The following is a 114576-nucleotide window of genomic DNA, read 5'->3' as shown; positions in this document are numbered from 1 at the left end:
ACGGTGGCGCTCAGGGACAACCAGGTGCGCGACCCGCGCTCACTGCTGGCGCTGGGAGTCAACGGTGAGCCTCTGTCACCGGATCACGGCTTCCCGGCGCGCGTCATCGTGCCGGCCGCCCCGGGAGTGATGAACACCAAATGGGTGAGCCGCCTGACGTTCGGAGAGCTGTGATGCGGGTTCTGCGCCGCTGGTACGGGGAAGGGCCGCTGCACCTGCTGCTGATGGTCTCTTCGTTCGCCATCGCGGGGTACGCGGGGGTGCGGCTGCTCGACGGGGACACACTCATGATCCTGGTGTGGTTCGTGGGAGCCGCGTTCGTGCACGATCTGGTCCTGGTGCCGCTGTACTCGGCGGCGGACCGGGCCCTGCGTGTCCCCCTCGCCGGCCGGCCGTCGCTGGTGAACTCCGTACGCGTACCGCTGCTCCTGTCGGGGCTGCTCCTGCTGGTCTGGTTTCCTCTGATCACGCGTCAGGCGGAGCGCTACGAGCCCGCGAGCGGCATGTCCCCCGACAGGTTCCTGGGGAACTGGCTGCTGATCACGGCCGCGCTGTTCGGTGTGTCAGCGCTTTGGCTGGTCGTACGGAGCGTCCGGGCGCGGCGCAGGGCGAGGAACGGACGGCCGCCGGCCTCCCACTGATCGACGGGCTTCCAGTCCTCCGACCGGGCGTGCGCGAGAAGCGCGGACACCCCGGCACGGGCCCAGGGGAAGTGGGGCGCCGCGCCGGCGCGCCCCTGGCCGTCGTCGATGCGTACCTGGACCTGCTCGTCCACGTCATGGGGTGCTGCCTCCGTGATGAGCAGTCCGCCCGGCGCCAGCACGGCGGCGACCCGGCGGAGCAGGGCCCGGGGGTCGCCGCCGATCCCGATGTTGCCGTCGATGAGCAGAGCCGTCCCCCAGCGGCCTTCACCGGGCAGCGGCTCGAACACGCTGCGGCGCAGCGCCGGTCCTCCGATCCGCTGGGTGCGTCCGATGGCGGCCTCACTCACGTCGATGCCCAGCGCGCGGTGTCCACGGGCGGCCAGCGCCGCCACCAGGCGTCCGGGTCCGCACCCGATGTCGATGACCGGCCCCTCGCTGCGGCGGAGCGCCGACAGGTCGGCGTCGTCGGCGTCCGCGCACCAGCGTTCGACGTCCAGCGGAAGGAGCCACCCGTCCTTCCGCCGGAGGAAGAGCGGGCCGCGGCCCCGGGTCAGCGCGCGCGCGTACGGATCGGCCGCCCAGGGGGTGGCCGCCGGACCTGCCGGAGGCAGCACCGTGCTCATCGGACCACCGCCCGGCCGAGGCGTGAGAGGGCCGAGGCGAACAGGCCGTCGGGCGCGGCGGCGGCGACGTGCAGCGCGTCCTCGGCGGTGTCCACGTCGCGCAACGGCGGCAGGTCCCGCACGGTGAGGCCCGCGCCGGTCAGGCGCGCCCGCTGGATCGCGCCCGTATCGGGGCGGGACATCGGCACGCCGCGTACGAGGCCGGGGTCGGGCGCCGCCAGGCCCAGAGCCCAGAAGCCGCCGTCCACAGCCGGTCCGAACCAGGCGTCGCAGCCGTCCCAGCCCCCCGGGGCGAGCGCGGGCGCCAGCAGGGAGGGCGCGATCTGCGGGGTGTCCATTCCGATGAGGAGGGCCGGTCCGGTACAGGTGCCGAACGCCGCCGCGATGCGCTCGTCCAGGGTGCCCGCGCTCTGCGGGAGCACGTCGTAACCTGGGGGCGTCCAGGGGCCGGGGCGCCCTTCGAGAACCAGGACCCGTCGCAGGGCGGGCAGGGTGAGTCCGGTCCGCAGGGTGTCTTCGAGAGCCGCGGCGGCGAGTTCCGCGGCCTCGCCGGGGCTGAACGGGGGCGTGAGCCGCGTCTTGACCCGGCCGGGCACCGGCTCCTTGGCGATGACCAGCAGGGTCGTGGTCCCGGCAGGTGGCGTCCGTGCACTCATCGGGACGCCTCCGCCCCGACGCTCCGCGGGGCCGGCGGCTGAGGCCGCCGCAGCACCGCACGCATGTCCCGCACCGCGTGCCAGGTGCCCCGCCAGGTGCCGGTGACCTTGGACTTCCCTGTCCGGGGCAGATAGGGCACATCCGTCTCGGCGACGCGCAGCCCCGCGTCGGAAGCGCGCACCACCATCTGCAGCGGGTATCCGCTGCGACGGTCCGTCAGGTCGAGCGCCAGCAGCGCCTCCCGGCGCACCGCCCGCATGGGCCCGAGGTCGTGCAGCCGGAGGCCGGTGCGGCGACGGAGCATGCCGGACAGGGCGATGTTGCCGAGCCTGGCGTGCGGGGGCCAGGCGCCGCGGGTCGTGGGGCGGCGCCGGCCGAGGAGGAGGTCGCTCTCCCCTTCGGCGATCCGCCGGACGAAATCGGGGAGCAGAGCCGGGTCGAGTGAGCCGTCGCAGTCGCAGAAGCAGACGTACTCCGCCTCGGCGGCGAGCAGCCCGGCGTGGCAGGCGGAGCCGAAGCCGCGGCGCGGTTCGTGCACGACGGTCGCGCCGAGCGAGCGGGCCACGGCCGCCGAGCCGTCGGTGGAACCGTTGTCCACGACGATGGCCCGCCATCCTTCGGGGATCCGGGCCAGTACCCGGGGCAGGGCCTCGGCCTCGTCGAGGCAGGGCAGGACGATGTCGGCGCGGATCGGGTCGGCGGTGTCCGCCGGTGCAGAGTCGGTCACGCCGATCACCCTACGGAGCGGAATCCGGCAATTCGGACTTCGGGTTCTTACGAAACACGGACGTCGACCGTGTGGCGGCCGGGGGCCCTCCGGACGAACGGCCGGTGATGCCACAGTGGGCACCATGCAGAACACCTCCTCCCCTCCGGAGCGCCGACCGGGATCACCGGACGGCCGCGCGTACGGCGTGTCGCACGGCCGGGTTCTCGTCGTGGACGACGATCCGACGGTCGCGGAGGTCGCCGCGGGGTATCTGGAACGCGCGGGCTACGACGTCGAGCGGGCGGACGACGGCCCGGCGGCACTGGAACGGTTCGCGGCTCTGCGGCCCGATCTGGTGGTGCTCGACCTGATGCTGCCCGGCATGGACGGCTTCGAGGTGTGCCGCCGTATGCGCGCACGGGGTCCCGTGCCCGTCATCATGCTCACCGCGAGGGGCGACGAGGACGACAGGATCCTCGGTCTGGAGACGGGCGCGGACGACTACGTGACCAAGCCCTTCAGCCCGCGCGAACTCGTGCTGCGGGTGGACGCGGTGCTGCGCCGGGGCAGGCGGGCGGAGGTGTCCTCACCCGCCCGGCTGGCCGGCGCCGGGCTCTGCCTGGAGCCGCTCGCCCGCCGTGCGACCCGTGACGGGAGGGATCTCGCTCTGACGCTCCGGGAGTTCGATCTGCTCGCGTTCTTCCTGAGCCACCCTGGACAGGCCTTCGCCCGCGAGGAGCTGATGCGGGAGGTGTGGGGCTGGGACTTCGGCGACCTGTCGACGGTGACGGTCCATGTGCGCAGACTCCGCGGCAAGGTCGAGAGCGACCCCGCCCGGCCCACTCTGATCCAGACGGTGTGGGGTGTCGGTTACCGCATGGATCTGCCGGACGACGACACCCCCGGGGAATGAGCTCATGACCGATCTCCTGCTGATCGCCCTGCTCGCCTTTCTCGGCGCCGCCGCGGCGGGGCTGCTGGGCGCCCTGGCCCTGCGGCTGCTCCGGCACCGCACGCTGGCGGTCTCGTTGACCGTCGTCGCCGCCGTGGCCGTGACGGCGATGCTCGCCGGCACACTGACCGTGGCCTGGGCGATGTTCCTGTCCCCGCACGATCTGACGGTGGTGACGACCGTCGTCGCCATGGCCGCTGTCGTGTCCCTCGCGACGGCGGTGCTGCTGGGCCGCTGGGTGGCCGCCAGGAGCCGTGACCTCACGCTGGCCGCCCGCGACTTCGGTGAAGGGGGGACGTTCGCGGCCCCGGCGGGGCAGGTCACGGCGGAACTCGCCGCGCTCACCCGTGAACTGGCGGCGACGAGCGCGAAGCTCGAGAGTTCCCGGGAGCGCGAACGCGCCCTGGAGAGGTCACGCCGGGAGCTCGTCGCCTGGATCTCGCACGATCTGAGGACCCCGCTGACGGGGCTGCGTGCCATGTCCGAGGCCCTGGAGGACGGTATGGCCCCGGACTCCGGCCGCTACCTGCGGCAGATACGCAGGGAGGTGCAGCGCATGAACGACATGGTCGGTGATCTCTTCGAACTCTCCAGGATCCACGCCGGGTCGCTCACGCTGACTCCCACTCGGGTGTCGGCCCACGACCTGGTCGGCGAGGCGCTCGCCGGGGCATGTCCGCTGGCCCGTGAGCACGGGGTCAGGCTCGTCGGCGACCGGGTGGACGCCGTGCCCGTGGAGGTCGACAGCAAGGAGATGAGCCGGGTTCTGGGCAACCTCCTGATCAACGCGATCCGGCGCACCCCGGCCGACGGGACGGTCGCGGTGGCGGCGCAGCGCTCACCCGACGGACTCGTGCTCTCGGTGACCGACGGGTGCGGCGGGATCCCCGACGAGGACCTCGCGCGCGTGTTCGATACGGGGTGGAGGGGGAGCCCGGCCCGTACGCCGCCTGCGGGGGCGGGACTCGGGCTCGCCATCGTCCGGGGGATCGTCGAGGCCCACTCCGGCCGCGCGGACGTACGGAACGTGGCCGGTGGCTGCTGCTTCGAGGTCACGCTTCCCGCCTCCTCGGGCTGAGCCGCCCCCCGGTCAGGTGTCACCGGCCCCTCGCGCCCGCAGCGGCGCCGTGGCGAATTCCCTCATGCCCTCAGCGAACTCCGTCTCCGGCTTCCAGCCGAGCTCGTCGCGGAGACGGCGCGAATCCGCGGTCACATGGCGGACGTCACCGAGCCGGTACTCGCCGGTGACGACGGGGGCGGGCCCGCCGTGGGCCGCGGACAGCGCGCGGGCCGTCTCGCCGATGGTGTGCGGTGTGCCGCTTCCCGTGTTGTAGGCGTCGAAGGTGCCCGCCGCGCGCTCCCCCAGCGCCGCGAGCGCCACCGCGTTGGCCGCCGCGACATCCCGTACGTGCACGAAGTCGCGCCGCTGGCCGCCGTCCTCGAACACCCGGGGTGCCTCGCCCCGGGCCAGGGCCGAACGGAAGAAGGACGCGACACCGGCGTACGGGGTGTCTTTCGGCATCCCGGGGCCGTACACGTTGTGGTAGCGCAGCGCGACGGCCCGCCCGCCCGTCGCGCGGGCCCAGGCGGCGGCGAGGTGTTCCTGCGCGAGCTTGGTCGCCGCGTAGACGTTACGGGGGTCACCGGCTGCCTCTTCGGTGACCAGGCCGGGGACCAGTTCCGCGCCGCAGGCCGGACAGCGCGGCTCGAACCGTCCGGCGTCGAGGTCGGCGACGGCCCTGGGGCCCGGCCTGACGGAGCCGTGCCGGGGGCAGTCGTAACGCCCTTCGCCGTAGACCACCATCGAGCCGGCGAGCACCAGGTCCCGGACCCCGGCCGCCGCCATCCCGGCGAGCAGCACGGCGGTGCCGAGGTCGTTGCACCCGACGTACTCCGGGGCGTCGGCGAAGTCCTTGCCGAGGCCGACCATCGCCGCCTGGTGGCAGACGGCGTCGACCCCGGACAGCGCTCGGGCCACGGCGTCACGGTCCCGTACGTCCGCGACGACCGTCCGGACACCCGGCGGCGGGAGGAGGCCGGCCGCGGGTTGCGACCCGGCCGGTCCGTGCGCGGAGGGCAGCAGTGCGTCGAGGATCACCGGCTCGTGCCCGCCGGAGGCGAGCGTCCGGACGATGTACGACCCGATGAACCCGGCTCCGCCGGTGACCAGTACGCGCATGGCCGCCACGCTAGGCCGCCCGGACAGCGGAAGGGCGGTGCGGCACGCCCGCGTCACCGGACCGTAAGACCTGGGCGGCGGGCGACGGGCGGACAGGCGCCGGCGACTCGGGGACACGGCCCCCGACGCGTCGCTTCCCGATCACACGGGTCTCTTCGATACTGGGTGGCGTACGCACCTGACCGGTGGACCGGATCCACGCCGACGGGCCGGTTCACCGGCCTGCCGTCGTTCTCCCCAGGAGGAACCGTTGCGCATGCTCATCAACGTGCCGGAGACCGTCGTCGCGGACGGACTCCGCGGAATGGCCGCCGCTCATCCCGAACTCGTCGTGGACCCCGAGAACCGTGTCGTGGTCCGGCGCGACGCCCCGGTGGCGGGGAAGGTGGGGCTGGTGTCCGGGGGCGGGTCAGGACACGAACCCCTGCACGCGGGGTTCGTCGGGCCCGGGATGCTGTCGGCGGCGTGCCCCGGGGAGGTCTTCACCTCGCCGGTGCCCGATCAGATGGTGCGGGCGGCGGCCGCGGTCGACAGCGGTGCGGGCGTGCTGTTCGTCGTGAAGAACTACACGGGGGACGTGCTGAACTTCGACATGGCCGCCGAGCTCGCCGAGGACGAGGGCGTCCAGGTGGCCCGGGTCCTCGTCGACGACGACGTGGCGGTGTCCGACAGCACCTTCACCGCGGGGCGGCGGGGCACCGGGGCGACGCTGTTCGTCGAGAAGCTCGCCGGCGCCCTCGCCGACGAGGGCGCTCCGCTGGATCGGGTGGAGTCCATGGCCCGGCGGGTGAACGAGTCCTCGCGGAGCTTCGGGGTGGCGCTCAGCTCCGTCACCACACCGGCGAAGGGCACACCGACCTTCGATCTCCCTCCGGGTGAGCTGGAGTTGGGGATCGGGATCCACGGCGAGCCCGGCCGGGAACGCCGCCCGATGATGACCTCCGGGGAGATCGCCGACGTCGCGGTCCACGCCGTGCTGGAGGACCTGCGGCCCGGCGGACCCGTACTGGTGCTGGTCAACGGGATGGGCGCGACACCGCTGCTGGAGCTGTACGGGTTCAATGCCGAGGTACAGCGGGTGCTGTCGGAGCGGGGTGTGGCGGTGGCTCGTACGCTGGTGGGCAACTACGTGACGTCGCTCGACATGGCAGGCTGTTCGGTGACGCTCTGCCAGGTGGACGAGGAGATGGTGCGGCTCTGGGACGCGCCGGTACAGACGCCCGCGCTCCGCTGGGGCCGGTGAACGGACTTTCCACCGTGTGTGAGGAACAGGAGATCTTGTGCTCGACACCGATTTCTTCCGTCGCTGGATGGCCGCCACCGCGGCTGCCGTCGACCGTGAGTCGGACCGGCTGACCGAGCTCGACGCCGCGATCGGGGACGCCGATCACGGGAGCAACATGCGGCGCGGCTTCGCGGCGGTGTGCGACGTCCTCGACAAGGAGGCCCCCGCGGCACCCGGGGTGGTGCTGACACTGGCCGGCCGTCATCTGATCTCCACGGTCGGCGGGGCGTCGGGGCCGCTGTACGGGACTCTCCTGCGCCGCACCGGGAAGACGCTGGGCGACGCGCCGGAGGTGACTCCGGGTCAGCTGGCCGGGGCTCTCGGGGCGGGCGTCGCCGCGGTGGCCCAGCTCGGCGGGGCGCAGGCGGGCGACAAGACGATGCTCGACGCGCTGCTCCCGGCCGTCGAGGTGCTGGGCTCCTCGTTCGAGGAGGCCCGCGACGCGGCGCTGGCCGGGGCGCTGGAGACCGTGCCGCTCCGGGCACGCAAGGGCAGGGCCAGCTATCTGGGCGAGCGCAGCATCGGGCACCAGGACCCGGGGGCCGCCTCCGCGGCGCTGCTCGTGGGGGCCCTCGTCGAGGCCGCGGGACCGAGCGCCGGAGGCGACGCGTGAGCGACGAGAAGCAGGTCGGGATCGTTCTGGTCTCACACAGCGGGCCGGTGGCGGAGGCCGTGGCCGAGCTTGCCAGGGGGCTGGCGGCCGGTGGCGCGACGGCACCGGTGGCCGCGGCCGGGGGCACCTCGGCCGGGGGCCTGGGGACGAGCTCGGAGCTGATCGCCGAGGCGGCGAGGACCGTCGACCGGGGTGCCGGGGTCGCCCTGCTCGTGGACCTCGGCAGCGCGGTGCTCACCGTGAAGTCCATGCTCGCGGAGGGCGACGAGCTGCCCGACGGGGCACGGCTGGTGGACGCCCCGTTCGTCGAGGGGGCGGTCGCCGCGCTGGTGACGGCGTCGGCGGGGGGCGACCTCGACACCGTGGAGGCGGCGGCCACGGACGCGTACGGCTATCGGAAGACCTGAGGGACCCGGGCTCCGGATCACGGACACACCGTACGGCTCCCGGGCGGGGTCCGGGAGCCGTACGGGGCGGAGCGCGACGGAGCGTCAGGCGGCGGGCGCCACCGCCCCGGCCGCGATGTCGATCCGTACCTGCCGGGTGACGCCGTTGACGGTCACCGCGAGCGTGACGGCGCCCGGCCGGAGGGCGGTGAGCGTGCCCGTGGCGGGGTCCAGCGTCGCGATGTGGCGTCGGCGGGCGTCATCCGTGTCCCCGACGCGGACGTTCGGTGAACCGGTCCAGTCGGCGCTGAGCGGGAAGGCCACGGGCACGGTCCGCGTGCCCTGGGTGACGTGTGCGCTCACCTTCGTACGCTCCCCCGCGACCAGCGTGGAGGGGGCGTCCAGGGTCAGCGCGTCGACGTGGGCCCGGGTCTGCGCGGAGACCCAGTCGGGTCCGCCCCGCCACGGCCGATGGCGCACCGCCGCCTGTTCGCCGGGCGAGACGCGGTCGGCGCCGATCAGGGACCAGCCGGTGAAGCCGCCCTCGTCCGCGGGGCCGGCCGGCGACTTGCCGGAGTTCCCGTTGACCAGGTACGGGACCCCGTCCACGTGCGAGGCGTGGAAGACCCCGACGTGGCTGCCGATGAGGGCCGCCCCCTTGCCGGTCGTACGGCGGAAGTCCGCGAGCCACCGTTCGACGAGTGCGGCTTCCTTGCGGTCGCTCAGCCGGCTTCCCTTCTGCACGGTCGGGTCGCGCGGGGGTACGTGCTCGATCAGCATCACGGAGCTGACGGACCGGTCCTTCGCCGCCGCGTCCAGCTGGGCGCGCATCTCCTTGATCTGGGCGAGGCCGCCGCCGCGCAGGCTGAGACTCGACGTGTCGAGCGTGAGGACCCGGGTGCCCTTGTGGTCGAACGTCCGGCGGGCCGGACCGAATTGCGTGATGAAGTTGTCGATCTTCCCGCCCATCACCTCGTGGTTGCCCGGTACGTAGTACCAGGGCAGCGAGTCGCCGAGCTCCTCCTCGATGACGCGGCGGGCGAAGGCGAGGTCGGCGGGTGAGCCCTCGTCGACCAGGTCGCCGTTGACGACCAGGAAGTCGGGCCGCGCCGCCTTGATCTCACGCAGGGTGCGCCGGGCCTGCTGGACGATGGCGCTGTCCGGCTCGCGCGCGACGAACTGGGCGTCCGACATCACCGCGAGCTGCCAGTCCCGGGCTTCGGTGACGGCGGCGGGGTCGATCAACGGATCCGCCGTCCGTGGCTGTCCGGGCAGCTCGACGGTGGGTGGCACCTGGGCGGTCAGGTCGTCGATGACGATCTCGCCGGTGTACTGCTTGGCCGCGGCGGTCTCCGCGAGGTAGAAGCGGGACACGGACAGCGGCATCGCGGCGCCGGCCGGCACGTCGAAGGTGACCTGCCGCCAGCCGGTCCAGGTGATGTACGGCCCCCGCAGCAGCTGGTCGGAGCCTGCGGCGTCCTTGAGGTGCAGGGTCGGCCAGGCGCCGTTGCCGTCTCCCTTGATCCAGAGCGTGTACGCCTGCGGCTGACCCGGCACGACGACGGGTTGCGGCGGGGCGGCGTAGGCGGCGCGTGTCGCCGTAGAGCGGGTGAAGTCGTAGGTGAGCCGGAGACCCGTGCCCGTGTGCCCGTCCGGCGTAGCGCCGAGCGAGCCGTCCGCGCGGGCCTGGCTGAACTTCCAGGATCCGGCGTCGTCGAAGTCCGCCACGGTCTGCTCCGTGAGGCCGACGCTCACCGCGAGAACCGTGCTGACGCCTTGCACGGTGGCCTTGATCTGTCCCGCTCCGGAGCCGGTGAGCGACTTCACGGTGAAGGACCCGCGGCCGTCGTCGTCGACGGCGAACAGCGTGCGGTCGTAGTCGAGGGTGATGTCCTCAGGTTCGACGGGAGCACTCGTGCCGTGGGCGTCGAGACCGACGATGCCGAAGCCGCCGGTGGCCTCCTTGTCCGCCAGGCCGACGCGCTCGGTCGTGGCACGGATCCGGGCCAGCCGGTCGAGGACGGTGAGCCGGGTCGCTCCGTGGGCGCCCGCCCGTTCCGCCCGGACGTCGGTCGTGCCGCCACGGCGTGCGGTGAACGTGCCTCCGGCGTCGACGCTGCCGACCGACCCGTCGACGGCGCGCCAGCGCGGTGCGCCCGCCGCGGGTCCGTACGTCTCGTCGTGTCCCGCCGCGGTGAGCTGCCGGGTCAGGCCGGGGAAGACCCGCTCGGGGTGGCCGCCGGCGACCGGGTCGTCGCCGGGGGCGGCACCGGCCGGCGTACGGGTCTCGACCCAGAATCCTTCGAGCCGCCCGCTGCCGTCGGGGGCGGTCAGGGCGAGACCGTTGGGGACGGTGCGCTCGCTGCCGTCGGACGGGCTGTTCTCCACCTGGAGGGCGTCGCTGCCCGGCTCGCGTGCGAGGAGCGTCGATGAACCTCCGCCGTCGAGGTTCAGAGCGCTGTACGAGCCTGCCCGCCGCATCATCTCGCCCAGCTCGGTGAGGGTGACTCCGCCGCTGTCGGTCTGACGGCCGTCGACGGTGATGACCTGCATGGTCCGGCCGTCCTCGGAGAACCCGACGGCGGTGCGGGGCGCGGCGGTGTTGTTGCCCTCGCCGTCGTGGTTCTGCGCCTCCCCGTCGACGACGAGCAGCTCCCGGCCGCCCACGGCGGTGCGCGGCACGGCTCCGCTGTCGGTGCGCGCCCGGTAGGCGATGCCGGCCGGGTCGCCGGGTCGCAGCGCGGTGAGCAGGGCGGCGCCGGCCTCGCGGCCGACGAGGACCACCGTGTCCTCGGGCACGGGTCCCGATCCCGGGGTGTCCGACACGGAGAGGACCTTGCCGTCGCGTACGGCCACTTCGGCGACGGGCCGCGCGTCGTCGACGGTCAGAGCGCGGTCGGCGCTGCCCCAGGCGGAGGTGTAGGCACCCACGCCCTGGGCCGGCACGTTCGCGGCGTTGTACGCGGCGAGTGGATGCGTGCCCGAGGGGAGGGTCAGCGTGCCGTCGAAGTACAGCTCCAGGATCCGGCCCGCGTTCTGCGGCCCGATGCCCACCGCCCGGTTGACGCCCGGGGCCGGGGAGTGGACCGCCCGGCCGTCCCGGACCCCGGGGCCCTGGGGCGCTCCGGTCTGGTTGATGTCGAAGAAGTCCGCGTTGATCGCGGCGACGGTACGCCGGCCCCGCCCCGGGTCGTGTCCGGCCGCGAGCTCGGAGACCGTACGCCGGTCAGCGACCTTGCCGGAGGAGAGGTAGTCGGCGCGCACTCCGCTGCCGTCCAGGTCGACGGAGAGGGTGTCGACCCGCAGCCACTTGTCCGACTCCAGGCGGTCGTAGGAGCTCAGGCGTACACCGGGTGCGACGGGGCGGGAGGCACGGGCGGTCTCGATGCCGTCGCCGTCCACGACGGATCTCGCTCCGCCGGACGGGCCGCTCGCGGGCGGCGGCGCGACGGGTCTGAGGATTTCGGCGGTGGTGTGCGGGCGGGGGTCCGGGGTGGAGTCGGCTGCCGCGGGTGCGACGGCCCCGAGCGCCGTCGCCGCCACGGTCGCCAGCAGCACGAACGGCCGCAGGGCGCTGCGGAAGGTGCCAAGGCCCACAGATCCTCCTGGTGCAGAGCGGATTACGCGTGGAAAGCGCTGTCGGCGGACAGCATGACGGCGCTGGGTGGGACGCACCAGAGGACAACGGGGACATCAGGAGGAACGGCACGCGGCGAAGGGGTGATCCCGGGATGTCCCGCGCCGCGCGCCCTGCGGGGTCCCCGGACCGGTGGCCTTCCGCCCTGCCGCCCCGCACACTTGACGACATGTCGACAGTCAGGCGCAGCGCGGGACTTCTGCTCTTCCGGATCGTCGCGGGCGACGACGGCCTACCGGACGCCGAGGTCCTGATCGGCCATATGGGCGGACCGTTCTGGGCCCGTCGGGAGACGGCGGCCTGGTCCGTCCCCAAGGGCGAGTACGGACCTGACGAGGAGCCTGCCGCCGCCGCGCGCCGGGAGTTCGAGGAGGAGTTCGGGCTGCCCGTCCCGGACGGCGCCTGGGTACCTCTGGGCGAGACACGCCAGTCCGGCGGAAAGACCGTGAGCGTATGGGCTGTGGAAGCCTGGCTGGACCCTGACAGGGCGGTCCCGGGAACCTTCACCATGGAGTGGCCGAGAGGCTCCGGTGAGCTGCGCGAGTTCCCGGAGATGGACCGGTTCGCCTGGTGCACACCGGACGACGCCCTCACACGGCTGGTTGCGGCCCAGAGGGTTTTCGTGGAGCGGTTGCGTACCTACGTGCGCGAGGGTCGCGTCCCCTCGGAGGCGTAGACCGGCTCCCGCCCGGGCGTGACTTCGTCACTTTTCCTGCCGAACGTCCACGGTGTGCTCGGCCTACCGGCCAATCTCCTCGGCGCCCTGCTGACCCGGCGCACGAACGAACCGGGTCGACACCGGAACTTCGACCGGTGACGGTCGGCCTGTGTGACGGAGCGGCGCGGGGGCAGAAGTCGTGACGGTCACTCCTGCGAGCGGGGGGCCGGCACGGGCGCGCCTGAAACCTGGGGAGGTCGAGGGCGCGCCCTCGCATGGGGCGGGCGGTGCCCTGCACGGCACTCGCAGCGCGCTACGTGGCCTGGCCCGGACCCGCTGCCCCGATGTCGGCAAGCAGCAAAGGGCCGGCTTCCGGGGGAGCGAGGGGGCGCCCGCTGCGGGCGTCCCCTCGCCTTCGCCGGAGGCCGGAAAAGGGTGGGCCCTGTTACCGGCCCGTCTGCTCGCGCGTCTCCCGGGCGGCGTCCTGGCCGACTTCACGCAGGCCGGTGACGGCCTCCTGCCCGGAGTCCTGCACCTGCTGCTTGGTGGCCTCGGCGGCCTCCTGTGCCGTGCTCCGTACCGACTCCACTGCGTCCGTGGCCGGTTGCCGCATCCCTTCCTTGAGATCCTGGGCCGCATCCTGCGCTGTCTGCCTGGCGGGCTGCAGCAGTTCGTCGGAGTGCTCACGGAGCTGGGCGCCCACCCGTTCCTCGGCCTCCGAGGCCGGGAGGAGGGCGGCGGCAAGCATCCCGGCGCCGAACGCGATGACCCCGGCGGCGAGGGGGCTGCCCTGCGTCTGCCTGGTCACCTGCCCCGGAGCCTCGCGTACGGACTGACCGACCTGATCGGCCGTGCGCCGGACGGAATCCCCAGCCTGCCCGGCGGCATCACCCGCGCTTCTCGTGAGCTCCTGCGCCTTCTGTCCGGGATGTACGTCCGGGGTGCGATCCGTCACGCCCATCACACGCTCCTTGAGGCCGGTCAGCCGGTGTTGCGTGGCATCGGCCTTGCGCCGGGCCACCTTTCCTGGTGTCACCTTGTCCGCCAGGCGGTCGACGTCGTGCGCCAATCGCGTCCGAGCGCCTTCCACCTCGGTCTTCAGTTCGTCCGGCTCCGTGCCCATCGGGCATCCTCCTTCAGCGTCTCCGTGGTCCGTTCAGGCTTGACGTGCACGTCGCGCATGCGCTTGCGTCCGGTCAGGAAGAGTGCGGCGCCCACCAGCGCCCAGAACGCGGTCACGATGAGCGCGGCCCAGGCGAGGTCCACCAGGTGCGCCAGTCCGAAGACCGCCGCGAGACTGCCCAGGAGCAGGACCAGGTGTCCGGCGTATCCCGCACCCCCGAGCATGCCTGCCGCCTTGCCCGCCCTGCTCGCCTCCTCCTTGATCTCCGCCTTTGCCAGATCGATCTCGCTGCGGACGAGTCGGGCAAGGTCGTCGCTTATCTCGCCGACCAGTTCCCCGACGGACGGGTCCGCCGACGGAGTCCGGGTGGAGCCGGAAGGGCCGGTGTCGTGCCGGACGGTGGCGTTCCGAAATGAAGAGATGGCCACGGCGCAGCCCCCTTACGGCTGTTGCGGGTGAGGGGTGGGATACGGGTCCGTGACCGGAAGTGGTCCGGCCGGCGAAACCGGTCCGCCGTAGGACGGCGTGGGTTGCGGCTGCTCGTAGGAATCCGCGGGTTCCGTCGCGCCGTGGAGGTGATCACCGGTGATCGCCGCGGACCGGCCGCCGTCGCCGGCTCCCGGCGCAGGGCGGCCCGTGCGGTCGCCGCCCGCACGAGATGCCGCTCCGTCGTGCCCGGTCTTGACGCTCTTGCCGAGACGAGCCGTCGCGAAGCCGGCCAGCGCGGCACCGGCCAGGAACGTGCCGGGGCGACGGCGCGCGAAGTCCTGGAGGTCGCTGATGAGCCCTTGCGGCCCCCGGTCCTCCAGTTTGGAGGCCACGTCGCGGCCGCGATCGGCTATCTGTTTCACCGCGTTGGTGGCCGGTGAATCGCTCTTGCCGCTGTCCCCCATATCTCCCAGCTCGTCGGCCAGCCGGCGAACATTCTGCGCCAGACGCTCCGTCTGCGTCCGGGCCTGTTCCTGCAGTTGGTCGCGCAGCTCGCCCGCAACGTCCCCGGCCCGGGCCGTGGCCTCCCCCGCCACGTCGCCCGCACGTTCCCTGGCGGTGCCGACGGCATCGGTCGCCTTCTCGCTCACCAGTCCGGCGCCCTCGCCGGCCTTCTCCTGTGCCGTCCGCTTCGCTGTGGCTGCCGTGTCGCTGTCCGAACGGTTCGCACCGTTGAAGTCACTCAACGTTCCTCCTCGGTCGTCCTGCACAGGATGCATCCGAGTGTTTCGGGCGCACCATCTCCAAGCATGACAACTCCCATGAAATGCGCCACACGGGGAGAGGGGCACGTCGGACGTCGGGCAACTCTCCTGCTGCGAGCTCGGCTTTCGTGTCCTGCCGACGCGTACTCCGCGAAGCGCAGCCACGGTTCAGGAACTTCGTGCGGACACACAGAGGGAGGGCACGTCACGCAATGCGAAGCGGGGCGCGTTGCCAAGCGCCGCTACGCGGCCGGACCATCGAGGGGCACGTCGGGAGGTCACGGCCGGTCACGCGCCCTGGACCATCACCTTGCCCTCAGTTCGAGGCGTTCGCCGGTGAAGCGGCCGCGGAAGCTCCGGTCGTGCGAGACGGCCACGACCGCTCCCGCGTACCGGTCGAGCGCGGCCTCCAGCTCCTCGACCAGGTCGAGCGCGATGTGGTTCGTCGGCTCGTCCAGGATCAGCAGGTCCGCCGGGCGGGTCACCAGCCGTGCCAGGGCGAGCCTGCGCTGCTGGCCGATGGAGAGGGCCGCCACGGGCACGGCCAGGTCTTCCTGGCGGAAGAGGCCGAGAGCCAGGAGCTCGTCCTCGTACTCGTCGGGGAACCCCGGGCGGCCGGCGGCGAAGGTCGTGAGCAGGGTGCGGCGGGTCGGCCTCGTGGGGAGTTCCTGCGGGAGGTAGCCGATCCTGCCCCGCCGCCGGACCTCGCCGGCATCGGGGGCGAGGTCACCGGCCAGGACGCGCAGGAGCGTCGTCTTTCCCGCGCCGTTGGGCCCGGTGACCAGGAGCCGCCGGCCCGGCTCGACGCGCAGGGAGGGCAGGTCCAGCCGGTCGCCCACGAGGACCGCCTCCAGCTCGACCAGCGGGGACGCGTTGCCGTCCCCGTCCGCCGGGGAGCCGTCCTCACCGGCGAGAGCGAGGTCGGCGGTGAAGCGCAGCGGCCGTGGTGGCGCGGGCACGGGTGAGCGGCGCAGCTCGTCGAGGCGGGTCCTGGCGGACCTGACCTGGCCCGACAGCTTGGCCTCGTGCGACCTTCGGTGCTTGCCGAAGCCCTGACCAGGGTCCTTGCCCGCCCCGGCGAGGCGCCGGCCGGCCGCGCCCACGAGTTCTTCGGTGCGGGCCAGTTCGTCCAGCCACTCCTGGTGCTCCTGGACCCGGCGGCGGCGGGCGGCATCCTTCGCCCTGCGGTAGCCGTCCCATCCGTCGCCGTACCGGAAGACGCTTCGCAGGTCGCGGTCGACCTCCAGGATGACGGTGGTGATCCGCTCGAGGAACGCCCGGTCGTGGGTGACGGCGACCACGGTGCCCCGGTGGGCGCGGAGATGGTCCTCGAGCCAGGCGACCGCGGCCGCGTCGAGGTGGTTGGTGGGCTCGTCGAGGAGCAGGAGTTCCGGTGCCGCGGCCAGCACGCAGGCCAGGGCCAGCCGGGACTGCTCACCGCCGGACAGCGTCCCGAGCGCGCGGCCCCGGGAGAGGTGGCCCAGCCCGAGGCCGTGCACCGCGGCGTCCGTCCTGGCGTCCGCCTGATATCCGCCACGGTCCTCGTAGGCCGTCAGCAGGTCGCCGTACGCGGCGAGCTCCGCGTCGGTGGGGTCTCCTTCGGACAAGCGCTCCTCCGCCGTGCGGATCAGCCGCTCAAGGGCGCGGAGGCCGGCGAGGGCCGCGTCGACGGTGTCCTGGACCGTGCTGCGGGGGTCGAGGGTGAGGGTCTGGGCGAGATATCCGGTGCCGCCCGGGAAGCTGACGGTGATGTCACCACCGTCCGGGGTCTCGGCTCCGGCCATCAGGCGGAGCAGGGTGGACTTCCCGGAACCGTTCTCCCCGATGACGCCGGCCTTCTCCCCGGGCCGGACGGTGAGGGACACGAGGTCGAGGACGGTCCGGTCGCCGTACGCCTTCGAGACGTCGGTCATGGCCAGTTGCGCGCGAGGGTGCTGAAGAGACATGGGTGCTTTCCCTGAGATGACAGGTTCCCCGCAGCGCGCACATCGACGTCACGGACATGGACGTCACGGACGGAAGCGCGCGTGAAGGACGGGGTGTCGGACAGCGGTGTGGACAGCGGCCGACTACGTGGCCGGATGGGTCACGCGGCGACGGTCAGCGTCGCGCGGCGGCGTCCTGACCGGGAATCAGAGAAAGAAGTAGTACGAACCCATGGCACTCATTCTAACCATGCCGAGTCGGCCCCCGGTGGACCCGTGACGCGGTCCACCGGGGGTCGGGCGGGGTCAGCCCGTCGACTCGTCCGGGGTGGGATGCTCCGGGTGGACGCCGGCATTGCGGGCGCCGCTGCGGCCCGAGCCGGCCTCGTCGGGGTCGGGCCCGCCGGAGTCGGAACCGGCTTCGGTCTCCGCTTCCCGGCGTTCCGAACCCGGGGGGAGGATCACGTCGAGGGCGTCCTCGCCCTCCTGTGCCTGCTGGTCGGGCATGTCGGCGGGTACCGGCGGCGGGCAGCCCGTCGCCCCCGTGTAGGCGGTTCCCTGGGGCCTGCGGTCGGTCATGTCGTCACTCCCGTCGGTTTGTGCCCATGCTGGTACGGGCGGGCCGGTCTCGCACCTCGCGTACCCCCCACGCCCCGCGCGACGCACGCCCGGCCCACCCGTTTCCGAGTCGGTGGCCTGCCCCCAGCCGGACGGGTCGGCGTAGCAGGTGTCGCCCGCGTGCAGGTGGCAGGGGTTCCGGCCGGGGATCAGCTGGTCGTCGCCAGGCGCGTGGTAGTTGACACCCCTGGTCACCGAAGGCCGCGTAGGTGGAGGACTCCTGGACGCGCACGACAGGGCGCTTCCGGTGTCCCTCCGCGGCTCACAACCCCGTTTGAGTGACATATCGTCATGTTCCCTGCACCCAGAGTTAAGATTGTCCTGCCGGTGGGCGACGCGGGGCGGCATGGCGCCAGGCACAGTCGATCAGCCGGTCGTCCATCGCCAAGGCCCACCGTAAGGAACGCACGTGAAGCTCTCCCTGTCCCGTTCCCCTCGAGTCACCTTCGCACTGACGGCGAGTGCGCTCGTCGCAGCCGCGGCGGTGGTCTCCGCGGCCCCGGCCTTTCCCCAGTCCGCAGGTGGTCCGGAAGTGCGGCAGGACGGCACGCTCTCTGCGGCCCAGTGCGGGTTCTTCCGGTACAGCGTCCGCGAGTCCCAGTTCGCCGCCTACAACCACTGCGGTGAGACGACGGTCCTGATCCATGTCGACGTCAGAGGCGGCGGAAGCGGGAACGACTTCCATCTCTGCGTGCCGCCCGGCCCCACTCAGCTCCCGGGCGCGGGTCCGAACTACCTCAACGCGTACTACATCGGGGGCGCCGGATGCCGGAGCGGAGTCCGGACCGGACACACGCCGCACTGAGGCGGACCGATGCCCGAAGGCGCCGCCGAGGCGGCCCCGGGGCGGTGACGCCTCAGGGGTGGCGCGGGAGCTACTCGGTGGAGCCTGTGGTCGCGGGGTCCTGAGGGGACACGGTCGCGCAGCCGCCGCCCGGCGGCCTGCTCAGGATCAGCACGGCGATGTCGTCGCGGCGTACACCGCCTGAGAAGCGCTCCAGGTCGGCCTGGAGCGCCTCGAGGACCTGGTCCGGCTCGCGCCCGGCCCACAGGCGGAGCCGCTCGTCGAGCGGGTAGAAGGCGCCCGTTCCGTCGCGCGCTTCCGTCACCCCGTCGGTGAGGACCAGCAGGGCGGAGTCCGGCGGAAACGCGATCCACTCGGCGGCACGCGCGTCGCCGCTGAGGTCCGCCATGCCGAGCGGCACGGACGTCCGGCGGAGGGTGACCGCCGACGCCTCCCCGTCGCACAGCAGCCGTGGCGGCAGATGGCCGCAGTTGACCGCCCGCACCCGCTCACCGCCGTCGAACCCCAGCAGCAGGGCGGTGACGAAGCGTTCGTCCTCACCGGTCTCGGCGGAGAAGGCGTTGTGCCGGACGACGGCGTCCTCGACCGCGTCGGCCACGGCGGTGAGCTCGGGCTCCCTGACTGCCGCTTCCCTGAAGGCTCCGAGGGCGGCGAATCCCGCCCCGATCGCGGGCAGCCCCTTGCCCTGTACATCGCCGATGATCACGCGGGCCCCATGCGGCGACTGCACGACCTCGTAGATGTCGCCGCCGACGAACCGGTCCTCCTCGATCGGCTCGTAGAGGCCGTGGGCACAGATCTGCCGCGTGACGACGGGGAGGGGGCGCAGGATCTGGCGCTGGAGCGCGACGGCGGCGGAGCGCAGCCTCGCCACCTCGGTGGCGTGCCGGATGCGCGCGGCACAGGCGACGACGCCCAGGGCGCTGGCGAGGGCGGTGAAACCGATGAGGAAGACAACGTCCCAGAAGGCACCGGTCGAGGCGATCCGGGAGCCGACGACGACCAGCGTGACCCAGACCGCCACGGCCGTGGTCTGGCGCACGGTGCAGAAGACCGAGGCGAGCGCGGGCAGCACGACCATGAGCGGGATGAGAGGGAGGTCGTTACCGGTGAGGGCGTCGAGGAGGACGACCGCGACGGTCAGGAGGAGGAGCCACAGAGCGAGCGCCCAGTTCCCGATCCGGGCGGCGCCGGCTTCGGTCTCTCCCGGATCGGCGCCGGGCAGCGGAAGGCTGCGCGCCGCCGATGGGCGCCGGAGTCCCAAGACCACGGCACGCCTCCCGCCTGTTCGTCACTGACGCCCCACGCGTTCCAAGCTACCCGTCACCTGGCCCCCGGTCCTGGCGTCGGCGTGCGGCTCCGCCCCCGCCGGGACGAGGGCCGAGAGAAAGGCGGTCCTGCGGCGCAGGGTGAAGCCGAGGGATTCGTAGAGCCGGATGGCGGAGGTGTTCGACGCGGCGGCGTGCAGGAAGGGCGTCTCACCGCGTTCCCTGATGCCGTGGGCGACCGCCCTGACGAGGCGTGTCGCCAGTCCCTGGCCCCGCACGGAGCTGTCGGTGCAGACGCCACTGATCTCGGTCCAGCCGGGTGGGTGCAGCCGCTCCCCCGCCATCGCGACCAGGACCCCGGCGCGGCGGATCCCGAGATAGGTGCCGAGCTCCACGGTGCGCGGCAGGAACGGGCCGGGGCGGGTGCGCTCGACCAGGTCCAGCATGTCCGGCACGTCGGCGGGGCCGAGGAGCACGGCTTCGGGGTCGGGAGCTGCGTCCACCGAGGCGTCCACCAGCTGGACGCCCTTGGCGTGGAAGACGATCTCCCAGTCGGCGGGCGGGGGCTCGCGGAAGGCGGTGACGGTGACGAGCGCGCCAGGACCCGCGAGTGCGGCGGCGTCGGCCCAGTCCTGGGCGTCGGGCGCGTCCGGCAGCGCGAGCCAGGGGGTGACGTCGGCGCCGTAGCGCAGGATGCGGCCGCGTCGTTCGGCGAAGTGCGCGTGCGGGCCGGTCAGCGAGGCGCGGGTGGGATTGTCCAGCGGATGGGGCCCTTCGGCCTCCGCACCGGGGTGGGGCACTCCCACTGCGGACGGATCCGTCGCGCGCGGGGTGGACGGGTCCGTACTCCGTGACGTGTGCGGGTTCGTGAGCCGGGATGTGGCCTCGGGCATGGACTTTCTCGCTCCATCGGTGTCGGCGGCCGGGACAGAGGTGAAAGGCCGGCGGGCCCGCGTCTATTCCCGGGCGGCCGGCCCCGGACCAGACATGCGCTGAACGCCCTCACCTGGGCGTCCCGCCGCCGGGGCGCCGCGACGGAGCCCGGGCAGGCGAGCCCCTGCGGCAGTGCGTACGCCCACCCGGCCGGTCCGGCGAATCGCGCACCACTGCGCGGGATACGGCCCCAACGGACCTCGGCCTGTGGCACCCTGGAGACGACCGCCCCACCGGGCTCCCCCGTACCGGTGGGGCGGTTCTGCGTGCTCCCGCGTGACGCCCCGCGGTGACGCGGTTCCGTCATCGTCGCCCGGAGGACGATCACGGCTATTGTCGGCCAATCCTGGCATGACTGTGGCTCAAATCAACCTTTCGCCGCATGAGTTGCGGGCCATCGGGCAGGCGCCTACACCTCAGGGCCCGCAATCTGAGGAGCGTGACGGGATGACCCTGCACACTGCACAGACCATCGGTGCGGAACGGGCAGGCGCCCCGGACGTGCTTCCCTGGATCGAGGACGCCGGACAGGTCGCCCCCCACGACGCACGGAAGCTGTCGAAGCTCTTCTTCGACGCTCTGCGGGAGATCGACGAGGGCACCGCCGAGTACCAGTACGCGCGGAACACCCTCATCGAGATGAACCTCTCCCTCGTACGGTTCGCCGCGGGACGCTTCCGGAACCGGGGCAGCGGCGACATGGAGGACATCGTCCAGGTCGGCACCATCGGTCTGATCAAGGCGATCGACCGCTTCGACCTCTCCCGCGAGGTCGAGTTCACCTCGTTCGCCGTGCCCTACATCGTCGGTGAGATCAAGCGCTTCTTCCGTGACACCACCTGGTCCGTGCATGTGCCGCGGCGGCTGCAGGAGCTGCGGGTGGAACTCGCGAAGGCGAAGGAGACGCTCGCGGCGCGCCTCGACCGGGACCCCACGGTGCGGGAGCTCGCCGACCACCTCGGTCTCGAGGAGGAGGAGATCACCGAGGGCCTCGTCGCGGCCAACGGCTACACGGCGGGGTCGATCGACCTGCCGGCCGACGCCGCGGAACCGGTGGGCCGCGTGTCCGGCGGGCGCACCATGGCGGATGTACTGGGCGAGCCCGACCCCGCGATGGAGACGGTGGAGAATCTCCAGACGCTCGCCCCGCTGCTGGGGGATCTCGACGCGCGTGAGCGCCGCATCATCGACATGCGGTTCGGCCAGGAGATGACACAGGCTCAGATCGGCGAGGTGCTCGGCATCTCGCAGATGCATGTCTCCCGGTTGCTCAGCCGCATGCTGGGCAAGCTGCGCAGCGGGATGTTCACACAGGACTGACCCACGGCCGATGCCGGGCCGGCCCCGTCGGTGACGGGACCGGCCGCGTGTCTGTTGCGTCGGTGTTGCAGCTTCGTGGCCAGGTGTGCGACCGGCTTCCGCCTGGCGCCGGCGGCCTCTACGGTCCGGTCCCGGACCGGGTTCCTCCCGGCCGCCCCGACCGCAGACCGCTTGGAGCGCCCATGAGTGCCGTACCGTCCGAAGCCGCGTACGACCGGAGGCGGCTCCGTCAGTGGACCCGGGGCGGCGCGAGATCCGCCGGGACCGGCCGCCGTGATCTGCTGAAGCTGGTCGCCGCGGCCTCGGTCGCGGCCCCGCTGGTCCCGGCCGCCGCGTCCCCCGTGCACGCGGCGCAGTCGCTGGCGGGCGTGGTGAAGCCCTTGCCGCCCGAGCTGTTCACGGTGCGCGGGACCAACGCCGAGACGAACTTCGCCGCGCTGCGGGACACCGGGCTGCTCACCCCCGCCGACCGCTTCTTCGTCCGCAACCACACCGCGACCCCGGCCGTCGACGCGGCGGAGTGGAAGCTGACGGTCTGGGGCAGCGGGCTGACCGGCGGTCCGGTGGACTTCTCGTACGGGGCTCTGCGTGCTCTGCCGTCCGTCTCCCGCACCGCGTTCGTCGAGTGCGCGGGCAACGGCCGGAGCTACTTCACCTCGCAGCAGGGCCAGCAGGTCAGCGGCACCGCGTGGACGCTGGGCGCGATCGGGACGGCGCGCTGGCGGGGGGTGCGGCTCGCCGAGGTGCTCCGCCGTGCGGGTCTGGGCCGGAACGCGGTGGACGTGCTGCCGCGCGGTCTGGACGCGGAGGTCGTCAGCGACGGGACGAACCTGGGCCGGGTGCGCAGGCCGCTGCCGGTGGCGAAGGCCCTGGACGACGTACTCCTCGCGTACGAGATGAACGGCGAGCCGCTGCCGCCCGACCACGGCGCCCCGGTCCGGCTGATCGTCCCGTCCTGGGTGGGCATAGCGAACATCAAGTGGGTGGGTGACATCGAGGTGAGCGCGGAGCCGCTGGTGAGCCCGTGGAACACGGGCCTGTACCGGCTCTTCGGCCCCGGGTACCCGCCCGAGGGCAGCGCGCCGCTGACCCGGCAGACCCTCAAGAGCGCGTTCGAGCTCGCTCCCGGTGCGTCGTTCGCCGCCCACCGCAGGCATCTGCTCACGGGCCGGTCCTGGTCGGGCGGCGCGCCGGTGCGTTCGGTCGAGGTCAGCACCGACGGCGGCGCCCGGTGGCGGCGCGCACGACTGCGCGACGAGCCCCGGTCCGGGAGCTGGGTCCGCTGGACGGCCGACTGGGTTCCGACGGCGCCGGGCCCGGGGGTGCTGCTCGCGCGGGCCACGGACCGGGCGGGACGCACCCAGCCGGAGACGACGGCCCACAACACGCAGGGCTACCTCTTCGACGCGGTGGTGAGGCACCCGGTGACCGTGGTCTGACCGAGGAGGCCCGTCAGGACCGGCCGGCGTAGTACGTGGCGATCATGTCCTGGCCACCGTGTCCGGCCGCCTCCGCCCGGGCGAACCGCTCGGCGGAGGCGGCGACCAGGTCGAGCGTCACTCCGGAGGCCCCGGCCGCGTCGAGGATCAGCCGGGAGTCCTTGAGCGCGGTGGAGAGCGCGAAGCTCGGGCTGAGATCACCGGAGAGCACCGCCGCGGACTTGCCCTGGAGATACGGCGTGTCCAGCGGGCCGCCCTTCATGGCGTCCAGGAAGAGCTGCGGGTCGAGCCCGAGTCCCTCCGCGAGGTTGAGGCACTCCGCCACGCTGTTGACCAAGTTGATCACCCAGGTGTTGGCGACGAGCTTGAGCCGGGTGGCGGCCCCCGGCTCCTCCCCGACCCACACGGTGCGCTGCCCGATGGCCTCGAGGACGGGCAGTGCCGTGGTGCGGGCGCTCGAGGGGCCGGAGACGAACACGGTGAGCGTGCCCTGCTCCGCCGGCTGTTTCGTGCCGGAGACCGGGGCGTCCAGGTAGACCAGCCCCAGTCCGGCGCCCCGGTGGGCGAGGTCGGTCGTGGCGTCGAGGCCCACGGTGGCGCTCTGCAGCCAGACCTGCCCCGGACGCAGACCGGGCGTGGCGGCGGTGAGGGTCTCCGCCACGGCTCGGCCGTCGTTCAGGGCGGTGATGACGACATCGGCTCCGCGTACCGCTTCCTCAGGGGTGCCCGTCACGGTGGCACCGTGTGTGGCCAGCGGTTCGGCCCTGGACCGTGTGCGGTTCCAGACCCTGACGGGGAGCTGTGCCCTGAGCAGGCTGCGGGCCATCCCGGACCCCATGATCCCGGTGCCGAGGACCGCGACGGTCGGCGTGCCGGGGGCGGCGTCGGCGGGGGATGCGGTGGTCATGGGGATTCCCTTCGTCGGTGCGGGCCGCTCTCGCGACCCGTGGGCCCCAGGACTGCGGCAGTCCCGGGACCTGTGGGTCTCAAGACTGCCGCAGCGCGCTCTCCAGGGTGGCGCGGTGCACGGCTCTGGCGAGTCGCGCGCCCCAGCGCGAACGCGGTCCGGCGAACGGCTCACCGGGCTGCCCTCCCGGGTCCGGCGCGGCGACACACACCGCGTCCGTCGGGGTCCCGGAGCAGTCGAGTCCGGCGTCCACGAGCGCCTGGACCTTCGCTTCGGTGGCGGTGGCCACCGCGTTGACCAGGGCCGCGTCGGAGAGGGCCACGGGGAGGGTGACGACGATGTTGACGGTCCCGGGCGGCCGCGGGCCGTCGGTGCCCTCGGCCGGGGCCGCGGCCCATCCCCGCACACCGAGGCCGCTGGTGACGGTCGCGGTCACTCCGCCGTCGTCGGCGACGGTGCGGGCGGTGACGTCGGCGGCGGTCATCAGTCCGGCGCCCGGCCCGTCGAGCGCCTCGGACGCCGCGATCTCGGCGAGGTGCCGGCCGGGGTCGAGCCGGGGGTAGCCACCGGGCACCTGGGCGTTCAGGATCCAGGCCCGCGGGCCGATCCCGCCGCCGAGCACGGCGCTGCTGCACACCCGCCAGCCGGGCCCCAGCCGCCAGACCAGGTGGTGCAGCCCGAGGCCGTCCTCCTGCCGGGCCAGCAGCTCGCCCCGCTGCCGAGGCCAACGGATGACTACGGATCCGATGAGGCACCCCCGTGACAAGCCTGCCGACCGTCGGCAGCGGCGTCGATCATACGGGCGGGCCGGGCGCACACACCCGGCGCACCCGGCAGAGTGCTCACTCGAATGGCGTAATGCGTGTGGCGGGGCCGATATGCGCGTGGAACGGGGCCACCGCCCCTCCCCGGTGTCCTGGGCCGCTCGCCGCCGGGGCCGGGAAGTTGCACCGTCCAACCGGGTGAGGCGCGATGGAATCCGGACGCGCCTCCCCTGCTGGAACCGACCGCAGGACGCGCCCGGGCGAGGAGGAATCGGCCATGGGAGCCGCTGACGGTTTCACGGATTCCGGAGAACTCGACGGTCTGACCGTCTACGACAGCGACGGAGAGAAGGTCGGCACAGTGGGGCGGGTGTACGTCGACGACGACACCGGCAAGCCCGACTGGATCACGGTGAAGACCGGCATGTTCGGCATGAAGGAGAGCTTCGTCCCGCTTGCCGGAGCCCGCCGGGTGGGTTCCGACCTGCACGTCTCGCATCCGAAGGACCGCGTCAAGGAAGCCCCTCGGGTGGACGCGGACGCGCACCTCTCCGTCTCGGAGGAGGAGGAGCTCTACCGGCACTACGGGATGACCCGGAAGACCACCGGACGCACCGGAGCGGGCGGCGACGCGCGCACGACGTCCGGAACGGGAGCCATGGGTGCGGCCGGGGCAGCCGGTGCGGCCGGTACCGCCCGCACGGCCTCCGGCGGCCAGGCGAAGGCCACCGGCACCACCGGTGCCGGCGCGGGCAGGCACCGTGACACGGAGACCTCCGCCACGTCCCGCCCGCTCGCCGGAGCCGGAGCCGAGCGGTCCGCCGCGGGTGCCGGCGGCCGTGAGGAGATGGTCCGCTCCGAGGAGCAGCTCCAGGTCGGCACGGAGGAGTACGAGAGCGGGAGGGCACGCCTGCACAAGTACGTCGTGACCGAGAACGTCACGCGGACGGTGCCGGTGTCCCACGAGGAGGTGCGCGTGGTGCGCGAGCCTCTCCAGCCGGGCGACAAGGCCACAGGCATGAAGGGCACGCACGACCTCGGCGAACAGGACGTCGAAGTCACCCTGCACGCCGAACGAGCCACCGTCCGCAAGGAGGCGGTCCCCGTGGAACGGGTCCGTCTCGAAACCAACAAGGTCACCGAGCAGAAGGAAGTCTCCGCCGAGCTCCGCAAGGAGAAGATCGACTACGCGGACGGCAAGGACGACATGGGCAGCGGCAAGGACATGGGCGGCGAGTTCGGCCAGGGACGTCGTCGCTGACCCCTCACACAGCGGCGAAAGGCCGCGCGACAGCAGCGAGGGGCGGTCCCGGGCGGTTCACGGGCCCGCCCTCTCGTCGCGCTGTCACCGGTGGACGGCTTCACCCGGCAGGAACCGCACGGAGGGGCGCCCGTCGGGCCCTTCCGGCGTGACCACCGCGCGTACCCGGTAGACGTCGGCGATGAGTTCCTCGGTGATGACCTCCGAGGGCGTTCCCCCGGCGACCACCCGGCCTTCCTTCATGATCGTGACCCGGTCGCAGAACATGGCGGCCAGATTGAGGTCGTGCAGCGCGACCACCACGGTGACGGGCAGCGCGGCGACCAGGGAGAGCAGTTCCAGCTGGTGCTGGATGTCCAGGTGGTTGGTGGGTTCGTCCAGGAGGAGTTCCCGCGGCTGCTGGGCGAGGGCGCGGGCGATCTGCACCCGCTGGCGCTCGCCACCCGACAGGGTGTGCCAGGACTGTGCGGCACGGTCGGCCAGTCCGGTGCGCGCCAGGGCCTCGTGCACGGCGGCCTCGTCCTCGGGCCCGGGCGCCGACCAGGCCCGGCGGTGCGGGATGCGGCCGAGGCGTACGACGTCCAGCACACTCAGGTCGACCTGGGTGACCGCGTGCTGGTCGACGACGGCCACGCGGCGGGCCACGCCTCGCCGGCCGGTCTCGGCGAGCGTGCGGCCGTCGAGGGTGACGACGCCCGCGCCGGGCGCGAGAACGCCCGCCATCACCCGCAGCAGCGTGGTCTTGCCGGAGCCGTTGGGCCCCAGGAGCCCGACGGTGGTGCCGGGCAGCGGCGCGATGCTCACTCCGTCGAGGACGATCCGTCCGCCGGCCTCCCTGGCGACCCGGTCGGCGCGCAGGCCCTCGCCGGGGACCACTGTCCTGTTCACGCGTTCCTCCGGGTGCGGTATAGGACGATGACGAAGACGGGCACCCCGATGAGGGAGGTGACCACACCGACCGGGACCTCCTGCGGGTCGAGGACGGTCCTGGCCAGGGTGTCGACCCAGACCAGGAACACGGCTCCGGCGAGAGCGGTCACCGGCAGCAGCCGTCGGTGCCCCGGGCCCGTCAGCGCCCGGGCGGCGTGCGGGAGGACGAGGCCGACGAAGCCGATGGCGCCCGCCGAGCTGACCAGGGCCGCCGTCAGGAGCGCGGTGGTGCAGAGCAGCACGATCCGGGTGCGCCCCACGTGCACGCCCAGCGCGGCCGCGGCGTCCTGGCCGAAGGCGAAGGCGTCGAGCGTACGGGCGTGGCCGAGGCAGATCAGCAGGGTCACGGCCAGCACGGCCGAGCACATCCACACATCGCTCCAGCCCACCCCGCTCAGCGAGCCGAGCAGCCAGAAGAGCACGCCCCGCGTCTGCTCGGCGTCGGCGGCGGTCATCACGACGAAGGACGTGAGCGCGGAGAAGAGCTGCATGGCCGCGACCCCGGCGAGGACGACCCGGTCGGTGGATCCGCCGAGGGTGTGGCTGAGCAGCAGGACGAGGGCGAACGAGCACAGCGCCCCGACGAACGCACCGCCCGAGACCGACACGGCTCCGCCGCCGACGCCCAGGACGACGACCACGACCGCCCCGGTGGACGCCCCGGAGGAGACGCCGAGGACGAAGGGGTCGGCGAGAGGGTTGCGCAGCAGCGACTGCATCACGGTGCCGCACACCGCGAGTCCGGCCCCGCACACCGCTGCGAGCAGGGTGCGGGGCATGCGCAGGTTCCAGATGATCCCGTCGCGGATCGGGGTCAGCCGCCCGTCTCCCAGGCCGAGGTGCGAGGCCACCGCGGACCAGACGTCCGGGACGGAGATACGGGCGGGTCCGATCGTGACGGCCACCGCGACGGAGAGGAGCAGCAGGACGGTCCCGGCGGTCCACAGGACGCCGTCGCGCAGGACCCGGGCTGCGGGGGCCGTCCGGGTCGCGGGCGGCGGCTCCACCCGTACGTCCGGGGCGCGTTCGGTCCTCGTCACCCCGCGAGTCCGAACGAGCGCAGCCCGGCCGCGACGCGCTCCACGCCCTCCACGGTCCGGATGGTCGGGTTCATCGCCTGGCCGCTGAGCACGACGTACCGTTTGTGCCGGACGGCGTCCATGTTCTTCGTGGCGGGGTTGGACTCCAGGAACTCGATCTTCTTCGCCGCGCTCTCGGCCGTCTGCGACTTCCGGGTCAGGTCACCGATGACCAGGACGTCGGGGTTCCGGTCGGCGACGGTCTCCCAGTTGATCTGGGGCCATTCCTCGTGAGTGTCGTCGAAGACGTTCTTCGCGCCCAGCTCCTCGGTGATGATGCCGGGTGCGCCGCAGCACCCGGCCAGGTACGGGGCCTCGGAGTTGGCGAACCAGTAGAGCATCGTGGTCCCGGACGCGTCGATGTCCGCGGTCGCCCTGTCGACGCGTGCGCGGAGGCTCTTCACCAGCTTCTCGCCGCGCTCCGGGACGCCGAACACCTTGGCGAGGTCACGTACTTCGCCGTACACGCGGTCCATGGTCAGGGGCTCGGAGCGGGAGCCGTCGCCGCTCCCGGCGTTGTCCTTGCCCGCGCAGTCGGAGGGTGAGAGGTACGTCGGTACGCCCAGCTCCCCGAACTGGTCGCGGGACGCCACCCCGCCCTTCCCGAGGGTGGATTCGAACGAGGCGCTGACGAAGTCGGGCTCCTCGGCGAGGACCTTCTCGGAGGAGGGCTGGTTCTCGGCGAGGCGCTGCACCGTGGATTCGTCCTTCTCCAGGCCCTTCATCACCGGGTCCGTCCAGGTCGCGGTGGCGGCCAGCCTGTCGGCGAGGCCCAGGGAGAGCAGGATCTCCGTGGATCCCTGGTTGAGGGAGACGGCGTGACGTGGTGGGGAGTCGACTGTCACCGTACGGCCGCAGTTCTTCAGGGTCACGGGGAAGCCGTCGCCGGCGGAGTCCCGTGCCGCGCCGTCGGAGGTGCTCCCACCTCCGCCGCAGGCGGTCAGAAGGACAAGTCCCGCGATGAGCAGGGCTGTTCGGCGTACGGTGCTGGCTATGGGCGGCACGGAGTCCTCGGCCTTCTCTGGGCTCATGCGCGGAGCCCGTACGGAGTTCCGCTCCCGGTGCGGAAGCGGTTGCCAGCAGGTCTTCGGACTCGGGTTCGTCCGGACGAGGCGCCTTCCCGGTGCACCCGAGGGTGTTCCAGTGGCTGTGGCCCCGCCCGTCCCCCTCACCGCTGCGCGTCAGCTCCGGATTCGCACCGGATTCCCTGACTCCACGTGGAGTGTGACTGGCGTCTGCAAGCTATCACGCTGCGCTCCGGCGGCCTCGGGGGCCGTCGCCGGTACGGCGAGGGGCCTCTCCCTCTCCGTACCGGCCGGCCGTCGGGCGGGTCAGCGCTTGGGGTGAACCGATTCGCCGCCTTCGGGCTGCGGCTTCCCGCCGCGGCGGGCGAGCACGGACGTCGTGCCCCAGTAGGCGAGCAGGACGGCGCGCAGACCCAGGATCTCCAGGTGCTCGCCCAGGCGGCAGCAGACGGCCTGTCCCTTGCCTCCGGCGCTCATCGGGCGTCCGCCCGGCCGGTGTTCCAGGGGCCCTCGGGGTCGTCGTACGCGTCCGCGTAGCCGGGTCCGGCGATCGGCCAGTCGGCGAGCAGTTCCTCGGGCAGGGCGAAGGACTCGGCCAGCTCAGGGGCGTGCGCGGCGACGGCTGTGACGAGCTCCTCGACGGCCTCGGGCAGGGCGTCCACCTGAGCGGCGCTCAGGAGACCGGCGGCCAGCAGGTCGCCGCTGTTGCGGGAGACCCATTCGAGGGCGAACAGCCGCTCCAGCTCGCCGAGCCGGTCCCTGGCCGCCCCCTCGGGCAGTGCCGCGCGGGCCTCGGCGTAGGCGTCGGCGGCCTGCCGGTACGCATAGGCCTCGACGCCGCGCAGGGCGGGGCCCGAGGCCGCGTTCCACCGGCCGAGGGTGTCTGCGTCGGGTGCCCGCAGCGCACGGGCCCTGGCGCGGGCGAACCAGATGTCCTGGACCGAGGCGAGGAGCCGGCCCAGGAAGTGCGGGTCGGCGAGGTCCCCGGGGCGCGGAGCCCGGTCCGGGGCGTCGTCATCACCACCGCCGGGCTCCGCGGCGAAGAGCATGTCGGCCGCGGCCTTGGCGTACAGGGCGATGTTGTCGCCCTCCGCGGTGATGGCGCCCTCCACGCCCGTGACGAGTTCGGTCATGCCGTTGTTCTCCAGCAGCGCCTGGGCACCGCAGCGTTCACGGCTCTCGACGATGACGTCGCGGGCCCGCCAGGTGATCCACGCCTTGGCGACGTCGACCAGTCTCACCGCGTCCGTCCGGGCGTCCTCGTCCGTACAGGTTTCCCAGCGCTCCTGTGCCCTGCGGTACAGCAGGCTCATGGCGAAGACCATGGCCATGGCCGAGGCGAGCGGTCCGTGGTGCGTCCGGTGGGCGTTCACCGGCACCGGTGGGGCGCCCCGGGAGCCGGAGATCATCCGGTGCCCGCCGTAGCGTACGGCGACCGCCAGGGTCGCGCGGGCCGAACCCGCGGCGCAGGCGCTCATGGAGATGCGGCCGGGGGTGACCCGCCCGATCGAGGTGAGGAAGCGACGCCGCCTGTCCCCCGGCCCCGTCCTGAACTCCCCTGGCGCGTCGGCCTCCTCGGCTGGTCCCAGCAGGGCGTCCCGTGCCACGAAGAGCCGGTCGAAGGAGGTCAGACAGTGGTCCACCGGGCTGCCCATCCGGGCCGGCAGCCGCCGCACCCGGACACCGGGCAGCGCCTGCGCGTCGTCGGTGAGCGGCACCAGGAAGAGGCGTACCCCGTGGTCGGAGCCGTCGGCCACCAGGCGGGCGGCGACCAGGCCGGACTTGGCTCCGCCCGCCGGGCTGGTGTTGGGCATGAACTTCTGGGCGCCCGGGTTCGGGGTGTGCAGGACGAAGCCGTCCCGTTCACGGTCGTAGGTGGCGGTGGTCTCCATGGCCGCCGCGTTGTTGCCGTGTGCGACCTCCGTGCAGAGGAAGGTGCCGATGCGCCGCATCGACAGGTAGTCCGACAGATCGCGGCGGCCGACGCAGTCGTGGTCGAGGAGGCTGCCGAGGAAGAGGTTGTAGTGGATACCCGCCACGGTGGTGAGCGCGGGGTCCACCGGGCCGAGCCAGGCGTGCAGAGCGGCCAGCGCTCGGGGGTCGGCGGCGAGGCGTGCGCCGCTGTCCAGGGAGAGGTTGAGGATCCGCAACCGGTCGTAGGCGAGGTCCAGTCGCTCTTCGGGCGTTCCGCCGGCGGGGCGGCGGAACGGTTCTGTGCTGATCAGCCGCTGCCAGAACCCGTGCTCACGGCGGAAGTCCGGGCCGAGGACGACGCCGGTCAGCAGTTCGGTGGTGGACGGTGGGGCGGTGTCGGTAAGGGTCACGGTCATAACGAAATCAACGATCGTGGTGCGGGCGAGGACACCCCTGGAGGGTCTGCCGCTCCCGGACCGGCACGCCGGTCAGGGCCGCCGCCAGCTCCTCCTCGTCGGGAGGCAGGGCACCCGCCCGTCCGACGGTCACGGCGGCCGACGCCACGGCGTGGCGCAGCACGTCGCCCAGGACGGTGGCGTCCAGCGAGCGCAGCCGTGCGCGGGCCCGTCCTCCGAGCAGTCCGTACGAGGCCAGGGCGTGCAGTGCGGCGGACATGAAGGCGTCGCCCGCGCCCACCGTGTCCACGACCCTGACGGGCGGCGCGTCGGCGCCTACGGTCCCGCCCGGCAGGAAGGCCGTCGCCCCTCCGGCGCCCCGGGTGACCAGGACGACCGCGGGACCGGAGCGCAGCCACCGCTCGGCGGCCGTCTCCGACGTGTCGTCGGGGTACAGCCATCGCAGGTCCTCGTCGCTGGCCTTGACGATGTCGCTGAGCGCGGCCCAGCGTTCGGCGCGGCGTACGGCACGGGCGTGGTCCCCCATCAGGGCGGGCCGGACGTTGGGGTCGTAACTGACGGTGGCCGCCGGGCGGAGCGACTCGACGAGATCCAGGACCGTGTCCGCTCCTGGGTCCAGGGCGGTGGCGAGGGACCCGGTGTGGACGTGCCGGGGCGGCTCCCCGGACCACGCGACCGTGCCCAGCGTCCAGCCGATCTCGAAGGTGTACGTGGCCCGGCCCGCCTCGTCGAGGTCCACCGTGGCGGTGGGGGTGGGCGCGCCGCTGCCGTCGTCGAGGACCCGTACCCCGGCCGAAGCCAGGTGCTCCGCGATCAGCCGCCCGTCGGGGTCCGGACCCAGCTGGGTGATCAGGGTGGTGCTCCTGCCCAGTCCGGCCAGACCGTACGCGACGTTCGCGGGGCTGCCGCGGGGGTGGGTCCGGTCCGGCGCGCCCGGCAGCCGGACGATGTCGGCGACGCATTCGCCGATGACCAGCAGGTCGGGGCTGTCGGGCATGGGGGCAGGTCTCCTGGAGAGCGCGGGCGGTCGTGGTGAGGGGACGCACTGCCGCCGATTCTCCCCGGATGCGGGGAGCCGTGGTGACCCGGGGCTCAGGAGGCGCCGCCGCGCCCTTCGTCGCCGTAGCGCCGTTCGAACTTGGCGACCTGGCCCTCGGTGTCGACCACCCTCGCCTTGCCGGTGAAGAACGGGTGGCTCTCGGCGGAGATCTCCACGTCGATGACCGGATAGGTGTTGCCGTCGTCCCAGTCGATCGTCTGCTCGCTCGACGCGGTGGACCGGGTCAGAAAGGCGTACCCGGCGGAACGGTCACGGAAGACCACGGGACGGTACGACGGGTGCTTGTCCTGCTGCATCTCTGCTCCTGGAGGTACGGGGATCTCGCGTCCCGGCTTCGGGCCAGCGTCCCGAACGGCGGGGGCGGGCGCGATCCGGGACGTCCGTACGGAGCAGCGGATCAGCCCCCGTCCCACTCGGGGGCGGGGGCCGCCTTCGGGACGGAGGCGGTGCGCCGGGTCCACAGGAGCGCTCCGGCCAGCAGCACGACGGCGCCGAGCAGCCAGGGCAGCGGCCCTGCGGGCAGCACGCCGATGACCAGGCCGGCGGCCGCCCCCACGAGTTGCTGGGCCAGCGACTGCACGGAGAGGGCCGTCGCCCGGCCGGAGGCGTCGACGCGGCGGTGCAGGAGGTCGTTCTCGGTAGGCCCTGCGGCGCCCAGGCCCAGATAGACCAGTCCGTATCCGGCGACGGCCAGGGTCAGCGCGGGCGCCCCGGTGGCGGACACGGTGGCGCCGAGCGCCAGCAGACCGGCCACGCTCACCCCGAGGCTCGCCAGGACCGCGCGTTCCGCGTCTCCCGCGAGCCGGGCGACGAACGGCGCCAGCTGGCTTCCGAGCGCCGAGCACGCGAATCCGGCGGCGGCCAGGCCGGCGAAGAGGACCGCACCGGACTCCGCGGTCCCGGTGAGCGCGGCGGCGCGGCCGGGGGTGAGCAGTTCGAGAGCGGCGAGAGCTGTACCTGCGGCGCCCGTGGTCATCAGGATGCGACGGATCAGCGCGTCCCCGGCACCGAGCCGCAGCCCCGCGGCGATGGCACCGGGCACGCCCCGCAGGACGCCGCGCAGGGTGGCCACGGGGCGGGGCGGCTCCGTGAGGGCGGTCAGGACGTAGAGGACGAAGGCGATGCAGACGACCGCACCGAGGAGCACGGGCACGGAGAGCGGAAGGACCAGATCCGAGGTGAGCGTCCGCAGCCGGGCCCCTGGGTCCGGACCGAGGCCGAGCAGCCACGGCAGCGCCCCTCCGAGAACGACGCCGAGGGCGATGGCGCCGGACGAGGCGGCACTGCCGCGCGCCAGCCCCGTACGGATCTCGGCGTCGGGGCCCGCGTGGGCGTGCACGGTGTCGACGTACCAGGCCTCGGCGGGTCCGCTGGACAGGGCGCGGCCCGCACCCATGAGAGCCATGCCGAGGGCGAGCACCCAGGGGGAGGTGCCGAGGCCCATGAGCGTGAGGGCGCATGCGTTGAGCAGACCGGCGGAGGCCAGGACGGCGCGGCGGCCGATGACGTCGGAGAGGCCGCCTGTGGGGAGCTCCAGAGCGGCGGCGGTCAAGGAGTGTGCGGCGAATGCGGCGGCGACGGCGGTGAGGGCCAGGCCGCGCTCGGTGAAGAGCAGCACCATCGGCGCCATGACGAGGCCTGCGGGGAGCCAGAAGAGGAAGGACACGGCGACGAACCTGCGGCGCGCGGTGCGCTCGTCGGGTCCGGCGGCCGCGCCTCCGGGCACCGCGGTCCGGGGCTTCCCACCCTCGGGCGCCGGGGTCACCGGGCTCTGCCGGACTCGGGCTCGGCCTCGGTCTCGGCGGAAGGCCCGGCGTCACGGGCATCCTCGGCGGAAGGCCCGGCGTCACGGGCGTCCTCGGCGGTAGGCGCGGCGTCACGGGCGTCCTCGGCGGAAGGCCCGGCGTCGGGTCCGGCCGGTGCCAGCGGGAGTCCGGCGGTGAGCAGCACGACCTGCCGGGCACGGGAGTCGTGCTCGTCGCGTGCGGTCAGCTCCGCGAGCTTCTCCGCCATCGTGTCGCGGAGTTCGCGGAGGGACTCCGGCGTCAGCCGCGGCATCAGGTCGTCGATCCCCGAGGGGTCGTGCCATTCCTCGCCGAGACGGCCCGCGTCGATGTCCGCCTCGTGCTGCTCCATGGACTGCTGCAGGTGCTCGACCTGTCGGCGCCTGCCCAGCACCAGCATCGCCCGGCCCGCGGGCGTCGCCAGCATGGCCACGTTGTCCGCCGAGGTGACGGAGTGCACGGCCCGCCAGCGGCGCTCACGTCCGTCGCGGTGCTCCGCCTCCGCGACGAAGGCGTACTTGGCGAGCACCCGCAGGTGGTAGCTGGTCGAGGCGGACGTCTCCCCCGTCCGCACCGCCAGCTCGCTCGCGGTGGCGGGACCGTGCTGCCGCAGAAGGCCCAGCAGCCTCAGCCGCAGGGGGTGGGTGAGGGCCTTCAGGGCCGCCGCGTCCCGCTCGGGGTCGAGCACACGGTGCGTCGCGTCGCTGTCCATGGAGGCAGCCTAGGGCGCGGCCGGGTTTTGCCAAATAGTTTTTGCAGAATATTTTCGGGAAACTCCTCAGCCTTCTGCCGCCTGCTCCACCGCGTCCGCGACGAGCTCCAGGAAGCGCGCGTGCGCCTGGGGACTGCACAGCGGTTCGGGGTTCCACGGCACGGTCCGCGCGCCCCGCCCGGCGGCTTCCCAGGCGGGAGCGGTGATCTCGTCGAGCGGGACCGCGTTGGACCGGATGTCCGTCAGGACGATGCCGGGTTCCAGGGCCGCGGCCTGCGCCCAGTCGACGGTGGCCCAGTTGACCCCGTCACCGTCGGGCGGGGACACCAGGCCGACCCCGAGCTCCGCCAGCACCCGCAGTTCGGGCCACATCTGGGGGCGGGCGACATGCGCCTGCTCCTGGCCCGCGGGCGAGAGGGCCACCACCCTGGGGCCGGCAGGGTTGCGGACGGCCGCGCGGAGCCGCTCGCGGGCCGCGTGCAGTTCGTCGTCGGCGGCCGGGCCCGAGGCACCGCCGAGCGAGCGCGCGAGCTCGGCGAACCGCTCGGCGACCCGGTCGAGGGTGCGCGCCTGGCCCACGTCGATGACGACGACCGGGACGCGCTCCTCCAGGTGCTTGGCGGTGTCGGCCTCCAGTCCGTAGAGCTGGCCGTGGCCGTAGCTGACGGCGACGACCAGGTCGGGCCTGCCGCGTAACAGCGTGTCCACGTCCAGGTCGTCACCCGCGCCGCGGTAGTCCACGGAGTCCAGCGGGAGCGTGCCGGTCTTCGCCCTGTCGGGCTCCGCCCCGTCGTGCCCGGAGCCGAAGATCCCCTCCGGGCGTATCCCGAGGTCCCACAGCGTCGCTCCCGCCTGTACGTACGCGAGCACCCGGGACGGCCGTCGGTCCGCCACCACCAGCCGGCCCCGGTCGTCCGCGAAACTCCACGCGCTCTCCTGCGTCATACGACTCACCCTTCCGAACCGGCGGCCCGGGCCCTCTCCCGGGCTCGCCACCCACTACCTGCCCAGCCCGTCGGCTCCACACCCGCCGTGGTGCGCCCCAGATAGGTGAGCGGTCCGGGGTCGGGTACGTCGATCACCCGGAACCCGAGCCGGTCGTAGAACGCCCTGGCCGGGGCGTTCGCCGTCACCATGGACAGATGGACGGCCCCGACCCCCTGCTGGTGCAGCGCACCCAGGAAGGCGCCCATCAGCTCCCTGCCGTACCCCTTGCGCTGCCACGGCGGCAGCAGGTCGATGTGCAGGTGCGCGGGGTGCTCGTCCAGCTCCGGGAGGATCATGCGCTCCGGGCGGTACAGGAGCGCCGTCATCTCCTCGGTGAGCGTCCCGGGTTCACCCTCCGGCTCGGGGAAGCGGTCCGTCACCCGAGGGAGCCACACCTCCCGGAAGGCAACGGCGAACCGCCGCGTGTCCGCGGTCCCCAGGACGTATCCGACCGCGTGCCCGGAGCCGTCGTCCAGGACGAAGACCAGCTCCGGTTCCAGGTGGGCGTAGGGCTCGGCGAACAACGCGGGCATCAGCCCCGGGTCCGGATGGAGGTGTGTACTGTCCCCGCCGTTGTCGGCCGTGCGGACGCAGATGTCCGCGAGGGCCTCCCGGTCGGCGGGGCGGTAGGGGCGTACGTACGCGGTCGGTGTCATCGCCCCATCCTTTACCCCTGGGAGCGCTCCCACAAGGCCCGGAGGCGCATCAGGGCGCCTCGCCCTCCTGGCCGTCCGCGCGGGCGAGTTCGACGTTGAACTGGGCGCCGGTCAGGAGCGCGAGGTTGGTGAACCAGATCCAGATCAGGAAGACCACCAGCCCGGCCAGTGAGCCGTACAGCCGGCTGTAGCTGCCGATGTGGGTCGCGTACAGCGCGAATCCGGCGGAGGCGATCAGCCAGAGGAACGCCGCGAGCACCCCGCCGGGCAGCGCCAGCCGCACATTGCGGGCGGAGCGCGGTCCCGTACTGAAGAGGACCAGGATGAGGCAGGCGACCAGACAGAGCAGGACGGGCCACTTCAGCCCCTCCCACAGCGTCTCGCCCGCCTGCGCCAGGCCCGCCCGGCGGCCGAGCCAGCGCGCCAGAGGGCCGGTGAGTACGAGGGCGAAGGCGCTGGCCATCAGCAGGACGAGCAGCCCTATCGCCGAGACCACGATGATGTGCGCCTGGCGCAGGGGCGGCCTGGTGTCCTTCACCCGGTGCATGGCGTGCATCGCCCTGCGGAAGACCGCCAGATAGCTGGACGCGGACCACACGGCGCTCACACCGCCGGTGGCGACGAGCAGCCAGACGGCGGTGCGTTCCCGGGTGGCCGCCTCCAGGGGCCGCCGCAGCGCCGCCCCTGACTCGGCCGGTGCGAAGGCCGTGATGTCGGCGATCAGGGCGTCGGTGGCACCGGGGTTGGCCAGGCCGATGACGGAGACGGTGACGAGGAGGGCCGGGAGCAGTGCCAGGATGGCGTAGTAGGTGAGGGCGGCCGCCCAGTCGGAGAGGTCGTCGTTCCACAGGGACACGGGGGTCCGGCGCAGAGCGGTGCGCCAGTGCCTGCGCGCGGGGCGCCCTGCCGGGGGTGCGGTTCGTTCCGCGACTGGGCCTTCGGTCCTGCTGGGCACGCGGTCACTCCGGGGACGTGGGAAGGGCGGATGGCCGGGACGCCTCACGGCGGCCCGGCCGCTCCCTTTCTCTCATGCCTCGGTCCCGCGGATGTACTCCGGGCGGGCTCAGTCGTTGACGGCGGTGAGCAGCACCACCGCGTCCTCCAGGGCCAGCAGCCCGTGCCGCTCCTGGGGGATGGGGTGCAGCCGGCCGGCCGCGAGGTCCACGTCACCCGATCCCGCGGTGAGCCGGACCGTGCCGCGCAGCACCTGGAGTGACGCGGCGGGCGGCGCGTTGTGCTCGTCGAGGGCGGACCCCTCGGTGAGCGCGATCACCGTCTGCCGCAGGGGCGCCTGGCGCAGCAGGAGATGAGCGCTGCGCCCGTGCGCGTCGGCGCGGGCCGCGGCGAGGTGCTCGTCGGCGAGAGCGTTGAGGTCATCCATACGACCACTGTGCCGCAGCCCCCGCTCCCCCGCTATCGCGTCCGTGGCCGGCGGCCGTACGGGGCACGTGCCGGGCGGCCGAGGAAGCCGGACGGGGTGCGACTGCTCCGGCAAGCGGTACGAGATCCGCCTGACCGCCGGGAGCGGGGCCCGCAGGACGCGGACCCCGCTCCGGTGGAGCCGGCCGGCGGTCAGAGACCGCCGACGTACAGGAGCCGGTCGGGCGAGCCGGCACCGAGGCCCGTCAGGACGTCGGGGGTCGCATCGGCGGCGAGCCGGTCGGAGACCTCCTGCGGCGCCGCGTCGGGGTGCTGCTCCTTGTAGAGGGCGGCGGCACCGGCGGCGTGCGGACTGGCCATGGACGTGCCGCTCAGGGTGGTGGAGCCGCCGCCGAGCTTCGCGGACACGATGTCCACGCCCGGGGCGTAAAGCCGCACACAGGTACCCCAGTTGCTGAACGTCGCCTGCCTGTCCTGGTCGTCGCTCGCCCCCACGGTGAGCACGCCGTCGGCGCGCGCCGGGGAGACGTCACAGGCGTCCTGGTTCTCGTTGCCCGCCGCGACGACCGGCAGGGTGCCCTGCGCCGCGAGCGCGTCGAACGCGTCGTCGACGGCCGACGACGCGGGTCCGCCGAGGGAGGCGTTGACGACGGCCGGCTGCTCGGCGTTCTGAGCGATCCAGTCGAGGCCGGCGATGATCCCGGCCCAGGTGCCCGAGCCTTCGCAGTTGAGCACCCGCACCGGCACGAGGGAGGCCGCGGGCGCGACTCCGTACGTCGTACCGGCCACGGTCCCGGCCACGTGCGTGCCGTGGCCGTTGCAGTCCTCACCGTTGCGCCCGTCACCGATCGCGTCGTACCCGGCGCCCACCCGGCCGCCGAACTCGCTGTGGGCGGCTTCGATGCCGGTGTCGAGGATGTACGCGGTCACACCCTGGCCCGTGCCGTCCACGTCGTACGTACCGTCCAGCGGCAGGTTCCGCTGGTCGACGCGGTCCTGGCCCCAGCTCCCGGCCACGGCGCGCTTCCCGGCCGCCTCGGCGGCGGGCGGCGAGACGGAGGCCTCGCTGTTCTCCTCGACCGCCTGGACGCCCGTCGCGCCACGCACCTTCTCGAGCTGCGCGGGCGTCAGCGAGGCAGCGAACCCGTGCAGGACCTTGCTGTACGTGAAGAGGGTGCTGACCCCGATCTGCTCGGCCATGGCGGCCGGCTTCTGCTCGGGTGAGACGGTGACGATGTACTGACCGGGTACGGCCCGGGCCGACTTCTGCACCGGCACGAGGGTCTCGCCGGTGTCTGCCGTGGCCGTGGTGGTGCCGATCAGAGGCGCGATCAGCAGTAGAGCGGCTGGTGCCCAGCGGGCGCGCAGGCGCATGCGTTCTCCCTTGAGGTGGAGGAGCGGATCGCGGACCTGTCAGGTCCGCGAGGTGCGAACACCTGACCTTTCGTCCACATCTCCGGCGACCCTGAGCCGCGTCAGCCGGACAGCGCAACGATCGGCGCCGGGGCAGGCCCATTCGGCCGATCTCATGAAAGGTTTCAACTCCTCCCGGGAGTGAAGATAGACCCGGCCAAGGTGGGCGTCAATGCCGCAGACGGCAGGCATACAACCACCAATCCAGAAATGGCATTATCACGAAAGAACTCTTGACAGTGAGCGGTCAAAACTTTAACTTCACCTGAACTGAAACGATTCACCCCCCACGCTTCACCCCCGCATCGTTACGGAGCCGCGTTGTGATCAGCAGAAGACGACTGCTCAGCACCACCGCCGCCACCGCCGCGCTCGCCGCGGTCTCCGCACCTCCCGCCGGTGCGTCGGGGCCCGCCGGGGCCGCGGCGGGCCGGAGCCGTGTCACCGGGCCGACCGTGGAGTACGTACGCGATCCGCTGGGCCTGGACACTCCGCGTCCACGGCTGAGCTGGCCGGTCACGTCGGACCGCCCGGGCCAGAGCCAGAGCGCCTACCAGGTGCGCGTGGCCACCGCCCCCGACCGCCTCGGCAAGCCCGACGTCTGGGACAGCGGCAGGGTCGAGTCCGCACAGTCCCTGCTGGTTCCCTACGCGGGCCCCGAACCGGTGTCCCGCACGCGCTACTTCTGGTCCGTGCGGATCTGGGACGCGGACGGCCGGGCCTCCGTGTGGAGCGAGCCGTCCTGGTGGGAGACCGGGCTCCTGGACGCCTCGGACTGGACCGCCGGGTGGATCGCCGCACCCGAGGCGCTGACCGGCACACCCGCTCTGGACGACGCCTCGTGGATCTGGTTCCCGGAGGGGGATCCCGCCGTCGAGGCACCCGCCGCCACACGGTGGTTCCGCGGCCGGGTGGAGGTTCCGGAGGGTGTCACCCGCGCCCGGCTGGTCATGAGCGCCGACGACGGGTTCACCGCCCGCGTGAACGGCGTGGAGGTGGCGCACACGGAGGCCGACGGACCCGCCGAGAACTGGAAGCGTCCGGTCCTCGTCGATGTGTCGGACCATCTCGCCCCCGGGACCCAGGTGATCGCCGTGTCGGCGACGAACGCGGTGAGCGGGCCAGCCGGGCTGCTCGGAGTGCTGGAACTGACCACCGCCGACGGCGTGGTCACATCCGTCACCGACGCGAAGTGGCGGGCCACCGACGAGGAACCGCCGGGAGACTGGCACTCCCCCGGCTACGACGACACCGCCTGGCCCGCCGCCAAGGCCCTCGCCCGCTGGGGCTCCGGCCCCTGGGGCGAGGTGAAGCCGGCGTACTCCCCCGCCACCCAGCTGCGCCGGGAGTTCAGGCTCGGCCGCAAGCGCGTCGCGCGGGCGAGGCTGTACTCGACCGCCCTCGGCCTGTACGAGGTGTTCCTCAACGGCCAGCGCGTCGGTGAGGACCGCCTCGCCCCGGGCTGGACGGACTACCGCACGCGCGTCCAGTACCAGACGTACGACGTGACCGGCCTGCTGGCGCGGGGCGGCAACGCGCTCGGGATCACCCTCGCGGCCGGGTGGTACGCCGGGAACATCGCCTGGTTCGGACCACATCAGTACGGTGAACGTCCCGCCGCGCTGGCGCAGTTGGAGGTCACCTACACCGACGGGTCGACCGAGCGCGTGGTGTCGGGGAGTGACTGGCTCACCGCGGCGGGGCCGGTCACCGGGGCGGACCTGGTGGCGGGCGAGGACTACGACGCCCGGCTGGAGACCGCCGGATGGACACGCGCCGGCTTCGACGCCACCGGATGGCTCGCGGCCGACCGCGTCGACGGGGTGGCGGCGGAACTCGTGGCCGAGGTGGACGGCGCCTGCCGTGTGGAACGTGAGCTGACCGCCCGTGAGGTGACGGAACCGGAGCCCGGTGTCTTCGTGTTCGACCTCGGACAGAACATGGTGGGGACCCCGCGCCTCACGGTCTCCGGACCGGCCGGCACCACGGTGCGGCTGCGGCACGCCGAGGTACTGAACCCGGACGGCACGATCTACACGGCCAATCTGCGCACCGCCCGCGCCACGGACACGTACACGCTCAAGGGAGGGGGCCGGGAGACCTACGAGCCCCGCTTCACCTTCCACGGCTTCCGCTACGTCGAGGTGACGGGATATCCCGGCACGCCGGGCCGCGACGCGGTCGTGGGCCGTGTCATCCACACCTCGGCGCCGTTCACCATGGACTTCACCACCGATGTCCCCATGCTCGACCAGCTCCACCGCAACATCACCTGGGGGCAGCGCGGGAACTTCCTGTCCATCCCGACGGACACCCCGGCCCGCGACGAACGGCTCGGCTGGACCGGTGACATCAACGTGTTCGCGCCCACCGCCGCCTACACGATGGAGTCGGCGCGCTTCCTCACGAAGTGGCTCCACGACCTGCGCGACGCGCAGACCTCGGACGGCGCCTTCACCCATGTCGCCCCGGACCTCCCGGGCGTCGGCAACGGCGCGGCGGGCTGGGGCGACGCCGGGGTGACCGTGCCGTGGGCCCTGTACCAGGCATACGGCGACGTACGGGTGCTGGAGGAGTCCTGGGCCTCGATGACCCACTGGCTGGAGTATCTGGAGGCGCACAGCACCGGGCTGCTGCGCCCGGCGGACGGGTTCGGCGACTGGCTCAACATCGAGGACGAGACGCCCAAGGACGTCATCGCCACGGCCTACTTCGCCCACAGCGCCGATCTCGTGGCACGGACGGCCGAGGTGCTGGGGAAGGACCCCGTCCCGTACCGGACGCTCTTCGGCCGGGTGCGCGACGCGTTCCGCGCGGCGTACGTCGCCGACGGCCGGGTGAAGGGCGACACGCAGACGGCCTATGTGCTGGCGCTGTCCATGGATCTGCTGGCGGAGGGCGACCGGGGACCGGCGGCGGACCGTCTCGTGGCGCTCATCGAGGGGAAGGGATGGCATCTGTCGACGGGCTTCCTCGGCACCCCGCGGCTCCTGCCGGTGCTCACGGACACCGGCCACACGGACGTCGCCTACCGGCTGCTGCTCCAGCGGACCTTCCCGAGCTGGGGCTACCAGATCGACCGGGGCGCCACCACGATGTGGGAGCGCTGGGACTCGATCCGGCCGGACGGTTCCTTCCAGGACGCCGGGATGAACTCCTTCAACCACTACGCGTACGGCTCGGTCGGTGAGTGGATGTACGCGAACATCGCGGGCATCGCCCCGGGTGCCCCAGGCTTCCGGAAGGTGCTGGTGCGGCCGCGGCCGGGTGGTGGGCTGACACGGGCCGAGGCCCGGTTCGACTCACGGTACGGGCCGGTCGCCACGCGCTGGAGGAAGGACGCGGACGGCTTCGCCCTCAGCGTCGCACTGCCGCCGAACACGACGGCCGAGGTGTGGGTACCGGGCGGCGACGCACGCAGTGCCGGCCGGGGCCCGGCAAACTTCCTCCGGCTGGACGACGGGTGCGCGGTCTTCGCCGTGGGGTCGGGCACCCACCGGTTCACGGCCTCCGGCTGAGCGTCCGCGTGCCCTGTGGGACCGTCCCACAGGGCACGCGGAGCACTTTCGGTCAGCCGGCCGCCCCGGGGAACGGTGTGGTCCCGGCCGCCACGCGGAGCACCACGACCCCCCGTGACGGGAGGACCAGGCCGCCCCCGGTGGCGGGGGAGGGCCCGGCGAGGATCTCTCCCGTCACCGTGGCGAAGGTGACGGGATCGTCCGTTCGGTTGACGAGGAACCAGTACGCGTGGGTACCGTCGGTCCGCACGGTCAGCTCCACCGCCCCTCGCACGTCGGAGGGAAGCTCGCTGAGCACTCCGGCGCCGGACAGCAGGGGCCCCAGCACGTCGGGCAGCCCGTGGGGGCCCAGCCGGGTGGAGACGTAGGCGGCGGAGCCGCCGTCCGCCAGGCGGCGCCGGGTGAGGGCGGGGCGCCCTGCCTGGTCCCCGGTCCCGTAACGTGCGAGCACCGTGACCTCGGGGTCGGTCAGGTCGATCCGGTCGGTCCACAACGTGCCGGTCAGGCCGTTGTCGAGCCGCACGTCCTCGCCGTCCCGCAGCGGGCCGAACTCCTCGATGCGGATGCCCAGGAGGTCGCGCAGCGCGCCCGGGTATCCGCCGAGGTGCACGTGGTCGTTCTCGTCGACGACACCCGAGTAGTAGGTGGTGGCGAGGTGGCCGCCGCCGCGCACATAGGACTCCAGGCGTCCGGCGAGCTCCAGGGGGACGACGTGCAGGAGAGGGGCCGCGACGAAGTCGTACCCGGTGAGGTCGGCCCCGGTCGTGACCACGTCCACGCGGACGCCCAGGGACAGGAAGGCCGAGTACCAGTCGAGGGCCTCCTGCCGGTAGCGCACCAGGGAGGACGGCTGCGAGTCGCGTTCGACGGCCCACCAGGATTCCCAGTCGTACACCAGGGCGGCCCGAGCCGGTTCCCGTACGGAGCCGGTGACCGGGGTGAGGGACTCCAGCGTCCGGCCGAGGGCGGTCACCGAGCGGAACAGCTCACTGTCGGGGCCGGCGTGGGGCACCATCGCGGAGTGGTGCTTCTCGGCGCCGGCGGCGGACTGGCGCCACTGGAAGAAGCAGACGGCGTCGGCCCCGTGGGCGACGTGGACCAGGGAGTCGCGGGCGAGTTCACCCTGGCGCTTGGCGACGTTGACGGGCTGCCAGTTGACCGCGCTCGTCGAGTGCTCCATCAGGAACCAGGGCCTGCCCCCGGCGATGGAGTGGGTGAGGGCGGCGGAGAAGGAGAGCTCGTCCAGGCGCTGCGGACCGGGGTGGGCGTAGTGGTCGTTGGAGACGAAGTCGATCTCCTCCGCCCAGTCGGGGTAGTTCATGCCCTGGGTGCCGCTCATCACCATGAAGTTGGTGGTTGCGGGGATCTCGGGAGTGATGCGGCGCAGGATCTCGCGTTCGGCCCGGAGGTAGTCCTTGAGCGCGTCCGACGAGAAGCGCTTGAAGTCGAGCTGCTGGGTCGGGTTGGTGTGGCTGGCGGCCAGTCGCGGCGGCTGGATCTGTGCCCAGTCCCCGTAGTGCTGCGACCAGAAGGAGGTGGCCCAGGCCCGGTTGAGCTCCTCCAGTGTGACGTACCGGGCGCGCAGCCAGTCGCGGAAGGCCCGGGCGGCGTCGTCGGAGTAGTCGTAGATGTTGTGGCAGCCGAGCTCGTTGGAGATGTGCCAGGCGACCACGGCGGGGTGGTCCGCGTAACGGGTGGCCATGGCCTCCACCAGCCGCAGGGCGTACCGGCGGAAGACGGGCGAGGTGGGCCGCCAGTGCTGCCGCGCGCCCTGGGAGAGCGTCTCCCCCGTGCGGGTGACCGGCAGGATCTCCGGGTGCAGGGTGGTGAGCCAGGGCGGCGGCGAGGCGGTGGCGGTGGCGAGGTCCACGTCGATGCCGTTGCTGTGGAGCAGGTCGAGCACCTCGTCCAGCCATGCGAAGTCCCACCGGTCCTCGGCCGGCTGGAGACGGGCCCAGGAGAAGATGGCGACGGAGACGACGGTGACCCCGGCCTCGCGCATCAGCCGGACGTCTTCCTTCCACACCTCGCGCGGCCACTGCTCCGGGTTGTAGTCGGCCCCGTAGGCGAAGCGCGCGGGGCGGTCGTCGGAGGGCGGGCGCAGCCAGTGGCGCTCGGAGGCGGGGGTCATGAGGATCCTTTCGGATACGGGTGCGGGTACGGCACGGGGCGGCCGCCCGTCGGAGGGCGACCGCCCCGTGCCGGTTCAGCGGCCGGGGGTCACTTGTTGACGCTGAAGCCCTGGTCGTTGCCGTAGGTGACGGCGGCCTTCTGCCACTGCTTCAGACCGTCGGCCAGTGTGGTGTCGGAGACGTACGCCTTGCCGACGGAGTCGTTGAAGACGGAGTTCGCGTACACCTGGAAAGGCAGGTAGGACCAGTCCTCGGGCACCTGGCTCGCGGACCGGGCGAAGATCTCGTTCGCCTTCTGGCCGCCGAAGTACGGGAAGGAGGTGTCGAGGAACGACGGCGAGGACAGGTCTGCCGTGGTGGCGGGGAAGGCGCCGCCCTTGAGGCGGGCCTGGACGCCCTCGGAGTGGTTGGCGTACTCGTTGAACGCGTACGCCAGGTCCTTGTTCTTGCCGGCCTTCATCACAGCGAGGGCGCTGCCGCCGTTCTCGGAGCTGACCTCCTCGCCCTTCTTCCACTGCGGGAGGGCGGCAGCGCGCCAGTCACCCGAGGCCGACTCGACGCCGGAGACGAAGTTGGCGGGCATCCAGGCGCCGGTGGAGAGGGTGGCGATGGTTCCGTCCGCCAGTCCCTTGTACCACTCGTCGCTCCAGTTGGTGACGGGCGCCAGGAGCTTCTCGTCGATGAGCTTCTGCCAGACCTTGGTGTAGGCGACGACCCCCTTGTCGGCGGCGAGGTCGACCGTCACGTCGGTGTCGCGGTTCTTGAACGGGGTCCCGCCGGCCTGCCAGATCATGCTGGTCGTGAACCCGGCGTCGCCGGTGTCGTTGGTTATGTAGGCCTTGGGGTCCGCGGCGTGCAGGGCGCGGGCCGCCTCGAGGTACTCGTCCCAGGTGGTGGGGACGGCGATCTGGTGCTTGTCCAGCACCTTCTTGTTGTAGAAGAGCGCCATCGGGCCGGAGTCCATGGGCAGCGCGTACACGGCCTCGTCGACGGCGACGGAGTTCCACGGTCCGGGCGAGTAGTCGTCCTTGAAGTCCCCGGCGCCGTAGCGGCTCAGGTCCTCGAGGGAATCACCGAGGGCGAACTGTCCGACGGCGTAGTACTCGACCTGCGCGACGTCCGGCACGCCGGAGCCCGCCTGCACGGCGTTCTGCAGGGCGGTGTACTGGTCGTTGCCCGTACCGGCGTTGACCAGCTTGACCTTGACCTTGGGGTACTCCTTCTGGAAGTCGCTGACCACCTGCTTCAGCGTCGGCTCCCACGCCCACACCGTGATGGAACCGCCCTCCTTGAGGGCCGCCCGGAGATCACCTCCCGATACGGTCTTGTCCGACGAGGCGGAATCGCCGTCGGAGGACCCGCACGCGGTCAGACTCAGCGCGGCCGCGCACAGCAGGCCGACGCCACGCATCGCGCGTCTGGTCATGGTTCTCATAATTGCTTCACTCCGTTGTGGTGAGGGTGGTGCACGAACCGTGGAACGTCCGCACGGGGGTGCGGGGGTGGAGAGGGGTGGTGCGCCGCGCCGGCCGGGAGCCGGGGGGAACCGGTCCCGGAGCGCGGAGATTCGGTGGCCGAGGGGGCCCGGGTGCCGTTCACCCCTTGACGCTGCCCGCGGCCAGGCCGGACTGCCAGTAGCGCTGGAGCAGCAGGAAGGCGATGACCAGCGGCACGATGGTCAGCAGCGAACCCGTGATGACCAGGTTGAAGACCGGCTGGCCGCCGGCGGTGGACGCCTGTTCGTTCCAGGCGTTCAGGCCCAGGGTCAGCGGATACCAGTCCGGGTCCTTGATCATGATCAGGGGCAGGAAGTAGTTGTTCCAGGTCTGCACCATGGTGAACAGCAGAACCGTGACGATGCCCGGGGCCAGCAGCGGGAGCGCGATGCGGAAGAACGTACGCAGCTCGCCGGAACCGTCCATCCTGGCCGCTTCCAGGAGCTCGGCGGGGACGGCCTCTGCGGCGAACACCCACATGAGGTAGAGCCCGAACGGGGAGATGAGGGACGGGATGATGACGGCCCACGGTGTGTTGGTGAGCCCCATCTTGCTGAACATCAGGAAGGTCGGCACCGCCAGCGCGGTGGCGGGCACGGCGACCGCGCCGATGACGGTGGCGAAGACGGCGCGTTTGCCCGCGAAGTCGAACTTGGCCAGGCCGTAGCCGCCGAGGACCGCGAGGAAGGTGGCGCCACCCGCGCCCACGACCACGTACAGCAGGGTGTTGAGGAACCAGCGGACGAAGATGCCGTCGTCATAGGTGAGCGTCTGCGAGATGTTGTCCCAGAGGGCGAAGTCGCCGCTGAACCAGAGCCCGAAGGAGCCGAAGAGGCCCTGCTGCGTCTTGGTGGCGTTGATGACGAGCCAGGCCAGCGGCATGAGCGCGTAGAGCGCGGTCACGCCCATGAGCACCGTGAGCAGCACGCTGCGGCGCGGCCGGCCGGCCGTACTGCGTCGGCGCGCGGAGCGGCTCGGCGGCTGGGCGCGGTGGGTGGAGGGCCGGGGCGTCTGTCCGGCGGTGAAGGAAGGGGCGCTCATCGTTCACGCCTCCTTTCGCATGCCGCGCAGCTGGACCGCGTAGGCGATGATCATCGTGACGACTCCCATGACGAGGGAGACCGTGGCCGCGTAGTTCTGCTGCCGCCCGGAGAAGGACAGCGTGAAGGTGTAGAAGTTGGGTGTGAAGTAGGTGGTGATGGCGTTGGGCGCCAGGTTCTGCAGGATGCTGGGCTCGTTGAACAGCTGGAAGCTGCCGATCACCGAGAAGATCGTCGCGATCACCAGCGCGCCGCGGATCGCGGGGATCTTGACCGCGGTGATGATCCGCCACTGTCCCGCTCCGTCGATCTCGGCGGCCTCGTAGAGGGACTTGGGGACGACACGCAGCGCGGAGTAGAAGATCAGCATGTTGTAGCCGATGAACTCCCAGGTGACGATGTTGCCGATGCTGGCCAGCACCAGGGAGGGAGAGAGCGGGTCGGGCAGCGACACGCCCAAGGCGTCGTTGATGTTCCCCACCAGCCCGAAGCGGGTGCCGTAGATGAAGCCCCACATCAGGGTGGCGACGACCGCGGGTACGGCGTACGGCAGGAAGACCGCGATCCGGAAGAAGCTCTTCCCGTAGATCCTGCCGCTGTCGAGGGCGAGGGCTATGAGCAGGGCCAGGCCGAGCATGACGGGCACCTGCACCGCGAGGAAGAGCGTCACCCGGCCGACGGCTGCCCAGAACTGCTCGTCCTCGAAGGCCCGTCGGAAGTTGTCCAGGCCGACGAACGACGTGCCGCCCACCAACTGGTCCCGGAAGAAGCTCAGATACAGCGAGTAGACGATCGGGGCGAGGAACACCAGGGCGAACACGGCCATGAAGGGTCCCACGAAGAGCCAGCCGACCCGTCCACGCCGGCTGCGGGAACGTCCGGCCGGTGGGCGGCGTCCGGTCGTGATCGGCGTAACGGCCGTCATGGGTACTCCTGTTGGTCCGGCGTGGTGCAGGGCCCCGGCCGGATGGAGACACCGGACATCGTGGAGGCGCTGTGCTTGAGAAGGCCGATGTCCACGCGAACACCCGTACTGATGTTTACGTAAACATTTATCGGTGAAGTGATGTTTACACGTCTCTCACCCTATGGTCAAGACTCGGTTTCCCTGCTACGCCGAGCAGTTGGGCCCCGACAGGCCCGCCGGCGGCCCGAGCGGCGGCGTCCGTGCATGCCCGTGTGTCGGCGGCGGGTGTCCGGAGTGGTAGAAATGCCGTTGGTCCGAGCCCTCGGTCCGCACGCGATATCGAGCCACACGCGGAGCAGAGACAGGGGCCGGCCCCGATCGGAACCCCCCACGACGCGCGGCCGAGGACGGCCCCGCGCCGGAACAGCGCGCCCACACGGCGAAAGGCTCACACGACCACGACGGAGGCAGACGGAGTGCAGGGAAAGGAACAGGCCATGGACCGGCCGCCCCGCAAGGAGGCCTCGATGGCCGACGTCGCACGCCTGGCCGGGGTCTCCTCGCAGACGGTCTCCCGTGTCTCCAACGGACACACGGTGGTGTCGCAGGAGACCCGCGAACGCGTGCTGAGCGCCATGAAGGAGCTGAACTACCGCCCCAACAGCGCCGCGCGGGCCCTGAAGAGCGGGAAGTTCCGCACGCTGGGCGTCATCCTGTTCACCCTGGCCACAACGGGCAACGTCCGTACCCTTGAGGCCATTTCCGCCTCCGCCGCGGACGAGGGCTACGCGATCACCCTGCTGCCCGTCGCGACGCCCACCAGCACGGGAGTCAGGGGCGCCGTGACCATGCTCGGCGAACAGGTCGTGGACGGCATCATCGTGATCATGGAAGTCCGCCTCCTGGACGCCGCCATCTCGCTGCCGCCGCACACCCATGTGGTGGTGGCGGACTCCGACGCGGGCGACCGTTACAGCGTCGTGGACACGGACCAGTCCGGTGGCGCCAGGGCAGCCGTGCAACACCTCCTCGACCTCGGGCACCGCAGTGTGGCTCACGTCGCCGGCCCGCCCGAGTCGTTCGCCGCGCAGCGCCGCGCACAGGCCTGGCGGCAGACCCTGGAGGAGGCGGGACGGCCTGTTCCGCCTCCCGTGGACGGCGACTGGTCGGCGGCCTCGGGGTACGAGGCGGGCCTCGCGCTCGCTGCGGACCCGTCCTGCACCGCGGTCTTCGCCGCCAACGACCAGATGGCGCTGGGCGTCCTGCGAGCACTCCAGGAACGGGGCAGGCGGGTGCCCGAGGACGTCAGCGTCGTCGGCTTCGACGACATCGCCGACTCCGCCTCCTTCCTCCCCCCGCTGACCACCGTCCACCAGGACTTCGCGGAGGTCGGCCGGCGGTGCGTGGACGGCGTCCTGCGGCAGATCCGCGACGAGACCACGGAGCGCGGCACCACCCTGGTCCCGACCCACCTGGTCGTCCGGGCGAGCACGGGCCCGCCGCCCCGCGGGTGAGCGGTCGCCCGGCGCTACAGGACAGAAACTGTCCTGTAGCGGCTCTAGCGTTCTCCCAGGACTTCATCACGGGGACGGACGGAGAACGCTGTGACCGAGGACGGAAAGACGGCTGGAGCAGGCGCGGAGCCGCTCTTCTTCGAGCGGGTCGAGTTCCTGGATGCCTGGCTGGAGAAGCATCACGGGGAGCGGACGGAGCTCTGGCTGAAGATCGCGAAGAAGAACTCGGGCATCACGTCCGTGACGGCGTCCGAGTTCCTGGACGCCGCACTCTGCTACGGGTGGATCGACGGACAGCGCAAGTCCCTCGACGAAACGTACTACCTCCAGCGGATCTCGCCCCGTCGGCCGGGCGGTTCGTGGTCCCTCGTCAACGTACGGAAGGTGGAGGTGCTGACGGCGGCAGGCCGGATGCGGGGACCCGGGATCGCCGAGGTGCGGGCGGCGCGGGAGGACGGGCGATGGGAGTCGGCGTACCCGTCGCAGAAGGAGGCCACGGTGCCTGCCGACCTCGCCGCCGCGCTGGCCGCCGTCCCGGGAGCGGCCGAACGCTTCGAGCGGCTCGGCAGGACGGACCGTTACCTGGTGATCCTCGAGCTGCTCAAGGCGAGGACACCCGAGGTCCGGGCCGCCCGCCTCGACCGCCGTGTCACGAAGCTGGCGGCGGGCGGGACCACTCCCTGACCGCGATGCTCCCTGCCGCCGCCCGTCAGGCGGTACGGATACCGAGGAGTTCCGGCTTCGTGGCAAGCGCGGCAAACCGCCCGGCCGGATCTTCGACCAGCCGGCGGGCCGTCAGGTCGAGGATGCCGCCCACCCCCGTGATCTCCGCAGCCACCGTGCCGTCGTCCTTGACGATCTGCTGCCGCAGCTCGAAGGTCTTCCCCGCGCCGTAGAAGAGCTCGCAGCTGACGCGCACCCTGTCCCCGCCCCGCAGCTCCCGGAGGTACTTCACCGTCACTTCCAGCTGCACCGGCCCGACTCCATGGGCGAGCAGCTTCTCCTGGGCCACCCCCGCGTCCCGCAGGAGCTCCCACCGGGCATGTTCGGCGTACTGGAGGTAGACCGCCTGGTTGAGGTGGCCCTGGGTGTCCAGTTCGTATCCGCGCACCGTGACATCGACGAAGAAGGTCATGAGCAGCGCAACACGCGCGTCCCCTCCCTCATTCCTCTCCGTCACAGTGGTGTGCGGCCTCTTTACGAACCTGTCATGTCCCGCTAACTTCCTGAATGCAAGAGATTACAGAAAGGTTCTGACGGAGATTTCCGTCAGAGCACTGCTCGCCCGAACCCCGAGGCGCGTCCGGGTTCTCCGGCGGGGCCCTGGCAGCCGCTCGCGGAGCGGCTGTGCTGTCGGCAGTCGCGGTCCACCCGCCCGCGGCCCTCCCCTGGAGACACACGAATGAGACGCACCCCTGTCCGGCTGTTCGGACGCCCTGCGGCGGCCGCAGCCGTCGCGGCGACGGTGATGCTGGGGCTCCTGACCCCGGCGCCCGGCCCATCCGGCTCGGAGCCGGCCGTGCCGGCGGCCGCCTCGGAGTCCACCGCCACCGTCTTCTACTACACGAAGACCAGGAACTGGTCCGCCTACCGGCTGCATTACGCGCCCGACGGCGGCTCCTGGACCACCGTCCCCGGGGTGGCCATGGAAGCCGCGTGCACGGACTGGGTGAAGAAGACCGTCCCCCTGGGCAGCGCGTCCGGCCTGGCCGCGACGTTCAACGACGGCTCCGGCGTCTGGGACAACAACGCCGGGAAGAACTACGCCCTGGGCACCGGCGCCATCACCGTGAAGGACGGCGTGGTGGCCCACAGCGACCCCTGCGCCGGGACCGGTACGGAGCCCGAGGAGGAGGCCCGCACGGCCTCGGTCTACTACTCGACCGCGACGGTCGGCTGGACGACCACCAACCTCCACCACCGGCCGGCGGGCGGGTCCTGGACCACGGTGCCCGGCGTGGGTATGGAGCCCGCGTGCACCGGCTGGGTGAAGAAGTCGGTGGACCTCGGCTCCGCCTCGTCCATGCAGGCCGCCTTCAACAACGGCAACGGCGTCTGGGACAACAACAACGGCGCCGATTACACGCTCCCCGCCGGTCTCACCACGGTGAAGGACAAGAAGGTCACGTCTGGCGCCGGGGACCCGTGCGCCGCCGCGACACCCGACACCCAGGCCCCGACCGCCCCCGCGAAGGTGTCGGCGAGCGCGGACGGCGTGTCCGTCGTGCTGACCTGGGCCCCGTCCACCGACGACCGAGGCGTGACGAAGTACCAGGTGACACGGACGGGTGGCACCAAGGGCACGGCGGTGACCGATGTCGGCTCCACCGTCTACTCCGACACCGGCCTGGAGGCGAAGACGGCCTACAGCTACACCGTCAGAGCGGTCGACGCCGCGGGGAACGTCTCGGCGGCCTCCGCCACGGCCACCGCGACCACCGGGGAGAAGCCCACCGCCCCGGCCTCCGGGAAGCCGCTCGGCACCGATCCCCGCAAGGATCCGATCTACTTCGTCCTCACCGCCCGCTTCAACGACGGCGACACGGCGAACGACCGGGGCGGCAGCCAGCACGGGAAATCGGGCAACGCGGCCAACGACGACCCCATGTTCCGGGGCGACTTCAAGGGCCTGGTCGACAAGCTCGACTACATCAAGGGCCTCGGCATGTCTGCCGTCTGGATCACCCCCGTGGTCCTGAACCGGTCCGACTACGACTACCACGGCTACCACGGTTATGACTTCTACGAGGTCGACTCCCGGCTCGAATCCGCCGGGGCCTCGTACCAGGACCTCATCGACGCGGCCCACGCCAAGGGCATGAAGATCTACCAGGACGTCGTCTACAACCACTCCTCGCGCTGGGGCGCCAAGGGCCTGTTCGCCCCGAAGACGTACGGGGTCCGCGACACCCAGTGGAGCTGGTACTACGACGAGAAGAACGACGGCTTCGAGTACGACGGCCTCACCGTCGAGCCGAAGTCCGGGAAGTCGTACTACAACGGCGACCTGTGGTCCACGGCGGAGCCCTCGGGCAACACGTGCGTCAACTGGGGCACCCCCACCGGGTCCACCTCGCCGGAGGGCTACCGGATCTACAACTGCCAGTGGCCCAGTCCCACTTCCGGCATGTTCCCGAAGGCGTACTACCACAATTGCTGGATCGGCAACTGGGAGGGCGAGGATTCCCGGAGCTGCTGGCTGCACGACGACCTCGCCGACTTCAACACCGAGAGCGCGCCGGTGCAGAACTATCTGATCGGCGCCTACAACAAGTACATCGACATGGGCGTCGACGGCTTCCGCGTCGACACCGCCGTACACATCCCCCGCACGACGTGGAACCGCCGCTTCCTGCCGGCCATCCAGGAGCGCGTCACCCAGCAGTTCGGCACCGAGGCCGCGAAGAACTTCTTCGTCTTCGGTGAGGTCGCCGCCTTCGTCAACGACAAGTGGAACCGCGGCTCGGTCAACCACTCCGCGCAGTTCTACACGTGGAAGGAGCGCAAGGAGTACAGCCCGGACGACGAGAAGGCCGCCCTGGAGATGTACGACTACGAGCAGCAGCAGGGCACCGGTTCCCAGCCGGCCTCCACCAATGCGTTCCTGGACGGCAACACGTACCACGCGCCGGACCACAGCGAGTTCTCCGGGATGAACGTCATCGACATGCGCATGCACATGAACTTCGGTGACGCCGCCAACGCGTACAACAACGGCAAGGACTCCGACGACAGTTACAACGACGCCACCTACAACGTCGTCTACGTCGACAGCCACGACTACGGCCCCAACAAGGGCAGCGAACGGTACGCGGGCGGCACGGACGCCTGGGCCGAGAACATGTCGCTGATGTGGACCTTCCGGGGCATCCCCACGCTCTACTACGGCTCGGAGATCGAGTTTCAGGCCGGCAAGAAGATCGACTGCGGGCCCACCTGCCCGCTGGCGACGACCGGCCGGGCGTACTACGGTGCCCATCTGGCGGGCGACGTCGAGGCGACGGGCTTTGGCATCGTCGGTTCGGCGACCGGTGCGGTCGCGGACACCCTGGCGAAGCCGCTGGTCAAGCACGTCCAGCGACTCAACCGGATCCGCCGTGCGGTGCCCGCCCTGCAGATGGGGCAGTACTCCACGGAGGGCATCACCGGCTCGATGGCGTACAAGCGCCGCTACACCGACACGGCGAGCGGCACGGACAGCTTCGCGCTCGTGACGGTCTCGGGCGGCGCCACGTTCACAGGTGTCCCCGACGGCACGTACAAGGACGCCGTCACCGGCGACACCCAGGTGGTGACGGGAGGGACGCTCGCCGTCCCGGCGCCGGGCAAGGGCAATCTGCGGGTGTACGTCCTCGATCTCGGCGGGAAGAACGCGGCCCCGGGGAAGATCGGTGCGGCGGGTCCCTATTTGAAGTGAGCCAGGGTGTGACGGACGCGCCGGGGCACGCGTCCGTCACACCGGCCCCGCTCTCACCGGCCGGCGTCCACCCGGCGCAGGTTGCGCAGGAGGTACTCCTTGCGGTTCAGCGGGTCGCGGTCGGTCCTGGGCCTGTGCGGAGCGGGTCCGTCGACCGGCCGGTAGTCCTCGAACGCCGACTCCAGGACTCCCTCGCCGCGCGTCATCCCCGGGAGCAGCTGCTGCAGCTCATGGACGCGGGCGGCCGGGATCACCCCCTCGACCGCGCAGACGCCGTCCTGCGTCTCCGGGGGCCCGGGGACGGCGCGCAGCCGCGCGAGGGCCGGCACGAGCGGGCCGAGGGCGTCGGCCGGGAGCTCGGCACGGAAGCGGTGCATGGGCTCGTACACCGTGGTCCCGGCCTGCCTCAGCGCGTCCATCAGCACCAGGGGCGTCAGGTTGCGGAAGTCACCCGCCGTGCTGGACATGCTCTTGTCGAACACGGCGTGGGAATGGCTCTGCCGGGGCCAGTATCCGGAGTGGGTCATGGTGACCGTGCAGTCGGTGACCCGCCATCCGTGAATTCCCTGACCGAGTGTCTCCAGCACGGTCTCCTCCACCGCACGCATCAGGGAGTACGGCATGGAACCGAGCTCCACCTCCCGGCGGAATTCGACCCCGCTGCCGAAAGCGGCCGGCTCCACCCGGAGTCCGACGGTGGCGAGAAAGGGATTCGGCTCCTTGTCGATGAACTCGACGGCCTCGCCCACCCCGGACGGCCGTTCCAGACAGATGGTGGTCGTCTCCCGGAAGCCGACGTCGATGCCGTACTCGTCCGCGAGGGTCGCCTGGATGACCTCCTTCTGCACCTCGCCGTAGAGGGACAGGGACACCTCCTGCCGGAGGTCGTCGGTGCGTACGCCGATGAGCGGGTCCTGCTCCGCCAGATGTCCGAGCGCGATGTGCAGCGCGCCCCTGTCCTGGCGGCGGCACGGGGTGACGACGGTTTCCAGGGTCGGCGGAGCGAAGTGGGCGTGCGTCGGCCCCGCGGGCCCCGGGTCGCCGATCCTGTCCCCGATCCGGACGCTGTGGAGACCGTTCAGCCTGCCGATACGGCCGGCGGGGAGCGAGGACCGGCGGACGTCCGTCCCCTGGTCGAAGACGGTGATGGCGGAGATCTTGCCCTCGCGGCCCTCCTTCTCGCCGTCCCCCCGCAGCCGCACGCGTTCACGGGTGTGTACCGCCCCGCCGAACATGCGGGCGTACGCGATCTTCTCCCCCGCCGGGCCGCGTTCGACCTTGAACACCGCTCCTGAGGCCGGGCCTCCGGGGTCCTGGTCCGTCACCGGCAGGAACTCGGCGATGCCGGCCGTCAGTTCGGCCCCGCCCGCGCCGGTGGCCGCGGAGCCGAAGTAGACGGGGTGCACCAGCGCCTGCCGGGTCTGTGCCGCCAGCCGGTCACGCAGTTGGTCGTACGGCACGCCGGCCACGCCTTCGACGTACGCCGCGAGGAGTTCGTCGTCGTGCGTGGTGAGCAGGTCGGTCAGCGCGGTGGTGAAGTCCCGGTCCGCGGCGGTGAACGGCCTGGTGCGGGCCCCTCGGGTCCCCAGGCCGTCGGCCGCGCCCATGGCGACGACCGCGGGTGACAGCCGGCGCGGTCGGTCTTGTTCACGAACACGAGCGTGGGGATACGGAGGCGGCGCAGCGCCCGCATAAGGATCCGGGTCTGCGCCTGGACGCCCTCGACGGCGGACACGACGAGTACCGCGCCGTCGAGGACGCCGAGGACACGTTCCACCTCGGCGATGAAGTCGGGGTGTCCGGGGGTGTCGATGAGGTTGACCGTGACACCGTCGACGACGAAGGACACCACGGCGGACTTGATGGTGATGCCGCGCTGCCGCTCCAGGGCGAGGCTGTCGGTCCGTGTGCTGCCGTCGTCGACGCTGCCGACCGCGTCGATGACTCCGGCGGTGTACAGCAGCCGCTCGGTCAGGCTCGTCTTACCGGCGTCGACATGCGCCAGAATTCCCAGGTTCAATGTGTGCACTGAGCTTCGGGTCCTCGAGATAGGTGTGAATGCCTGTCTGGGTGGACACAGAAGCTCGGCGCATGAACATCTCCCTGTTCGGTGGTTCGGTGCCGGAATTACAGCAGGGCGCCTCGTCGAGGGGCAATCGATTAATTCGGCAGGTGCGGGAATCGCAGTTCGGTGCGGCTGCGCGCGGTGTCGCCGGGGCGCAGCACGGTGGTGGGCAGGTCCGGCCGGTTGGGTGAGTCGGGCAGGTGCTGGGTCTCCAGGCAGATGGCGCCGTGCCGTTCGTGGCGCCGGCCGGTGCCGTCGGTGAAGGAGCCGTCGAGCTGGTTGGCGGTGTAGACCTGGATGCCGGGCTCCGTGGTCCACACCTCCAGGATCCTGGCCGCGTCCGGGGCGGTGAGGCGTGCGGCGCGTCGCAGGCCGCCGTCGGCGTCCCGGAGCACCCAGCAGTGGTCGAAGCCGCCGGCGGCTTCGAGCTGTGCGTCCTCGGTGCCGACGCGTTCCCCGAGGAGCCGGGGCGTGGTGAGGTCGAACGGGGTGCCGCGGACCTCGGCCGGCGGTCCCAGGGGGATGCCGTCGTCGTCCACGGGCAGATAGGAGTCGGCGTCGACCTCGAGGTGGTGGCCGAGCACGTCGCCCTGGCCGGCCAGGTCGAAGTAGGCGTGGTTGGTGAGATTGACGACCGTGGGGCGGTCGGTGACCGAGGCGTAGTCGACGGCAAGGGTGCCCGCGGTGTCGAGGGTGTAGGTGACCGTGGCGTCCAGAGCCCCGGGGAAGCCCATGTCACCGTCGGGGCTGTGCAGGGTGAGCCGGACGGACACGGTGTCGTCGGTCAGGGCCGGGGCCGCTTCCCACACCTTGGTGTGGAAGCCGTCGGGCCCGCCGTGCAGGGCGTGGCCCCGGTCGTTGGCGGGGATGTGGTGTTCGGTCCCGTCCAGGACGAAGCGGCCGTGGGCGATGCGGTTGGCGTAACGGCCGACGACGGCGCCGAAGTAGGGGTGCTTGGCCGTGTAGTCGTCGAGGGTCGCGAGTGACCGGACGACGGAGGCGGCGGCGCCCGTGGTGTCGGGCACGGCGAGGCGGTGCAGGGTCGCGCCGTAGGTCAGGACTTCGGCTCGGACCCCCGTACCGCTGTCGAGGGTGTACAGGTCGGTCCGGGTCCCCTGGACGGAGCCGAACGGGGTGCGGTGCACGGTGGGGCGCTGCATCAGAGATCCTCGGTGTGGCCGGAGCCGGGGACGGCCGTGGTGGACTCGCGGACGACGAGGCGGTAGCCGGGGCGTGGCCTGCGCGGTTCGGCGACGGGTTCGCCCGAGAGCTGCTCGACGAGGCTGTCCACGGCGAGGCGGGCGATGGCTTCCTTGTCGGGGGCGATGGTGGTGAGCGAGATGGTGGTGTAGCGGCTCTCCTCGATGTCGTCGAAGCCGACGACGGCGATGTCCTGCGGGATCCGCAGGCCGCGTGCGGTGATGGTCCGCATCGCGCCGACGGCGATGAGGTCGTTGTACGCGAACACGGCGTCGGGCCGGTGATCCCGGTCGAGGAGCTGCGCCATGCCGGTGGCGCCGTCCTCGCGGCCGTAGCCGTCGGTGACGACGACGAGGGACTCGTCGGGTGTGATGCCGGCGGCCTCCAGTTCCTCGCGCCAGCCCCTCAGTCGCAGGTGCGCCGGCTGGCGTTCCCGGCCGGTGCGCGATCCGAGGAAGGCGATGCGCCGTTTGCCCTGGCCGACGAGGTGGCGCACGGCCTCGCGGGCCGCCGCCACGTTGTCGATGGCGATGTGTTCGTAGGGCGCCTCGTACTCGCGCTCGCCCAGCAGGACCAGTGGCGCGGTCTCGGTGCGCGCCATGAGGTCCTCGGTCTCCAGATGGATGGGGCTGAGGATGAGACCGTCGATCACATGGGACCGGAATCCCTGGCTGACCAGTAGTTCCTTCTCCTTGAGGCCGGCGGTGTGGTCGACCAGGACGGTGTAGTCGTGCCGGGCGGCCGCGTCGATGACCGCTCCGGCGAGCTCCGCGAAGTACGGGTTGCCGAATTCGGGGACGGCGAGGGCGATGATGCCGGTGCGGCCCTTGCGCAGATGGCGGGCGGTGAGGTTCGGCCGGTAGCCGAGCTCGTCGATCGCCTGTTGCACCTTGGCGCGCATGGCGGGTGTGACGTGCTGATAGTTGTTCACCACGTTCGACACGGTCTTGATGGACACGCCCGCCCGTTGTGCAACGTCCTTGAGGCTGACGCCCACGGCACTCCTTGGTTCGGCTCGGCTTGGCTGCTGGTCCGGCCTCAGCGGCCGGCTCGTCGTCAGGTGCTTCTGCGACTGCGCGCGAGATAGCGCTGGGCCACCACGACAACGATAAGGAAGCCGCCGCTGACGACCGACTGGTAGGAGGAGTTGAGCGAGCCGATCTGGTTGATCAGGTTCTGAATGACGGCCAGCAGCAGGACGCCCCAGAGGGTTCCGCTGATCGATCCCGCGCCGCCGATGAGCAGGGTGCCGCCGATGACGACGGCGGAGATCGCGTCGAGTTCCATGCCCACGCCGACGATGGTGACGCCGGAGGAGAGCCTGGCCGCGTTGAGTGCGCCGGCGAGTCCGGCGAGCAGGCCGCTGAGCGTGTAGACGAGGATCTTCGTCCGCGCGACGGGGAGCCCCATCAGGGTGGCGGCGTCGCTGCTGCCGCCCACGGCGAAGAGGGTCTGCCCGAACGAGGTGCGCTGCAGGACGAGTCCGCCGGCGCCGAAGAGCACCAGGGCGATGACGATCGGGTAGCCGAAGCCCCAGACGCTGCCCTGGCCGAGTTCTCCGAAGGCGGAGTCCTTGGGCACCAGGTAGGTGGTGGCGCCCTCGTCGGTGAGGGCGAGCAGCAGGCCGCGGGCGCCCAGGAGTGTGGCGAGGGTGACGATGAAGGGCGCCATGTTGCCGCGGGCGATCAGGAATCCGTTGAGCAGGCCGATCCCGCCGCAGACGACGAGGGGGAGCAGGAGCGCGGCGAGGAATCCGTACTGCGAGGCCCAGGCGGCGAGGACTCCCCCGAGGGCGAAGACCGATCCGACGGACAGGTCGATGCCGCCGGTGATGATGACCATCGTCATGCCGAGTGCGACCACGGCGAGGAAGGACGCCTGGATGGTCACACCGCGGGCGTTGTCCAGTGACGCGAACGTCGGGTAGATGAACGACGCGGCGATCACGACGGCGAGCAGGACCGCGAGGACGCCCTGGCGTTGCAGGAGTTCCGCGGCGCGCTGCCGCCCGGTCTGGCCGGGGCCGGCGGCGGGAGGGGCCTTGGGCGCTTCCGGTGCGGCCGGGGCCGGGGCGGCGGTGACGGGCTTGGTTTCGTTCATCGGGACCGACGCTCCCGGGCGACGTAGACGGCGGCGATGATGATGGCCGCCTGGGCGATCTGTGCGGTGGAGTCGGGCAGGTCGTGCTTGACGAGCGTGGCGCGCAGGAGCTGCATGAGCAGGGCGCCGGCCACGGTGCCGAGCACCCGGACGGAGCCCCCGTTGAGGGGTGTGCCGCCGACCACGACCGCCGTGATGGCGGAGAGTTCCATGAGGGTGCCGAGCGAGGACGGGTCGCTGGCGGTCAGCCTGGCCGTGGCGAGGATGCCGGCGAGGGCGGCGAGCACTCCGCAGAGCACGTACACGCCGATGAGGACCCGCTTGACGGGCAGTCCGGCGAGCGCGGCGGCGGAGCGGTTTCCGCCGACGGCGACGATCTGCCGGCCGAAGGTGGTGCGCTGCACCAGGAAGGCGACGGCGAGGGCCAGCACCCCGGCGATCCAGACGACGAGCGGGATGCCGAGGAAGGAGCCGGTGCCCAGCGACAGCAGGTCGGGGTTGACGATCTGCTTGAGCTGGCCGTCGGCCATGACCAGCGCGAGTCCGCGGCCTCCGACGAAGAGCGCGAGTGTGGCGACGATGGGCTGCAGCCCGACGAGGGAGACGAGGGCGCCGTTGACGGCGCCGACGACCGCGCCGGCCAGGAGGGCGACGACGAGCGCGGGAACGAGCCCGTAGCCGAGGTAGAGCGGGAGGAAGGCGGCGGCGAGCGCCATGGTCGAGCCGACGGACAGGTCGACGCCTTCGGTTCCGATGACCAGGGCCATACCCAGGGCGACGATGACGATGGGGGCGACCTGGACGAGCTGGGTGCGGAAGTTGTCGGCGGTCATGAAGTGGTCGGTGAACAGCGCGTTGAAGAGCAGCACCACGGCCACCGCCACATAGACGCCGTAGCGCTGGTACCAGGCGGGGTCACGCAGCCGGGCCAGGGGGCTCACCGGCTTGCGGGGCTTGTCGCTCTTCGCGGGCGGGGCGACGGCGGTCTGGGTCATCGGGGGTCCTCCTGGGCGGCCGGGGCCCGGTCCGCCGGATGCGGTGCGTGGTCGGCGAGCACTTCGAGCAGCCGGTCCTCGGCCACCTCGTCGCCCGACAGCTCGCCCGCGACAGCTCCGCCGCGCAGGACGACGATCCGGTCGGCGCCTTCGATGAGTTCCTCGATGTCGGAGGAGATGAGCAGGACGGCCAGGCCTTCGCGGGCGAGATCGTCGACGAGGCTCTGGACCTCGGCCTTGGCACCGACGTCGATACCGCGGGTGGGTTCGTCGAGCAGCAGGACCTTGGGCTCCAGGCAGAGCCAGCGGGCCAGCAGGACCTTCTGCTGATTGCCGCCGGAGAGTTCCCCGACCTTCTGTTCGGGGCTGGATGCCTTGATCCGCAGGCGCTTCATGAAGATGTCGACGATCCGGTCCTGCTTGGCGCGCGAGACGACACCGGCCCGGGAGAGACGGGGCAGGGCAGCCAGGACGATGTTCTCCCGGACGGAGAGGCCGGGCACGATTCCCTCGGCCTTGCGGTCCTCGGGCAGCAGGCTGATACCGGCGCGGATGGCGGCGGCCGGGGTGAGGCGCTTCAGCGTGGTGCCGTCGACGGTGAGCTCGCCGGCGTCCAGGGGCAGGGCACCGGACAGCGCCTTGGCCGTCTCGCTGCGGCCTGAGCCGAGGAGTCCTCCGAGGCCGAGCACCTCGCCCGCGTACAGCGACACGGATATGTCGTGGAGCTGGAGGCGGCTGGAGAGGCCGGTCGCGGTCAGCACGGGCGTACGCGCCGCCTCGTGACCCTCCGCGGCGAAGTTCGTGACGCCGGAGCGGCGGACCTCGGAGAGGTCGCGGCCGAGCATCATGGACACCAGCTGCATGCGGTCGAGGTCGGCGAGGTCGCCGGTGTGGATGTGGCGACCGTCGCGCAGGACGGTGACGCGGTCACAGATCCGGTAGAGCTCGTCCATGCGGTGACTGACGTAGAGGACGGCGATGCCCTGGCCGCGCAGGCGTTCGATGACGCGGAAGAGGGTCTCCACCTCGCGTGGTTCGAGCGAGGAGGTGGGCTCGTCCATGATGACGACCTGGGCGTTGACGGACACCGCCCGTGCGAGGGCGACCATCTGCTGCGTGCCCACGCCGAGGGTGTGCAGGGGGCGCCGGGGGTCGACGCGTACGCCGAATCCGTCGAGCAGTTCGCTCGTCTCGCGGTGCATGCGGGTGAAGTCGATGAGGCCGAACCGGTTCCTCGGTTCGCGGCCCAGGAAGATGTTCCGCGCCACGCTCATCAGCGGGACGAGATTGACCTCCTGGTAGATCGTGGAGATACCGGCCTGCTGTGCTTCGAACGGCCGGGCGAACCGGACGGGTTCACCCGACATCCGCAGTTCGCCGCCGTCCGGCCGGTACACACCGGTGAGCACCTTGATGAGGGTGGACTTGCCCGCGCCGTTCTCCCCGACGAGTGCGTGGGTCTCCCCCGCGCGCAGGGAGAAGCTGACGTCGTCGAGGGCGACGACCCCGGGGAACCTCTTGCTCACCGAGCGGGCTTCGAGCACGGTGGCGGCCGTGTCCTGGGCCGCCTCCTGTGCCTGCGGTACTGCTTCGGGTGGTGCCATGGGTCTTCTTGGCCTTCCGCTGTCCAAGGGTGAGGGCCCGGGAGCCGCCGTGGCCCGGTGCGAGCGCCACGGCGGCCGGGGGCCGATGCGTTCAGGAGCGGATCAGTACGCCCCGCCGAGCGATGCCTTGGCGTTGCTCTCGTCGTAGGCGCGGTCGGTGATGATGACGTTCTCGGGGATCTCGTCGCCGCCGTAGAACTTCTGGGCCGTCGCGAAGGCCAGCGGGCCGAAGCGGGGGTTGGACTCGATGACGGCGTTGTACTCGCCGTTGACCAGGGCCTGCACGGCGTTGCGGGTGCCGTCGACCGAGACGATCTTGACGTCCTTGCCGGGCTTCTTGCCGGCGGCCTTCAGCGCCGTGACGGCACCGAGGCCCATCTCGTCGTTCTCCGCGTAGACGGCGGTGATGTCGGGCTTGGACTGGATGAGCTGCTCCATGACCTGCTGGCCCTTGTCGCGGGCGAACTCACCGGTCTGCTGTGCGACTATCTCGATACCGGGCGCCTCGGCCTTGATCCGGTCGACGAAGCCCTTGGTCCGGTCCGTGGTGACGTTGTTGCCGGAGGCGCCGAGGAGGATCGCCACCTTGCCCTTGCCGTCCGTCGCCTTGATCATCGCGTCGGCGGCCCGCTTGCCCTGCTCGACGAAGTCGGAGCCGAGGAAGGCCACGTAGTCCTTGCAGGCCGTGGCGTTGACCTTGCGGTCGATGGTGAGGACCGGCACCTTCTTCGCCGCGGCTGCCTTGAGCGCCGGCTCCAGACCGTCGGAGTTGAGCGGTGCGATGATGAGGAACTGGGCGCCCTGCGAGAGCATGTCCTGGATGTCGCTGATCTGCTTGGACAGCTGCGACTGCGCGTTGGTGGTGAGCAGCTTCTTGACGCCGATCTTCGCGGCCTCGTCCTTGATCGACTGGGTCTCGGCGATGCGGAAGGGGTTGGCCTCCTTCTCCGACTGGGAGAAGCCGACCACGGCGTTCTTCAGGTCGATCTTGGGTGCGCCGTAGCTCTGCAGGGAGCAGCCGGGGCCGGATGCCGCCTCGGGGGACTTGGCCGCCTGGGCTCCCTGGCTGCTGTCACCGCCCGCGCTGTTGGAGGTCTCCGACTTGGAGCAGCCGGAAACGGCCAGCGTGGCGGTGGCGGCGATCAGGCAGGCCGCGGCGAGGGTACGGGATCGACGCTGGATCATCATGCGCGGGACGCTCCTTGGCGAGGTGACGGCACACCGTTCTGCGTGCGGTCGGGCATGGCGGGACGGCACGTCAGCCGCTCGGCGGCGGATGACGCTGTATCCCTCACGACCCGTTCCGAGCTGCGAGAACTGCGGTCGTGAGGGCTTGGGCGGCCTCTCGGCGGCTCGGTTTACAACGTTATATAGGCGAGGCGCCGCAGGCGGCAAGAGAGTTGTCGATGCGTTTCCAAAATGTGTCGCCCCGGGACGGGTGCTCACCCGCACCGATCGCCGGGGCGCTTCTGTGTCAGGTGCTGCGCCACCCCTGGACACCGCCTTGAGCGCGTGCTGTCATACCGCCGACATCAAGTTTCCAACGTTGCACATGAGGTGTCGCCCCGTCACCCGCGGGGGCGGCACCCGCCTTCGCGATGCGCCGGCCTGCCCGGGCCGGCTCCTCCCCTGTCCGGCAGAGCAGAAGCGGAGTCCCCACACGATGCCCCTGAACCGCAGACAACTCATGACCGGTGCGCTGGCCACCGTCGCCGCCACCACAGCCGCCGGCCGCTGGGCCACCACGGCGACCGCCGCCGAGGGCGTGATGGCTGCCGCGCGAGGGGGCCACTACTCCCCCAACGCCGCACCGCTGCATCCGACCGCCTTCCTGAAACTGCCGCCGGGGCGCGTCACCGCTGACGGCTGGCTCGCCGGCCAGCTCCGGCTCCAGCTGGACGGCCTCTGCGGCCGCTACGAGGAGTTCTCGCACTTCCTCGACTTCGAGAACTCCGGCTGGGTCCGCCCCGACCTGGGCGGCTGGGAGGAAGTCCCCTACTGGCTGCGCGGGTACACGGACCTGGCGATCGTCACGGGGGACGCGAAGGCCCTGGCCGCCGCACGCCGGTGGATCGACGCGATCCTCACGACCCAGCAGTCCGACGGCTTCTTCGGCCCGAAGTCCCTGCGCACCTCACTGAACGGCGGTCCCGACTTCTGGCCGTTCCTGCCCCTGATCCAGGCGCTGCGCTCCTGGCAGGAGTACGACGGGGACAACCGGATCATCCCGTTCCTCAGCCGGTTCTTCCGCTACATGAACGCGCAGGGCCCCGGCGCCTTCGACACCAGCTGGATCGCCCTGCGCTGGGGCGACGGGCTCGACAGCGTCTACTGGCTGTTCAACCGCACCGGTGACGCCTTCCTGCTCGACCTCGCCGACAAGATCCACCGTTACGGCGCCGACTGGGGCGACAACCTGGTCAACCCGCACAACGTCAACATCGCGCAGGGTTTCCGCGAACCCGCCCAGTACGCCCTGCGCAGCGGCTCACCGCAGGACACGCGGGACACGTACGGGACGTACGCCAAGGCCATGGACGCGTACGGGCAGTTCCCCGGCGGCGGATTCGCCGGGGACGAGAACGCCCGGCCGGGTCACGGGGATCCCCGGCAGGGCTTCGAGACCTGCGGAATCGTCGAGTTCATGGCGAGCCACCAGCTGCTCACCAGGATCACGGGCGACCCGCTCTGGGCGGACCGCTGCGAGGAGCTGGCCTTCAACTCGCTGCCCGCCGCGCTGGACCCGTCGGGGAAGGCGGTCCACTACGTCACCAGCGCCAACAGCGTCGACCTGGACAACGTGCCCAAGCGGGACCGGCAGTTCCAGAACGGCTTCGCCATGCAGGCGTATCTGCCAGGTGTCGACCAGTACCGCTGCTGCCCGCACAACTACGGCATGGGCTGGCCCTACTTCGTCGAGGAGCTCTGGCTCGCCACCCCGGACGGTGGTCTCGCCGCGGCGATGTACGCGCCCTGCGCGGTCACCGCGAAGGTCGCGGACGGCACGGAGGTCACCTTCACCGAGGAGACCGGCTATCCGTTCACGGACACGGTCACGCTCTCCCTCGATGCCCCGAAGGCACTGCGCTTCCCCCTGGTCCTGCGCGTCCCCGCCTGGTGCGACGAGCCCGACATCAGGGTCAACGGCCGGCGGGTCACCGCCCCGGCCGGCCCCGCCTTCACCCGGATCGAGCGGACCTGGTCCGACGGCGACAGGGTCACTCTGCGCCTGCCGCAGCGGACCACCGTGCGCACCTGGGCGGACAACCACGAATCGGTCAGCGTGGACCACGGCCCCCTCACCTACTCCCTGCGCATCGGGGAGTCGTACGAACGCATCGGGGGAACCGAGCAGTTCCCGGAGTACGCGGTCCACGCCACCACTCCGTGGAACTACGGCCTCGTCCTGGAGGGCGCACGGCTCCCCGCCCCACGGCGCCGCCGCTCCCCCGGGGACAACCCCTTCACACTGGAGGGCACCCCGCTCTCCATGACCGCCCGCGCCCGCCGCGTCCCCGAGTGGAGCGCCGACGACGAGCACGTGGTGCAGCCGCTCCGGCAGAGCCCGGCACGCAGCTCCGAACCGGTCGAGGAGGTCACGCTCGTCCCGATGGGCGCCGCACGGCTGCGGATCACGTCCTTCCCGACAGCGGGCCCCGGCGGAGTCCCGTGGCTCGCGGACCGGTGGTACCGGCTGGCCAACCGGAACTCCGGCAAGGTGCTGGGCGTGGACCTCATGTCGACCGCGAACAGTGCCCATGTCGTGCAGTTCGCCGACACCGGGACCGCCGACCACCTGTGGCGGCTCGTCGCCAACGGCGACGGCTGGTACCGCATCCGCAACCAGCACTCGGGCAAGGTGCTCGGTGTGGACCTCATGTCCACGGCGAACAGCGCCCACGTCGTGCAGTACGACGACAACGACACGGCGGACCATCTCTGGCAGCTCGTGCCGGACGGGGATGGCTGGTACCGCATCCGCAACCGCAACTCGGCCAAGGTGCTCGGCGTGGACGGCATGTCCACCGCCGACAGCGCCCACGTCGTCCAGTACGACGACAACGGGACCGCGGACCATCTCTGGCAGCTGCTCTGACAGGCGGTCCGCCGACGTGCCACCCCCGCGCCGGCCGGCGCGGGGGCTCCTCCTCATGAAGGAGCACCTGCAATGCGATCCGCACCCGCACCGCACCGCAGTACCTTATGGAGACGGCTGACCGCCGGCGGCGGCCTGCTGGCACTGCTCGCCACCGCACTCGTCGGGGCCGGCACCGGCCCGGCCGCCGCCGCGCCCACGGCCTGGGCGCCGAAGCCGGCGCCGATGACGACGCCCTGGACCGGCCAGGTGCCCGTCGACAACCCGCTCCCCGAGTATCCGCGCCCGCAGCTGACCCGCCCCGACTGGGCCAATCTCAACGGCATCTGGGACTTCGAGGTGACCGGCCGCGACGCCGGGCAGCCTTCGGCGTTCTCCGAGCAGATCAGGGTCCCGTTCGTGGCGGAGTCCTCGCTCTCCGGCATCAAGCGCAAGATCACCGAGAACGACAAGCTCTGGTACAAGCGCACCTTCACCGTGCCGTCGGACTGGAACGGCCGCCGCACCGTGCTCAACTTCGGCGCCTCCGACTGGCAGAGCACCGTCTGGGTCAACGGCACCCGGGTCGGCGCCCACAAGGGCGGCTTCGACTCGTTCTCGTACGACATCACTCCCCAGCTCAACGGCGGTACGAACACCGTCGTGGTCTCCGTGTACGACCCGACGCAGACCGGTGGCCAGGCCGTCGGGAAGCAGCGGATCAACGACGTGAACCCGCACCCGGGCGGCGGGATCTTCTACACAGCGGCCTCGGGGATCTGGCAGACGGTCTGGCTGGAGCCCGTCGCCGCGTCGCACGTCACACGCCTGGACATGACCCCGGACCTCGGGAACAGCACCCTGCGGGTGAAGGTGCAGGCGGCGGCAGCGGCCGGCCGGAGCGCGAGGGTCACCGTCTCCAGCGGTGGCACGGTCGTGGGCACGGCGACCGGTGCCCCCGGCGCCGACATCTCCGTACCGGTGCCGAACCCCCGGCTGTGGAGTCCGGACGACCCGTTCCTCTACGACGTACGCGCCGAACTGCTCGACGGGGCGGCCGTGGTGGACACGGTGGGCAGCTACGCGGGCATGCGGTCCGTCGGCATCGCGAAGGTCGACAACATCATGCGCCCGGTCCTCAACGGGAAGTTCGTCTTCCAGACCGGGACACTCGACCAGGGCTACTGGCCCGACGGCATCTACACGGCGCCCACCGACGCCGCGCTCAGGTCGGACCTCCAGGCGCACAAGGACCTCGGCTTCAACATGGTCCGCAAGCACATCAAGGTCGAACCCCAGCGCTGGTTCTACTGGGCGGACAAGCTGGGCCTCCTCGTCTGGCAGGACATGCCCGCGATGGACACCGGGAAGACCCCCGACACCGCGGCACGGACCCAGTGGGAGGCCGAGTACCACGCGGTCATCGACCAGCACCGCAGCTCGCCCTCGGTGGTCATGTGGGTGAACCAGAACGAGGGCTGGGGGCAGTACGACCAGGCCAGGATCGCCGACGAGGTGAAGGCGTACGACCCGTCGCGGCTCGTCAACAACATGAGCGGGGTCAACTGCTGCGGTTCGGTGGACGGCGGCAACGGCGACGTGGTCGACAACCACATCTACGTCGGCCCCGGGAACACCGCGCCGACCGCGACCCGGGCCGCTGTCCTCGGCGAGTTCGGCGGACTGGGCTACAAGGTGCCGGGCCACGAGTGGTATCCGGGCGGCGGATTCAGTTACGAGGACCAGGCGAGCCTCTCCGCCCTGAACAACCGCTTCGTGGGCCTCATCGACTCGATCCGCGTGGGTCAGCTGCCCGCCGGGCTGTCCGCTTCGGTCTACACGGAGATCACGGACGTCGAGAACGAGGCGAACGGGCTGCTCACCTACGACCGCCAGGTGGTCAAGGTGGACACCGCCCGGGTGAAGGCCGCCAACCAGGCCCTCATCCAGGCGTCGAGGACTCCCCCGCCACCGGTCACCCTGCCCACCGGGAACAGGTCGCTCAGGGTCACCACTCCGGGGCACACGAACAAGTACCTGCGCCATTCCCAGGCGCTCGCCTACACGGCCGTCGTCGACGGCGGCAGCACCGCGCTGCTGAAGAACGACGCCACGTGGAAGGTCGTCACCGGTCTGGCGAACAGCAACTGCTATTCGTTCGAGTCCCGCAACTACCCCGGTGAGTACCTGCGCCACCGGGACTTCCGGGTCCGCCGCGACGCGAGCGACGGATCGGCCCTCTTCAAGGCCGACGCCACCTGGTGCGCGGTGGCGGGTCAGGGCGGCGTACGGCTGTCGAGCGCCAATCTGCCCGGCAGCTATCTGCGCCACATCGACTCGGAGGTGTGGCTGGCCACTCCGGGCGGCGGTCACGCCTGGGACAACGCGGCGACCTTCACCGAGGACACGACGTGGGCGGTGGACGCGCCCTGGGCGCCCTGAGGTGAGCCTCCGGGCCCGGCCGGCCGGGCCCGGAGGTGTCACGCGTCGCCCATGACCAGGCCCTCGATGGTGTGCTTCTGCACGATGGGAGCCAGCTCCTCCACGACCGGGCAGTGCAGGTGGGCCCGGACCCGCCCGGGCAGCGACGCCCAGTACTCCCTGGTCACCGCCATGTCGTGCTGCGCGTCGTTGCCGGCCCCCGGTGCGTCGATGCCGAGCACCAGGACGGGCCGGGCGTCGGGCGAGTGGTTGGCCGTCCCCCGGTGGATCGTCAGGGCGGAACGAGCGGAGACGTCCCCGCGCTGCGGGTACTTGCGCTCGGCGAGGGCGGCGTAGCGCGGGTAGGAGTCGCGGGGCGGGAACATCCCGTGACCGAAGCGCGGGTCGTCGTCCCACTGGGTGCCCGGGGCGATCTCGAACGGCCCCATGTCCTCGCGCGTGTCCACGGCGGTGAGGTTGAAGGCGAGAGACGTCAGCCGGCGCCGGTGCCGGGTGGTCTCCGGCATGGGAAAGTCCCGGTGCCAGGGCTGGTTCACCGCTCCGGCCAGCGGGACGTCGAAGCCCAGCTCGACGATGCGGTAGTCGGCCCCCAGGACGGCCTCGGCCACCCCACGCACCCACGGATGGTCGACGAGGTCCACGAACCCCCGCAGTTGCTCGGGGTGTATCTCCACGTAGAAGCGGTGCGGCCCCCGTCCGACCGCCCCGCCCTCCCGGCCGCGCGCCTCGGCGAAGGCCGTCTCGATGTCCTCCCGCATCGCGTCGGCCCATTCCGGGGTGAAGGCCCCCCGGCAGGCGGTGATCCCGGCCGTGTACAGATCCTGGACGGCCGCGTCCAGCTGGGGGGCGAGGGAGGTATCGGGCATGGCAGTGGTCCCTTCAACGGCGGGAGGCGGGCGCGACAGGCAGGCGCGGAAGAGGTGTCACCCTCCTGCTGCCCTGTCGACGCGCCCATATTGCAACGTTGCAAGCAACGTGGCAAGAGGGAGTACGCGAGATGGTGCGACGAGCCTGTTACGGTGCACAGCGCAGAGGGCACGGTCCGCCGACCGCCCCCGCGGACAGAGGGACGGGAGCGCATTGGCTGTGGCAGCGAGGCTCAAGGACGTCGCCGCACTCGCCGGCGTGTCCGTCAGGACCGTCTCCAACGTCGTGAGCAACGCCGCGGCCGTCGCCCCGGCGACGCGCGCCCGGGTCATGGCGGCCGTGGAGGAGCTGGGATACCGGCCGAACCTCGCCGCCCGCAACCTCCGGCAGGGGCGTACGGGTCTCATCGGGGTCGCCGTGCCCGAGATCCACTCCCCGTACTTCGGCGCGCTGACGGGCCTCCTCATCGACGCGGCGCAGGAGCGCGGGTGGACGGTGCTCCTGGAGCGGACGGGAGGGCGGGCGGATCTGGAGCGGCGGCTCCTGGACGGGTCCGAGGGCCACCAGGTCGACGGGATGATCATCAGCCCGTGGTCGACGTCCCCGGCCGGGCTGGCGTCACTCGCCGGCGGCCTGCCGCTGGTCGTCCTGGGCGAGCTGGAACCGGACGGGTCCATCGACCACGTGGCTCTGGACAACGTGGGAGCGGCGCGGGACGCCGCTCGTCATCTCGTCTCACTGGGCCGCCGGCGTATCGCGGCGATCGGCCTGCAGTCGGGGCTGGGCCACGGGACGGCCGAGCTGCGTGCCGCCGGCTTCCGGCAGGGGCTGGAGGAGGCCGGTCTGCGGCCGGTGGCCGAGGTGGAGGTGGCCGACCTGCACCGGGCCGAAGGGGCGCGGGCCCTGCGGGAGCTGCTGGAGGCGCACGGTTCCGTCGACGCCGTCTTCTGCTTCAGCGACGAACTGGCCCTCGGGGCGCTGCGCGTGGCGGCCGAACAGTGTGTACGGGTGCCGGAGGACCTGGCGCTCATGGGCTTCGACGACATCGAGGACGGCCGGTTCGCCGCCCCCTCCCTCACCACGGTCGCCCCGGACCGGGAGCAGATCGCCGAACGCGCGGTGCAGTGCCTGACCGAGCGAGTCCTGGGGAGGTTCGAGACGCTGGCCGGCCGCAGGATCGTGGTCCCGCACCGCGTGGTGGCCCGGGAGAGCACCGGAGCCGCGGTCTCGCCGGTGTGACGACCGCCGCGCCCCTCCGACAGATCGAGCGGCGGGGGCTGGGACAGCGCGGAGCTCCCGGCAGCGCGGCCTGTGCGCACGCTGCCGGGAGCGGTTCCGCGGGCTTGCTCCCCTACGGCTGTTCGCCGTCGTGGAGCGCGGTCACCTCCTGGTCGGTGAGCGCCTTGTCGTACACCTTCACCTGGTCGACGGAGCCGTTCCAGAAGTCGGTGTTGCCGCCGGACCACTTGGCGCGGCCCACGGACAGCGCGCCGGTGCTGACGTCGGCGGTGCCGGCCGCGGCGGTGGAGGCGAGCTTGCCGTCGACGTACAGCTTGATCTCGTCACCGCTGCGCACGCCGACCAGGTGGTACCACCGGCCGAGCTCGGGCTTGATCTCGAGCCGGGCACGGTGGGCGCCGGGGGTGGAGAAGGCGAACCCGCCCTGTCCGTACTGGAGGTAGAACGGGTTCTCCTGGCGCCGGCCGTCCTGGCTGACGACGGTGCCGTAGTTGCCCGGCAGCGCGTCGAGCGACGCCCAGGCCGAGACGGTGTAGTCACCGGTGGTGTCGACGACCGGGCCGTCGGTCTGCGCGTACTGGCCTTCGCCGTCGAACTTCAGCGCGGAGCCCTGCACTCCCGGTGTCCAGGACGCCCCCTCGGAGAGGGTGAGGTCCTTGTGGTTCGGGCCGCTGTCGGCGGCCTTGGTGCCCTCGTTCTCGTCGAGGGACCAGGCGCCGCCGCCCTTGAGCTCGTCCCGCTCGCCCGCTGCGGCGCCGGCGGCGATGACCTCCTGGTTGATCTTCCGCACCTTCGCGGCGTCGACCTTGATCTCCCGGCGGTCGTACGTCCAGAGGCCGTTGAGCTCGTTCTCCAGGTCGGTCACCTGGGTGTAGATGGAGCCGGAGAGTTCGGCGCCGGCCGACTCCAGGTAGTACGTACGGGTGTTGTCGACGTACTTGGCGGTCAGGGCGTCCTTGTCGGCGACCCCGCTGTAGATCGCGGTGGGGGCACCGGGCCACATGTGGCCGGGGATCCGCAGGGTGAAGCCGCCGTGCTCACCGTCGATCGCCGCACGGGTCTCGTCGGGGAAGGCCGGGTCGGTGTTGTTGTAGTCGTGGTGGTCGATGATGTCGCCCTTGCCGGAGTCACCCTTGGAGTTGCAGCAGTTGACACCGCTGTGGGCGCTGACGACGCGCGAGGGATCGGCGGCCTGGACCTTTTCGGTGATCTTGCCGGTCTCGGTACGGTCCCACTCACCCCAGCCCTCGTTGAAGACGATCCACGCGCCGATCGAGGGGTAGTTGTGCAGCTGTTCCATCATCTCGGCACCCTGGTCGAGGAAGGCCTTCTGGCCCTTCTCACCGGTGAGGTTGCCGGAGACGAAGTCCTGCCACACCAGGAGGCCCAGCTGGTCGGCGTGGTAGTACCAGCGTGCCGGCTCGACCTTGATGTGCTTGCGTACGGAGTTGAAGCCGAGGTCCTTCTGCGCCTTCAGGTCGAAGACCAGGGCGTCGTCGCTGGGCGCCGTGTTGAGACCGTCGGGGTAGAAGCCCTGGTCGAGCTGGGCGAGGGAGAAGAACGGCTTCCCGTTGAGCACCAGCTTCTGGTAGCCGCCGACCTCGGCGACTCCGAAGGAGCGCATGCCGAAGTAGCTGTCGACGGTGTCCTTGGAGCGGCCGTCCTTGAGGGTGACGTCGAGGTCGTACAGGTAGGGGTCGTCCGGGGTCCACAGGTGCTGCCTGGCGACCGGCAGGCTGAGCTCGCTGTTGGCCGGGCCGGTGACCCTGCCGACGACCTTGCCCTTCTTGTCACGGGCGACGGCGGTGACCCGCGCGGACTTCGAGGCGTCCTCGGAGTTGACCGTCAGGGCGAGCCTGCCCTTGTCGATGTCGGGCGTGGTCTTCAGCGAGTCGATGGCGGCCGGAGCGACGGGCTCCATCCACACGGTCTGCCAGATGCCGGAGGAGGCGGTGTAGAAGATGCCGCTGGGGTTCGGGGACTGCTTGCCCGTGGGCTGGTCGGCTCCCGTGGTGTCGGTGACCGCGACGACGATCTCCTGGGGGCCCCTGCCCTTGACGGCGTCGGTGATGTCGGCGCTGAAGGCGGTGTAGCCGCCGGTGTGCTCGGCGACCTGCTTGCCGTTGACCCAGACCCGCGCCTGGTAGTCGACGGCGCCGAAGTTGAGCTTCAGGCGGTCGTCGTTGCCCCGCTTGCCGACCGACCAGCTCTTGGGCACCGTGACGAGCTTGCGGTAGAACATGTGGTCTTCGTGGCGCTCGAGTCCGGAGAGCTGCGACTCGACGGGGTACGGCACGGTGATGCGCTCGTCGAGCTTCTTGCCGAAGACCGGCTTCTCACCGGCGGTGGCTCCGGCGAACTCCCACTGCCCGTTGAGGTTCTTCCAGTCGTCGCGCACCTGCTGCGGGCGCGGGTACTCGGGCATCGGGTTCCGGGGGTCGACCTTGTCGCCCCACGGCGTGGTCAGCCGGTGCGTGGAGAGGTTCTTCGCCCTGCGGCTGATCTCCGGTACGGTCTCGTCGCCGTTCTTCAGGCCGCCCTCGCCGTCGTAGACGACCTTGAGCTGCTGGCCCTTCTGGACCGCGGCGCCCAGGGTGACGACGAGCGCCTTGCGGTTGTCCGACGCCCTGGTCACCGACTTCACCGGCATCGGCGTCGTGTCCGCCTCGACGGTGAGGTGGTCCTTGACGTCCTCGATGCCGCTGACCTGGTGGTCGAAGGTCGCCTGCACCTTGAGGCCGTTCTCCGCGACGGTCAGCCCGACCGGGTAGACCTCGAAGTCGGACGGCGGGGTGAAGGCCGACTCGGGCACGATCTGCTTGGCGAGCTTCGCGCTCGACCAGCGCAGGAACATGTTCGCCCCGCCGGTGTCCTGGAACATCTCCAGCCGGAAGGTGTGCGCTTCACCGGCCTTCAGCGCGACGGGAGCGCTGGTCTGCTCCTTGTCCCAGTCCGGCTCCCAGTGGTCGATGACCGCCTTGTCGTCGATGAAGAGCCGGAAGCCGTTGTCACCGATGGCGGAGAAGGTGTAGTCACCGGTCTCCGGGGCCTCGATCTGTCCCGTCCAGCGGGCGGTGGTGTGCTCGGTCTGTCCCGTGGCCGACTCGAACGCGCCGGTCAGCCCGGGGAAGTTGATGTCCGGGTCGAGCGCGGTGGCGCCGAGCTTCGCGAAGTCACGGGCGCCCGGGGCGGACATGGCGAAGTACTCGCCCTTGAGACCGTGCACCTCGGTGGAGGGGTCCTCCTTGGTGAACGCCGAGGCGGTGGCGGCATCCGCCGAGGGGGCCGCTGCGGCGGCCGGGACCAGAGTGACCCCGAGCGGGAGCAGCAGCGCCGCCGTGCAGGCGAGTGATCTGAAAAGTGTGCGGGGGCGGGCTAGTTGTCGTATCAAGGCGTCGTCCTCGTCGAAGAAGCCGGAGTGCTCCGAACCGCGGAGCACTGCACATAGTCGAACATTGAGCCACAGCCTCAAACAGCTGACAACGGTCGTGCACACAGAATTTTCAACGATAGAAAATCAAGACCCCTCCCGCCCTCCGCCCCGGGCAGGCGGAGCCCGGCGGGCGGCGTCGCGCCGCCCACCGGGCTCCGGGTCGGGGCCGGCCGGAGGACTACCGCGGAAGACCCGCAGGTCCCGTGGCCCAGGACGTGTTCGGCCGGTCGGCGAGCCGGTAGCTCAGCGACCCCCCACGGGTGACCAGCCGAGCGTCCGTCCACGACTTGTCGGCCGTCCGTCCGTCGACCTTCACGGCGTCGATGTACGGATGTGTCGCATCGGCCTCGGGGGCGCTGATCCGGATGTCACCGCCCTGCGGCCGGTCCAGCACCGCGGACTGGAACAGCGGCGCTCCCAGCAGCATCGTGGCGCTGCCGGGCGTCTGCGGGTAGAGACCGAGGGCGGAGAAGACGTACCAGGCCGACATGGTGCCGAGGTCGTCGTTGCCGGGCAGGCCTCGCGGGCCGGTCCCGTAGACCGTGTTCACGATCTCCCGTACGGTCTCCTGGGTCTTCCACGGCTGTCCCAGCGCGTTGTAGAGCCAAGGGGCGTGGATGCCCGGTTCGTTGGTCGGGTCGTAGCGCAGCGCGTCGCCGCCCTTTACCGACCAGGAGCCGTCCGCCTTGTGGAAGAAGCGGTCCAGCCGCTCGGCGGCCACGTCACGGCCGCCCATGGCCTCGGCCAGCCCCTGCACGTCCTGCGGGACCATCCAGGTGTACGTGGCGCTGGCCCCCTGTGCGAAGCCCCGGTCGCTGCCCGGGCTGAAGGGGGTCACCCAGGAGCCGTCGAGGTTGCGTGCCTGGATGTAGCCGGTGGTCCCGGCGCCGTCGCCGGCCTCGGGATTGAAGACGTTACGCCACCAGCGGCCGCGCTCCTCGAAGGCGTCGGCCTCCTCGTCGCGCCCGAGCAGCCGGGCCCACCGGCCGAGTGCCGCGTCGGCGACCGCGTCCTCCAGCGTCTCGGCGGCGCCGCCCCAGCAGTGGCAGACGTCCTGGGCCGCGTAGTGGGACTCCAGGTACTGGGCGAGATTGGGCCGCTGGCCGGTGCACTGGCCCGGGCATCCCGCGTCGGAGAGGCCGTCCGGGTGGGGCACCGTGGCCTGCCGTGCCAGGGATTCGTAGGCGCCCTCGTAGTCGAAGTTGCGTACGCCCATCGCGTAGAACGTGGCGAGGGTGGCGGCCGTGGGGTCGCCCGTCATCACATGTGTGGCGCCGTTGACGTGCACCCAGCGGTCCCAGACTCCGCCGTTCTGCTGGGCGAAGTTGTGCAGCGACTGGGCGAAGTCGCCCGCGATCCTCGGTTTGAGGAGGGCGAGGAGCTGGATCTGGGCGCGGTACTGGTCCCATCCGGAGAAATTGCTGTACTGGGCCTTCTGACCGCGCGTCACGCGGTGCGACTTCCCGTCCATGCCCGGGTAGCGGCCGTCCCTGTCGCTGATCAGGTTCGGCTGCATCAGCGAGTGGTACAGCGCGGTGTAGAACGCGGTGCGCTGCGCGTCGCTGCCGCCGCCGACGCGCGCGGAGGCGAGCTCGCGGTCCCAGGCCGCGGATCCCGCGCGGGCCACGTCGTCGACGCTCGCCCTCGGCGCGATCTCCTGGCGGAGGTTGGCCTCCGCACCGGCCTGGCTGACGTAGGAGATCCCGATCCGCATGCGGACGTCGTCGTCGGCCGCGGTGTCGAAGCCGACCCAGCCGCCGGAACCGCGCCCGGCGCGGTCGGCCCCGGTGGCGTATCCCTCGCCGCCGCTCGTGCTGGTGGCGCCCGGCGCGAGGGTGCCGTCGCGCCAGGTGCCCGTGGTGGAGAAGGAGCGGTCGAAGGAGGCGCTGAAGTAGAGCCGGTAATAGCTCTTGCGGTTGTTGGTGCCGCCGTTGGCGCGCCTGCCGCAGAACGCCCCGGTGAGCACCGAACCGGTCACCTTGCGGTGGGCGGTGTCGATCTCGATCTCGGCGTCCTCGCTGCCGTTCAGGGAGTTGGACACCCTGAAGAGCAGATTGGCGGACTTGTCCGCCGGGAAGCTGAAGTCGGCCACTCCGGCGCGCTCGCTGACGGCCAGGTCCGCGGTGGCTCCGGAGTCCAGTCCCACGGTGTAACGGCCGGGAACGGCACGCTCGTCGTCGTGCGAGAAGCCGGACGCGTAGACGGCGTCCTTCGTGTCGGCGGACGGCGAGGAGGTGACGTCGCCGACGAAGGGCATGATCGGCACGTCACCCGCGGCGCCGGGGTTGCAGCCGGCCCCGTTGACGTGGGTGAGGCTCAGCCCGCGCATCCGGGTCACGCCGTACTCGTAACCGTTGGCCGCGCCGGTGCTCGTCTGGTCGCCCGTGGTGCTGGTCGGGGACCAGGCGATCATGCCGTACGGGCGGACCGCGCCGGGATAGGTGTTGCCGCCGTTCGCCGTACCGATCATCGGGTCCACGTAGGCGGTGGGGCGCGCGACCAGCGCGTCGGCCTCCGCGGCCGGCGGCAGGACGGCGCCGGCGAGCGCGCCGGTGAGGGCGATCGCGGCGGCCCGTGCGGCGAGACGCCGGGCCGGGGACGGTCTGGAGGGCATGGTCTCGGATACCTCCGACAGAGGGGGACAACGTTGTCAACACCGTTCGGACCACGGCGCCGCAGCGTTGATCGATTCGCGGCCGAGCGTAGGTGCCCGCGGCGTGCCAGGGAATGCCGCGGACGGATCCGACCGGTGAACGAGTGATGAACGGGGCCCATGGGGCTCCGTTTTGACACGATGGGGACCGCCGCACGAAGCACCGATCCGCAGCAGAGGAGCACCGTGATCCGCTGGACGTACGCCTTCATCGACCGGCCCGCAGCAGCCGCCGGCCACGCCGCCGCGTTCTGGAGCGCGGTCACCGGCACCCAGGTCTCCGAGCCGTGGGGAGAGCGGGGCGAATTCACCACCCTGCTCCCGGACGGCGCCGACGCCTGCCTTGCGGTGCAGGCGGTGGGAGGTGAGGGCGGGGCCCATCCCGATCTGGCGGTGGACGACATGGCCGCCTTCACCGCACAGGCCCTCCGGCTGGGCGCCCTGGAGGAGGCCAGGTACCCGGAACTGACCGTCCTGCGCTCCCCCGGCGGCCAGCCCTTCTGCGTCGTTCCCTGGCGGGGCCAGAAGGCGCGGCCGGCGGTCATCACCGGTCCCGGCGGTGCCACGAGCAGGCTGGACCAGATCTGCCTCGACGTCTCGCCGGCGGCGTTCGACGAGGAGGTCGCGTTCTGGACGGCGCTGACCGGCTGGGACGCACGCCCGGGAGTCCACCGGGAGTTCCACGTGCTCCGCCCGTCGCTGGACCTGCCCGTCCATCTCCTCGTCCAGCGTCTGGACGAGCCCCGCCCGGCCTCGGCGCATCTGGATCTCGCCTGCTCGGACCTGACGGCCGGCCGGGCACTGCACGAAGGGCTCGGCGCCGGGTTCGTGCGCGACGGCGACGGCTGGACGGTCATGCGGGACCCGGCGGGTGGGGTCTACTGCCTCACCGGGCGCGATCCCCTGACGGGCGAGTAGGCGGGTCGGCTCCTCGGGCGGGAGCCCCTGGCGTCCGTCCTTCACCTCACGCTAACCGTCAGGTAGCCTGACAGTTCAGTCGGAGCCGATCCCGGAGGTTCACCATGACCATGGAGTACGCCACCCAGTACCGCACCCGCTCCCACATCCCCCCTGAGCCGGGCAAGCCGTACTTCATCGAGAAGGGCATGGGTGACCGGGCCCACCTCTTCGGTGACCTCGTGACCGTCTACGCCGGCGGCGAGCAGACCGAGAACGCCTTCAACTTCTTCACGTCGAGGGGGTGAAGGGCGACATCATCCCCGCCCACATGCACACGGACACCTACGAGGTCTTCTACATCGGCAGTGGCGCGGCCCGGCTCTTCGTCGAGGACCAGGAAGGCGAGCAGTACGAGAAGCTGCTGACCACCGGCGACTTCGGTTTCGTGCCCAAGAACTGCCCGCACGCCTACCGCATCGAGCGCCATCACAGCCAGATCATCGGGGTGGCGGCGGGTCCGGGCGGCACCTTCGAGCGCTTCTTCGAGAACCTCGGAACGCCGACCGAGGAGCTGACCCTGCCGCGCGAGCCGTACGTCCCCGAGCCGCAGAAGTTCGGCACGGTGCCGGAGCGGTTCGACGTCCGCTTCATGCCCGGTCAGCAGTGGCGCACCCGGGACTGACCGGCCGTTCGCTCCCCGATCTCGTCCCGAGGAACGCCCGTACCCACCGAAAGCCAGGTCCATGCCGCTGCCCTCCGACCCCGCCTCCTCCCCCTTCGTGCCTCCCGCCCCGCCGGACCCGGCCACGCTTCCGCTGCCGTCCCCCTCGTGCCCCGCTCCCGGCGTGAGGCTGCTGCGCGGAGCGGTCTACCAGCTGCTCGAGGGGAGCAGGGCGCTGGAGCTGGACGTATGGCTGCCTGAGGTCGCCGCCGCTCCCGTCCCCCTGATCGTGTTCGTGCACGGAGGCGGCTGGCACACCGGCCTGCGGGACACCATGGGGCCCCGCTTCCACTCCTGGCAGCCGGGACCGTTCGCCCGTCTCGTCGGGGCCGGCTTCGCCGTCGCGTGCCTCGACTACCGGCTCAGCGGCGAGGCGCACTTCCCCGCGCAGCGGGACGACGTCATCGCCGCTCTGCGCTGGCTGCGCACCCGCGCGGACGAACTGGGCCTGGACGCGTCCCGAACCGTCCTGTGGGGCGAGTCGGCGGGCGCACACCTGGCCGCCCACGCCGCTCTCGCGGCGCCGGCCGAGGGCTTCGGCCCGGTCCGCGGCTGCGTGTGCTGGTACGTTCCCAGCGATCTGGTCGCCCTGGCCGAGGACCACGGGGGCGGCTACGACGCACACGACCCGGCCACCTACGAGGCGCGCCTCCTCGGCGCACCGGCGGGCGCCGACCCGGACAGGGCCAGGGCGGCGAGCCCGGTGGCCCATGTCACCGCCCAGGCGCCCGCCTTCCTCCTCCTGCACGGGACCGCCGACACCGCCGTCCCCACCCGGCAGAGCGTCCGGCTGGCCGAGGCGCTGCGGGAGGCGGGGGCGCCCGTGGAGCTGCGACTGGTCGAGGGCGCCCAGCATCTGTGGATGGGCGTTCCGGACGAGCGGGTCACCGAGTGTTTCGATCGTTCGGTGGAGTTCACCCGCGTCCGTACGGGCTGATCACGGGCGCACGCGGGGTCCGGGCGGGCGCAGCCGGTCGTTATGCTCGGAGCCCCCGCCCGCCCGTCGAGGAACCATGACCGCAGACGCCGCACCGAACATGCCTCAGCTCCTCAGCGAGGCCAAACGCTGGTTCGACGACGCCCTGCTGGCCGGCATGACGGCCGCCGGTGAGCAGCCCGTGACCGTCGCGCAGGCCGCGGTCTTCGCGGCGCTCGATCCGGAGGGCACCTCGATCTCCGAGCTGGCGCGGCGGATGGGCGTCACCCGTCAGACGACGCACCAGGCGGTGCACGGCCTGATCGGCCTGGGCCTGCTGGAGCAGACGCCCGATCCGTCGTCCGCCCGGTCACGGATCGTCCGCACCACCCCGGAAGGTGCCCGGGCGCACGAGCGGGCACAGATCATGCTCGCCCGCACAGAAGCCGTCCTGGCCGAGCGCATCGGTCCGCGGGCCGGGCTGCTGCGCGACATCCTCACGCTGCCCTGGGGCGAACCGCCCCTGCTGTCGACGGGGCCCTGAGCCGCGGCCGGGCTCGGTGTCGCCAGGCCGCGGCGCGGTCGCCGTCCCGCCGCCGACGGCGAAGCTGAGCCGCAGTGCGGCAGCTGGTCGGACGCGGAGTCCCGCAGGCTGCCGACCAGTACGCTTGAGGCATGATCACCGCAAGCGGGTTGCGACACATCGATGCCATGGGCCCGCCCCCGCCCGCCGAGTCCCCCTCCCTGGAGGACATCGCCGCAGCAGGAAGCCGCCGGCTCCGCGACGCGGACCGCCTCAAGAAGTCCAGCGACGAACTCGAAGAGCTCGTGCTCGCCGCTCTCCGGGCCGGGAACCACAAGCCCACCGAGGTCGCGAAGAAGTCAGGACAGACCGGGGCGCACGTCCGGAGGATGACCCGCGAGGCAGGCATCGAGCCCGACGACCGCTACAAGGAACGAGCCGATCGGCTTAGCAAGGCGCGGACCGAGGCCCCCGCATGACCGACGTCTTGGTGACCTTCCTCCGAGCCCGTTTCAGCGAGGAGCTGGAGAAGGCCCGCTTCGCCGCCGACGTGGTGGTCACGCAGCCCGACCGCTTCGGCGTGCAGCCCGAGGACGCCGCCAAGCATGCGCGGTTCTCCCTGGCCACCGCTGAAGTCCGGCTCGCGCTGCTGGAGGACACCGTGGTGCCGTACCTGGGCACTGCGGGACCGGGCGGCCGGAACGCCGAGTACCAGCTCCGGCTGCTCGCCGCGCCCTACGTCGAGCACCGGGGCTACCCGCACGACCAGGAACCCGCCGACCGGCCCGGGAGCCCCGCATGACCGCCGACCTGGCCGCCTTCCTCCGGGCCCGCCTCGACGAGCAGGAGGCAGCCGCTGTCGCCGCCGGCGGCAGGGGCGAGGTCTGGCAGGCCTTGGGGACGGGCGTGTACTCCACCCCGCTGGATGACGACGCCCCGCCTCTGATCACCACCGGTCCGGAGGCTGGCGGGTCCGACGACGACGCGGCGCGTGCCGTACACGTCGCCCTGCACGACCCGGCGCGTGTCCTGCGGGGGGTCCAGGCGACGCGGCGGGTGGTGGCCGAGCGAGAGCTCTCGCAGGCAGCAGACGATGCGGACCCAAGCGATGCCGCCACGCCGGCCTTCGAAACGGCGCTCAGGTTCCTTGCCGTCGCGTACGCCGATCACCAGGAGTACCGCCCGGAGTGGGCGCCGTGAGCTGACTCCCGGAGTCGGACCTCATGGGGCCCGCTCCGGTACTTCAGGCACCGCGACCGGGCAACGTCCACCGTCCGCAGAACCGGAGGGGCCTCGGATTCCGTCCAGGAGGTAGCTGGTGCGGCGGTCGTAGTCGTCCCGGGGAGGACGCTCGCCGTGCTTGAGTGCGAGGGCGTTGTCCACGACGAGTGCGTGCAGGTCGCCCGCCGTGAACTCAGGGCGCAGCGCGTTCAAGGCGTGCGCCGCCGAGACGAGCTCCTCGTTGGCCTCACTTCCGACTCGGCAGATCTCCATCAGCTGCTGCGAATGCGGATACGTCTGCAACAACACGTCGTTGAAGGCGGGCTGGCGGTACTGGAGGTCGCGGAGCGCGGTGAGGTAGTACGTGATCCGCTCGCCCACGTCGTCGACGGCCCGAGCGTGGTCGATGACGGCGAACAGCTCACACGCCACGAGTTCTTCGATGACGGCTTCGATGAGGCCGATCCGCCCGCCGAACCGGTTGAAGATCGTGGCCTTGCTCACCCCTGCCGCCTTGGCGACCTGCTCCAGCGGCACCGTCAGGCCCTGCCCCCGGAAGGCACCGATCGCGGCTGAGCGGATCTGTTCGGAATTACGCCGGGCGTCGGCGCGCAACCGGGATCCCGAAGGCACCGCACTCACCGTCCCTGCCTGCCGATCGGCACAACTTGACTCATGTGGTCAGTTTACCTACGGTCGCAGCCGAAAGGAAAACTGACCCATGTGGTCAACTTGTGATTCCGGGAGGTCAAGAAGATGATCGTTGTGACTGGCGCCACCGGTGGGCTGGGCGGTACCACCGTCGAGCACCTCCTCAAGCGCATACCCGCCGACCAGATCGGCATCAGCGTCCGCGACACCGCCAAGGCGCAGCCCTTCGCCGACCGCGGCGTACGCGTACGGCAGGGCACGTACGAGGATCCGGCCGCGCTACGCGACTCCTTCGCCGGTGCAGAGCAGGTCCTTCTGGTATCCGGTAACGACCCGGACGCCGACATGGTCGGCCTGCACCGCAATGCCATCGAAGCGGCGGTCGCGGCCGGCGCCCGGCGCATCCTCTACACCAGCCAGCAGGGCGCGGTCCCCGGCAACCCCTACCGGCCGTCCGGCATCCACATCGCCACCGAGGCGCTCCTCGACGACTCGGGCGTCGCCTGGACCGCACTGCGCAACGGCGCCTACGGCCCACTTGACCAGGTGCTCGGCCCGTGGCAGCGGACCGGCGTGATCGCCCGGCCGCAGGACGGCCCCGTCCCGTATACCGACCGTGCCGACATAGCCCAGGCCACGGCGGTCATTCTCGCCGGTGACCGCTCCTTCGACGGCCCCGTCGATCTCACCGCACCGAACGCCCTCACCTTCGACGATCTCGCCGAGATCGCCTCCGACCTCACCGGTCGCCCTGTCGAGCGCATCGTCCTGGACGACGAACAGTGGGTCGCAGACCAGATCGCGATCGGTGTCCCGGAGCAGATGGCCCGGCTCATGCTCACCTGGTACGAGGCTGCCCGCGCCGGGTACTTCACCGAAGCCGGCCCCCTGCTGGCCGAACTGCTCGGCCGCGAGCCCCGCACCGCCGCTGAACGGCTCGCAGCCCACGTCGCCGCCTGAAGCAGTGGCGAGGCATCACCACCGGCTGCGAGAAAACCGTCACCATCTACACGGCCGGACTCCACATCGCTGCCGGCCCTCCGGTCCGCTGAATGATCCGAACGAATCAGCCTGGTCTCCGGAGAGCCTCCCCAGGGGCATCCAGGCGCCCAGGAACGGCGGCTGCGGGAACCCTTTCCGTAGCCGCCGTTCGGGGTGGCGATACCGAGGTGTGCGCAGCTACGGCGTGGTGATGCCCGGCCGCGGCGCGGTCGCCATCCCGCTGCCGATGGCGAAGCTGGGGTGCGGCGGCTGGTTGTAGGCGGTGTTCTGCCAGGCCAGCGCGGTCCGGTACATGGTGTCGTGGAGCAGTGTGGTGATCTTCGTGCCGGTCTCGTGCGGCGTGGAGTAGATCCGCAGCGCGGTGTTGTTGGTGGTCGGCCAGACGACTTCCTCGCGCCAGTCGCCGAAGAGGTCGCCGGAGATCGCGGGCGTCGCCTTGGTGCCGTTGCCGGAGTGGACCGACGCCCCGGTCAGCAGGCGGGTGTCGCCCGAAGTGCCGTACTTGTCGATGTGGGTGCCGTCGAGGAGTTCGCGGGTCGTGTCCCCGTCCCACCAGGACAGGAAGTTGGAGCTGGACGGCTTACGGCTGGTGACCACGTCGCCCTTCGGCCCGCGCACGCCGGAGACGGCGGAGGACCAGGACTCGGCGCCCGCGCTGCCGGACCAGATGTCACCGGAGACGCCGCGTCCGTTGTCCCCGCTCGCCGGCGTCGACCAGAGGATCTGGCCGGACTTGGCGTCCGCCATCCAGGAGGACGGCTTGGAGCTGTCCTCGTCGACCTTGAACTCCTCCAGGCCGGGCCTGGAGGGGTCGAGGTCTCCCACGTGCATGGCGTCGCCGTGGCCGTTCTTCGTGGTCCACAGCCCGCTGCCGTTGTCGTCCACGGCCATGGCGCCGTAGATGATCTCGTCCTTGCCGTCACCGTCCGCGTCGGCGACGGACAGCTGGTGGTTGCCCTGTCCGTCGTATCCCTTGCCGGCGTTGGTCGAGCTGTTCGTGTCGAACGTCCAGCGCCGGGTGAAGGCGCCGCCCCGCCAGTCCCAGGCCGCGATGACGCTGCGCGTGTAGTAGCCGCGCGCCATGATCAGGGACGGCCTGGCGCCGTCCAGATAGGCCGTGCCGGCGAGGAAACGGTCGACCCGGTTGCCGTAGGAGTCGCCCCAGGAGGACACCGTGCCCCGCGCGGGTACGTAGTCGACGGTGCCCATCGCCGCCCCGGTCCTGCCGTTGAACATCGTCAGGAATTCGGGACCGGACAGGATGTATCCGGAGGAGTTGCGGTGGTCGGCGGAGGAACTGCCGATCACCTTTCCGGCACCGTCGACGCTGCCGTCGGCGGTCTTCATGGCCACCTCGGCCCGGCCGTCACCGTCGTAGTCGTACACCTGGAACTGGGTGTAGTGCGCGCCCGAGCGGATGTTGCGCCCGAGGTCGATCCGCCAGAGCCGGGTGCCGTCGAGACGGATGCCGTCGATGATCGTGTTGCCCGTGTAGCCGGACTGGGAGTTGTCCTTGGCATTGGTGGGCTGCCACTTCAGTACGAAGTCGAGGGCACCGTCGCCGTCCAGATCACCGACGGACGCGTCGTTGGCCTCGTAGGTGTAGGCGACGCCGTCGGGTGTCGTCCCGCCGGCGGGCGGGCTGATGGGCACGTCCTTGTATCCGGCGCGGAACTGGATCGCGTGGACGGAGTCGCTCTGCTCCACGCCGTCGATGACCGCGCGGACCGTGTAGTCGGCGGTGGAGGGCGCGCCGGAGTGGAAGTAGTTCGTCGAGGCGGTGACCGGCGAGGTGTTGACCTTGGTGCCCGCCCGGTAGACGTTGAACGACACGTTGTCGGGGTCGGTACCGAGCCAGCGCCAGCTGACGAGGTTTCCGCTGTCGGTGTGCACGCTGACGACACCGCGGTCGAGTGCCTCGGCCTGGCGCGCGGTGGCGGCCTGCGAGACGGGGCCGAGTGCTACGAGTCCGCCGGCGGCGAGCAGCCCGGCCGCCAGGGCGCCGGCCAGCGCACGGGCGCGGGGGATGCGGCGTCTGCGGCGGGGACGGTGATCGGAGTGGTCGAGCAGAGGCTCCACGGGAGGCACCTTCCGGCGGGGAACGGCTTACGCCCCCTCAGTTGCTCCCGGACGCCGAAAGGTTGCCGCCGGTCTCCTTCTCCGTCATGGCGGGCCGCCCCCGCACAGCACCGGCCGCGGCGTGCAGTGAGCGCAGCGCGAGCAGCAGGAAGCCGATGTCGTCGAGGTAGACGGGGTCGGGCAGAAGGTCCACGGGCGACACGGTGTAGATCACCGCGGCCCAGACGAGCGCCTTGTTCCGCAAGGGGACGCCGGCTTCGACGAGGAGTCTTCTGGCCCGGATCACCCGTACCAGGAGGACGAGGGCGGCACCTGCCATCAGCAGCAGTACGAGCGCGCCGATGATGAGCCAGACCGAGGTGTCCATGGCTCATCGTCTCCCGGCCGGGCGGCCGGAGCGCGGAGGCGTCACCCGTGGCTCCTGGCCTGTTGACGGGCGCGACGCCGCTTCAGGGCACGGCGTTCGTTCTCGTCCATGCCTCCCCACACGCCCGAGTCCTGTGCGTTCTCCAGCGCCCAGTCCAGGCACTTTTCCCGCACGGGGCAGGTCCTGCAGACGGCCTTGGCCTCCTCGGCCTGCACGAGTGCGGGCCCGCTGCTGCCGATGGGGAAGAACAGGTCGGGGTCCTCTTCGCGGCACGCCGCGTGCATGCGCCAGTTGTCCATGTCTCTCACTCCTTCTCGCTGGGAACGGTCCGTCGGTCTCTGCTGGATTGCGCCTGTGCTTTCGGGTACCGCACTGTGCGCGTGACCGTCATACGGCGATCGAAACCCCAACCGGCCCGGCCTTCAGGGGATTACGGGTCCCGGGCCGCCTTCCGGCAGCGGCGAACCCGGGGGCGGGGCAGCCGCGCACGCGCGGTCCAGCCGGATGCGGTAGTCCATGACGACGGCCGGTTCGGCGATGAGGTCCACCCGGGTCCCCGGGGTCTCCAGGACCGCACGGTCGCCGATCTCCGGTGCCGGTACACGCAGCAGGTGCAGCGGTGGCACACCGGTCATCGGGTGCGGTGGGGCGTCGAGGGGCACCACCTGCACCGTGAGGTGCCCGCGGTGGGCCGCCTCCTCCAGCACCGCCCGCTGTCCGGCCATCACGGAGGGCCCGCCGACCGTCGTACGGAGGGCGGCGGCGGGAAACAGGGCCCAGAGGGCCGTGCCGCGCGCCTCGAGGCGGCGTTGCCGCTCCGCCAGCAGTTCGATGTGCCGGTCCCGTCGTGGCCGGGGATCTGAGGTCAGACTGCGGCACAGGGCCGCCTCGTAGGCGGGGGTGCGCAGGAGTTCGGGGACCAGGGCGGGGTGCCAGGTCCGGACGAGCGCGGCGGAGGACTCGATGCCGATGACCTCCTGCTGCCACGGGTCCATCGCGTCCCGCCACGCGTGCCACCAGCCCGGCAGGTTCGCGGCGGCGATGCCCGCCATGATCGGCTCGGCCTCCCCGGCGGACACGGCGTAACGCTCGAGGAGGATCCGGACCTGGTGGGCGTCGAGCCCGGTTTCGGCACGCTCGATGCGCCGGACGGTGGCGGGGTGGGCACCGAGTGCCGCCGAAGCCGCCTGGAGGCTGACGCCCGCCCGCTCCCGGAGCATCCGCAGGCGCGCCGCCAGGACTCGGTGTTCGACGGTGGGGCCGGACCGGGGCCTCATCCACATCCCTTCCTGGCAGGCGTCGACGGGGGCGGTCACAGCGGCCCCGGCGCCGATTCGGAACCATCCTGACATTCTGCCTCTTGCAAAGTATGCACTTTGCACGGAGAGTACGTACATGTCGGAAATAGTCACGTGCGCGCGTTCGGCCCCGGAGGGATCGGGCGGGCGGAGCGCACAGAGCTGGTGGATTCCCCGCCTCCCCCGGGCCGTCCCGGTGGCGAGGCACCGCGTGCAGGAAGCCATGCGGGGCTGGGGAGAACCCGACGAACGCGTCGAGACGGCGGCCCTTCTCGTGACCGAGCTGGTCACGAACGCGGTGGAACACACCGCGGGCCGGCGGATCCGGTGCCGTCTCCTGCGGACCCCCGGCCGGGTGCGCATCTGCGTGTGGAACCGCGGCCGGCGGGACGTGCCGAAACTGCCAGGTCCACGGGACCGGCCCTCCGGCACCACGGCGAAGGGCCCGCACGGTGCGGAGGGTCCCGGCCCCGTGGCCTTCGGGCCGGACGGCACGGATGACGGTTTCAGTCTCGCGTCGGTGTCCGAGGACGGCCGGGGCCTGATGCTCGTGGACGCGCTCGCGACGCGATGGGGCACGCGCAGCAGCGTGTCCGGGCGACTCGTCTGGGCCGACATCTGAGACTCGGCGCCGCCGCCCGTCCGGACTCACATGGCGGGGCGGGAGTGCACGCTGACGGCATAGCCACAGCCCGGTTCGTACGGATCGCCGCTCCACGTGGCGTGGCGTCTCAGCAAGGTCAGTCCGGCCCGGGTACACCAGTCGTCGTACTCCGTGAGGGTCACGGTCGGTTCCGGCAGCGGCAGGTGTGCCGCGTCCAGTCCCATGCCCGTGACCAGCAGACCACCGGGGCGCAGCGCCGCGGCCAGCTGACGGAGGACCTGTGGCTCGGTACCGGGAGCCAGCAGCGGGATGACGTTTCCGGCGGCGAGCGCCAGGTCGAAGCCCGGTTCCAGGCCGAGGGTGTCGAGGCGTGCGAGGTCCCCGAGGAGCCACTCCTGCGTGGGGGCGTCCCGGCGGGCGACGGCGAGCATCGAGGAGTCGACGTCCACGCCTGTGCAGCGGTGGCCGAGCTCGGCGAGCCGGATGGCGATCCGCCCGGTGCCGCAGCCGGCGTCGAGGACCCGGGCGGCCGGTCCAAGCAGCGCGGCGCAGAAGGCGGCCTCGCCGTGGATGTCGTGACCCGAATCGGCGAGCCGGGCGAAACGCTGAGCGTACGCCTCTCCAGCCTTTCCGCCGGTGAGCTCCGCCCAGCGGTCATCTTGTCCGGTCATGTCCTGTGTGCCTTCCCGTCAGCTCGTGGGGGCTCGCGGGCCGGGCCGGCGCGTTCTCGTGGCAGAGGTCGCTCTCGTCCAGCGGCCGGCTCATGCGCGCACCCCGCTTCATCGTCCTCGCCCGCTGGTTGTCGTACACCGCGCCGGCGGGGTCGGCCGGGTCCGCGAACCGCAGGACCTCCGCCGCGCCCGCTGCCGGCGCGGCCCGGCTCAGGCCGGCACGGTCCGGCACTCCGGGTGTCCCCAGCCGTTCGGGTTCTTGGCGATCATGTCCTTGGCCGCGTACGGCTTCCCGCAGTGGCACCGGCCCGCGAACTTCGCCCGGATCGTGGCGGCGGAGCGCGCCCGGCCCGAGGAGCCGGCGGTGGAGCCCCCCGCGGACCCGCCCCTGGCGGCACCCGCCGTCCGGCTCTTCGTCGAGCGGGCGGGCGCGGGCACCGGCATGTCCGCCGTGCCGTACGCGGTCCCCGCCGCCTGCTGCGAGACGGCCACCTCGCTCGCGGCCTGGTCGGCCAGCGCGTTGAGCGGGTCGCCGTCCACCTGGTGCGCCGGCACGTAGCGGAAGGTCACGGCGCGGCTGCTCAGCAGCTCGTCGATGCCGACCACCAGCTCCCGGTTGGCGACCGGCTTGCCCCCGGACGTCTTCCAGCCGTTGCGCTTCCACCCCGGCAGCCACTTGGTCACCGCGTTCATCGCGTACTGCGAGTCCATGCGCACCTCGACGGGCACGGCCGGATCGGTCGATCGCAGCAGTTCAAGCAGGGCGGTGAGCTCGGCGACGTTGTTGGTGGCGGTGCCGAGCGGGCCCGCTTCCCACCGCCGGGGGTTCCCCTGGCCATCGGCCACGACCCACGCCCAGGCGGCAGGTCCCGGATTGCCTTTCGATGCCCCGTCACACGCGGCGATGATGCGCTCGTCCATGCCCCTGATCATGCCAGCCCGGAAGCTCAGGGCACGATCGAGTCGATGTATCCGCCGTCCACCCGCACCGCTGCGCCCGTGGTGGCCGACGCCTGCGGGGAGCTGAGGTAGACGACGAGGTTCGCGATCTCCTCGGGTTCGATCAGGCGCTGGAGCAGGGACTGCGGGCGGTGCAGCCGCATGAACTCGCGCTGGGCCTCGTCCCACGGGAGATCGCCCACCAGCTCGCGGACGAAGTCCTCGACACCGCCGGTGTGCGTGGGCCCGGCGATCACGGAGTTCACCGTCACACCGGTGCCCGCGGCCTCCTTGGCGAAGCCCCGGGAGACGGCGAGCAGGGCGGTCTTGGACATGCCGTAGTGGATCATCTCGGCGGGGATGACGATCGCGGAGTCGCTCGCGATGTTCTGCACCCGGCCCCACCCGCGCTCGGTCATTCCGGGGAGGTAGCGGCGGATCAGACGCACCGCGCTGAGGACGTTGGTGTCGAAATAGGCGCGCCACTCCTCGTCGGTGATCTCCAGCGGCGGCCGGGAGCCGAAGATGCCGAGGTTGTTGACGAGGATGTCCGCCGCGGGCACGGCCTCGTGGAGCTCCGCCGCCCCCTGCTCCGTGGTGAGGTCGCAGGCGACTGTGAGGACGTCGGCGTCGGGCTCGGTGCGGCGCAGCGTGTCCGCCGCCGTGACGAGCCGGTCCCGGCCCCGTCCGGTCAGCACGACGCGCGCTCCGGCGGCGGCCAGCCCGGTGGCGACGGCGAGCCCGATGCCCTGCGAGGAGCCGGTCACGACAGCGGTCCTGCCGGCGAGATCGATACGCACCTTGCGGTCCTTCCGTCCCATGTCGGTGTGCGGGGTCGATGAACCTCCACCCTGTCACTCCCCGGCCCGGGACGCCTTCCGGCCGCCGTGCCCCGTCCGGACCGGACCATGGCACGGCTCGGGGCTCCCGGCCCGTGGAAACCGGCAGGGAGCCCCGTCGGGTGACTCAGAGAACGCCGGACTCGGAAACGGCGATCCTCACCTTGGTCTTGCCGGTCGAGGAGCCGTACGACTCGATCTTGCGGACGAGCTCCATGCTCGGCTCGTCGGCGACCTCGCCGAAGACGACGTGCTTGCCGTCCAGCCACGGGGTGAGGACCGTGGTGATGAAGAACTGCGAACCGTTGCTGTTCGGGCCCGCGTTGGCCATCGAGAGCAGGCCGGGCTTGTTGTGCTTCAGCGTGAAGTTCTCGTCGGCGAACTTCTCGCCGTAGATGCTCTTGCCGCCGGTGCCGTTGCCGTTGGTGAAGTCACCGCCCTGGAGCATGAAGTCCGGGATGACGCGGTGGAACGGCGAGCCCGCGTAGCCGAAGCCCTTCTCGCCGGTGGCCAGAGCGCGGAAGTTCTCCGCGGTCTTGGGGGCAACGTCGTCGAAGAGGTTGAACACAATCCGCCCAGCGGGCTGGTCGTCGATGGTGATGTCGAAAAACGCCTTGATGGTCATGAGTCCATCCTGACATCACCCGGGACCTCCCGATGCACAGGCCCCGCCCCACGGAGGCCGCGCGCCGCACGCGTACGGCGTACCACGGGGATGAACCGTGGTACGCCGTTTCAGTCAGGGAGAACGCCGCTTCCCCCTACCGGTGCCGCTCAGCGGTTGCCGCGGTGGCCACCGCCACGGTGGTGCCGGCCCCAGGACTCGGAGTCGACCTTGTGCCCGCGGTTGTCGCGGAGCGTGGCGGTGTCCCTGCTGTCCCACATGTAGTGGCGGCGGTCCTGGTACACGTCGTGCCGGGTGTCACGGCCGACACCGGTGTGGACGCGGACGGAGGACCGGCCGGCCAGCCGCAGGTCGAAGGTGTACGAACGGCGGCTCTCGTCGGTGAGCGTCCAGCCGCGGAGGTTGACGGAGTGGCGGCCGGTGTTGGTCACGGTGACCCACTCGGCGTTCAGGCTCCGGTTGGAGCCGTTGTCGCGGCCGGGACTGTCGTACTGGATCGCACCCAGGACGACGGCCGAGCGGTGCGCCGGCCGGTTGTGACCGTGGTCCCGGCCATCGGCCGTCGCAGGAAGGGCCGCCGCGGCGAGCAGGGCGCCTGAGGCGAGGACGGTGGCGGTGATCCGTCGTGCGGAACGGGACATGGAAACCCCTCATCATGCGGGCCCGGAAGGTAGCTCCGGGCGTTTTTCCGACCCCGGCGTCGTGCCGGGAACGCAAACTTTGTCCCGCTTTCGAGGTGGCCGAAAGGTGCCCTGATCCGTGTGACGAAGTACGGACATTTCTGTCACACACGACTGCATCCGGCACGGATCCCGACAGTCGTAGACCTGTCAACCGTTGATCGTTGCACCGACCCTTGGCGAGGGCCGTCCGCCTGGCCACGGCCCCCCGCTCACCTCACCCCCACTCCCCCGGCCGCCCCTGTCGGGACCCCGCCGACCCGTGTAACAGGAGCGACAGCGCTTACCCGGACGGGCATTCCATTACCGCCGGGAAAGGAGCTCACGCGTTCGAGCCTTCAGTACCCATCGCGAAGGGGCGAGCCGTACGCGCTGACCCCCACCGGTGACGAAGGCGTTCACGGGTGTCATCGGATCCAGCGCCATCGTCCTGGCCAGCAGGACACCGACGGCCAGCGGGAGCAGGGTCACGGCCAGCGCCGTGCCCGCGCTGGTCAGGTTCTGGATGCGGGGGCGCGTCGGCGCTTCGGGGAGCATGGTCCCCATTCGACCAGCGGCGGCACACGCCCGGATCGGGTCGCGTACTCAGACGCCCCCCTCCCCCGTACTCAGTCCGGCCCGTGTCCGAGCCGGCCGGAGCGGGTTTCAGCCGTCCGGTCCCCGTCGGCTCGACGCGTCGGCCCGGCCGCCGGCCCCGAGGAGGCCCGTCGCCTCGAACGAGGACGTCCGTGCCAGTCCTGGCAGCTCCCGCTTCGAGAACGCCGTGACGACCGGAGGCATCGCGGCGCGCACCAGCTGCGTGGCGCGGAGCCACGCCGGCAGGTACGCGGCGGCGCTGCGGCGCTCGACCGCCCGCGCCATGCGGCGCGCCACGGTCTCCGCCGGGTAGACCTTGCGCGCCGGCCTGGGCATGTGCGCCCTCAGCTCGCGCAGGACCGCGTACCGGTCGGCATCGCGGATCATGTCGGTGTCGGTCCAGTTCAGGTAGCCGATGCCCACCGCGACGTGCTCATGGGCGAGCTCGGCACGCAGCGAGTGCGCGAAGGACTCCACGCCGGCCTTGGAGGCGCAGTACGCGCTCATCATGGGCGCGGCGCCGATGGAGGCCAGCGACGCGATCTGGAGGTAGTAACCGCGCGTGGCGCGCAGCTGGGGCAGGAAGACCCGTGCGGTGATCGCGCTGCCGATCAGGTTGACCTCGATCACGCGCCGCCAGGTCGCAGGATCGGACTCCGCGAAGGGGCCGCCCTCGGCCACGCCGGCGTTGGCGACGACGACCGAGGCGGGGCCGAGCCCCTCCCGTACCTCGTCCGCCACCCGCGCCATTCCCGCCTCGTCGGTGATGTCCGCCTCCCAGCACCGCGCGGGGCCCGGAAGCGAGTCCCGCACCGCGGCCAGGCCGGCTTCCTCCCGGCCGACCAGGGCCAGCGTGGCGCCGCGCTCCGCCAGCTCGCGTGCGAGGGCCGCGCCCAGGCCCCGTGCGGCGCCGGTCACGACGGCGACGCGGCCTTCCAGAGGACCGGGTGTGCTCGTCATACGCCTCTCCTCGGAGTCGACCCCCGTCGGCGCCGTACCTACGGCGCGCGGCACGGTATGTCCACCCAAACACTCCTGTCGGCCGGGCGCTCGGCGAGACGGACCGGGTGCCCCTACTCCGGCGGGGCGGGCGGGCCCCAGTGGGAGAACCGGGGCAGCCACTTCACCCGGTAGTCGGGGTGCCCGGCGTGCTCGGCGGCCATCTGCCGGACGACGAAGCCCAGGCCGACGGCGCGGCCCGAGGTGAAGTCCTGGGCAGGGCGGTCGGTGTCCAGGGCCGCGATCTCCTCGTACTCGTCCAGGAGGACCCTGGTGGTCTCGACGCGGCGCAGGGTGCGTGCCGGGTCCTGGAAGGCGATGTGCCGGTCGTAGGCGCGCGACCGTACGACGAAGGCGATGCCGCTCGTGCGGTCGTGCACCTCACCGGGCGCCTCGGCCGGGGTCCGCCAGCCGTCGCCTCCCGCCTCCCGCGCGATCTGCTCCTCCTCGGCGAGGCGTGCCCGCACGAAGGCCAACAGGTCCGAGTTGTCTGCCATCTGGTTCCGCATCCTTCTCCGTCACAGACCGTGGCGGAGATCCACTCACCACCACGGGCCCGTTCTGCCCGACCAGCAGAGGATGCCTCACCCGCGTGCCAGGGGCGCAGTCGGCACGGGGACGTTCCGTATGACGGACACCTGACCGGAGGGATGCGGCGGGAGGGGTCCCGCCGGGCGGGAGGCGGGACCCCTCTCCGGGGCCGCGCCGGACTCCGGTGTGCGGCCGTACCCGGCGAGAGTCCACGCGGGCGGCGGGCCCGTCAGATACCGGCGGGGGCCGAGGGCTCCGTGCCCGCCCGTGCGCACACCGAGGCGGCGGTCTCCGAGGCGAACGACAGCATGTCCCTCACCTCCTCCGGGTACGGCGTCGCCGTGAAGGAACCCAGGGCTCCCATCCGGCTCAGCAGACCCGCGGTGAAGGCGTCCCCGGCGCCGATCGTGTTCACCACCTCGACCGGTGTGGCCGGGACGGAGACGGGCGGTGCGTCCGCCGTGTAGGCGCTACTGCCCCGGGCGCCACGGGTGAGGACCACCAGCCTTCCTCCTGCCGCCAGTTCCCGGCAGGTCTCCTCCGGATCGGCTCCGGGCCACAGCGTCCCCAGGTCCTCGTCGCTGACCTTCACGACGTGCGCGAGTGCGCACAGTTCGCGCAGCGCCGCCGAACCGTGGTCCGCGCCCAGGGTGCGGTCGCGGCGGACGTTGGGGTCCACGACGAGCAGGGAGTGCGCGGCGGCGGCCTCGGCGGTGGCCCGTACGGCAGAGGCCGCGGGCCCCACGACGGCCGCGAGCCCGCCCGCGTACACGGCCCCGAATCCGGCGGCCCGCGTGGACAGGTCAGGCAGCCGGAACGTCGCCGTGTCCTGGAGGTGGAAGTGGTAGCCGGTCCCTCCGGCACCCGGCTCGGCGACGGCCAGCGCCGTGGGCAGGCCGGAGCGTCCGCAGAGCGTGAGATCCACCCCGGCCGCCCGCAGCCGCTCCTCGATCATGCGGGCGAAGCCGTCGTCGCCCAGCCCTCCGGCGAACGCCACCGGGGTGCCGAGCGTGGCCAGCCCGACGGCGACGTTGGCCGGGGCCCCACCGAACTGGGCGGTCCGCAGGCTGCCGTCCCCGTCCATGGGTACGAGGTCGACGAGGGCCTCTCCGAGTACGAGGACGGCGCCGGGGCCGCCCGTCACGGCTCGACCACGATCTTGCGGCCGATGCCCGCCTTGAAGCGGTCGATGGCCTGCGGGTACTGGTCGAGCGGCAGCCGGTCGCTGATGAAGACGGCAGGGTCGAGGACCCCGGTGGCGAAGAGCGCGGCGGCGCGTTCGTAGCTGTGCAGGACGGCCATCGAGCCGGTGATGGTGATCTCCTGGTTGTAGATGCGGTACGGCTCGATGACGGCCGTCGTCGCGTAGTCGGCGACCCCGAACTGGAGGAAGGTCCCGCCCTTGGCGACGCGTCCGAGGCCGTCCTGGATGGCGGCGGCGTTGCCGGTGGCGTCGATGACGACGTCCCAGCCGCCGGGCCGCTCGAGCTCGTCGGCCCCGGCCGCCGACCGGGAGCAGCCGAGGAGGCCGGCCGTGGCGAGACGGTCCGGGTTGACGTCCAGGACGTCCACGCCGGCCGCACCGGTGCGCTTGGCGAGCTCCAGCATCATCAGGCCCATGGTCCCGGAGCCGTAGATCAGCACCTCGGCACCGAGGGTGCTGTTCAGCACGTCGTAGCCCCGGACGGCGCAGGACAGCGGTTCGATGAGGGCCGCGTCCTTCACGTCGATGTGGTCGGGCAGCCGGACGCAGTTGGCGACGGGGGCCACGGCGTACTCGGCGGCGCCGCCGGAGACGGTGACGCCGATGGCGGCCCAGCGTTCGCAGAGGTTGCCGCGCCCGCTGCGGCAGTAGCGGCACTCGTGGCAGTGCAGCGAGGGGTCGACGGCGACGCGGTCGCCGACGGCCAGCTCCGTGACGTCACGGCCGACGCTCACGATCTCCCCGGCGAACTCATGGCCGGGGACGAGCGGCAGGGAGGGCGCGAACTCGCCCTGCAGGATGTGCAGATCGGTGCCGCACAGCCCGCACGAGGCGACGGACACGACGACCTCGCGGGGACCGGGAGTGGGGTCGGGCACGGTGGAGACGGAGATCTTCCCGGGTGCTTCGACGATGGCTGCCCGCATTATTTCACTGCTCCGAGAGACAGGCCCTGGACGAGTTTGTCCTGGGCGGCGTAGCCGGCCGCGAGCACCGGCAGGGACACGACGACGGACGCGGCGCACAGCTGGGCCAGGAAGAGGCCCTGGCTGGTGACGAATCCGGTGAGGAAGACGGGTGCCGTCTGGGCGACGACGCCGGTGAGCACCCGTGCGAAGAGCAGTTCGTTCCAGCTGAAGATGAAGCAGATCAGCGCGGTGGCCGCGATCCCGGGTGCGGCCATCGGCGCGACGACCCGGGCCAGGACGGTCGGCAGCCTCGCTCCGTCGACCTGGGCGGCCTCGATGACCGACACCGGCACGTCCGCGAGGAAGGACTGCATCATCCAGACCGCGATCGGCAGGTTCATCGAGGTGTAGAGCAGGACGAGGAGCCAGATGTTGTCCAGCATCCCGGCGTTCTTGGCGAACAGGTAGACGGGGAGGAGGCCCGCCACGACCGGCAGCATCTTCGTGGAGAGGAAGAAGAACATCACGTCCGTCCACTTCCGGACGCGCCGGATGGAGAGGGCGTACGCCGCCGGGAGCGCCAGCAGGAGCACCAGGACCGTGGAGAAGAAGGAGGCTCCCAGGGAGTTGAGCAGGGGCGGCCACGGGGTGACGCCGGTGTCGGCGCCGAAGAAGGCGCGGTAGCCGTCGAGGGTGAGCGGCGCGAAGACGGAGGGCGGGTTGGTGGCGGCGTCGGACTCCGCGTGCAGCGAGGTCAGCAGCATCCACAGCGCGGGCAGGCAGAAGGCGAGCCCTGCCGCCCAGGCCAGCAGGCCCAGCGCGGCGGAGCGGCGTCTGGCCCGTCGCAGGATCCGTTGTGCGGACGGAGCGGGCGCGGGGACGGTGGCGGTGGTCATGCGCGGTTCGCCTCCTCACTGAAGAGGGACGAGACGGTCCGGAGCGCGAAGGTGGCGATGATGATCGTGCCGATCACCACCACGACTCCCGCGGCGGACGCCAGTCCGTATTCGTGGGCCTGGTAGAAGGTCTGGTAGATCGTGTAGGGAAGGTTGGCGGTGTCGAGTCCGCCCGCGGTGATCGTGAACACCGCGTCGAAGTTCTGCACGATGTAGACGGCCCCGAGCAGGACACCGAGTTCGAGGTACCTGCGCAGATGCGGCAGCGTCAGATAGCGGAAGGTCTGCCAGGCGCTCGCACCGTCCAGGCGGGCGGCCTCGACGACCTCCGCGGGCCGGCTCTGGAGGCCGGCGAGCAGGATCAGCATCATGAAGGGCGTCCACTGCCAGACCAGCGCCGCGATGACGGCGAGGAGCGGCATCTCCGCGATCCAGTCGGGCTGGCTCGGGCTCGTGTCGCCGAAGAGGTCGCCCACCCAGCTGAGCGCGCCGTTGAGGAGGCCGTACTCCGGGTTGTACAGCGCGTGCTTCCACAGGAGCGCGGCGGAGACGGGCACGATCAGGAACGGCGTGATGAGCAGGGTGCGGACCATGCCCCTGCCGAAGAACGTGCGGTCCAGGAGCAGGGCGAGGGCCAGTCCGATGACGACGGTGGCGAGGACGACGCCGACGGTCAGCAGGATCGTCGTGACGACGGAGTCGCGGAGCGCTGCGTCGGTGAAGACGGACGCGTAGTTGCCGAGCCCGTTGAAGGCGCGTTTGTCGGGGCTGAGGGAGTTCCAGTCGAAGAGGGAGATCACCAGGGTCGCCACGAACGGCAGCTGGGTGACGACGATCAGGAAGACCAGTGCGGGGAGCAGCGGAGCCCTGGTGGCCCACGCCTTGGCCCGGTTCGCCTTGGGCGCCGGGGCCGCGGGTGGCCGGGGTGGTGACTGAGGTGTCGTGCCGACTGCTGTGGTCATCGGTACTCCTTGGCGACCTGTTCGGCCAGCTTCTGGGAAGCGGCCAGCGCCTTGTCGACGGACTGCCGGCCGGCGATGGCCGCGCTGATCTCCTGCGCGACCCTGGTCCCGAGATCGGTGAACTCGGGGATGCCGACGAACTGGATCCCCGGCACGGGGCGCGGCTGGGTGCCCGGGTTCTTCGGGTCCGCCCCGGAGATGGCCTGCTCGGTGACGTCCGCGAAGGCGCCTGCCGCCTCGCGGTATTCGGGATTCTCGTAGGTGGAGGCGCGTTTGCCGGCCGGGGCGTTGGACCAGCCGCTGGTCTCACCGACGAGCGACTCGTACTCCTTGCTGGAAGCCCAGGAGACGAACTTCCACGCGTCGTCCGCCTTCTTCGACGCCTTCTGGATGCCCCAGGCCCAGGTGTAGAGCCACCCGGAGCTCTTGGTCTCCTCGACGGGCGCGGGTACGTAGCCGATCTTCCCCTTGACCGGGGAGCCGGCCGCCTCCAGCGAACCGGCGCCTGCCGTGGCGTCGTACCACATGGCGGTCTTGCCCTGCGTCATGTTGTTGAGGCACTCGGCGTATCCGGACTGGGAGGCGCCGCGTTCGCCGTGCTTGCGCACGAGATCGACGTAGAACTCGGTGGCCTTCTTGAACTCGGGCGAGGTGAGCCGGGGTTTCCAGTCCTCGGTGAACCAGGTGCCGCCCATGGTGTTGACGACGGTGGTGAGCGGGGCGATCAGCTCGCCCCAGCCGGGCAGTCCGCGCAGGCAGATCCCCTTCATGCCGGGCTCGGCGCCGTCCGCCCGCGCCGCGAGCTCCGCCACCTCGGTCCAGGTGGGGTGCGCGGGCATCGTCAGCCCCTTCGCGTCGAAGACGTCCTTGCGGTACATGAGGAACGACGACTCGCCGTAGAAGGGTTCGGCGTAGAGCTTGCCCTCGGCGGTGAGTGACTCCCGCAGGGGTTCGAGGATGTCGTCCTGGTCGAAGGCGGTGTCCTCGGCGGCGTAGGTGTCGAGGGGGTGCAGCCATTCGTTCTTCGCGAAGAAGGGCACTTCGAAGTTGCTGATGGTGCCGACGTCGTACTGGCCCGCCTGGTTGGAGAAGTCCTGACTGATCTTGTCGCGGACGTCGTTCTCCGGGAGCACCGTGAAGTGGACCTTGATGCCGGTCTCCTCGGTGAAGTGCTCGGCGGTAAGCTTCTGCAGCTCCAGCATCTGGGGGTTGTTCACCATCAGTACGTTCAGTGCGTCACCCCCTCCGAACGCCGTGCCGCCTGCTCCGGCGCACCCGGCGGCGAGGAAGGCCATCACTGCCGTGCCCGCGACCGCACGCACGCGGGTCCCACGGCGTCGTTGCTGGTGGGGCATAGATTCTCCTGATCGGTCGTAGCGGCTCGCGGATCGGTGCCCGTGGGCTCCGGCTCTCCTGACGTTCCGGGCATGGCGGGGCTGCCCTGCGGGTTCTGCTCGGAGAGGACGAGTACGCGAGGGCGGGAGCGGGGGACGTGGGACGGGTACGGGGACGGGGGGCCGGGACGGCGGGGCGGTCCCGCCGTCGTGTCAGACGCGGATGACGTTCGGGCCGAGCAGGGAGTAGCGCTGGGCTTCCGCCGAGGGCAGACCGGTGTCGGTGACGACGGCCTCGAAGTCACCGACACCGGCGAAGCGGCAGAAGCTCACCGCTCCGAACTTCGAGTGGACGCCGGCGAAGACGCGGCGGCGGGCGCTGCGCATGGCCTGCGCCTTGACCTCGCCGACCGCCGGGTCCGGGGTGGTCAGCCCGTACTGGCGGGAGATGCCGTTCGCACCGACGTAGGCGAGGTCGATGACGAAGTCGGCGAGCATACGGGTCGCCCAGTGGTCGACGGTCGCCATGGTGCTGCCGCGCACCCGGCCGCCGAGGAGGAGCACGGCGGTCTTCTCCGAGTCCGCCAGGACCGTGGCGACGGCCAGGGACGCCGTGACCACCGTCAGAGGCCGGTCACGGGGAAGCGCTTCGGCGATGAGCTGCGGGGTGAAGCCCTCGTCGACGAAGACCGTCTCGGCGTCACCGAGCAGCTCGGCGGCGGCCGTCGCGATCCGTGACTTCTGCGGTACGTGGTGCGTGGTGCGCATCGCCAGGGTGGTTTCGAACCCGGCGCTCTCGACCGGGTACGCACCGCCGTGCGTGCGCCGGACGAGCCCGTGTTCCTCCAGGGTGTGCAGATCGCGCCTGATGGTCTCCTTGGCCACCTCGAACCGTTCGGCCAGCCGGTTCACGTCGACCGAACCGTCCTGTCGGGCCGTCTCGAGAATTCCCCGGCGGCGTTCCTCGGTGCCCACGACACATCCCTGCGCTAGTGCGGATCAGCCGTGGGCCCGGCGTCCGTTCGGGCCCACGCATTGTTTGTACAAGCAGAAACGGCTGTACGACCAGCTTCTTCGCGCCACGGCCTCTGCCCGTTCATGCCCGTTTCCTCATGGGTCCCCATGCTGGTGACCCACGCTACGGCGGTGACGGGACGCCCGCGCGACGCCTGCTTCGCCTGTCGGCGCGCCCGTTTCGTGCCCGTCAGCGGTCACACAGGCGCCCCTGGGGGCCCTAGCACAGCCCTCCGGTGATCGTGCCGAGAACAGCAGAGAAATGTCTGGTTGCACACCTCACGACACGATTTCAGCCAACTTTCCGGGCCTCGGGAGTCCGCGGACAACCTCCGGCCGGGTGCGCCCTCTCTCATGGGCAAAGCGACTCCACCGCCCCGACGGGGCATCCGGACATCGGAGAACGATGAGCAGCAGAACCCCCCGCAACCGCCTGTGGCGTCCGGCTGTCGCCGCGGCCGCGGCGATCACCGTGACCGCCGGCGTCGTCGCCGCGGCGCCCGACAGCAAGCAGGCGGCCGCTGTCCCCCAGCTCGGCCTGGTCGCCGCCTCGAAGTCGGTGACGCTCGACTCGTGGAAGGAGGACCCGGGCGTCTACCTCGACCTCGGGACGTATCTCACCGCTTCCGGCTCCCCGCTGGAGCTGCGGGTGACCCGCAAGAGCTACAAGGACCCGGTCGTCGCCACCCAGATCGTCCACGAGGGGAGCAAGACCCGGACCAGGGCCCTGCCCAAGGGCCTGGTGAAGGACTTCTCGGGGCTGCCGGGCTTCGTCCGGATCACGGTCCGGGACGCCGCGGGCAAGGCCGTCGTGAACCGCACGGAGTCCTTCTGCCCGAACAACGCGTCGGGCCGCATCCTGCCCGAGGCCCCGGCCACGTCGAAGTATCCCGAGAGCTGTCCGACGAACCCCTTCACGCTCGGATCGGTGTGGGGCGTCGAGAAGGGCTGGGCGTCCAACACGTACGCGGGCTACTACGCGGCGCCGGTCGCCCTGCCCGCCGGGACGTACACCGCGGAGGTGGCCGTCACCAAGCGCTACCGCGATCTGTTCAAGATCGCCGACAAGCCGCAGACCGTCAAGGTGACCGTGCGCGAGCGCAGTTGGGAGGAGGAGAGCCCCGCAGGTGCCGCGGGCGCCCGTTCCGCGTCGGAGCACGCGGCCCACGGGGCCGCGCACTCGGGCCACGCCGGGCACACCGCCGCGCGCACTCCCGCCCCGGCGTCCGCGACCACCGGCGCGGGCCCCTCGTACAACGTGGGTCACGGCCCCCACCCGCCGGCGCCCGCCGCCGTGCCGTGGGCCGCCAAACGCCAGGGCCTCCGGTCGGCGCAGGGCGACGGGCCCGGGCTCACGGACGGCTCCCGGCAGGCACCCGCGGTGCGGCCGAACGCGCAGCGTCCGACGGGCAGGGCGGCCGTTCCGGACGTCCCCAAGCCCGACCTGCGCTCCCTGCCCGCCTACGGCATCACCATCGGGCAGGGCGAGGCGGACGCGCCGGGCAAGGACTATCTGGCCTTCAGCGCCAACGTGTGGAACGCGGGCCCCGCGCAGCTCGTCGTGGACGGCTTCCGCAAGCCGGGCAACGAACTGATGGACGCCTACCAGTACTTCTACGACGCCTCGGGCAAGCAGGTCGGCTACACCCCGACCGGCACCATGGAGTGGGACCCGCGCCCGGGTCATGAGCACTGGCACTTCACCGACTTCGCGAGCTACCGGCTGCTGAAGGCGGACAAGAAGGAGACCGTTCGCAGCGGCAAGGAGGCCTTCTGCCTGGCCAACACCGACGCGGTCGACTACACGGTGAAGAACGCCAACTGGCACCCGGACAACACCGATCTGTCCACGGCCTGCGGCCAGGAGAACTCCATCTCCGTACGGGAGGTGCTCGACGTGGGTTCCGGTGACACGTACACCCAGGACCTTCCGGGCCAGTCCTTCGACATCACCGGCCTGGCGAACGGCACGTACTACATCCAGGTGCTGGCCAACCCGGAGAACCGGCTCAAGGAGACCGACCTCGGCAACAACAGCGCCCTGCGGAAGGTGGTCCTGGGCGGCAAGCCCGGTGCCCGCACGGTGACCGTGCCCAAGCACGACCTGGTCGACGCCCCCTGAGACCCGGTCTGCCGCGCGGCCCCCGGGACATGATCCCGGGGGCCGCCCCCGTCAGGCACGGGAGCCCAACGGCTGCCGCCCCTTTGTGAGTTGCTGTGGCAGACTTCGCAGGCGGAGCGGTTCACCTCATCTGCGACGGAGCGCGTCATGACGACTGGGACACCCCGGCCCCCGATCGACACCAGCAGGCCCCACTCGGCTCGCGTGTACGACTCGCTGCTCGGCGGCAAGGACAACTACCCGGTGGACCAGGCGGTGGCGCGGCACCTGCCGGCCGAGGCGAAGGCCGGGGCGTTCCAGAACCGTGCCTTCATGAACCGCGCGACGGCCTGGCTGGCCGGCGAGGGGATCGGCCAGTTCCTCGACATCGGCACGGGGATCCCGACCGCGCCGAACCTGCACCAGATCGCCCAGGAGATCGATCCGCGGTCCCGGGTCGTCTACTGCGACAACGACCCGATCGTCCTGCGCCACGCGGAGGCGCTCCTGATCAGCAGCCCGGAAGGGGTCACGGACTACGTCCACGCGGACGTCCTCGAACCGGGCACGATCATCGAGGCTGCCCGCAAGGTCCTGGACTTCGAACGTCCCGTCGCCCTCTCGCTCCTGGGTCTTCTCCACTTCCTCCCGGACGACCAGAACCCGCGGGCCATCGTTCGCACACTGGCTTCCGCACTGGCGCCGGGCAGTTACGTGGTGCTGTCGCAGGGCGCCTCGGACGTGAATCCCGAGCGCGGTGAACAGGGTGCGGCCGAGTACGGCAAGGGGGGCATCCGGCTCGCTCTGCGCACCCGCGCGGAGTTCGCCGGCTTCTTCGAGGGCCTGGACATCGTCGAGCCGGGTCTGGTGACGGCTCCCGAGTGGTTCCGCGGCACACCGGCCCCCGAGCAGGAGTTCAGCGGCGTCTACGTCGCGGTCGCCCGTATCCCGTAGTCACGGTCCGGAAGGGGACGTGTCCATGGCCGAGAGCCATCAGCACACGGCGGCCGAGGCGTTCGACGCCATCGGGGCCGACTACGAGACGGCCTTCGCCGGCTCGGCCGCCCACCACGACTCGCTGGACCGGCTGCTGGGGCGGCTGGCGCCGCACAGCAGGATTCTGGACGTGGGCAGCGGTACGGGCCGGCCGACCGCCCACACCCTGGCGGCCGCCGGGCACGAGGTGCTGGGCGTCGATGTCTCGCCGGTCATGGTGGACCTGGCGTCCCGCCGGGTTCCCGGGGCGTCGTTCCGCCGGGCGGACATCCGTGAACTGCCCCTGGAGAAGGAGAGCTTCGACGCCGTCTGTGTCTACTTCTCGCTGCTGCAGATGACGCGCGCGGAGCAGCGCGCCCTCGTGCGCCGTCTGGCACAGGCGCTCAGGCCGGGCGGTCATCTGGTCCTGGCGACCGTGCCGCTGGACGTGGAGGGCGTGAGCACCGTCTTCATGGGCCAGGAGGTACGGGTGACCAGCTTCGGGCCCGACGCGCTCAGGGCGCTCGCGGCCGATGCCGGGCTGACCGTCGTGCACGAGGCCGGATCGGTGTTCACTCCGGACCGCCCCGGGGCGGTCCCCGAACCCCATCTGTTCCTGGACTGCCGTCGGTGATCCGCCGGTGTTCCGTCACCCCGGTCCGTCGATGTCCGGCTGGAGCAGCTGTTCCGTCCAGATGACCTTGCCGCCGTCGTCGGTGTAGCGGGTGCCCCAGCGTTCGGCGAGCTGGGCGACGAGGAACAGGCCCCTGCCGCCCTCGTCCATGCCGGCCGCCTGGCGCAGATGGGGCGAGGTGCTGCTGCGGTCGGACACCTCGCAGATCAGCGTCCTGTCACGGATCAGCCGTACGCCGATCGGGCCGTTGGCGTAACGGATGGCATTGGTGACCAGTTCGCTGAGGATCAGCTCGGTCGTGAACGCCTCCTCGAACAGATTCCACTCGTTCAGCTTGCGGGAGACCTCGGAGCGCACCCGTGCGACCGCGGAGGGTTCCGAGGGCACATCCCATACGGCCACGTTCTCGGGGGCGAGACAGCGGGTGCGCCCGACGAGCAGTGCGATGTCGTCGCGTGCCTTGGCGGGCACCAGGGCACGGAGGACGGCCTGGCAGGTCTCCTCCGGTGTCCGGTCGGGGTGTCCGGCCAGGCTCTCGCGCAGCATCTCCAGCCCTTCGTCGATGTCGCGGTGCCGGTCCTCGACGAGCCCGTCCGTGTAGAGCACGAGACGGCTGTTCTCCGCCAGCTCCAGGTCGAGGGTCTCGAAGGGCATGCCGCCGAGTCCCAGGGGAGGGCCGCCGGGGACGTCCGCGAACACGGCCTCGCCCTCGGGGCTGACGATCACGGGCTGGAGATGGCCCGCGCGGGCCATGGTGCAGCGTCCGGACGCCGGGTCGTAGATCGCGTAGAGGCAGGTGGCCCCGGTGACGTCGCCTCCCTCCGAGCCCTCGGCCGACTCGTCCTGGTCGATGCGGGTGACGAGCTCGTCCAGGTGCCACAGCAGTTCGTCGGGGGGCAGGTCCAGGGTGGAGAAGTTGTGGACCGCCGTGCGCAGGCGCCCCATGGTGGCGGCCGCGTGGAGTCCGTGCCCGACCACGTCCCCGACCACGAGGGCGACCCGGGCGCCCGGCAGCGGGATGATGTCGAACCAGTCGCCGCCGACACCGCCCAGTCCGCCGAGCCCCGCCTGGGCGGGGAGGTACCGGTAGGCGGCGTCGATGGCGCTCTGGTCGGGGAGTCCCTGCGGCAGCAGGCTGCGCTGCAGGGTGACCGCCACGTTGTGCTCACGGGAGTAGCGGCGCGCGTTGTCGATGCTCACGGCGGCGCGGGCGACGAGCTCCTCAGCGACGGACAGGTCCTCGTCCTCGAACGGCTCGGGGCTCCGGGCACGCCAGAACAGGGCCGCGCCGAGAAGCACGCCTCTGGCCCGCATCGGGACGGCCATCATCGAGTGGAACCCGCTCTCCAGGATGCGCTCGGCGCGTTCCTGGTTCTGCTGCTGCCAGCCGGCGCGCCGCGCCAGATCGGTGTCGAGCACGGCCTCGCCCCTGAGCAGGCCGGCGCCGAGGTCCGTGGTCTCGAGGAAGCGGATCACCGAGCCCAGCGGGTGGAGCCCCGTGTCGTCGCGTGGGCCGCTGAAGGCCGAGCGGCGCAGGCCGTCGGTGGTGGCCCGGGCGGTCGTGGGTTCCTCGCCGCGCAGCACACCCTCGGCCAGATCGACGGTGGCGTAGTCGGCGAACCGCGCCGTGGCGAACTCCGTCAGCTCCTCGCACGTGCGTACGACGTCCAAGGCGGTGCCGATCTCCGTGCCCGCGTCGTAGAGGAGCTTCAGTCTGCCGCGCGCCATGGCCGCGCTGCCCGTGAGCGCCTGCAGCTCGGTGGTGTCGCGGAGGGTCGTCACGCTCCCGGGCGGGCCGCCGTGTGTGTCCGTGGCCCGCTGGCTGATGGCCAGGACGCGGTCGCCCACGGCGTACACCTCGTCGGTCGCGCTGCGTCCGGAGGTCAGCAGTCCGGTGGTGACCGGGTCGAGCCCGAGCTCCGCGACGGGCGTGCCCTCGATGTCCGGGGGCAGGTGCAGGAGCCTCCGTGCCTCGTCGTTGGCCAGCAGCAGCCGCCCGTCGCCGCCGACGATGAGCACGCCTTCCCGCACGGCGTGCAGAACGGCGTCGTGGTGCTCGTACATCTGGGTCATCTCGGTCGGGCCGAGTCCGTGGGTCTGGCGTTTCAGGCGTCTGGTGACGAGTGCGGTGCCCCCCATGGTGAGCAGCAGGATTCCCGCGGCCGAGCCGAAGAGCAGGGGGAACTGGCCCTCGGCGGCACCGCTGACGTTCTTGATGGTGATGCCCGCGGACACCAGGCCCAGCACTTCGCCGTCCGCGCCCTTCACGGGCACGACGGCCTGGACGAGCGGTCCGATGGTCCCGTCGACCTTCTCGGTGACGACACCGCCTTCCAGGGCGGGTCCCACGGTGCCGACGAACTTCTTGCCGATCCTGTCGGGCAGCGGGTGGGTGTAGCGGATGGCGTCGAGGTTCATGACGACGATGAAGTCGACGCCGGAGCCCTTGCGCGCCGCCTCGGCCTCGGGCTGGAGCGCGGCGGTGGGATCGGGGCTCCGCAGAGCCGCGTCCACGCCGGGAGCGTTCGCGAACGTCTCGGCCACGGCGACCGAGCGATTACGGGCTTCCCGTTCGCTGTCGGCCCGCGACTGCAGCACCAGCGCGGCCACGGATGCAGCGACGAGCAGCACCACGATCGCCACCTGCAGGAGAAAGACCTGACCAGCGAGGCTTCTCATCCGGAGAAACGAACGCGGGCGGCCGTAGCGTCCGGCCATGTCCCCCTTTGTACACGGCTTCCCGCGTCCTCGCCGCCCCGCCGTACGCGCGGGCGGGTGGATGGGACGGCACGGGTGGCGGTTACTGCAGGGCGCGCACCGCGGCGGCGAAGAGTACGGGCATCCGGTGGGCGGCGGGCACGATGAGCCCGGCGGTCCAGGGGTGTGCTGCGGCACCCAGCAGCGCCCCGGTGAGCAGGCGGTGCCGACGGGTCAGCCGTGCCCACTGCGCGGGGTACGCCTCGGGGCGGCCCGCGGCGAGGCAGTCGACGGCCGCCGAGGCCGTCGCCGCGGCCAGGGCGATCCCCTCTCCGGTGAGCGCGTCGACGTAACCCGCCGCGTCGCCGGCCAGCAGGACCCGGCCGGCCCTCGGTGCGCTCGCGCTCCGGCGCAGCGGGCCGGCGCCGCGTACGGGGCCCGCCTCCCGTCCGGCGAGCCTGCGGGCCAGGGCGGGGAAGGCGGAGAGGTGCTGCTCGTGGGAGCCCCGGTGGCGGCTCAGCACGGCGACGCCCACCAGCTCCTCCCCCACCGGGGTCACATAGGCCTCGCCGTGACGCGACCAGTGGACCTCCACGAGGTCCGTCCAGGGGGCGGTCCGGTAGTGCCGGCGCAGTCCGTATCTGCGGGGCGTGCCGCAGGGGCGTTCCAGGCCGAGCGCACGGCGCAGTGGTGAGTGCAGGCCGTCGGCGGCGATCAGCCAGCGGGCGGTCAGCCCCGCCGCCGTGACGCTGTCGGGGCCCTGGCGTACCTCCGTCACCCGGCCGGCGACGACACGTACACCGAGGTCCTGGGCGCGCCGGAGCAGCGCGGTGTGGAGTTCGGTGCGCCGGACGCCGAGCCCGGGGCCGCCCCGGAAGGCGGCCTCGGCCTGCCGGGGGCCTTCGACGTACCTGATCCCCCGGAGTTCGCAGCCGTCCGGCGTGACGCCCAGGGCGCGCAGGGCCGCCACTCCACTGGGCATGATGCCCTCGCCGCACGCCTTGTCCACGGGCAGGGGGCGGGGCTCGACCACGACGGCCTCCAGGCCGGCCGAGGCGGCCCGGATCGCCGCCGCGAGGCCGGCCGGCCCGCCGCCCGCCACCAGGATGTCGATCACGCGCGCGCGTCCGCTCCGACGAGGCGGGCCAGCGCGCCGTCCTCGCACCGGATGCGTACGGTCATGAGCGCCGCGTTCAGCACGGTGAACAGGACGGCGGTCACCCAGGCGCCGTGGACGAGCGGCAGGGCGGCCCCCTCGGCGGCGACCGCCACGTAGTTCGGATGGCGCAGCCACCGGTAGGGGCCGCCGGTCACCAGGGGCAGGCCGGGGACGACGATCACCCGGGTGTTCCAGCGGCGTCCCAGGGTGTGGACGCACCACCAGCGCAGTCCCTGCGCCAGGACCACGACCGCGACCATGGCCCAGCCGGCCCAGGGCACGAACGGGCGGCCGGCCAGCCATGTCTCGGCGAGACAGGCGGCGAGGAGCCCGGTGTGCAGGGCCACCATCACCGGGTAGTGTCCACGCCCGGCTTCGGTGCCGCCCTGCGCCAGGCTCCAGCGGGCGTTGCGCAGCGCCACCGCGAGTTCGGCCAGGCGTTCGGCGGCGACGGCCAGCACGAGGGCCGTGTACCAGATCATGTGTTCCTCCCCGTTACCAGCGCAGCAGCACCAGTTCGCAGCAGAAGCCGGGGCCCATGGCCATCAGCAGACCGGGTGTTCCGGGCTCGGGCCGGCGCTGTTCCATCGTGTCCCGCAGCACGTGCAGGACCGAGGACGAGGACAGGTTGCCGACCTCGGCCAGCGAACGCCAGGTGACGTCGAGGGCGCCGTCGGGGAGGGACAGGACGTCGGCGACGGCGTCCAGGACCTTCGGGCCGCCGGGGTGGCAGACCCAGCGGGCGACGTCCTTCGGTTTCAGCCCGTGCTCCTCCAGGAAGCCGCTGACGTCCTCGGCGAGATAGCGGCGTACGACGTCGGGGACGGCAGGGTCGAGAACCACCCTGAAGCCGGAACCGCGGATGTCCCAGCCCATGACGTGGCCGGTGTCCGGATACAGGCGGCTTCGGGTGTCCACCACCTCGGGGCCGTGCGCCGGCGTCCGGTGACCGTCGCCGACGAGGACCGCCGCCGCGGCGCCGTCGCCGAACAGCGCCGTGGCCACCAGGTTGGCGGGGCTCGCGTCGTCCCGCTGGAAGGTGAGGGAGCAGAGCTCGACCGAGAGCAGCACGGCCACCTGGCCCGGCCGGCCGTGCAGGTAGTCGTGCAGCCGCGCCACCCCGGCGGCTCCGGCGACGCAGCCCAGCCCGAAGACGGGCAGCCGCTTCACGTCGGGGCGAAGGCCGATCCGTCCGACGAGCCGTGCGTCGACGGAGGGGGCGGCGATCCCGGTGACCGAGGTGAACAGCAGCAGGTCCACGTCGGCGGGGCGCAGTCCGGCCTTGCGCAGCGCGCCTCGGACGGCTTCGGCCCCGAGGTCGACGGCCGCCGCGATGAACACGTCGTTGGCGGGCCCGAAGCCGTCCAGTCGGCCGTAGCGCTCCAGGGGCAGCACCGTGTTCCGGGTGCGCACGCCCGCGTTGGCGTGGATCCGGTCCAGCACCCGGCGGTCGGCGCCCGCGGGCAGGCAGGTGCGCGCCACCATGTCGGTGACGTCGCCCTGGGTGTGGCGGTGCGGCGGCAGGACTCCGTGCACGGCCGCGATCCGGGTCACCCCGGCCACCGCTTCGGAAGGGTCATGCCGCACATACTGCCCACAGAACGGGGCAAATCGGAGCACATGCGGCGCGCGGCTGCCGTGTCCGTACGTCCCGGTGTCCTTACGATCGCCCCGTGGACACCACGGACAGGACCCCGGCGTACGCGCCCTCCCTCCGGCTGTCCGGCCCGTGGTGGGGGCTCGCGCTGTCCTGCCATCCGGGTCCGGTGGCAGCGGTGACCGTGCTCGTCACCGCGCTGGCCGTCAGCTCGGGGCCGGGGAGCGGTCGTCGGTTGCTGGTCACCGCCGCCGTGCTGACCGGGCAGCTCTCCGTGGGGTGGTGCAACGACGCGTTCGACGCCCTGCGCGACGCCGAGGCCGCGCGGCCGGGCAAGCCGGTGGCCCGGGGCGCGGTGAGCCGGAGAACCGTGTGGGGTGCGGCGTTCACCTCGCTGTTCCTGTGCGCGGTGCTGTCGTTCGCGTGCGGCGGAGCGGCCGGGGCCGCACATCTGACGGGGGTCGCCGCGGCGTGGGCGTACAACCTGAGGCTCAAGGGGACGGTGATGTCCTGGCTGCCGTACGCGACCGGCTTCGGCGCCCTTCCGTGTCTGGTCACCCTGAGCCTGCCGGGGAGCCCCTGGCCCGCGTGGTGGGCGGTGACGGCGGGTGCGCTGCTCGGTGTCGCGGCCCATCTGGGCGACGTACTGCCGGACATCGAGGAGGATCTGCGGGCCGGGATCCGCGGTCTGCCCCAGCGGCTGGGCCCGGTCCGCACGCGGTTGCTGCTGCCCCTCCCGCTGGTGGCGGCCACCGCGGTGCTGGTCCTGGGTCCCGCGGGGGCACCGGGCGGGCGGGGTGTCGCCGTCCTCTCCGGTGTGGCTCTCTGCGCCGTGGCGGCGACGACGGCCTACGCGGGTCCTCGGCCGGCCGGGGCGTGGCGCAAGGCCGCGCTCGCGGGGACGGTGGCGGTGGCCGCGGCGGATGTGGCGCTGCTGCTCGCGCGGGGCACGGAACTCGCCTGACGGCCCGTACGGACGGGAAGCCGTCCGTACGGGCCGCGAGGCGCGTCACTGGCCGGCGAGACCGGTGTGCGCGATACCGCGCACGATCTGCCGCTGGAAGAAGGCGAAGACGATCAGGAGCGGCATCCCGGCGATCACGAGGGAGGCCATGATCTGGGCGTACCGGACCCCGAAGGACGACTGGACGTTGACGAGGCCGACGGGCAGGGTCATGCCGCCCGGGTCGGTGGTCACGAGGAACGGCCAGAGGAAGTTGTTCCAGGTGGAGATGAAGGTGAAGATCGCCACGGCCGCCAGCACGGGCCGGGACAGCGGGATGACGATCGTCCAGAACACCCGCCAGCGGCCGGCGCCGTCGCAGAAGGCGGCCTCCTCCAGTTCCCGGGGTACGCCCTCGAAGAACTTCACCAGGATGAACACCATGGCGGGCACGGCGACCTGGGGCAGGATCACACCCCAGTACGTGTCGACGAGGCCGAGCTGGACCATCTCGCGGAACAGGGGCGCGATGAGCACCTGCGGGGGCACCATGATGCCGGCCAGCACCAGCCCGTAGAGCAGCCGCCGGCCGCGGAAGTCGGTGCGGGTGAACCCGTAGGCGGCCATCGCGCACGTCACGACGGTCAGCAGCGTGGTCATCACGGAGATGTACGCCGAGTTCATGAGCCAGACCATCAGGTCGCCGGATTCCCAGACCTTGGTGTACGCGTCGAAGGTGACGCGCGAACCGATCCAGGAGAGCGGTGTCTTCGTCGTGTCGCCCTCCGGCTTCAGGGAGGTGGCGACGGCCCAGGCGAGCGGCAGGAGCCAGGCGGCGGTGAGGAGCAGGGCGATGACGAGGAGGACGATCCTGCCGGGCGTCCAGCGCGGGCGGCGGCCCCCGGCGTCGGCGGACCGCGCCCTGCGTGAGGCGGTGCGGGTGGTGACGGTGGTGGAACCGCTCACTTCGCGGCCTCCTCAGCTCGGCGCCGGGACAGCAGCGGCTGCACCAGGGAGACGGTCAGGATCAGGGCGAAGAAGATGTACGAGACGGCGGAGGCGTAGCCGATGCGGTAGCCGGTGAAGCCCTGCTGGTAGACGTACTGGAGGATCGGGCGGGTGGAGTCGTCGGGGCCGCCGCCGGTCATGATGTAGACCTGGTCGAAGATCTTCAGCGAGGCCAGTACCTGGAGGACCACGACCAGCCCGGTGGTGCGGCTGAGCATCGGCAGGGTGATGTGCAGGAGCCTCTTCCCCGCGCCGGCGCCGTCCAGTTCGGCGGCCTCGTAGAGGTGCGCCGGGATGGCCTGGAGGGCGGCGAGGTACAGCAGGAAGTTGAAGCCGACGGTCCACCAGACGGTGGTCGCCACGATGCTGAGCATGGCGTACCGCTCGTCGGTCAGCCATCCGATCTCCGGCGTCAGCCCGACGGCGGCGAGCATCTGGTCGGCGAGGCCGAAGTCCGACGGCAGGATCATGTTCAGGAAGAGCAGGCAGACGACCCCGGACGGCAGCAGGAACGGCGCGAACCAGCTGAGCCGCCACAGCCACTGGACGACCCGCAACTGGTGGGCGAGCAGGGCGAGCACGAGGCCGACGACGACGAGGGGGACGGTGGACAGGACCGTGAACCAGACAGTGTTCCAGAGCGAGGACCACACCTCGGGGTCTCGCACGGCCTCGGCGTAGTTGTCGAGGCCGACGAACTCGCCTCCCGTTCCGGTGATGTTCTCGCTGGTGAGGCTCATGTGCAGGCCGGATATCAGCGGCCAGATCAGGAAGCCCGTGTACACGAGAAGGAAGGGCGCGACGAACACCAGGCCGTGTTCGGTCCACTTCCTCCGCACGGCGCGGGCCGGGCGGCCGGCCGCGCCCTCGGCGGGCTTCGCCACGGGTGCCGGCGCCGCGGCGGTGGTGGAGGTCATGACGCGGCTCCCGGGAGGGGGTTTCGGGTGTCGAGGAGTGTCCGCAGCCGGGCCTTGGCCTCGGTCAGGGCGTTGCGCGGGCTCCTGGAGCCGGTGAGGACCCCGGAGAACACGGCTCCGAGCTCGATCCACAGCCGGGAGGCGGAGCCGGCGAACCACGCGGGTTCGTCCAGCGCCACGTCGTCGATCACGGTGCGGTACTCGGACTGCGGCTTCAGGGCGAGGTAGGCCGGATCGTCGAGCACCGGCAGATAGGCGGGCACGTGGCCGCCCTCGGCCCAGGCCACGGAGTGCTTCAGCATCCAGGCGACGAGCGTGTGGGCCGCCTCGTTCGGGGCTCCCCCGCGGTCCGCCTGGTGCGGCAGGACGAAGGCGTGGCAGTCGGCCTGCGTGGCCGCGGTCCCGAAGAGGGCGGGGACGCGGGTCATGGAGAACGGGAGCCCGGTGTTCTTGAAGGTGGTGATCTCCCATTCGCCGTTGAGGTGGAAGGCGGTCTTCCCGCCGCTGAAGACGCCGACGGACCCCGCGTAGTCGACGCGGCGCACCATGAGCCCCTCCTCGACGAGCCGGGCCAGGTACTCCAGCACCCGCAGCGCCTTGGCGTCGTCGAGCGCGAGGCGCTTGCCGTCCGCGGAGAGCACCGTGCCGCCGGTCTGCGCGTAGAAGCTGGAGAAGAGGCGCCAGGGCGTGATGCAGTCGGGGCCGAGCGTCTCGGTCACCAGGCCCGCCTGGCCGGTCGTCTTCTTCGCGGCGCGCAGTGCGTCGGCGAAGTCGTCGGCGCCGCTGATCGGCTTGAGCCGGCCGCCCGACATGAGTCCGGCCTTCTCGCAGATCTCGGTCTGGTAGTAGAGGACGAAGGGGTGGGTGTCGAGCGGGACGGCGTACTGCTTGCCGCCCACCTGGCCCCGGCGCCAGATGTCCGGCGGGAAGTCCTCCTCCCGTATGCCGTGTTCGGCCAGCAGGCCGAGGTCGAACGGGTCGAGGAGCCGGCCGGGGGCGAAGCCCGCCAGCCGGGCGAGGTGCAGGGCGGCGAGCTCGGGGGCCCGTCCTCCCGCACCGGCCATGCCGAGCTTGGTGTAGTACGGGGCGCCCCACTGCAGGGTCGAGGCCTCCAGGGCGATCTCCGGGTGACCGGACCGGAAGTCGTCCAGCATTCCCTGCATGTTGACGCCGTCGCCGCCGCCGAACAGGTGCCAGTACCGCAGCAGGGTCTGTCCCGGACCCGCGGCGGTCGCCGGTGCGGCGCAGCCGGACAGGGAGCCCAGGGCTCCGGCGGCGGCCAGGGCGCCGGCACCGCCCGCGAGGGCTCGGCGCCGGCTGAGGAGGGGTGGTTGCATGGCGGCTCGTCTCGGCTCGTCTCTGAGGTGCGGGGACGTGTGAAGGGAGGCTCCACGTTCGATATTTCGACGTGTGACCGCTACTTCGGACGGGACCGTAGGCCCGGGAAAACGGCGCGTCAATGACTCGCGCTGAAATTGCGAACGATGTTCGACATCACGAACGATTTCCTCTCCCCCAGCCGTCGGACCGGCTGCCGGGAACGCCTGTGCGCAGGTGTACACGAGGAGATGTCGCGGGGATGCGCACACATTTCTTACTGGGGGGTAGGCCCACCCGGCCGCCTTGCTATACCTTCCGTCTAACAAGGAGGACGGAAGGCCGTCCGGCCGGGGCCGACGCCGGTCCCTTGCCCCCGGCTGCCGCCGTCTCCGGTCGGCGGTCCGACATATGACGGTCCGTCACCGCATCGCACATGTGACAGCACCAAGGAACATCACTGACGAACCGAGGAGCCGCACCATGGCAAGCAGCACCGTCCGGCCGGATGCCGAGGACCGGCCGCCCGAGGACCACCTCACCCGACGCCTGCTCGAATCGGCGGCCACGCTGGCGTACGACCCCGCCACGGAGGTCGACTGGGAGACACCGCTGGACAAGGACTTCCACGGCGCGAGCCCGGAGTGGAGCACGCTGTACGGCACCGCGTACTGGAGCGAGCTGACCGAGGACCAGCGCAAGGAACTGACGCGCCAGGAGGCCGCCTCGGTGGCCAGCACCGGCATCTGGTTCGAGATGATCCTCCAGCAGATGGTCCTGCGGGACGTCTACGCCAAGGACCCGACGAGCGCGGACGTGCAGTGGGCGCTGACCGAGATAGCCGAGGAGTGCCGGCACTCGATCATGTTCGCCCGCGGTGCGCAGAAGCTGGGCGCCCCGCCCTACCGGCCGCACCGGCTCGCGGTGGAGCTCGGGCGGGCGTTCAAGACCCTCGCGTTCGGTGAGGCGGCGTACGCCGCGATCCTCGTCGCCGAGGAGGTCCTCGACGTCATGCAGCGCGACTGGATGCGTGACGAGCGGGTCGTGCCCTTCGTCCGCACCATCAACAACATCCATGTCGTCGAGGAGTCCCGGCACATGAAGTTCGCCCGCGCGGAGACCCGCAAGCACCTCAGCGGCGCGGGCCCGGTGCGACGGCGGATCAACGCACTTGTCATCGCCATCGCGTCGTACGTGATCGTCACCAGCATGGTGAACAAGGACGTATACGCCAACGCCGGGCTCGACGGCAGGCGCGCCCTCGGCGAGGCGAAGGCCAACGAGCACCACAAGTCGATGATGCGATCGAGCTGTTCGGGCCTCATGGAGTTCCTGGCTTCGGCCCGGCTGCTCACCAAGCCCGCCCTGGCGTTCTATAAGCGTGCCCATCTGATCTGAGCGGACGAGATGACCTACGCCATCACCCAGACGTGCTGCGGCGACGCCACCTGTATCTCGGTGTGTCCCGTGAACTGCATCCACCCGACCCCGGAGGAACCGGACTTCGGCCGGACGGAGATGCTGTACATCGACCCGAAGTCCTGCATCGACTGCGGTGCCTGCGCCGACGCGTGCCCGGTGGAGGCCGTCTTCCCGGTGGACAGCCTCCCCTCCTCGCAGCAGGAGTACGGTCCGCTCAACGCGGCGTACTTCGCGGACCGGGAGCCCGCACCGGCTCCCGGGGGGCCGAACTTCCACGTGTGGGGGGAGCCGTCCTTCGAGCGCAGCCTGCCGTCGGACTTCGGACCGCTCAGGGTCGCGGTCGTGGGCACGGGACCGGCCGGGATGTACGCCGCCGAGGACCTGCTCCTGCACA

Annotated in this window: 102 protein-coding genes, 2 pseudogenes and 1 riboswitch (2 of these 105 cut by a window edge); of the genes and pseudogenes, 34 read left to right on the top strand and 70 right to left on the bottom strand. The window is 71.6% G+C overall.

The features are described from left to right. A protein-coding gene (locus AB0P41_RS12995; RefSeq protein WP_365931822.1) for a molybdopterin-dependent oxidoreductase crosses the window boundary here: on the top strand, nt 1–174 show its end. The gene continues 1095 nt to the left of window position 1, outside the view; only the last 174 of its 1269 coding nucleotides appear in the window; its start codon lies off the left edge, out of view; it ends in the stop codon at nt 172–174. Between the two features lie 310 nt (nt 175–484). Here the strand turns inward: AB0P41_RS12995 and AB0P41_RS12990 are convergent, their stop codons facing one another. The 3 genes from AB0P41_RS12990 to AB0P41_RS12980 are packed head-to-tail and all read right to left on the bottom strand — an operon-like array spanning nt 485 to nt 2651. Further along, a complete protein-coding gene (locus AB0P41_RS12990; RefSeq protein WP_356707030.1) occupies nt 485–1267 on the bottom strand; it encodes a class I SAM-dependent methyltransferase in 783 nt (260 codons plus the stop codon). After that, on the bottom strand, nt 1264–1923 hold the full coding sequence (locus AB0P41_RS12985) for a DUF2064 domain-containing protein (protein WP_365931820.1): 660 nt from the start codon (nt 1921–1923) through the stop codon (nt 1264–1266). Before AB0P41_RS12985 ends, AB0P41_RS12990 begins: the two co-directional genes overlap by 4 nt. After that, nucleotides 1920–2651, bottom strand: a complete 732-nt coding sequence (locus AB0P41_RS12980) for a glycosyltransferase family 2 protein (RefSeq protein WP_365931818.1) — start codon at nt 2649–2651, stop codon at nt 1920–1922. The genes AB0P41_RS12985 and AB0P41_RS12980 overlap by 4 nt, the downstream gene beginning before the upstream one ends. A gap of 124 nt (nt 2652–2775) precedes the next feature. Here AB0P41_RS12980 and AB0P41_RS12975 point away from each other — a divergent pair, with 124 nt between their 5' ends. After that, nucleotides 2776–3546: a response regulator transcription factor gene (locus tag AB0P41_RS12975; protein ID WP_365931816.1), complete on the top strand. Its 771-nt coding sequence runs from the start codon at nt 2776–2778 to the stop codon at nt 3544–3546. A 4-nt stretch (nt 3547–3550) separates the two neighbouring features. Continuing rightward, a complete protein-coding gene (locus AB0P41_RS12970; RefSeq protein ID WP_356707034.1) occupies nt 3551–4663 on the top strand; it encodes a HAMP domain-containing sensor histidine kinase in 1113 nt (370 codons plus the stop codon). Between the two features lie 12 nt (nt 4664–4675). On the opposite strand, the gene AB0P41_RS12965 is transcribed toward AB0P41_RS12970, so the two are convergent. Continuing rightward, nucleotides 4676–5764 (bottom strand): NAD-dependent epimerase/dehydratase family protein, encoded by a 1089-nt coding sequence (locus AB0P41_RS12965; protein WP_356707035.1) that lies wholly within the window; start codon nt 5762–5764, stop codon nt 4676–4678. A 250-nt stretch (nt 5765–6014) separates the two neighbouring features. On the opposite strand from AB0P41_RS12965, the gene dhaK reads away from it, so the two are divergent. From dhaK to AB0P41_RS12950, 3 genes are read left to right on the top strand one after another with little or no spacing between them, the layout of a single operon-like run. After that, nucleotides 6015–7007 carry a dihydroxyacetone kinase subunit DhaK gene (gene dhaK, locus AB0P41_RS12960; RefSeq protein WP_356707036.1) on the top strand — a complete coding sequence of 331 codons (993 nt, stop codon included), beginning with the start codon at nt 6015–6017 and terminating at the stop codon, nt 7005–7007. A gap of 37 nt (nt 7008–7044) precedes the next feature. Next, on the top strand, nt 7045–7662 hold the full coding sequence (gene dhaL / locus AB0P41_RS12955) for a dihydroxyacetone kinase subunit DhaL (RefSeq protein WP_365931813.1): 618 nt from the start codon (nt 7045–7047) through the stop codon (nt 7660–7662). Then, entirely contained in the window at nt 7659–8069 is a 411-nt protein-coding gene (locus AB0P41_RS12950) for a PTS fructose transporter subunit IIA (protein ID WP_356707038.1), read from the top strand. The genes dhaL and AB0P41_RS12950 overlap by 4 nt, the downstream gene beginning before the upstream one ends. An 84-nt stretch (nt 8070–8153) precedes the next feature. Here the strand turns inward: AB0P41_RS12950 and AB0P41_RS12945 are convergent, their stop codons facing one another. Continuing rightward, nucleotides 8154–11645 carry a phosphodiester glycosidase family protein gene (locus tag AB0P41_RS12945; protein WP_365931809.1) on the bottom strand — a complete coding sequence of 1164 codons (3492 nt, stop codon included), beginning with the start codon at nt 11643–11645 and terminating at the stop codon, nt 8154–8156. A gap of 209 nt (nt 11646–11854) precedes the next feature. On the opposite strand from AB0P41_RS12945, the gene AB0P41_RS12940 reads away from it, so the two are divergent. After that, nucleotides 11855–12361, top strand: a complete 507-nt coding sequence (locus tag AB0P41_RS12940; RefSeq protein WP_365931807.1) for an NUDIX domain-containing protein — start codon at nt 11855–11857, stop codon at nt 12359–12361. A gap of 427 nt (nt 12362–12788) precedes the next feature. Here the strand turns inward: AB0P41_RS12940 and AB0P41_RS12935 are convergent, their stop codons facing one another. The 5 genes from AB0P41_RS12935 to AB0P41_RS12915 all read right to left on the bottom strand — a co-directional run bounded on the left by AB0P41_RS12935 (nt 12789) and on the right by AB0P41_RS12915 (nt 17163). Continuing rightward, nucleotides 12789–13466 carry a DUF3618 domain-containing protein gene (locus tag AB0P41_RS12935; protein ID WP_365931805.1) on the bottom strand — a complete coding sequence of 226 codons (678 nt, stop codon included), beginning with the start codon at nt 13464–13466 and terminating at the stop codon, nt 12789–12791. Further along, on the bottom strand, nt 13442–13894 hold the full coding sequence (locus AB0P41_RS12930) for a phage holin family protein (RefSeq protein WP_365931804.1): 453 nt from the start codon (nt 13892–13894) through the stop codon (nt 13442–13444). Before AB0P41_RS12930 ends, AB0P41_RS12935 begins: the two co-directional genes overlap by 25 nt. Before the next feature lie 12 nt (nt 13895–13906). Further along, a complete protein-coding gene (locus tag AB0P41_RS12925) occupies nt 13907–14641 on the bottom strand; it encodes a hypothetical protein (RefSeq protein ID WP_365931802.1) in 735 nt (244 codons plus the stop codon). A 323-nt stretch (nt 14642–14964) separates the two neighbouring features. Then, the gene (abc-f, locus tag AB0P41_RS12920) at nt 14965–16605 is read right to left on the bottom strand and encodes a ribosomal protection-like ABC-F family protein (protein ID WP_365931800.1); all 1641 of its coding nucleotides are present in this window, start codon (nt 16603–16605) and stop codon (nt 14965–14967) included. 285 nt (nt 16606–16890) lie between these two features. Next, nucleotides 16891–17163, bottom strand: a complete 273-nt coding sequence (locus AB0P41_RS12915) for a hypothetical protein (RefSeq protein WP_356707270.1) — start codon at nt 17161–17163, stop codon at nt 16891–16893. Nucleotides 17164–17611: 448 nt separating this feature from the next. Here AB0P41_RS12915 and AB0P41_RS12910 point away from each other — a divergent pair, with 448 nt between their 5' ends. Beyond that, on the top strand, nt 17612–18007 hold the full coding sequence (locus tag AB0P41_RS12910) for a DUF6355 family natural product biosynthesis protein (protein ID WP_365931797.1): 396 nt from the start codon (nt 17612–17614) through the stop codon (nt 18005–18007). 70 nt (nt 18008–18077) lie between these two features. Here AB0P41_RS12910 and AB0P41_RS12905 read toward each other — a convergent pair whose 3' ends face one another. Both AB0P41_RS12905 and AB0P41_RS12900 read right to left on the bottom strand, forming a co-directional pair. After that, entirely contained in the window at nt 18078–19277 is a 1200-nt protein-coding gene (locus AB0P41_RS12905) for a PP2C family protein-serine/threonine phosphatase (RefSeq protein ID WP_365931795.1), read from the bottom strand. Nucleotides 19278–19298: 21 nt separating this feature from the next. Continuing rightward, nucleotides 19299–20168, bottom strand: a complete 870-nt coding sequence (locus AB0P41_RS12900) for a GNAT family N-acetyltransferase (RefSeq protein ID WP_365931793.1) — start codon at nt 20166–20168, stop codon at nt 19299–19301. A gap of 487 nt (nt 20169–20655) precedes the next feature. On the opposite strand from AB0P41_RS12900, the gene AB0P41_RS12895 reads away from it, so the two are divergent. Continuing rightward, the gene (locus AB0P41_RS12895) at nt 20656–21528 is read left to right on the top strand and encodes an RNA polymerase sigma factor SigF (protein ID WP_356707048.1); all 873 of its coding nucleotides are present in this window, start codon (nt 20656–20658) and stop codon (nt 21526–21528) included. Nucleotides 21529–21710: 182 nt separating this feature from the next. Continuing rightward, nucleotides 21711–22967 (top strand): sulfite oxidase, encoded by a 1257-nt coding sequence (locus AB0P41_RS12890; RefSeq protein WP_365931791.1) that lies wholly within the window; start codon nt 21711–21713, stop codon nt 22965–22967. Between the two features lie 13 nt (nt 22968–22980). On the opposite strand, the gene AB0P41_RS12885 is transcribed toward AB0P41_RS12890, so the two are convergent. Beyond that, a complete protein-coding gene (locus AB0P41_RS12885) occupies nt 22981–23874 on the bottom strand; it encodes an NAD(P)-dependent oxidoreductase (RefSeq protein ID WP_365931789.1) in 894 nt (297 codons plus the stop codon). A 79-nt stretch (nt 23875–23953) separates the two neighbouring features. Continuing rightward, nucleotides 23954–24580 carry an adenosylcobinamide amidohydrolase gene (locus tag AB0P41_RS12880; protein ID WP_365932124.1) on the bottom strand — a complete coding sequence of 209 codons (627 nt, stop codon included), beginning with the start codon at nt 24578–24580 and terminating at the stop codon, nt 23954–23956. A gap of 335 nt (nt 24581–24915) precedes the next feature. Here AB0P41_RS12880 and AB0P41_RS12875 point away from each other — a divergent pair, with 335 nt between their 5' ends. After that, a complete protein-coding gene (locus AB0P41_RS12875; RefSeq protein ID WP_356707051.1) occupies nt 24916–25899 on the top strand; it encodes a PRC and DUF2382 domain-containing protein in 984 nt (327 codons plus the stop codon). A gap of 84 nt (nt 25900–25983) precedes the next feature. On the opposite strand, the gene AB0P41_RS12870 is transcribed toward AB0P41_RS12875, so the two are convergent. From AB0P41_RS12870 to AB0P41_RS12805, 14 genes and pseudogenes are all read right to left on the bottom strand, one after another. Further along, nucleotides 25984–26787 carry an ABC transporter ATP-binding protein gene (locus tag AB0P41_RS12870; RefSeq protein ID WP_365931787.1) on the bottom strand — a complete coding sequence of 268 codons (804 nt, stop codon included), beginning with the start codon at nt 26785–26787 and terminating at the stop codon, nt 25984–25986. Further along, complete coding sequence (locus tag AB0P41_RS12865; protein WP_365932122.1) at nt 26784–27836, bottom strand: iron chelate uptake ABC transporter family permease subunit; 1053 nt, start codon at nt 27834–27836, stop codon at nt 26784–26786. Before AB0P41_RS12865 ends, AB0P41_RS12870 begins: the two co-directional genes overlap by 4 nt. Before the next feature lie 29 nt (nt 27837–27865). Further along, entirely contained in the window at nt 27866–28912 is a 1047-nt protein-coding gene (locus tag AB0P41_RS12860; RefSeq protein ID WP_365932120.1) for an ABC transporter substrate-binding protein, read from the bottom strand. Between the two features lie 56 nt (nt 28913–28968). After that, nucleotides 28969–29156: riboswitch (cobalamin riboswitch) on the bottom strand. Nucleotides 29157–29239: 83 nt separating this feature from the next. Beyond that, complete coding sequence (locus tag AB0P41_RS12855; RefSeq protein ID WP_356707053.1) at nt 29240–29410, bottom strand: hypothetical protein; 171 nt, start codon at nt 29408–29410, stop codon at nt 29240–29242. Continuing rightward, nucleotides 29410–31263, bottom strand: a pseudogene (locus tag AB0P41_RS12850) (acyl-CoA dehydrogenase); the annotation flags it as partial. The gene AB0P41_RS12855 and the pseudogene AB0P41_RS12850, both read right to left, overlap by 1 nt. A gap of 7 nt (nt 31264–31270) precedes the next feature. Next, nucleotides 31271–32260: a carbohydrate kinase gene (locus AB0P41_RS12845; protein WP_365931785.1), complete on the bottom strand. Its 990-nt coding sequence runs from the start codon at nt 32258–32260 to the stop codon at nt 31271–31273. 95 nt (nt 32261–32355) lie between these two features. Then, nucleotides 32356–32619 (bottom strand): type B 50S ribosomal protein L31, encoded by a 264-nt coding sequence (locus AB0P41_RS12840; RefSeq protein ID WP_356707055.1) that lies wholly within the window; start codon nt 32617–32619, stop codon nt 32356–32358. 101 nt (nt 32620–32720) lie between these two features. Beyond that, nucleotides 32721–34049, bottom strand: a complete 1329-nt coding sequence (locus AB0P41_RS12835) for an MFS transporter (RefSeq protein ID WP_356707056.1) — start codon at nt 34047–34049, stop codon at nt 32721–32723. Nucleotides 34050–34084: 35 nt separating this feature from the next. Continuing rightward, the gene (locus AB0P41_RS12830) at nt 34085–34819 is read right to left on the bottom strand and encodes a helix-turn-helix domain-containing protein (RefSeq protein WP_365931784.1); all 735 of its coding nucleotides are present in this window, start codon (nt 34817–34819) and stop codon (nt 34085–34087) included. Between the two features lie 66 nt (nt 34820–34885). Then, nucleotides 34886–35764: an ABC transporter substrate-binding protein gene (locus AB0P41_RS12825; protein WP_365931782.1), complete on the bottom strand. Its 879-nt coding sequence runs from the start codon at nt 35762–35764 to the stop codon at nt 34886–34888. A 5-nt stretch (nt 35765–35769) separates the two neighbouring features. Then, entirely contained in the window at nt 35770–36462 is a 693-nt protein-coding gene (locus AB0P41_RS12820; RefSeq protein WP_356707059.1) for a GNAT family N-acetyltransferase, read from the bottom strand. A gap of 49 nt (nt 36463–36511) precedes the next feature. Then, nucleotides 36512–37417, bottom strand: coding sequence for a YihY/virulence factor BrkB family protein (locus tag AB0P41_RS12815; protein ID WP_365931780.1), 906 nt, complete (start codon nt 37415–37417; stop codon nt 36512–36514). 108 nt (nt 37418–37525) lie between these two features. Then, a complete protein-coding gene (locus tag AB0P41_RS12810; RefSeq protein WP_356707061.1) occupies nt 37526–37843 on the bottom strand; it encodes a cupin in 318 nt (105 codons plus the stop codon). A gap of 191 nt (nt 37844–38034) precedes the next feature. Then, entirely contained in the window at nt 38035–39216 is a 1182-nt protein-coding gene (locus AB0P41_RS12805; protein ID WP_365931779.1) for a S8 family serine peptidase, read from the bottom strand. Between the two features lie 362 nt (nt 39217–39578). On the opposite strand from AB0P41_RS12805, the gene AB0P41_RS12800 reads away from it, so the two are divergent. Next, entirely contained in the window at nt 39579–42773 is a 3195-nt protein-coding gene (locus tag AB0P41_RS12800) for an alpha-L-rhamnosidase (RefSeq protein WP_365931777.1), read from the top strand. 52 nt (nt 42774–42825) lie between these two features. On the opposite strand, the gene AB0P41_RS12795 is transcribed toward AB0P41_RS12800, so the two are convergent. The 4 genes from AB0P41_RS12795 to AB0P41_RS12780 all read right to left on the bottom strand — a co-directional run bounded on the left by AB0P41_RS12795 (nt 42826) and on the right by AB0P41_RS12780 (nt 48366). Further along, a complete protein-coding gene (locus AB0P41_RS12795; RefSeq protein ID WP_356707064.1) occupies nt 42826–44904 on the bottom strand; it encodes a beta-galactosidase in 2079 nt (692 codons plus the stop codon). 89 nt (nt 44905–44993) lie between these two features. After that, the gene (locus tag AB0P41_RS12790) at nt 44994–46340 is read right to left on the bottom strand and encodes a sugar ABC transporter substrate-binding protein (RefSeq protein ID WP_356707065.1); all 1347 of its coding nucleotides are present in this window, start codon (nt 46338–46340) and stop codon (nt 44994–44996) included. 160 nt (nt 46341–46500) lie between these two features. Then, on the bottom strand, nt 46501–47442 hold the full coding sequence (locus AB0P41_RS12785) for a carbohydrate ABC transporter permease (protein ID WP_356707066.1): 942 nt from the start codon (nt 47440–47442) through the stop codon (nt 46501–46503). A gap of 3 nt (nt 47443–47445) precedes the next feature. Next, nucleotides 47446–48366, bottom strand: coding sequence for a sugar ABC transporter permease (locus AB0P41_RS12780; protein ID WP_356707067.1), 921 nt, complete (start codon nt 48364–48366; stop codon nt 47446–47448). A gap of 479 nt (nt 48367–48845) precedes the next feature. Here AB0P41_RS12780 and AB0P41_RS12775 point away from each other — a divergent pair, with 479 nt between their 5' ends. Both AB0P41_RS12775 and AB0P41_RS12770 read left to right on the top strand, forming a co-directional pair. Then, on the top strand, nt 48846–49862 hold the full coding sequence (locus AB0P41_RS12775) for a LacI family DNA-binding transcriptional regulator (RefSeq protein ID WP_365931772.1): 1017 nt from the start codon (nt 48846–48848) through the stop codon (nt 49860–49862). A 156-nt stretch (nt 49863–50018) separates the two neighbouring features. Further along, the gene (locus AB0P41_RS12770) at nt 50019–50546 is read left to right on the top strand and encodes a YdeI/OmpD-associated family protein (RefSeq protein ID WP_365932118.1); all 528 of its coding nucleotides are present in this window, start codon (nt 50019–50021) and stop codon (nt 50544–50546) included. 25 nt (nt 50547–50571) lie between these two features. Here AB0P41_RS12770 and AB0P41_RS12765 read toward each other — a convergent pair whose 3' ends face one another. Beyond that, on the bottom strand, nt 50572–50997 hold the full coding sequence (locus AB0P41_RS12765) for an acyl-CoA thioesterase (RefSeq protein ID WP_365932116.1): 426 nt from the start codon (nt 50995–50997) through the stop codon (nt 50572–50574). A gap of 267 nt (nt 50998–51264) precedes the next feature. On the opposite strand from AB0P41_RS12765, the gene AB0P41_RS12760 reads away from it, so the two are divergent. Then, on the top strand, nt 51265–54279 hold the full coding sequence (locus tag AB0P41_RS12760; protein ID WP_365931771.1) for a carbohydrate binding domain-containing protein: 3015 nt from the start codon (nt 51265–51267) through the stop codon (nt 54277–54279). A gap of 53 nt (nt 54280–54332) precedes the next feature. Here AB0P41_RS12760 and AB0P41_RS12755 read toward each other — a convergent pair. The 7 genes and pseudogenes from AB0P41_RS12755 to AB0P41_RS12725 all read right to left on the bottom strand — a co-directional run bounded on the left by AB0P41_RS12755 (nt 54333) and on the right by AB0P41_RS12725 (nt 63431). Beyond that, a pseudogene (locus AB0P41_RS12755) lies at nt 54333–56308 on the bottom strand (translation factor GTPase family protein). A 131-nt stretch (nt 56309–56439) separates the two neighbouring features. Next, a complete protein-coding gene (locus AB0P41_RS12750; protein ID WP_356707072.1) occupies nt 56440–57504 on the bottom strand; it encodes an aldose epimerase family protein in 1065 nt (354 codons plus the stop codon). Next, nucleotides 57504–58541: a LacI family DNA-binding transcriptional regulator gene (locus tag AB0P41_RS12745; RefSeq protein ID WP_356707073.1), complete on the bottom strand. Its 1038-nt coding sequence runs from the start codon at nt 58539–58541 to the stop codon at nt 57504–57506. Before AB0P41_RS12745 ends, AB0P41_RS12750 begins: the two co-directional genes overlap by 1 nt. Nucleotides 58542–58600: 59 nt before the next feature. Next, complete coding sequence (locus AB0P41_RS12740) at nt 58601–59644, bottom strand: ABC transporter permease (protein WP_356707074.1); 1044 nt, start codon at nt 59642–59644, stop codon at nt 58601–58603. Beyond that, on the bottom strand, nt 59641–60639 hold the full coding sequence (locus AB0P41_RS12735) for an ABC transporter permease (RefSeq protein WP_356707075.1): 999 nt from the start codon (nt 60637–60639) through the stop codon (nt 59641–59643). Before AB0P41_RS12735 ends, AB0P41_RS12740 begins: the two co-directional genes overlap by 4 nt. Continuing rightward, complete coding sequence (locus tag AB0P41_RS12730; RefSeq protein ID WP_365931768.1) at nt 60636–62243, bottom strand: sugar ABC transporter ATP-binding protein; 1608 nt, start codon at nt 62241–62243, stop codon at nt 60636–60638. Before AB0P41_RS12730 ends, AB0P41_RS12735 begins: the two co-directional genes overlap by 4 nt. Nucleotides 62244–62345: 102 nt before the next feature. Further along, entirely contained in the window at nt 62346–63431 is a 1086-nt protein-coding gene (locus AB0P41_RS12725; protein ID WP_356707077.1) for an ABC transporter substrate-binding protein, read from the bottom strand. A 475-nt stretch (nt 63432–63906) separates the two neighbouring features. Here AB0P41_RS12725 and AB0P41_RS12720 point away from each other — a divergent pair, with 475 nt between their 5' ends. Then, nucleotides 63907–66339: an RICIN domain-containing protein gene (locus AB0P41_RS12720; protein ID WP_365931766.1), complete on the top strand. Its 2433-nt coding sequence runs from the start codon at nt 63907–63909 to the stop codon at nt 66337–66339. 72 nt (nt 66340–66411) lie between these two features. Then, nucleotides 66412–68760: an AbfB domain-containing protein gene (locus AB0P41_RS12715; RefSeq protein ID WP_365931764.1), complete on the top strand. Its 2349-nt coding sequence runs from the start codon at nt 66412–66414 to the stop codon at nt 68758–68760. Between the two features lie 38 nt (nt 68761–68798). Here the strand turns inward: AB0P41_RS12715 and AB0P41_RS12710 are convergent, their stop codons facing one another. Continuing rightward, a complete protein-coding gene (locus AB0P41_RS12710; protein ID WP_356707080.1) occupies nt 68799–69626 on the bottom strand; it encodes a phytanoyl-CoA dioxygenase family protein in 828 nt (275 codons plus the stop codon). A 220-nt stretch (nt 69627–69846) separates the two neighbouring features. Between AB0P41_RS12710 and AB0P41_RS12705 the strand changes: the two genes are divergently transcribed. Beyond that, entirely contained in the window at nt 69847–70866 is a 1020-nt protein-coding gene (locus tag AB0P41_RS12705; protein WP_365931761.1) for a LacI family DNA-binding transcriptional regulator, read from the top strand. 112 nt (nt 70867–70978) lie between these two features. Here the strand turns inward: AB0P41_RS12705 and AB0P41_RS12700 are convergent, their stop codons facing one another. Together AB0P41_RS12700 and AB0P41_RS12695 are read right to left on the bottom strand one after the other, a co-directional pair. Beyond that, nucleotides 70979–74305: a LamG-like jellyroll fold domain-containing protein gene (locus AB0P41_RS12700; RefSeq protein ID WP_365931759.1), complete on the bottom strand. Its 3327-nt coding sequence runs from the start codon at nt 74303–74305 to the stop codon at nt 70979–70981. Nucleotides 74306–74477: 172 nt separating this feature from the next. Continuing rightward, complete coding sequence (locus AB0P41_RS12695) at nt 74478–76913, bottom strand: GH92 family glycosyl hydrolase (protein WP_365931756.1); 2436 nt, start codon at nt 76911–76913, stop codon at nt 74478–74480. Between the two features lie 225 nt (nt 76914–77138). On the opposite strand from AB0P41_RS12695, the gene AB0P41_RS12690 reads away from it, so the two are divergent. The 8 genes from AB0P41_RS12690 (at nt 77139) to AB0P41_RS12655 (ending at nt 81212) form a co-directional block, all read left to right on the top strand. Continuing rightward, nucleotides 77139–77870, top strand: a complete 732-nt coding sequence (locus AB0P41_RS12690) for a VOC family protein (RefSeq protein ID WP_365931754.1) — start codon at nt 77139–77141, stop codon at nt 77868–77870. 104 nt (nt 77871–77974) lie between these two features. Further along, nucleotides 77975–78157: a hypothetical protein gene (locus AB0P41_RS12685; RefSeq protein ID WP_365931752.1), complete on the top strand. Its 183-nt coding sequence runs from the start codon at nt 77975–77977 to the stop codon at nt 78155–78157. Beyond that, nucleotides 78154–78534 (top strand): cupin domain-containing protein, encoded by a 381-nt coding sequence (locus tag AB0P41_RS12680; RefSeq protein ID WP_365931750.1) that lies wholly within the window; start codon nt 78154–78156, stop codon nt 78532–78534. Before AB0P41_RS12685 ends, AB0P41_RS12680 begins: the two co-directional genes overlap by 4 nt. 61 nt (nt 78535–78595) lie before the next feature. After that, on the top strand, nt 78596–79510 hold the full coding sequence (locus AB0P41_RS12675) for an alpha/beta hydrolase (RefSeq protein ID WP_356707086.1): 915 nt from the start codon (nt 78596–78598) through the stop codon (nt 79508–79510). Nucleotides 79511–79586: 76 nt separating this feature from the next. Further along, nucleotides 79587–80033 (top strand): MarR family winged helix-turn-helix transcriptional regulator, encoded by a 447-nt coding sequence (locus tag AB0P41_RS12670; protein ID WP_356707087.1) that lies wholly within the window; start codon nt 79587–79589, stop codon nt 80031–80033. A gap of 131 nt (nt 80034–80164) precedes the next feature. Next, nucleotides 80165–80491, top strand: coding sequence for a hypothetical protein (locus AB0P41_RS12665; RefSeq protein WP_365931748.1), 327 nt, complete (start codon nt 80165–80167; stop codon nt 80489–80491). Continuing rightward, the gene (locus AB0P41_RS12660; protein WP_356707089.1) at nt 80488–80814 is read left to right on the top strand and encodes a DUF6221 family protein; all 327 of its coding nucleotides are present in this window, start codon (nt 80488–80490) and stop codon (nt 80812–80814) included. The genes AB0P41_RS12665 and AB0P41_RS12660 overlap by 4 nt, the downstream gene beginning before the upstream one ends. Further along, complete coding sequence (locus AB0P41_RS12655) at nt 80811–81212, top strand: DUF6221 family protein (RefSeq protein ID WP_365931745.1); 402 nt, start codon at nt 80811–80813, stop codon at nt 81210–81212. The genes AB0P41_RS12660 and AB0P41_RS12655 overlap by 4 nt, the downstream gene beginning before the upstream one ends. A 21-nt stretch (nt 81213–81233) precedes the next feature. On the opposite strand, the gene AB0P41_RS12650 is transcribed toward AB0P41_RS12655, so the two are convergent. Continuing rightward, nucleotides 81234–81875 carry a TetR/AcrR family transcriptional regulator gene (locus AB0P41_RS12650; protein WP_356707091.1) on the bottom strand — a complete coding sequence of 214 codons (642 nt, stop codon included), beginning with the start codon at nt 81873–81875 and terminating at the stop codon, nt 81234–81236. A gap of 114 nt (nt 81876–81989) precedes the next feature. Here AB0P41_RS12650 and AB0P41_RS12645 point away from each other — a divergent pair, with 114 nt between their 5' ends. Continuing rightward, nucleotides 81990–82844, top strand: coding sequence for an NAD(P)H-binding protein (locus AB0P41_RS12645; RefSeq protein ID WP_356707092.1), 855 nt, complete (start codon nt 81990–81992; stop codon nt 82842–82844). Nucleotides 82845–83063: 219 nt separating this feature from the next. Here the strand turns inward: AB0P41_RS12645 and AB0P41_RS12640 are convergent, their stop codons facing one another. The 4 genes from AB0P41_RS12640 to AB0P41_RS12625 form a co-directional block, all read right to left on the bottom strand. Beyond that, on the bottom strand, nt 83064–84965 hold the full coding sequence (locus AB0P41_RS12640; RefSeq protein ID WP_365931741.1) for a rhamnogalacturonan lyase: 1902 nt from the start codon (nt 84963–84965) through the stop codon (nt 83064–83066). A 37-nt stretch (nt 84966–85002) separates the two neighbouring features. Beyond that, nucleotides 85003–85332, bottom strand: coding sequence for a YkvA family protein (locus AB0P41_RS12635; RefSeq protein ID WP_356707094.1), 330 nt, complete (start codon nt 85330–85332; stop codon nt 85003–85005). Nucleotides 85333–85373: 41 nt separating this feature from the next. Further along, a complete protein-coding gene (locus AB0P41_RS12630; RefSeq protein ID WP_365931739.1) occupies nt 85374–85631 on the bottom strand; it encodes a WhiB family transcriptional regulator in 258 nt (85 codons plus the stop codon). Between the two features lie 123 nt (nt 85632–85754). Beyond that, on the bottom strand, nt 85755–86609 hold the full coding sequence (locus AB0P41_RS12625; protein ID WP_365931737.1) for a helix-turn-helix transcriptional regulator: 855 nt from the start codon (nt 86607–86609) through the stop codon (nt 85755–85757). A 190-nt stretch (nt 86610–86799) separates the two neighbouring features. On the opposite strand from AB0P41_RS12625, the gene AB0P41_RS12620 reads away from it, so the two are divergent. Then, nucleotides 86800–87252 (top strand): ATP-binding protein, encoded by a 453-nt coding sequence (locus tag AB0P41_RS12620; protein ID WP_365932114.1) that lies wholly within the window; start codon nt 86800–86802, stop codon nt 87250–87252. A 26-nt stretch (nt 87253–87278) separates the two neighbouring features. On the opposite strand, the gene AB0P41_RS12615 is transcribed toward AB0P41_RS12620, so the two are convergent. The 15 genes from AB0P41_RS12615 to AB0P41_RS12545 form a co-directional block, all read right to left on the bottom strand. Then, nucleotides 87279–87905 (bottom strand): class I SAM-dependent methyltransferase, encoded by a 627-nt coding sequence (locus AB0P41_RS12615; RefSeq protein WP_356707097.1) that lies wholly within the window; start codon nt 87903–87905, stop codon nt 87279–87281. Further along, nucleotides 87889–88137 carry a hypothetical protein gene (locus AB0P41_RS12610; RefSeq protein WP_356707098.1) on the bottom strand — a complete coding sequence of 83 codons (249 nt, stop codon included), beginning with the start codon at nt 88135–88137 and terminating at the stop codon, nt 87889–87891. Before AB0P41_RS12610 ends, AB0P41_RS12615 begins: the two co-directional genes overlap by 17 nt. Beyond that, a complete protein-coding gene (locus tag AB0P41_RS12605; protein ID WP_365931735.1) occupies nt 88116–88826 on the bottom strand; it encodes a ribonuclease H in 711 nt (236 codons plus the stop codon). Before AB0P41_RS12605 ends, AB0P41_RS12610 begins: the two co-directional genes overlap by 22 nt. A 26-nt stretch (nt 88827–88852) precedes the next feature. Then, the gene (locus tag AB0P41_RS12600; RefSeq protein WP_356707100.1) at nt 88853–89644 is read right to left on the bottom strand and encodes an SDR family oxidoreductase; all 792 of its coding nucleotides are present in this window, start codon (nt 89642–89644) and stop codon (nt 88853–88855) included. Between the two features lie 166 nt (nt 89645–89810). Next, nucleotides 89811–90308, bottom strand: a complete 498-nt coding sequence (locus AB0P41_RS12595; protein WP_356707101.1) for a peptidylprolyl isomerase — start codon at nt 90306–90308, stop codon at nt 89811–89813. Between the two features lie 149 nt (nt 90309–90457). Beyond that, nucleotides 90458–90949: a lamin tail domain-containing protein gene (locus AB0P41_RS12590; RefSeq protein ID WP_356707102.1), complete on the bottom strand. Its 492-nt coding sequence runs from the start codon at nt 90947–90949 to the stop codon at nt 90458–90460. Between the two features lie 342 nt (nt 90950–91291). Further along, nucleotides 91292–91525 (bottom strand): hypothetical protein, encoded by a 234-nt coding sequence (locus AB0P41_RS12585; RefSeq protein ID WP_356707103.1) that lies wholly within the window; start codon nt 91523–91525, stop codon nt 91292–91294. A gap of 108 nt (nt 91526–91633) precedes the next feature. After that, on the bottom strand, nt 91634–92524 hold the full coding sequence (locus tag AB0P41_RS12580) for an SDR family oxidoreductase (RefSeq protein ID WP_356707104.1): 891 nt from the start codon (nt 92522–92524) through the stop codon (nt 91634–91636). 113 nt (nt 92525–92637) lie between these two features. Continuing rightward, nucleotides 92638–93060 carry a DUF6221 family protein gene (locus AB0P41_RS12575; RefSeq protein ID WP_356707105.1) on the bottom strand — a complete coding sequence of 141 codons (423 nt, stop codon included), beginning with the start codon at nt 93058–93060 and terminating at the stop codon, nt 92638–92640. A gap of 263 nt (nt 93061–93323) precedes the next feature. Next, a complete protein-coding gene (locus AB0P41_RS12570; protein ID WP_365931732.1) occupies nt 93324–94238 on the bottom strand; it encodes a PfkB family carbohydrate kinase in 915 nt (304 codons plus the stop codon). After that, nucleotides 94235–95224, bottom strand: coding sequence for a zinc-dependent alcohol dehydrogenase family protein (locus AB0P41_RS12565; protein ID WP_365931730.1), 990 nt, complete (start codon nt 95222–95224; stop codon nt 94235–94237). Before AB0P41_RS12565 ends, AB0P41_RS12570 begins: the two co-directional genes overlap by 4 nt. Then, a complete protein-coding gene (locus AB0P41_RS12560; protein ID WP_356707108.1) occupies nt 95224–96102 on the bottom strand; it encodes a carbohydrate ABC transporter permease in 879 nt (292 codons plus the stop codon). The genes AB0P41_RS12565 and AB0P41_RS12560 overlap by 1 nt, the downstream gene beginning before the upstream one ends. After that, nucleotides 96099–97064 (bottom strand): sugar ABC transporter permease, encoded by a 966-nt coding sequence (locus tag AB0P41_RS12555; RefSeq protein ID WP_356707109.1) that lies wholly within the window; start codon nt 97062–97064, stop codon nt 96099–96101. The genes AB0P41_RS12560 and AB0P41_RS12555 overlap by 4 nt, the downstream gene beginning before the upstream one ends. Beyond that, entirely contained in the window at nt 97061–98419 is a 1359-nt protein-coding gene (locus AB0P41_RS12550; protein ID WP_356707110.1) for a sugar ABC transporter substrate-binding protein, read from the bottom strand. Before AB0P41_RS12550 ends, AB0P41_RS12555 begins: the two co-directional genes overlap by 4 nt. Nucleotides 98420–98611: 192 nt before the next feature. Next, nucleotides 98612–99373, bottom strand: coding sequence for a DeoR/GlpR family DNA-binding transcription regulator (locus AB0P41_RS12545; protein WP_356707111.1), 762 nt, complete (start codon nt 99371–99373; stop codon nt 98612–98614). Nucleotides 99374–99818: 445 nt separating this feature from the next. On the opposite strand from AB0P41_RS12545, the gene AB0P41_RS12540 reads away from it, so the two are divergent. The 3 genes from AB0P41_RS12540 to AB0P41_RS12530 all read left to right on the top strand — a co-directional run bounded on the left by AB0P41_RS12540 (nt 99819) and on the right by AB0P41_RS12530 (nt 103122). Then, complete coding sequence (locus AB0P41_RS12540; protein WP_365931727.1) at nt 99819–101534, top strand: lysyl oxidase family protein; 1716 nt, start codon at nt 99819–99821, stop codon at nt 101532–101534. 147 nt (nt 101535–101681) lie between these two features. Beyond that, nucleotides 101682–102467, top strand: a complete 786-nt coding sequence (locus AB0P41_RS12535; protein ID WP_365931726.1) for an SAM-dependent methyltransferase — start codon at nt 101682–101684, stop codon at nt 102465–102467. 25 nt (nt 102468–102492) lie between these two features. Next, complete coding sequence (locus AB0P41_RS12530; protein ID WP_356707114.1) at nt 102493–103122, top strand: class I SAM-dependent methyltransferase; 630 nt, start codon at nt 102493–102495, stop codon at nt 103120–103122. Between the two features lie 15 nt (nt 103123–103137). On the opposite strand, the gene AB0P41_RS12525 is transcribed toward AB0P41_RS12530, so the two are convergent. The 4 genes from AB0P41_RS12525 to AB0P41_RS12510 form a co-directional block, all read right to left on the bottom strand. Then, nucleotides 103138–105840 carry a SpoIIE family protein phosphatase gene (locus AB0P41_RS12525; RefSeq protein ID WP_365931724.1) on the bottom strand — a complete coding sequence of 901 codons (2703 nt, stop codon included), beginning with the start codon at nt 105838–105840 and terminating at the stop codon, nt 103138–103140. Between the two features lie 82 nt (nt 105841–105922). Then, a complete protein-coding gene (locus AB0P41_RS12520; protein WP_365931723.1) occupies nt 105923–106936 on the bottom strand; it encodes an FAD-dependent monooxygenase in 1014 nt (337 codons plus the stop codon). Beyond that, a complete protein-coding gene (locus AB0P41_RS12515; RefSeq protein ID WP_365931722.1) occupies nt 106933–107460 on the bottom strand; it encodes an isoprenylcysteine carboxyl methyltransferase family protein in 528 nt (175 codons plus the stop codon). The genes AB0P41_RS12520 and AB0P41_RS12515 overlap by 4 nt, the downstream gene beginning before the upstream one ends. A 13-nt stretch (nt 107461–107473) precedes the next feature. Next, nucleotides 107474–108532 (bottom strand): 3-oxoacyl-[acyl-carrier-protein] synthase III C-terminal domain-containing protein, encoded by a 1059-nt coding sequence (locus tag AB0P41_RS12510; protein WP_365931719.1) that lies wholly within the window; start codon nt 108530–108532, stop codon nt 107474–107476. Nucleotides 108533–108651: 119 nt separating this feature from the next. Between AB0P41_RS12510 and AB0P41_RS12505 the strand changes: the two genes are divergently transcribed. Further along, nucleotides 108652–109539, top strand: coding sequence for a UbiA family prenyltransferase (locus AB0P41_RS12505; protein ID WP_365931717.1), 888 nt, complete (start codon nt 108652–108654; stop codon nt 109537–109539). Between the two features lie 45 nt (nt 109540–109584). Here the strand turns inward: AB0P41_RS12505 and AB0P41_RS12500 are convergent, their stop codons facing one another. The 3 genes from AB0P41_RS12500 to AB0P41_RS12490 are packed head-to-tail and all read right to left on the bottom strand — an operon-like array spanning nt 109585 to nt 112780. Continuing rightward, nucleotides 109585–110484 (bottom strand): carbohydrate ABC transporter permease, encoded by a 900-nt coding sequence (locus AB0P41_RS12500; RefSeq protein WP_356707119.1) that lies wholly within the window; start codon nt 110482–110484, stop codon nt 109585–109587. Beyond that, the gene (locus AB0P41_RS12495) at nt 110481–111443 is read right to left on the bottom strand and encodes a sugar ABC transporter permease (protein WP_356707120.1); all 963 of its coding nucleotides are present in this window, start codon (nt 111441–111443) and stop codon (nt 110481–110483) included. Before AB0P41_RS12495 ends, AB0P41_RS12500 begins: the two co-directional genes overlap by 4 nt. Then, complete coding sequence (locus AB0P41_RS12490) at nt 111440–112780, bottom strand: extracellular solute-binding protein (RefSeq protein WP_365931714.1); 1341 nt, start codon at nt 112778–112780, stop codon at nt 111440–111442. Before AB0P41_RS12490 ends, AB0P41_RS12495 begins: the two co-directional genes overlap by 4 nt. A gap of 463 nt (nt 112781–113243) precedes the next feature. Between AB0P41_RS12490 and AB0P41_RS12485 the strand changes: the two genes are divergently transcribed. Beyond that, nucleotides 113244–114158 carry a diiron oxygenase gene (locus AB0P41_RS12485; protein ID WP_356707122.1) on the top strand — a complete coding sequence of 305 codons (915 nt, stop codon included), beginning with the start codon at nt 113244–113246 and terminating at the stop codon, nt 114156–114158. Nucleotides 114159–114167: 9 nt separating this feature from the next. After that, nucleotides 114168–114576 carry the start of an FAD-dependent oxidoreductase gene (locus AB0P41_RS12480; RefSeq protein ID WP_365931711.1) on the top strand. It continues 1241 nt past the right edge of the window, so the window shows 409 of its 1650 coding nt (coding positions 1–409); it begins with the start codon at nt 114168–114170; the stop codon falls past the right edge of the window.

It is taken from the genome of Streptomyces sp. NPDC079167 (genome assembly GCF_040686735.1).
Classification (GTDB): Bacteria; Actinomycetota; Actinomycetes; order Streptomycetales; family Streptomycetaceae; genus Streptomyces.
The sequence above is the reverse complement of the archived record's forward strand: the minus strand, read 5'-3'. Positions and strand labels throughout refer to the sequence as shown.

Bases quoted from the DNA above. Each gene is read 5' to 3' on its own strand.
- AB0P41_RS12530 (WP_356707114.1), top strand. From the start codon at position 102,493: ATGGCCGAGAGCCATCAGCACACGGCGGCCGAGGCGTTCGACGCCATC.
- AB0P41_RS12560 (WP_356707108.1), bottom strand. From the start codon at position 96,102: ATGACCACCGCCACCGTCCCCGCGCCCGCTCCGTCCGCACAACGGATC.
- AB0P41_RS12765 (WP_365932116.1), bottom strand. From the start codon at position 50,997: ATGACCTTCTTCGTCGATGTCACGGTGCGCGGATACGAACTGGACACC.
- AB0P41_RS12780 (WP_356707067.1), bottom strand. From the start codon at position 48,366: ATGACGGCCGTTACGCCGATCACGACCGGACGCCGCCCACCGGCCGGA.
- AB0P41_RS12900 (WP_365931793.1), bottom strand. From the start codon at position 20,168: ATGCCCGAGGCCACATCCCGGCTCACGAACCCGCACACGTCACGGAGT.
- AB0P41_RS12750 (WP_356707072.1), bottom strand. From the start codon at position 57,504: ATGCAGCGCCCCACCGTGCACCGCACCCCGTTCGGCTCCGTCCAGGGG.
- AB0P41_RS12595 (WP_356707101.1), bottom strand. From the start codon at position 90,308: ATGACCATCAAGGCGTTTTTCGACATCACCATCGACGACCAGCCCGCT.
- AB0P41_RS12720 (WP_365931766.1), top strand. From the start codon at position 63,907: ATGCCCCTGAACCGCAGACAACTCATGACCGGTGCGCTGGCCACCGTC.
- AB0P41_RS12490 (WP_365931714.1), bottom strand. From the start codon at position 112,780: ATGCAACCACCCCTCCTCAGCCGGCGCCGAGCCCTCGCGGGCGGTGCC.
- AB0P41_RS12855 (WP_356707053.1), bottom strand. From the start codon at position 29,410: ATGAGCGCCGGAGGCAAGGGACAGGCCGTCTGCTGCCGCCTGGGCGAG.
- AB0P41_RS12635 (WP_356707094.1), bottom strand. From the start codon at position 85,332: ATGGACACCTCGGTCTGGCTCATCATCGGCGCGCTCGTACTGCTGCTG.
- AB0P41_RS12885 (WP_365931789.1), bottom strand. From the start codon at position 23,874: ATGACCACCGCATCCCCCGCCGACGCCGCCCCCGGCACGCCGACCGTC.
- AB0P41_RS12655 (WP_365931745.1), top strand. From the start codon at position 80,811: ATGACCGCCGACCTGGCCGCCTTCCTCCGGGCCCGCCTCGACGAGCAG.
- AB0P41_RS12580 (WP_356707104.1), bottom strand. From the start codon at position 92,524: ATGACGAGCACACCCGGTCCTCTGGAAGGCCGCGTCGCCGTCGTGACC.
- AB0P41_RS12840 (WP_356707055.1), bottom strand. From the start codon at position 32,619: ATGCAGCAGGACAAGCACCCGTCGTACCGTCCCGTGGTCTTCCGTGAC.
- AB0P41_RS12940 (WP_365931807.1), top strand. From the start codon at position 11,855: ATGTCGACAGTCAGGCGCAGCGCGGGACTTCTGCTCTTCCGGATCGTC.
- AB0P41_RS12670 (WP_356707087.1), top strand. From the start codon at position 79,587: ATGACCGCAGACGCCGCACCGAACATGCCTCAGCTCCTCAGCGAGGCC.
- AB0P41_RS12555 (WP_356707109.1), bottom strand. From the start codon at position 97,064: ATGACCACAGCAGTCGGCACGACACCTCAGTCACCACCCCGGCCACCC.
- AB0P41_RS12675 (WP_356707086.1), top strand. From the start codon at position 78,596: ATGCCGCTGCCCTCCGACCCCGCCTCCTCCCCCTTCGTGCCTCCCGCC.
- AB0P41_RS12975 (WP_365931816.1), top strand. From the start codon at position 2,776: ATGCAGAACACCTCCTCCCCTCCGGAGCGCCGACCGGGATCACCGGAC.
- AB0P41_RS12760 (WP_365931771.1), top strand. From the start codon at position 51,265: ATGAGACGCACCCCTGTCCGGCTGTTCGGACGCCCTGCGGCGGCCGCA.
- AB0P41_RS12550 (WP_356707110.1), bottom strand. From the start codon at position 98,419: ATGCCCCACCAGCAACGACGCCGTGGGACCCGCGTGCGTGCGGTCGCG.
- AB0P41_RS12825 (WP_365931782.1), bottom strand. From the start codon at position 35,764: ATGACGCAGGAGAGCGCGTGGAGTTTCGCGGACGACCGGGGCCGGCTG.
- AB0P41_RS12710 (WP_356707080.1), bottom strand. From the start codon at position 69,626: ATGCCCGATACCTCCCTCGCCCCCCAGCTGGACGCGGCCGTCCAGGAT.
- AB0P41_RS12685 (WP_365931752.1), top strand. From the start codon at position 77,975: ATGACCATGGAGTACGCCACCCAGTACCGCACCCGCTCCCACATCCCC.
- AB0P41_RS12515 (WP_365931722.1), bottom strand. From the start codon at position 107,460: ATGATCTGGTACACGGCCCTCGTGCTGGCCGTCGCCGCCGAACGCCTG.
- AB0P41_RS12830 (WP_365931784.1), bottom strand. From the start codon at position 34,819: ATGGACAGCGACGCGACGCACCGTGTGCTCGACCCCGAGCGGGACGCG.
- AB0P41_RS12540 (WP_365931727.1), top strand. From the start codon at position 99,819: ATGAGCAGCAGAACCCCCCGCAACCGCCTGTGGCGTCCGGCTGTCGCC.
- AB0P41_RS12845 (WP_365931785.1), bottom strand. From the start codon at position 32,260: ATGCCCGACAGCCCCGACCTGCTGGTCATCGGCGAATGCGTCGCCGAC.
- AB0P41_RS12970 (WP_356707034.1), top strand. From the start codon at position 3,551: ATGACCGATCTCCTGCTGATCGCCCTGCTCGCCTTTCTCGGCGCCGCC.
- AB0P41_RS12665 (WP_365931748.1), top strand. From the start codon at position 80,165: ATGATCACCGCAAGCGGGTTGCGACACATCGATGCCATGGGCCCGCCC.
- AB0P41_RS12820 (WP_356707059.1), bottom strand. From the start codon at position 36,462: ATGACACCGACCGCGTACGTACGCCCCTACCGCCCCGCCGACCGGGAG.
- AB0P41_RS12590 (WP_356707102.1), bottom strand. From the start codon at position 90,949: ATGTCCCGTTCCGCACGACGGATCACCGCCACCGTCCTCGCCTCAGGC.
- AB0P41_RS12495 (WP_356707120.1), bottom strand. From the start codon at position 111,443: ATGACCTCCACCACCGCCGCGGCGCCGGCACCCGTGGCGAAGCCCGCC.
- AB0P41_RS12990 (WP_356707030.1), bottom strand. From the start codon at position 1,267: ATGAGCACGGTGCTGCCTCCGGCAGGTCCGGCGGCCACCCCCTGGGCG.
- AB0P41_RS12935 (WP_365931805.1), bottom strand. From the start codon at position 13,466: ATGGGCACGGAGCCGGACGAACTGAAGACCGAGGTGGAAGGCGCTCGG.
- AB0P41_RS12715 (WP_365931764.1), top strand. From the start codon at position 66,412: ATGCGATCCGCACCCGCACCGCACCGCAGTACCTTATGGAGACGGCTG.
- AB0P41_RS12615 (WP_356707097.1), bottom strand. From the start codon at position 87,905: ATGACCGGACAAGATGACCGCTGGGCGGAGCTCACCGGCGGAAAGGCT.
- AB0P41_RS12895 (WP_356707048.1), top strand. From the start codon at position 20,656: ATGACCCTGCACACTGCACAGACCATCGGTGCGGAACGGGCAGGCGCC.
- AB0P41_RS12575 (WP_356707105.1), bottom strand. From the start codon at position 93,060: ATGGCAGACAACTCGGACCTGTTGGCCTTCGTGCGGGCACGCCTCGCC.
- AB0P41_RS12660 (WP_356707089.1), top strand. From the start codon at position 80,488: ATGACCGACGTCTTGGTGACCTTCCTCCGAGCCCGTTTCAGCGAGGAG.
- AB0P41_RS12915 (WP_356707270.1), bottom strand. From the start codon at position 17,163: ATGACCGACCGCAGGCCCCAGGGAACCGCCTACACGGGGGCGACGGGC.
- AB0P41_RS12525 (WP_365931724.1), bottom strand. From the start codon at position 105,840: ATGGCCGGACGCTACGGCCGCCCGCGTTCGTTTCTCCGGATGAGAAGC.
- AB0P41_RS12565 (WP_365931730.1), bottom strand. From the start codon at position 95,224: ATGCGGGCAGCCATCGTCGAAGCACCCGGGAAGATCTCCGTCTCCACC.
- AB0P41_RS12630 (WP_365931739.1), bottom strand. From the start codon at position 85,631: ATGGACAACTGGCGCATGCACGCGGCGTGCCGCGAAGAGGACCCCGAC.
- AB0P41_RS12725 (WP_356707077.1), bottom strand. From the start codon at position 63,431: ATGATGATCCAGCGTCGATCCCGTACCCTCGCCGCGGCCTGCCTGATC.
- AB0P41_RS12985 (WP_365931820.1), bottom strand. From the start codon at position 1,923: ATGAGTGCACGGACGCCACCTGCCGGGACCACGACCCTGCTGGTCATC.
- AB0P41_RS12485 (WP_356707122.1), top strand. From the start codon at position 113,244: ATGGCAAGCAGCACCGTCCGGCCGGATGCCGAGGACCGGCCGCCCGAG.
- AB0P41_RS12585 (WP_356707103.1), bottom strand. From the start codon at position 91,525: ATGCTCCCCGAAGCGCCGACGCGCCCCCGCATCCAGAACCTGACCAGC.
- AB0P41_RS12730 (WP_365931768.1), bottom strand. From the start codon at position 62,243: ATGGCACCACCCGAAGCAGTACCGCAGGCACAGGAGGCGGCCCAGGAC.
- AB0P41_RS12695 (WP_365931756.1), bottom strand. From the start codon at position 76,913: ATGCCCTCCAGACCGTCCCCGGCCCGGCGTCTCGCCGCACGGGCCGCC.
- AB0P41_RS12735 (WP_356707075.1), bottom strand. From the start codon at position 60,639: ATGACCCAGACCGCCGTCGCCCCGCCCGCGAAGAGCGACAAGCCCCGC.
- AB0P41_RS12875 (WP_356707051.1), top strand. From the start codon at position 24,916: ATGGGAGCCGCTGACGGTTTCACGGATTCCGGAGAACTCGACGGTCTG.
- AB0P41_RS12890 (WP_365931791.1), top strand. From the start codon at position 21,711: ATGAGTGCCGTACCGTCCGAAGCCGCGTACGACCGGAGGCGGCTCCGT.
- AB0P41_RS12965 (WP_356707035.1), bottom strand. From the start codon at position 5,764: ATGCGCGTACTGGTCACCGGCGGAGCCGGGTTCATCGGGTCGTACATC.
- AB0P41_RS12740 (WP_356707074.1), bottom strand. From the start codon at position 59,644: ATGAACGAAACCAAGCCCGTCACCGCCGCCCCGGCCCCGGCCGCACCG.
- AB0P41_RS12795 (WP_356707064.1), bottom strand. From the start codon at position 44,904: ATGACCCCCGCCTCCGAGCGCCACTGGCTGCGCCCGCCCTCCGACGAC.
- abc-f (WP_365931800.1), bottom strand. From the start codon at position 16,605: ATGTCTCTTCAGCACCCTCGCGCGCAACTGGCCATGACCGACGTCTCG.
- AB0P41_RS12775 (WP_365931772.1), top strand. From the start codon at position 48,846: ATGGACCGGCCGCCCCGCAAGGAGGCCTCGATGGCCGACGTCGCACGC.
- AB0P41_RS12790 (WP_356707065.1), bottom strand. From the start codon at position 46,340: ATGAGAACCATGACCAGACGCGCGATGCGTGGCGTCGGCCTGCTGTGC.
- AB0P41_RS12535 (WP_365931726.1), top strand. From the start codon at position 101,682: ATGACGACTGGGACACCCCGGCCCCCGATCGACACCAGCAGGCCCCAC.
- AB0P41_RS12810 (WP_356707061.1), bottom strand. From the start codon at position 37,843: ATGGATGACCTCAACGCTCTCGCCGACGAGCACCTCGCCGCGGCCCGC.
- AB0P41_RS12625 (WP_365931737.1), bottom strand. From the start codon at position 86,609: ATGAGGCCCCGGTCCGGCCCCACCGTCGAACACCGAGTCCTGGCGGCG.
- AB0P41_RS12605 (WP_365931735.1), bottom strand. From the start codon at position 88,826: ATGGACGAGCGCATCATCGCCGCGTGTGACGGGGCATCGAAAGGCAAT.
- AB0P41_RS12645 (WP_356707092.1), top strand. From the start codon at position 81,990: ATGATCGTTGTGACTGGCGCCACCGGTGGGCTGGGCGGTACCACCGTC.
- AB0P41_RS12785 (WP_356707066.1), bottom strand. From the start codon at position 47,442: ATGAGCGCCCCTTCCTTCACCGCCGGACAGACGCCCCGGCCCTCCACC.
- AB0P41_RS12805 (WP_365931779.1), bottom strand. From the start codon at position 39,216: ATGCGCCTGCGCGCCCGCTGGGCACCAGCCGCTCTACTGCTGATCGCG.